General features: G+C 58.5%; 111 protein-coding genes (2 of these 111 only partly in view). 66 read left to right on the top strand and 45 right to left on the bottom strand.

The features are described from left to right. From Z947_RS0119060 to Z947_RS0119050, 3 genes are all read right to left on the bottom strand, one after another. On the bottom strand, positions 1-270 hold the 5' end (the start) of the coding sequence (locus Z947_RS0119060) for an ABC transporter permease (RefSeq protein ID WP_025045878.1). It extends 1713 nt beyond the left edge of the window; the window shows 270 of its 1983 coding nt (coding positions 1-270); the start codon lies at positions 268-270; the stop codon falls past the left edge of the window. After that, entirely contained in the window at positions 271-1284 is a 1014-nt protein-coding gene (locus tag Z947_RS0119055; RefSeq protein WP_025045877.1) for a quaternary amine ABC transporter ATP-binding protein, read from the bottom strand. Between the two features lie 117 nt (positions 1285-1401). Beyond that, entirely contained in the window at positions 1402-2334 is a 933-nt protein-coding gene (locus Z947_RS0119050; RefSeq protein ID WP_025045876.1) for an ABC transporter substrate-binding protein, read from the bottom strand. 197 nt (positions 2335-2531) lie between these two features. Here Z947_RS0119050 and Z947_RS0119045 point away from each other — a divergent pair, with 197 nt between their 5' ends. After that, a complete protein-coding gene (locus Z947_RS0119045) occupies positions 2532-3302 on the top strand; it encodes an inositol monophosphatase family protein (protein WP_025045875.1) in 771 nt (256 codons plus the stop codon). Here Z947_RS0119045 and Z947_RS0119040 read toward each other — a convergent pair. Together Z947_RS0119040 and Z947_RS0119035 are read right to left on the bottom strand one after the other, a co-directional pair. Beyond that, entirely contained in the window at positions 3299-4225 is a 927-nt protein-coding gene (locus Z947_RS0119040; protein ID WP_025045874.1) for a choline/ethanolamine kinase family protein, read from the bottom strand. The genes Z947_RS0119045 and Z947_RS0119040 overlap by 4 nt on opposite strands. A gap of 4 nt (positions 4226-4229) precedes the next feature. Beyond that, complete coding sequence (locus tag Z947_RS0119035; RefSeq protein WP_025045873.1) at positions 4230-6647, bottom strand: GcvT family protein; 2418 nt, start codon at positions 6645-6647, stop codon at positions 4230-4232. Positions 6648-6794: 147 nt separating this feature from the next. On the opposite strand from Z947_RS0119035, the gene Z947_RS0119030 reads away from it, so the two are divergent. The 6 genes from Z947_RS0119030 to Z947_RS0119005 all read left to right on the top strand — a co-directional run bounded on the left by Z947_RS0119030 (position 6795) and on the right by Z947_RS0119005 (position 13853). Then, a complete protein-coding gene (locus tag Z947_RS0119030) occupies positions 6795-7559 on the top strand; it encodes a DeoR/GlpR family DNA-binding transcription regulator (RefSeq protein ID WP_025045872.1) in 765 nt (254 codons plus the stop codon). 95 nt (positions 7560-7654) lie between these two features. Continuing rightward, a complete protein-coding gene (locus Z947_RS0119025; RefSeq protein ID WP_338057845.1) occupies positions 7655-8587 on the top strand; it encodes an NAD(P)-dependent oxidoreductase in 933 nt (310 codons plus the stop codon). Positions 8588-9047: 460 nt separating this feature from the next. Beyond that, positions 9048-10142: an ABC transporter ATP-binding protein gene (locus Z947_RS0119020; protein WP_025045870.1), complete on the top strand. Its 1095-nt coding sequence runs from the start codon at positions 9048-9050 to the stop codon at positions 10140-10142. Between the two features lie 90 nt (positions 10143-10232). Next, entirely contained in the window at positions 10233-11339 is a 1107-nt protein-coding gene (locus Z947_RS0119015; RefSeq protein ID WP_025045869.1) for an extracellular solute-binding protein, read from the top strand. Positions 11340-11437: 98 nt separating this feature from the next. Then, the gene (locus Z947_RS0119010; protein ID WP_025045868.1) at positions 11438-12955 is read left to right on the top strand and encodes an ABC transporter permease; all 1518 of its coding nucleotides are present in this window, start codon (positions 11438-11440) and stop codon (positions 12953-12955) included. A gap of 4 nt (positions 12956-12959) precedes the next feature. Next, complete coding sequence (locus tag Z947_RS0119005; protein WP_025045867.1) at positions 12960-13853, top strand: ABC transporter permease; 894 nt, start codon at positions 12960-12962, stop codon at positions 13851-13853. Here the strand turns inward: Z947_RS0119005 and Z947_RS0119000 are convergent. The 4 genes from Z947_RS0119000 to Z947_RS0118985 form a co-directional block, all read right to left on the bottom strand. After that, positions 13850-14584 (bottom strand): maleate cis-trans isomerase family protein, encoded by a 735-nt coding sequence (locus Z947_RS0119000; protein WP_025045866.1) that lies wholly within the window; start codon positions 14582-14584, stop codon positions 13850-13852. The genes Z947_RS0119005 and Z947_RS0119000 overlap by 4 nt on opposite strands. Continuing rightward, positions 14584-15744 (bottom strand): M24 family metallopeptidase, encoded by a 1161-nt coding sequence (locus tag Z947_RS0118995; protein WP_025045865.1) that lies wholly within the window; start codon positions 15742-15744, stop codon positions 14584-14586. Before Z947_RS0118995 ends, Z947_RS0119000 begins: the two co-directional genes overlap by 1 nt. Then, positions 15741-16787 carry a pyridoxal-phosphate dependent enzyme gene (locus Z947_RS0118990; RefSeq protein ID WP_025045864.1) on the bottom strand — a complete coding sequence of 349 codons (1047 nt, stop codon included), beginning with the start codon at positions 16785-16787 and terminating at the stop codon, positions 15741-15743. Before Z947_RS0118990 ends, Z947_RS0118995 begins: the two co-directional genes overlap by 4 nt. Before the next feature lie 92 nt (positions 16788-16879). Continuing rightward, a complete protein-coding gene (locus tag Z947_RS0118985; RefSeq protein ID WP_025045863.1) occupies positions 16880-17317 on the bottom strand; it encodes a response regulator in 438 nt (145 codons plus the stop codon). 261 nt (positions 17318-17578) lie between these two features. Between Z947_RS0118985 and Z947_RS21600 the strand changes: the two genes are divergently transcribed. The 4 genes from Z947_RS21600 (at position 17579) to Z947_RS0118965 (ending at position 22193) form a co-directional block, all read left to right on the top strand. Further along, positions 17579-18466, top strand: a complete 888-nt coding sequence (locus Z947_RS21600) for an alpha/beta hydrolase (RefSeq protein ID WP_025045862.1) — start codon at positions 17579-17581, stop codon at positions 18464-18466. Positions 18467-18553: 87 nt separating this feature from the next. Further along, positions 18554-19882 carry an aromatic ring-hydroxylating dioxygenase subunit alpha gene (locus tag Z947_RS0118975; RefSeq protein ID WP_025045861.1) on the top strand — a complete coding sequence of 443 codons (1329 nt, stop codon included), beginning with the start codon at positions 18554-18556 and terminating at the stop codon, positions 19880-19882. Next, positions 19879-21333, top strand: coding sequence for a glutamine synthetase family protein (locus Z947_RS0118970; protein WP_025045860.1), 1455 nt, complete (start codon positions 19879-19881; stop codon positions 21331-21333). Before Z947_RS0118975 ends, Z947_RS0118970 begins: the two co-directional genes overlap by 4 nt. 92 nt (positions 21334-21425) lie before the next feature. Continuing rightward, entirely contained in the window at positions 21426-22193 is a 768-nt protein-coding gene (locus Z947_RS0118965) for an SDR family NAD(P)-dependent oxidoreductase (protein ID WP_025045859.1), read from the top strand. Between the two features lie 3 nt (positions 22194-22196). Here the strand turns inward: Z947_RS0118965 and Z947_RS0118960 are convergent, their stop codons facing one another. From Z947_RS0118960 to Z947_RS0118910, 10 genes are all read right to left on the bottom strand, one after another. After that, the gene (locus Z947_RS0118960) at positions 22197-22586 is read right to left on the bottom strand and encodes a Na+/H+ antiporter subunit G (protein WP_025045858.1); all 390 of its coding nucleotides are present in this window, start codon (positions 22584-22586) and stop codon (positions 22197-22199) included. Further along, a complete protein-coding gene (locus Z947_RS0118955; RefSeq protein ID WP_235602447.1) occupies positions 22583-22849 on the bottom strand; it encodes a K+/H+ antiporter subunit F in 267 nt (88 codons plus the stop codon). The genes Z947_RS0118960 and Z947_RS0118955 overlap by 4 nt, the downstream gene beginning before the upstream one ends. A gap of 17 nt (positions 22850-22866) precedes the next feature. Continuing rightward, the gene (locus Z947_RS0118950; RefSeq protein ID WP_025045856.1) at positions 22867-23367 is read right to left on the bottom strand and encodes a Na+/H+ antiporter subunit E; all 501 of its coding nucleotides are present in this window, start codon (positions 23365-23367) and stop codon (positions 22867-22869) included. Between the two features lies 1 nt (position 23368). Next, on the bottom strand, positions 23369-24913 hold the full coding sequence (locus Z947_RS0118945) for a monovalent cation/H+ antiporter subunit D (protein ID WP_025045855.1): 1545 nt from the start codon (positions 24911-24913) through the stop codon (positions 23369-23371). After that, on the bottom strand, positions 24910-25263 hold the full coding sequence (locus Z947_RS0118940; RefSeq protein WP_025045854.1) for a Na+/H+ antiporter subunit C: 354 nt from the start codon (positions 25261-25263) through the stop codon (positions 24910-24912). The genes Z947_RS0118945 and Z947_RS0118940 overlap by 4 nt, the downstream gene beginning before the upstream one ends. Position 25264: 1 nt before the next feature. Continuing rightward, positions 25265-28150: a monovalent cation/H+ antiporter subunit A gene (locus tag Z947_RS0118935; RefSeq protein ID WP_025045853.1), complete on the bottom strand. Its 2886-nt coding sequence runs from the start codon at positions 28148-28150 to the stop codon at positions 25265-25267. A gap of 345 nt (positions 28151-28495) precedes the next feature. After that, a complete protein-coding gene (locus tag Z947_RS0118930; RefSeq protein ID WP_025045852.1) occupies positions 28496-30205 on the bottom strand; it encodes a hydantoinase B/oxoprolinase family protein in 1710 nt (569 codons plus the stop codon). Positions 30206-30209: 4 nt separating this feature from the next. After that, a complete protein-coding gene (locus tag Z947_RS0118925; protein WP_025045851.1) occupies positions 30210-32288 on the bottom strand; it encodes a hydantoinase/oxoprolinase family protein in 2079 nt (692 codons plus the stop codon). 67 nt (positions 32289-32355) lie between these two features. Beyond that, positions 32356-33297 carry a LysR family transcriptional regulator gene (locus Z947_RS0118915; RefSeq protein WP_025045850.1) on the bottom strand — a complete coding sequence of 314 codons (942 nt, stop codon included), beginning with the start codon at positions 33295-33297 and terminating at the stop codon, positions 32356-32358. 168 nt (positions 33298-33465) lie between these two features. Next, the gene (locus Z947_RS0118910; RefSeq protein ID WP_025045849.1) at positions 33466-34569 is read right to left on the bottom strand and encodes a Do family serine endopeptidase; all 1104 of its coding nucleotides are present in this window, start codon (positions 34567-34569) and stop codon (positions 33466-33468) included. A 153-nt stretch (positions 34570-34722) separates the two neighbouring features. Between Z947_RS0118910 and Z947_RS0118905 the strand changes: the two genes are divergently transcribed. The 13 genes from Z947_RS0118905 to Z947_RS0118845 all read left to right on the top strand — a co-directional run bounded on the left by Z947_RS0118905 (position 34723) and on the right by Z947_RS0118845 (position 46476). Next, positions 34723-35394 (top strand): winged helix-turn-helix domain-containing protein, encoded by a 672-nt coding sequence (locus Z947_RS0118905; protein ID WP_025045848.1) that lies wholly within the window; start codon positions 34723-34725, stop codon positions 35392-35394. Continuing rightward, positions 35391-36746: a sensor histidine kinase gene (locus Z947_RS0118900; RefSeq protein WP_025045847.1), complete on the top strand. Its 1356-nt coding sequence runs from the start codon at positions 35391-35393 to the stop codon at positions 36744-36746. The genes Z947_RS0118905 and Z947_RS0118900 overlap by 4 nt, the downstream gene beginning before the upstream one ends. Positions 36747-36825: 79 nt before the next feature. Further along, positions 36826-37788 carry an NADPH:quinone oxidoreductase family protein gene (locus Z947_RS0118895; RefSeq protein WP_025045846.1) on the top strand — a complete coding sequence of 321 codons (963 nt, stop codon included), beginning with the start codon at positions 36826-36828 and terminating at the stop codon, positions 37786-37788. Between the two features lie 27 nt (positions 37789-37815). After that, positions 37816-38328 carry an SRPBCC family protein gene (locus Z947_RS0118890; RefSeq protein ID WP_025045845.1) on the top strand — a complete coding sequence of 171 codons (513 nt, stop codon included), beginning with the start codon at positions 37816-37818 and terminating at the stop codon, positions 38326-38328. A 60-nt stretch (positions 38329-38388) separates the two neighbouring features. Then, positions 38389-39339, top strand: coding sequence for an ABC transporter ATP-binding protein (locus tag Z947_RS0118885; protein WP_025045844.1), 951 nt, complete (start codon positions 38389-38391; stop codon positions 39337-39339). After that, the gene (locus Z947_RS0118880; protein WP_025045843.1) at positions 39336-40097 is read left to right on the top strand and encodes an ABC transporter permease; all 762 of its coding nucleotides are present in this window, start codon (positions 39336-39338) and stop codon (positions 40095-40097) included. The genes Z947_RS0118885 and Z947_RS0118880 overlap by 4 nt, the downstream gene beginning before the upstream one ends. Before the next feature lie 50 nt (positions 40098-40147). Continuing rightward, positions 40148-40945 carry a S49 family peptidase gene (locus Z947_RS0118875; RefSeq protein ID WP_025045842.1) on the top strand — a complete coding sequence of 266 codons (798 nt, stop codon included), beginning with the start codon at positions 40148-40150 and terminating at the stop codon, positions 40943-40945. A 173-nt stretch (positions 40946-41118) separates the two neighbouring features. After that, the gene (locus Z947_RS0118870) at positions 41119-42060 is read left to right on the top strand and encodes a calcium/sodium antiporter (RefSeq protein ID WP_037939760.1); all 942 of its coding nucleotides are present in this window, start codon (positions 41119-41121) and stop codon (positions 42058-42060) included. 11 nt (positions 42061-42071) lie between these two features. Beyond that, positions 42072-42851, top strand: a complete 780-nt coding sequence (locus tag Z947_RS0118865) for an SDR family oxidoreductase (RefSeq protein WP_025045840.1) — start codon at positions 42072-42074, stop codon at positions 42849-42851. Between the two features lie 286 nt (positions 42852-43137). Then, a complete protein-coding gene (gene uvrC / locus Z947_RS0118860; protein WP_025045839.1) occupies positions 43138-45003 on the top strand; it encodes an excinuclease ABC subunit UvrC in 1866 nt (621 codons plus the stop codon). Between the two features lie 115 nt (positions 45004-45118). Then, positions 45119-45784 carry a CDP-diacylglycerol--glycerol-3-phosphate 3-phosphatidyltransferase gene (pgsA, locus tag Z947_RS0118855; protein WP_025045838.1) on the top strand — a complete coding sequence of 222 codons (666 nt, stop codon included), beginning with the start codon at positions 45119-45121 and terminating at the stop codon, positions 45782-45784. Then, positions 45784-46029 carry a molybdopterin converting factor subunit 1 gene (gene moaD / locus Z947_RS0118850; RefSeq protein WP_025045837.1) on the top strand — a complete coding sequence of 82 codons (246 nt, stop codon included), beginning with the start codon at positions 45784-45786 and terminating at the stop codon, positions 46027-46029. The genes pgsA and moaD overlap by 1 nt, the downstream gene beginning before the upstream one ends. Positions 46030-46032: 3 nt before the next feature. Then, entirely contained in the window at positions 46033-46476 is a 444-nt protein-coding gene (locus Z947_RS0118845) for a molybdenum cofactor biosynthesis protein MoaE (protein ID WP_025045836.1), read from the top strand. A 5-nt stretch (positions 46477-46481) separates the two neighbouring features. Here Z947_RS0118845 and Z947_RS0118840 read toward each other — a convergent pair whose 3' ends face one another. The 3 genes from Z947_RS0118840 to ubiA are packed head-to-tail and all read right to left on the bottom strand — an operon-like array spanning position 46482 to position 49752. After that, complete coding sequence (locus tag Z947_RS0118840) at positions 46482-46835, bottom strand: hypothetical protein (RefSeq protein ID WP_025045835.1); 354 nt, start codon at positions 46833-46835, stop codon at positions 46482-46484. Beyond that, positions 46828-48729 (bottom strand): OmpA family protein, encoded by a 1902-nt coding sequence (locus tag Z947_RS0118835; RefSeq protein WP_025045834.1) that lies wholly within the window; start codon positions 48727-48729, stop codon positions 46828-46830. The genes Z947_RS0118840 and Z947_RS0118835 overlap by 8 nt, the downstream gene beginning before the upstream one ends. A 60-nt stretch (positions 48730-48789) precedes the next feature. Then, positions 48790-49752 (bottom strand): 4-hydroxybenzoate octaprenyltransferase, encoded by a 963-nt coding sequence (ubiA, locus tag Z947_RS0118830; RefSeq protein ID WP_025045833.1) that lies wholly within the window; start codon positions 49750-49752, stop codon positions 48790-48792. 11 nt (positions 49753-49763) lie between these two features. On the opposite strand from ubiA, the gene Z947_RS0118825 reads away from it, so the two are divergent. The 3 genes from Z947_RS0118825 (at position 49764) to Z947_RS0118815 (ending at position 52445) form a co-directional block, all read left to right on the top strand. Then, positions 49764-50483, top strand: a complete 720-nt coding sequence (locus Z947_RS0118825; RefSeq protein ID WP_025045832.1) for a 16S rRNA (uracil(1498)-N(3))-methyltransferase — start codon at positions 49764-49766, stop codon at positions 50481-50483. 2 nt (positions 50484-50485) lie between these two features. After that, positions 50486-51013: a hypothetical protein gene (locus tag Z947_RS0118820; protein WP_025045831.1), complete on the top strand. Its 528-nt coding sequence runs from the start codon at positions 50486-50488 to the stop codon at positions 51011-51013. 61 nt (positions 51014-51074) lie between these two features. Then, complete coding sequence (locus tag Z947_RS0118815; RefSeq protein ID WP_025045830.1) at positions 51075-52445, top strand: glutamate--cysteine ligase; 1371 nt, start codon at positions 51075-51077, stop codon at positions 52443-52445. A 148-nt stretch (positions 52446-52593) separates the two neighbouring features. Here Z947_RS0118815 and plsY read toward each other — a convergent pair whose 3' ends face one another. From plsY to Z947_RS0118785, 5 genes are all read right to left on the bottom strand, one after another. Beyond that, complete coding sequence (gene plsY, locus Z947_RS0118810; RefSeq protein WP_025045829.1) at positions 52594-53199, bottom strand: glycerol-3-phosphate 1-O-acyltransferase PlsY; 606 nt, start codon at positions 53197-53199, stop codon at positions 52594-52596. After that, complete coding sequence (gene pyrC / locus Z947_RS0118805) at positions 53199-54479, bottom strand: dihydroorotase (protein ID WP_025045828.1); 1281 nt, start codon at positions 54477-54479, stop codon at positions 53199-53201. Before pyrC ends, plsY begins: the two co-directional genes overlap by 1 nt. Positions 54480-54555: 76 nt before the next feature. Further along, positions 54556-54996, bottom strand: coding sequence for a hypothetical protein (locus tag Z947_RS0118800; protein WP_025045827.1), 441 nt, complete (start codon positions 54994-54996; stop codon positions 54556-54558). Between the two features lie 112 nt (positions 54997-55108). Then, entirely contained in the window at positions 55109-55636 is a 528-nt protein-coding gene (locus Z947_RS0118790; RefSeq protein WP_025045826.1) for a hypothetical protein, read from the bottom strand. A gap of 6 nt (positions 55637-55642) precedes the next feature. Next, positions 55643-56605: an aspartate carbamoyltransferase catalytic subunit gene (locus Z947_RS0118785; protein ID WP_025045825.1), complete on the bottom strand. Its 963-nt coding sequence runs from the start codon at positions 56603-56605 to the stop codon at positions 55643-55645. A 104-nt stretch (positions 56606-56709) separates the two neighbouring features. Here Z947_RS0118785 and Z947_RS0118780 point away from each other — a divergent pair, with 104 nt between their 5' ends. The 5 genes from Z947_RS0118780 (at position 56710) to Z947_RS0118760 (ending at position 63609) form a co-directional block, all read left to right on the top strand. After that, positions 56710-57480, top strand: a complete 771-nt coding sequence (locus Z947_RS0118780; RefSeq protein WP_025045824.1) for a uracil-DNA glycosylase — start codon at positions 56710-56712, stop codon at positions 57478-57480. Further along, positions 57473-58096: a LysE family translocator gene (locus Z947_RS0118775; protein ID WP_025045823.1), complete on the top strand. Its 624-nt coding sequence runs from the start codon at positions 57473-57475 to the stop codon at positions 58094-58096. Before Z947_RS0118780 ends, Z947_RS0118775 begins: the two co-directional genes overlap by 8 nt. After that, entirely contained in the window at positions 58093-58635 is a 543-nt protein-coding gene (gene moaB, locus Z947_RS0118770) for a molybdenum cofactor biosynthesis protein B (protein ID WP_025045822.1), read from the top strand. Before Z947_RS0118775 ends, moaB begins: the two co-directional genes overlap by 4 nt. 117 nt (positions 58636-58752) lie before the next feature. Beyond that, positions 58753-60204, top strand: a complete 1452-nt coding sequence (locus tag Z947_RS0118765; RefSeq protein ID WP_025045821.1) for an efflux RND transporter periplasmic adaptor subunit — start codon at positions 58753-58755, stop codon at positions 60202-60204. A 3-nt stretch (positions 60205-60207) separates the two neighbouring features. Further along, on the top strand, positions 60208-63609 hold the full coding sequence (locus Z947_RS0118760; protein ID WP_025045820.1) for an efflux RND transporter permease subunit: 3402 nt from the start codon (positions 60208-60210) through the stop codon (positions 63607-63609). A gap of 1 nt (position 63610) precedes the next feature. Here Z947_RS0118760 and Z947_RS0118755 read toward each other — a convergent pair whose 3' ends face one another. After that, the gene (locus Z947_RS0118755; RefSeq protein ID WP_025045819.1) at positions 63611-64420 is read right to left on the bottom strand and encodes a protein-disulfide reductase DsbD domain-containing protein; all 810 of its coding nucleotides are present in this window, start codon (positions 64418-64420) and stop codon (positions 63611-63613) included. Positions 64421-64546: 126 nt separating this feature from the next. Between Z947_RS0118755 and Z947_RS0118750 the strand changes: the two genes are divergently transcribed. After that, complete coding sequence (locus Z947_RS0118750; protein WP_240477548.1) at positions 64547-65134, top strand: YqgE/AlgH family protein; 588 nt, start codon at positions 64547-64549, stop codon at positions 65132-65134. A 1-nt stretch (position 65135) separates the two neighbouring features. Here Z947_RS0118750 and Z947_RS0118745 read toward each other — a convergent pair whose 3' ends face one another. Then, complete coding sequence (locus Z947_RS0118745) at positions 65136-66077, bottom strand: L-threonylcarbamoyladenylate synthase (RefSeq protein ID WP_025045817.1); 942 nt, start codon at positions 66075-66077, stop codon at positions 65136-65138. Positions 66078-66206: 129 nt separating this feature from the next. Here Z947_RS0118745 and Z947_RS0118740 point away from each other — a divergent pair, with 129 nt between their 5' ends. The 5 genes from Z947_RS0118740 (at position 66207) to Z947_RS0118720 (ending at position 70445) form a co-directional block, all read left to right on the top strand. Continuing rightward, entirely contained in the window at positions 66207-67919 is a 1713-nt protein-coding gene (locus Z947_RS0118740; protein ID WP_025045816.1) for an acyl-CoA dehydrogenase, read from the top strand. After that, positions 67919-68971, top strand: coding sequence for an MBL fold metallo-hydrolase (locus tag Z947_RS0118735; protein ID WP_025045815.1), 1053 nt, complete (start codon positions 67919-67921; stop codon positions 68969-68971). The genes Z947_RS0118740 and Z947_RS0118735 overlap by 1 nt, the downstream gene beginning before the upstream one ends. Positions 68972-68977: 6 nt before the next feature. Beyond that, positions 68978-69451 carry a DUF6173 family protein gene (locus Z947_RS0118730; RefSeq protein WP_025045814.1) on the top strand — a complete coding sequence of 158 codons (474 nt, stop codon included), beginning with the start codon at positions 68978-68980 and terminating at the stop codon, positions 69449-69451. 90 nt (positions 69452-69541) lie between these two features. Further along, entirely contained in the window at positions 69542-69676 is a 135-nt protein-coding gene (locus Z947_RS0118725; RefSeq protein ID WP_025045813.1) for an aa3-type cytochrome c oxidase subunit IV, read from the top strand. Positions 69677-69839: 163 nt separating this feature from the next. Then, positions 69840-70445, top strand: a complete 606-nt coding sequence (locus tag Z947_RS0118720; protein WP_025045812.1) for a hypothetical protein — start codon at positions 69840-69842, stop codon at positions 70443-70445. Here the strand turns inward: Z947_RS0118720 and Z947_RS0118715 are convergent. Both Z947_RS0118715 and Z947_RS0118710 read right to left on the bottom strand, forming a co-directional pair. Beyond that, positions 70434-70760, bottom strand: coding sequence for an AzlD domain-containing protein (locus tag Z947_RS0118715; protein ID WP_025045811.1), 327 nt, complete (start codon positions 70758-70760; stop codon positions 70434-70436). The two genes, Z947_RS0118720 and Z947_RS0118715, sit on opposite strands and share 12 nt — an antisense overlap. Continuing rightward, a complete protein-coding gene (locus Z947_RS0118710) occupies positions 70757-71473 on the bottom strand; it encodes an AzlC family ABC transporter permease (protein ID WP_025045810.1) in 717 nt (238 codons plus the stop codon). The genes Z947_RS0118715 and Z947_RS0118710 overlap by 4 nt, the downstream gene beginning before the upstream one ends. Before the next feature lie 22 nt (positions 71474-71495). Here Z947_RS0118710 and fdhD point away from each other — a divergent pair, with 22 nt between their 5' ends. Genes fdhD through Z947_RS0118690 form a run of 4 tightly spaced genes read left to right on the top strand, consistent with a single transcriptional unit; the run spans position 71496 to position 75551 of the window. Next, positions 71496-72407: a formate dehydrogenase accessory sulfurtransferase FdhD gene (fdhD, locus tag Z947_RS0118705; RefSeq protein ID WP_179453257.1), complete on the top strand. Its 912-nt coding sequence runs from the start codon at positions 71496-71498 to the stop codon at positions 72405-72407. Further along, the gene (gene mobA / locus Z947_RS0118700; protein WP_025045808.1) at positions 72404-73006 is read left to right on the top strand and encodes a molybdenum cofactor guanylyltransferase MobA; all 603 of its coding nucleotides are present in this window, start codon (positions 72404-72406) and stop codon (positions 73004-73006) included. The genes fdhD and mobA overlap by 4 nt, the downstream gene beginning before the upstream one ends. Beyond that, on the top strand, positions 73003-73497 hold the full coding sequence (mobB, locus tag Z947_RS0118695) for a molybdopterin-guanine dinucleotide biosynthesis protein B (protein ID WP_025045807.1): 495 nt from the start codon (positions 73003-73005) through the stop codon (positions 73495-73497). The genes mobA and mobB overlap by 4 nt, the downstream gene beginning before the upstream one ends. After that, positions 73491-75551 carry a molybdopterin-binding protein gene (locus Z947_RS0118690; RefSeq protein WP_025045806.1) on the top strand — a complete coding sequence of 687 codons (2061 nt, stop codon included), beginning with the start codon at positions 73491-73493 and terminating at the stop codon, positions 75549-75551. Before mobB ends, Z947_RS0118690 begins: the two co-directional genes overlap by 7 nt. A 3-nt stretch (positions 75552-75554) precedes the next feature. On the opposite strand, the gene Z947_RS0118685 is transcribed toward Z947_RS0118690, so the two are convergent. From Z947_RS0118685 to Z947_RS0118675, 3 genes are all read right to left on the bottom strand, one after another. Further along, positions 75555-76631: a hypothetical protein gene (locus Z947_RS0118685; protein ID WP_025045805.1), complete on the bottom strand. Its 1077-nt coding sequence runs from the start codon at positions 76629-76631 to the stop codon at positions 75555-75557. Between the two features lie 14 nt (positions 76632-76645). Beyond that, positions 76646-77116, bottom strand: coding sequence for a transcription elongation factor GreA (gene greA / locus Z947_RS0118680; RefSeq protein WP_025045804.1), 471 nt, complete (start codon positions 77114-77116; stop codon positions 76646-76648). A 138-nt stretch (positions 77117-77254) separates the two neighbouring features. Further along, positions 77255-77635, bottom strand: a complete 381-nt coding sequence (locus Z947_RS0118675; protein WP_025045803.1) for a VOC family protein — start codon at positions 77633-77635, stop codon at positions 77255-77257. A gap of 88 nt (positions 77636-77723) precedes the next feature. Here Z947_RS0118675 and soxR point away from each other — a divergent pair, with 88 nt between their 5' ends. From soxR to Z947_RS0118655, 4 genes are all read left to right on the top strand, one after another. After that, complete coding sequence (soxR, locus tag Z947_RS0118670) at positions 77724-78179, top strand: redox-sensitive transcriptional activator SoxR (protein WP_025045802.1); 456 nt, start codon at positions 77724-77726, stop codon at positions 78177-78179. 129 nt (positions 78180-78308) lie between these two features. Next, positions 78309-79955 carry an electron transfer flavoprotein-ubiquinone oxidoreductase gene (locus Z947_RS0118665; protein WP_025045801.1) on the top strand — a complete coding sequence of 549 codons (1647 nt, stop codon included), beginning with the start codon at positions 78309-78311 and terminating at the stop codon, positions 79953-79955. A 167-nt stretch (positions 79956-80122) separates the two neighbouring features. Further along, entirely contained in the window at positions 80123-81838 is a 1716-nt protein-coding gene (locus tag Z947_RS0118660) for a tetratricopeptide repeat protein (protein WP_025045800.1), read from the top strand. Then, a complete protein-coding gene (locus Z947_RS0118655) occupies positions 81828-82643 on the top strand; it encodes a 4-(cytidine 5'-diphospho)-2-C-methyl-D-erythritol kinase (RefSeq protein ID WP_025045799.1) in 816 nt (271 codons plus the stop codon). The genes Z947_RS0118660 and Z947_RS0118655 overlap by 11 nt, the downstream gene beginning before the upstream one ends. On the opposite strand, the gene Z947_RS0118650 is transcribed toward Z947_RS0118655, so the two are convergent. Further along, entirely contained in the window at positions 82636-83634 is a 999-nt protein-coding gene (locus Z947_RS0118650; RefSeq protein ID WP_025045798.1) for a polyprenyl synthetase family protein, read from the bottom strand. The genes Z947_RS0118655 and Z947_RS0118650 overlap by 8 nt on opposite strands. 69 nt (positions 83635-83703) lie before the next feature. Here Z947_RS0118650 and Z947_RS0118645 point away from each other — a divergent pair, with 69 nt between their 5' ends. The 3 genes from Z947_RS0118645 (at position 83704) to Z947_RS21985 (ending at position 84954) form a co-directional block, all read left to right on the top strand. Beyond that, positions 83704-83919: a putative signal transducing protein gene (locus Z947_RS0118645; protein WP_025045797.1), complete on the top strand. Its 216-nt coding sequence runs from the start codon at positions 83704-83706 to the stop codon at positions 83917-83919. Positions 83920-83927: 8 nt separating this feature from the next. Continuing rightward, positions 83928-84680, top strand: coding sequence for a tRNA1(Val) (adenine(37)-N6)-methyltransferase (locus Z947_RS0118640; RefSeq protein ID WP_025045796.1), 753 nt, complete (start codon positions 83928-83930; stop codon positions 84678-84680). Between the two features lie 109 nt (positions 84681-84789). Beyond that, positions 84790-84954, top strand: a complete 165-nt coding sequence (locus Z947_RS21985; protein ID WP_064502493.1) for a YdcH family protein — start codon at positions 84790-84792, stop codon at positions 84952-84954. Position 84955: 1 nt separating this feature from the next. Here Z947_RS21985 and yddG read toward each other — a convergent pair whose 3' ends face one another. The 5 genes from yddG to Z947_RS0118610 all read right to left on the bottom strand — a co-directional run bounded on the left by yddG (position 84956) and on the right by Z947_RS0118610 (position 90017). Beyond that, positions 84956-85819: an aromatic amino acid exporter YddG gene (gene yddG / locus Z947_RS0118630; RefSeq protein ID WP_025045795.1), complete on the bottom strand. Its 864-nt coding sequence runs from the start codon at positions 85817-85819 to the stop codon at positions 84956-84958. Next, positions 85816-86757, bottom strand: coding sequence for a transcriptional regulator GcvA (locus tag Z947_RS0118625; RefSeq protein ID WP_025045794.1), 942 nt, complete (start codon positions 86755-86757; stop codon positions 85816-85818). The genes yddG and Z947_RS0118625 overlap by 4 nt, the downstream gene beginning before the upstream one ends. A gap of 314 nt (positions 86758-87071) precedes the next feature. Then, positions 87072-87794 (bottom strand): acetoacetyl-CoA reductase, encoded by a 723-nt coding sequence (phbB, locus tag Z947_RS0118620; RefSeq protein ID WP_025045793.1) that lies wholly within the window; start codon positions 87792-87794, stop codon positions 87072-87074. Between the two features lie 75 nt (positions 87795-87869). Further along, positions 87870-89045 carry an acetyl-CoA C-acetyltransferase gene (locus Z947_RS0118615; protein ID WP_025045792.1) on the bottom strand — a complete coding sequence of 392 codons (1176 nt, stop codon included), beginning with the start codon at positions 89043-89045 and terminating at the stop codon, positions 87870-87872. A 165-nt stretch (positions 89046-89210) separates the two neighbouring features. Beyond that, positions 89211-90017: an EAL domain-containing protein gene (locus Z947_RS0118610; protein WP_037939756.1), complete on the bottom strand. Its 807-nt coding sequence runs from the start codon at positions 90015-90017 to the stop codon at positions 89211-89213. Positions 90018-90170: 153 nt separating this feature from the next. Between Z947_RS0118610 and Z947_RS0118605 the strand changes: the two genes are divergently transcribed. The 7 genes from Z947_RS0118605 to Z947_RS0118575 all read left to right on the top strand — a co-directional run bounded on the left by Z947_RS0118605 (position 90171) and on the right by Z947_RS0118575 (position 96490). Continuing rightward, the gene (locus Z947_RS0118605; RefSeq protein ID WP_025045790.1) at positions 90171-90755 is read left to right on the top strand and encodes a DNA-3-methyladenine glycosylase I; all 585 of its coding nucleotides are present in this window, start codon (positions 90171-90173) and stop codon (positions 90753-90755) included. A 149-nt stretch (positions 90756-90904) separates the two neighbouring features. Further along, positions 90905-91282 (top strand): hypothetical protein, encoded by a 378-nt coding sequence (locus Z947_RS0118600; protein WP_240477547.1) that lies wholly within the window; start codon positions 90905-90907, stop codon positions 91280-91282. A 65-nt stretch (positions 91283-91347) separates the two neighbouring features. Beyond that, positions 91348-92733, top strand: coding sequence for a PepSY-associated TM helix domain-containing protein (locus tag Z947_RS0118595; protein WP_025045788.1), 1386 nt, complete (start codon positions 91348-91350; stop codon positions 92731-92733). A gap of 205 nt (positions 92734-92938) precedes the next feature. Beyond that, positions 92939-93559, top strand: a complete 621-nt coding sequence (rpsD, locus tag Z947_RS0118590; RefSeq protein WP_025045787.1) for a 30S ribosomal protein S4 — start codon at positions 92939-92941, stop codon at positions 93557-93559. Positions 93560-93688: 129 nt separating this feature from the next. Beyond that, positions 93689-94789 (top strand): histidinol-phosphate transaminase, encoded by a 1101-nt coding sequence (gene hisC, locus Z947_RS0118585; protein WP_025045786.1) that lies wholly within the window; start codon positions 93689-93691, stop codon positions 94787-94789. Then, the gene (locus Z947_RS0118580; RefSeq protein WP_025045785.1) at positions 94773-95696 is read left to right on the top strand and encodes a prephenate/arogenate dehydrogenase family protein; all 924 of its coding nucleotides are present in this window, start codon (positions 94773-94775) and stop codon (positions 95694-95696) included. The genes hisC and Z947_RS0118580 overlap by 17 nt, the downstream gene beginning before the upstream one ends. Further along, a complete protein-coding gene (locus tag Z947_RS0118575; protein ID WP_025045784.1) occupies positions 95693-96490 on the top strand; it encodes an extensin-like domain-containing protein in 798 nt (265 codons plus the stop codon). The genes Z947_RS0118580 and Z947_RS0118575 overlap by 4 nt, the downstream gene beginning before the upstream one ends. On the opposite strand, the gene Z947_RS0118570 is transcribed toward Z947_RS0118575, so the two are convergent. Then, positions 96491-97492 (bottom strand): DUF2125 domain-containing protein, encoded by a 1002-nt coding sequence (locus Z947_RS0118570; protein ID WP_025045783.1) that lies wholly within the window; start codon positions 97490-97492, stop codon positions 96491-96493. Positions 97493-97559: 67 nt separating this feature from the next. Here Z947_RS0118570 and Z947_RS0118565 point away from each other — a divergent pair, with 67 nt between their 5' ends. The 3 genes from Z947_RS0118565 (at position 97560) to Z947_RS0118555 (ending at position 101411) form a co-directional block, all read left to right on the top strand. Beyond that, a complete protein-coding gene (locus Z947_RS0118565) occupies positions 97560-98090 on the top strand; it encodes a gamma-glutamylcyclotransferase (protein ID WP_025045782.1) in 531 nt (176 codons plus the stop codon). Between the two features lie 75 nt (positions 98091-98165). After that, on the top strand, positions 98166-99380 hold the full coding sequence (locus tag Z947_RS0118560; RefSeq protein ID WP_025045781.1) for a biopolymer transporter ExbB: 1215 nt from the start codon (positions 98166-98168) through the stop codon (positions 99378-99380). Beyond that, a complete protein-coding gene (locus Z947_RS0118555) occupies positions 99381-101411 on the top strand; it encodes a peptidoglycan -binding protein (protein ID WP_025045780.1) in 2031 nt (676 codons plus the stop codon). Positions 101412-101420: 9 nt separating this feature from the next. On the opposite strand, the gene Z947_RS0118550 is transcribed toward Z947_RS0118555, so the two are convergent. The 3 genes from Z947_RS0118550 to gloB all read right to left on the bottom strand — a co-directional run bounded on the left by Z947_RS0118550 (position 101421) and on the right by gloB (position 105655). After that, positions 101421-102395 (bottom strand): M23 family metallopeptidase, encoded by a 975-nt coding sequence (locus Z947_RS0118550; protein ID WP_025045779.1) that lies wholly within the window; start codon positions 102393-102395, stop codon positions 101421-101423. Continuing rightward, complete coding sequence (gene clpA, locus Z947_RS0118545) at positions 102392-104713, bottom strand: ATP-dependent Clp protease ATP-binding subunit ClpA (RefSeq protein WP_025045778.1); 2322 nt, start codon at positions 104711-104713, stop codon at positions 102392-102394. The genes Z947_RS0118550 and clpA overlap by 4 nt, the downstream gene beginning before the upstream one ends. A 174-nt stretch (positions 104714-104887) precedes the next feature. After that, a complete protein-coding gene (gene gloB / locus Z947_RS0118540; protein ID WP_025045777.1) occupies positions 104888-105655 on the bottom strand; it encodes a hydroxyacylglutathione hydrolase in 768 nt (255 codons plus the stop codon). A 61-nt stretch (positions 105656-105716) separates the two neighbouring features. Between gloB and Z947_RS0118535 the strand changes: the two genes are divergently transcribed. Continuing rightward, a complete protein-coding gene (locus Z947_RS0118535; RefSeq protein ID WP_025045776.1) occupies positions 105717-106466 on the top strand; it encodes a methyltransferase domain-containing protein in 750 nt (249 codons plus the stop codon). Positions 106467-106473: 7 nt separating this feature from the next. On the opposite strand, the gene Z947_RS0118530 is transcribed toward Z947_RS0118535, so the two are convergent. Continuing rightward, a complete protein-coding gene (locus Z947_RS0118530; RefSeq protein ID WP_025045775.1) occupies positions 106474-107121 on the bottom strand; it encodes a GntR family transcriptional regulator in 648 nt (215 codons plus the stop codon). A 142-nt stretch (positions 107122-107263) separates the two neighbouring features. Here Z947_RS0118530 and dctP point away from each other — a divergent pair, with 142 nt between their 5' ends. The 6 genes from dctP to Z947_RS0118495 form a co-directional block, all read left to right on the top strand. Continuing rightward, entirely contained in the window at positions 107264-108250 is a 987-nt protein-coding gene (gene dctP / locus Z947_RS0118525; protein WP_025045774.1) for a TRAP transporter substrate-binding protein DctP, read from the top strand. A 68-nt stretch (positions 108251-108318) separates the two neighbouring features. Next, positions 108319-108867 carry a TRAP transporter small permease gene (locus Z947_RS0118520; protein WP_025045773.1) on the top strand — a complete coding sequence of 183 codons (549 nt, stop codon included), beginning with the start codon at positions 108319-108321 and terminating at the stop codon, positions 108865-108867. Next, positions 108867-110183, top strand: coding sequence for a TRAP transporter large permease (locus Z947_RS0118515; RefSeq protein WP_025045772.1), 1317 nt, complete (start codon positions 108867-108869; stop codon positions 110181-110183). The genes Z947_RS0118520 and Z947_RS0118515 overlap by 1 nt, the downstream gene beginning before the upstream one ends. Then, the gene (locus Z947_RS0118510; RefSeq protein ID WP_025045771.1) at positions 110180-111418 is read left to right on the top strand and encodes a malonyl-CoA decarboxylase; all 1239 of its coding nucleotides are present in this window, start codon (positions 110180-110182) and stop codon (positions 111416-111418) included. Before Z947_RS0118515 ends, Z947_RS0118510 begins: the two co-directional genes overlap by 4 nt. Before the next feature lie 12 nt (positions 111419-111430). Next, complete coding sequence (locus Z947_RS0118505) at positions 111431-112945, top strand: malonate--CoA ligase (protein ID WP_025045770.1); 1515 nt, start codon at positions 111431-111433, stop codon at positions 112943-112945. Positions 112946-113343: 398 nt separating this feature from the next. Continuing rightward, a protein-coding gene (locus Z947_RS0118495) for a F0F1 ATP synthase subunit delta (RefSeq protein ID WP_179453258.1) crosses the window boundary here: on the top strand, positions 113344-113880 show its 5' portion. Its footprint extends 24 nt past the window's final position; only the first 537 of its 561 coding nucleotides appear in the window; its start codon is at positions 113344-113346; the stop codon falls past the right edge of the window.

The following is a 113880-nucleotide window of genomic DNA, read 5'->3' as shown; positions in this document are numbered from 1 at the left end:
GCGCAGGAATTGATAGGGCGCTTCTATTAGGGCGGCGATGGCGCGGGTCAGGTCCTTGAAGGAAAAGAAATAGAAACTGGCATCTTCAACCAGCCATGCCAGAAAATCACTGATCGCGCCATCGAGTTCCAGCTGCCATTTCTTTGGAAACCGGATGATCCACCGTGCGTCCAGCGCTTTGTACAATTGGAATGACCAGGTGGATAACGCCCAAGTCACGGCGAACAGCGCCACCCAAAAGGCGCGTCCCGCTGTCAGCCAACGCGGCATTTACGAACGCCCCACGAGCACATCAATCACGCCCTGTCGGGTGATCTGGCCAATGACCTCGCCATCTTTTTCGACTTTGTAGGGGGCGTCGGAATCCTCAACCTGTTTGGCGATGTCGTCAATCAACTGGCTGTGCAGAACGGTGCCCGCAAATGCGGCATCGCTGAGCGGTTGCACGATGGAGCCTGCGGTGATCACCTTGGAGCGGCTGACATGACGGGTGAACTCCGCGACATAGTCGGTGGCAGGATTCAGCACCAGTTCTTCGGGGGTTGCGACCTGTTGGATTTCGCCGTCTTTCATCACGGCAATACGGTCGGCAAGGCGGATTGCCTCGTCAAAATCATGGGTGATAAAGACAATGGTTTTGTGCAGCATGTTTTGCAGGCGCATAAACTCATCCTGCATCTCGCGGCGGATCAGCGGATCTAGGGCAGAAAACGGTTCGTCCAGAAACCACAGATCAGGTTCGACAACCAAGGATCGTGCGATGCCGACACGCTGTTGCTGCCCGCCGGAAAGTTCGCGCGGATAATTGTTTTCGCGCCCCTTTAGCCCAACCAGTTCAACCATTTCCATGGCGCGGGCTTCGCGGGTTTTTTTGTCGACGCCCTGCACGTCCAGCGGAAAGGCGGCGTTTTCCAGAACTGTCAGATGGGGCAGCAGTGCAAACTGTTGAAATACCATACCCATTTTTGTGCGACGGATTTCGATCAGCTCTGCCTCGCTCATGGTCAGCAGGTTCTTGCCCTCGAAAAAGATCTCGCCTGCGGTTGGTTCCACCAAGCGCGAGAGGCAGCGCACCAGCGTGGATTTGCCGGAACCGGACAGGCCCATGATCACAAAAATCTCGCCCTTGCGGATTTGCACATTGGCGCGGCGCACGGCCCCGATCAGGTTTTCCTTGCGCAATTCGCCCTTTTTCGGATCGGGGGTGTGTTCCAGAAAACTGTCGGCCTTTGCGCCGTAGATTTTCCAGACGTCGCGGCATTCAAGGATGGTTGTGTTGTTCATTCGGGCCTCGGTCGAGCGTCAGCATTCAGCCGCAATCAGCTGTTGGACGACCTGTAATTTAGTGGATACGGACAGCTGCGTGCCGGCATGCCGGCACGCAGTGATGTGTGGAACGGATCAGTTGGCAATCCAGCTGGACCAGACGTCCTTGTTGTCGGCCATCCATGCCGCAACAGTTTCGTCCACGGATTTGCCGTTCAGATCAACATCGGCAACCATCGCGCCCATTGCGGCGTTGTCGATGTCGAAATTGCGGATCGCTTTGCCCGCATTTGGCCATTTGTCGTCCAGACCAGCCCAGGATACCTTCCAGATCGGGCCGGTTGGTTTACCGCAATCATAGGCCGCATCAGGGTTAATCCCGACAGAGGCATCCGCATAGCATTCGGATGAGTATTCAGGGAATTTGACAAATTTTCCGTCGTATTTTGCCGGTGCCCAATGCGGTGAATAAATCCACAGCATGATCGGGTCCTGACGCTGATAGGCTGATTCCAGCTCTGCGAATAGTGCGGCGTCTGTGCCCGCGTGGATCACTTCGAAATCAAGGCCAAGTGCTTCGACGCGTTCCTCGTCAAAACCGCCCCATGTGACCGGGCCGCCCAGATACCGGCCAAGCGGTGCCGTTTCGGGGGTGGAAAAAGCGTCGGCGCAGTCTTTCAGGGCTTCCCAATTGGGCAGACCGGGGCAGCGTTCTTCCATATAGGCCGGATACCACCATTCCTCGATTGCGATCATACCGGTTTCGCCTTGGTTGATGACGTTGCCGGATGCGGTCGCTTCGTCCATCGCCTCGCGTCCTGTGGTTTCCCAGATTTCCATAGCGACATGCAGGTCACCGGTTTTCAGACCGGCAAACTGGGCGATGTAATCGGCTTGCACATATTCGACGTTATAGCCGGCTTCTTTCAGAACCTCGCCCATCAGCGTTGTTGTGATCAGCTGGCCGGACCAGTCATGCAGCGTCAGCTTGATCGGGTCGGTCGATTCTTGTGCAAGGACTGGCGTCGCGGCCATAACTGCGGCCGCTGCATAGGATAGAAATTTCATTGTTATCTCCCTGTTATGGGCCCGATTTTTCTATGACCAATAGCACTCAGCCGAACATAGCGCGGGCTCTCACGGTTTATTCAACAGGGTTCAAAAATCTAAATCAACAAAAATCAACATATTTGTATTAATTTTGTAGCTTTTGGATGCTGGGTGCGGAATAGATGGGCGTGATCCGGCATTCACAAGGGGCGCTTATGACAGATCTGGAAAACCGGTTGCGGACGGCTATTGGCATCACCGAAGTGGCAGCGCAGGTGGCGATGGGTCATTTTCGCAAGAGCCCAGACATCGAGACGAAATCGGATCAAAGTCCGGTTACCATTGCCGACAAGCAGACCGAAACGGCCATACGCGACGGCTTGGCCCGCGCCTTTCCCGATGATGCGATCTTTGGCGAAGAGTTCGGCCAGTCAGGCGCGGGCAGCGACATGTGGATTGTCGACCCGATTGACGGGACCCGTTCGTTTATCGCAGGACTGCCGCTGTTCGGGATGTTGCTGGGTTTCTTGCGTGCGGATGTGCCGCAACTGGGGATCATTCGCATGCCCGCGCTGGGCGAAGTCTATGCCGGTGCCATCGGACTTGGCGCGACCTGTAATGGCGACACAATCAGGGTGAGCGATTGCCAAGACCTGAACAATGCGCGGTTGTTCATCAACGAGGGGGACAAGATTGCAGCACAAGAGCCAGAGGTATTCGCGCAGCTGATCCATGCAGGCGACTTGCGGCGCTTGGGGGCGGATTGTTATCCGCATGCATTGGTCGCGCGCGGCCTTGCGGATGCGGTGGTTGATTTCGATTTGCAGCCCTATGACTATCTGCCAGTCAGCGCAGTGGTCGAAGCTGCGGGCGGCATCATGACCGACTGGCAAGGGCAACCGTTGGGCATGGGGTCGGACGGACGCACCTTGACGGCGGCAACACCTCAACTTCACGCGCAACTGCTGGAACTGGTCGCGACCTAACCGGCCCGCACGGCGTCGATATGGGATTGGAACGCGGGGTCCCGCATCAGGGATTTGCAGCGGTTAAAACGGGCGGTGCTATAGGCCCAGAAATCTTCGGCTGTGTTGCCGTCCGCGTGCTGGATCAATCCCCATAGCGTCCAAAGCAGATCACACATCGCCTTATAAATCACCATCCGTCCAGTTTCCGCAGCCGTTGGTGTGCGTCCGAAATAGGCGGTCATCAGCTCCGCGTCTTGCGCTGCGTTCATACCCGCCTCAACCGACAGATCGCCGACATCCCATAAGGGATCGTTCATGCCGGAATATTCCCAATCTACAATCCACATGCGCGTGCCGTCATCCAGAAAGTTTTCGCACAACGGGTCGCAATGACAGGGGGCAAGCGTGATATCGCCAGCTTCCAGAACCTGTTTGATCGGGGCGGCGGCAGCGACCACTTCATCATAGCCGTCGGGCAGTTTTACGTCCTTGGTCGACAGGATTTTCAGGTAGTCCTCAATCATCGCAAAGAGTTCAAACCGGAACTGGAATGCCTCACCCGAGGTGTGCAGTTTTGCCAAGGCCGCACCCGCGCGGGCAGGGGATCCGGCGCGTGATGCAAACAAATCCGGCGTCATGGTTTCGATGTCCGGCACGGTTTCGGATATCATCAATCCGCTTTCCGGTTGGGTAAAGATCACCTGCGGAGACACACCGGCACGCGCGGCGGCTTCGGCGTTATGTGCCTCGATGCCGCGGTCGATGTATGCGTCAGTACCGTCGCCGGCGATGCGGACGATGACGGAAGTATCGCCGATTTCGACGCGGTGCACGAGGTTGGTCAAGCCACCCAAACGGGTAATGCTGTTGACCGTCTCAACAGTCGCAAACTGCGGCGCTTTGCGTAGGGCGTCCAGAACTGTCTGTGTGTGTTCACTCATTCGCTTACCCTTTCAGCGCGCTGTTTTGCGGATCATACACAGGCCCCTCGACCTGCGTGATCGGATGTTGTTCGCCAAAGACCTCAAGCGTGAAACTTTTGGTGTCCCAATGCTTTTTCTCAAGATAGCCGCGTATGATCATCTGCCCGACAGCGTAGCCAAACCCGACCGATGTCGCCAGTGAAACGAGTGTATCGCCCAGCAGGATCGCCTCGCCGCCCGTGAGGGGCAGATTTTGCGGCGCAACAAAGGTGCAGAGTTTGCGCTGAACGCCATTGGTTTTCTGTTCTTCAAGAACGGAGCGGCCAATAAAATCACCCTTGGATTTCAGATGCACGCGGAACCCCAATCCGGCCTCGATCGGGGTATAGTCCGGTGAAATATCGCCTGACCAGTAAACGTACCCCTTTTCCATCCGCAGACTTTCAGTCGCGCGATAACCGACATTGGCAATGCCATGACTTTCGCCTGCCTGCCACAAGCTGTCATAGACATGGGCGGCAAATTCGGTCGGGACGTGCAGTTCATACCCCAGTTCCCCGACATATCCGATGCGCGCCGCCCGCACGGGGGCCGCACCAACGACGATCTCGCGCGCCGTTGAAAAGGGCAGGGCCGCGTCCGATACATCACTTTCAGACGCCGCCGCCAGCACTGCGCGGGATTTGGGACCGACGATGTTGATCACCGCCATGCCGCTTGTGACCTCGACGATATGAACAGAACTGTCATCGGGCAGGTGCCGTTTGATCCAGTCGCTGTCATGCACGCCAAAGCCGGATCCGGTCACCAGATAGAACCGGTCCTTCGCAAGACGGATAAAGGTTACGTCGGCCTCTATCCCGCCTTTCTTGTTACACATCTGGGTATGGATGACGGAACCTATAGGTTTGTCCATGTTCGACACACACAGCCGCTGCAACAGCGCGAGCGCACCGGCACCGATCACCTCGAACTTGGCAAAGCTGCTTTGGTCAATCAGTGCCACTTTCTCGCGTACGGCCATATGTTCTTTGGCGGCAAAAGCCTTCCAGCCGGGGTTCAGGAAATCAAGCTGGTCCACTGGCGCGACCCCTTCGGGCGCAAACCAAAGCGGGCGTTCCCAGCCGTTTTTGGACCCGTAAACTGCGCCCTGATCCTTGAGCCGTTGATAGAGGGGCGACAGGCGCAACTGGCGCACGGTTTCATGTTCCTGACCGGGATAGCGCATTTTGTAGTGATGCGCGTAGTGTTCAACCGCGCGCGGATACATAAATGCGCGTGTGCCGTGGTGCGGCCCAAAGCGGCGCACATCCAAGGGCCACAGATCAAGCGAGGGCTGCCCGTCAACAACCCATTCGGCAATCATTTCGCCAGCACCACCGCCCGCTGCAATACCATAGAGAAAACCGGTTGCCAGCATCAGGTTCTGATAGCCCGGTTGCCATCCCATGACGAAATCGCCGTCCGCGGAATAGGGGATCGGCCCGTTGATCACCTGCCTGATACCCACCTCGTTGATCACGGGTGTCACCTTGCCGGCCAGTTCGGCCAAGGGCAAAAACCGGTCGAGATTTTCGGGCAGCAATTGACGCACGAATTTGCCCGGGATCGCGGTATCCCCAAAAGGCAGGGTGCCTTCCTCATAGCCGCCCACCACAAGCCGCCCGCCGACATCGGGTTTGTAATAGACCAGCCGTTCGGGGTCTCGCAGGGTGGGGTAGTGACCGATGTCACTGCCGGTGGATTCCGTGATGATATATTGGTGTTCAACCGCGCAGGCCGGGATCTTGAGGCCCAGCTTGCCCGCGATCTCGCGGCTCCACATGCCGGTTGCCAGAATGATTGTGTCGGCCTCCCAGCGCCCCTCGGTGGTTTCAACGGATGTGATGCGCCCGTTGGTAACATTGAAATCCAACACCTCGACCTTCTGGCGGATATCAGCACCCTGCTTGCGCGCGGCCCCCGCCACAGCCTGACACAAAGATGCCGGATCGACATAGCCATCGGACGGGATAAACGCCGCGCCTTCCAATCCTTTCTCCTCGATCAGGGGAAACAACTCTTTCGCTTCGGCGGGGCTGATGATCTGCATTTCCAGATCGAAACTGCGCGCCATTGTCGCCAGCCGCTTGGCCTCAAGCATGCGTTCCTTGGTGGCGGCCAAGCGCAACGATCCGGTCTTTTTCCAGTCGAATTGCAGGCCTTCTTCGTTCTGAAGGCGGTCGTACATCTCGACTGACTTTTTCAACATCCGTGTTGTATTGCGTGAGGAACGTAACTGCCCGACCAGACCCGCCGCGTGCCATGTTGCCCCTTCGGTCAGATTGGCGCGTTCCAGCAGGACCACGTCTTTCTCACCCATGCGGGTCAGATGATAGGCAATCGAGCAGCCAATGATGCCGCCGCCGATGATGAGGTGTTTCGCGCTGTGCTGTGCCATGGTGCCGCCTGCAAGGATATGTACGATCCTATGCTTACCCAATATCGACATTCAGACAAACGAAATGTTGATTTATGTTGATATTTTGCCGGAATATCTTGCAAAAATTGCGTTTCCCTGTTGGAATTATGGGTATATGTGTTGGGTATGTCTAAGTACAAAGCCCAGATTTTACATGCCGTGAACATGCGCGGGACGGTTTCCGTGACCGAGCTTTCACAGATTCTCGGGGTGTCGGACCAGACAATCCGTCGGGTGTCACAGCCGCTTGTAGAAAGTGGCGAGTTGGACAAGGTGCATGGCGCATTGGTGTCGAACCGGACGGCCTCCGACCCGCCGTTTCTGGCGCGGATGAACCAGAACCGCAGTGCCAAGGTTGCCATCGCGCGGCTGGCGGCGGAAATCGTGCCGGACGGCGCGAGCGTTGCCATCGACACGGGCTCGACCTCCGGCTTTATCGCGCAGGCGCTGCGCACACGTCAAAAACTAACGGTGGTGACGAATTCGGCCTTTGTCGCCAGTACTTTGGCGATCATTCCCGGTAATCGGGTGTCGATGGCCGGAACCCAGTTGCGGGACCATGACGGGGCCGCATTTGACCGTTCCGCTTTTGATGTGATCGAACGGATGCAGGTTGATTTCGTGATCCTGTCCGCCTCCATGGTGGATGCGGAAAAGGGATTTCTGGTGCACGAGCAATGCGAGGTTGATATGGCCAATGCGATGCTCAAAAACGCGGCGCAGGCCATTATGTCGGTCGATCAATCCAAGTTCCTGCCGCAAAGTCATCGCCCTGCGTTGCGCCAACCTGTGCTGCGCAGCAGTGACATTCTGATCACCGATGCGCCGCCGCCCGCCGAGTTTGATGCGTTGCTGCGCGATTTGGACCTGCGGATTGCGGGAGGCGGATAGCGCGCAGCGCGGTACGAAGCCTGAGTCAACGGACGGGTGACAAGGCTTTGATCTTGGCACATATTAACGCAACGACAGTCAAAACCGGCAGTGTGATGCCGCACATAATCAAGACGCCTTGCGTGCAAGGGCGTCTGCACAAAATTCCAAAAGGGACCCTTACGATGACAAAAATTGCATTCCTTGGCCTTGGCGTGATGGGCTATCCGATGGCGGGGCATTTGCAGGCGGCAGGCCATGAGGTGACCGTCTATAACCGGACCGCCTCCAAGGCTGATGCATGGGCAAAACAGCATGGTGGCACAAGTGCGCGAACACCGGCAGAGGCCGCCAAGGGGGCCGATTTGGTTATGGCCTGCGTGGGCAACGACGATGATTTGCGCGCTGTGTCTCTGGGCGAGGATGGTGCATTCGCGGGCATGTCCGCAGGAGCATTGTTTGTTGATCACACCACGGTGTCGTCCAAGGTAACGCAAGAACTTTACGGCGCGGCAAAAGATGCCGGCCTGGGTTTTGTCGATGCGCCTGTGTCGGGGGGGCAGGCGGGGGCCGAAAATGGCCAGCTGTCAATCATGTGCGGCGGTGATCAGGATCAATATGACCGCGCGGAACCGGCGATGAAAACCTACGCCAAGCTGGTGCGACGGATTGGTGAAAGCGGCGCGGGACAGTTGACCAAAATGGCCAACCAGATTGCAATCGCGGGCTTGGTTCAAGGACTGTCCGAGGCGCTCCATTTCGCGACAAAGGCGGGGCTTGACGGTCGTGATGTAGTCGAAGTGATCAGTCAGGGCGCGGCGGGCAGCTGGCAAATGGCGAACCGCTATGAAACGATGCTGGATGACCATTTCGAGCACGGTTTCGCGGTGGACTGGATGCGCAAGGATCTGGGGATCTGCCTTGAAACAGCGGATGAAAACGGGGCCAGCCTGCCGGTGACGGCGCTGGTCGACCAGTTTTACAAGGACGTCCAGAAGATGGGCGGCGGCCGGTGGGATACCTCATCACTGTACAAGCGGCTGAAATAGACTGCGGGCGAAACGCGCACAGCTTTCGAACAAACCGGCCCCCCCCCCGTCATGCCGCCAGGCGGTGGGGGGGGAATCACCTTTCCTGACAGGAAGAAAGTGCATGACTTATGTGCTATTTTACACGCGAATAGCGCTAAAACGATTGGTGCGTTTGCAATCGCGAAATTGGCGGTGGATGGTTTTTTAGGTCGGCGACACCGGCGGTTCGGGCCTGTGATCCGCGGTGGTCCCCAGTCGAAAAGTCGCGAAGCGGGGCCGTTTTCTGATCATATTTGCCGTGATTTCAGGCGCGGCTGCCCGTTTTTCCCGCTATTTAGCGGAACTGTACCATTGCCGCGTTTCGCGTTCCAAATAATGCGTTGTAAAATGATGGATCACGCGTCAGTCTAAGACCAGACAAATAAAAAACCTGCCCGACGTTCAAATGCTATGGCAGGAAAAACGGGGATAAATCAGAATGACTTCAACCGACGGGGCCTTTGTCGCCTTTGATCGTGTGCAAAAGAGCTATGACGGCGTAAACCTTGTCGTCAAAGATCTGAATCTCTCAATGCCCAAGGGCGAATTTCTGACAATGCTTGGGCCATCCGGGTCCGGCAAGACCACTTGCCTGATGATGCTTGCCGGGTTTGAAACAGCAACTCACGGCGATATCACGCTGGACGGTGTGTCGATCAACAACATCCCGCCGCACAACCGCGGCATTGGCATGGTGTTCCAGAACTATGCCTTGTTCCCGCATATGTCGGTCGCCGAAAACTTGTCCTTTCCGTTGGAAGTGCGCAAGATTGGCAAGTCCGAGCGGGAAGAAAAGGTGAAGCGCGCACTGGATATGGTGCAGATGGGCGATTTCGCCGGTCGCCGTCCCGCGCAATTGTCCGGCGGTCAGCAACAGCGGATCGCGCTGTCACGGGCGCTGGTGTTTGAACCCGAGCTGGTGTTGATGGATGAACCTTTGGGGGCGCTGGACAAACAGCTGCGCGAAACCTTGCAGTTCGAGATTACCAATCTGGCGCATGAGTTGGGTATTACAACGGTTTACGTGACCCACGACCAGACCGAAGCCTTGACAATGTCCGACCGCGTCGCGGTTTTTGACGATGGCCGTATTCAGCAGCTGGCCCCGCCAGACGAGCTTTATGAAAAGCCTGAAAACAGCTTTGTCGCGCAATTCATCGGCGAGAATAACACGTTGGAAGGCGTCGTCGAAGAGATCAAGGGCGATACATGTATCGTCAAGTTGGACAGCGGTGACATCATTGATGCGGTGCCGGTTAATGTGTCGAAAGTGGGCGAACGGACCAAAGTTTCCATCCGCCCCGAACGCGTCGAATTCAATCCCGAGCGCCTGCAAGAGGGCACCCATACGCTCAAGGCCGAAGTACTTGAATTCGTTTATATGGGCGACATTTTCCGCACCCGTCTTCGGGTTGCCGGCACGGATGAGTTTGTTATCAAAACGCGCAACGCCCCCGATCAACAACGCCTGAAACCGGGCGAGGTGATCGAAATCGGCTGGTTGCCACAGGATTGTCGGGCGCTGGATGCCTAACGGCCAAGCGACTGTACAGAACAGAGAATGTGGCGGCCCGGGCTGCATTCTTGGACGACCAAACCGGGCTGAAATAAACGGGAGATACCAATGAAAGTAACGATGAAACTGATGGCGACTTCGTGCCTGACGCTGACGGCCGCAATGGCCAATGCTGACGGTCACATGGCCAACGAAATGACGATCGTCAGCTGGGGCGGTGCATACTCCGCATCACAGCAGGCGGCCTATCACGACCCCTATGCAGAAAAGACCGGCGTTAACATCATTAACGACGAATCCTCTGCCGAAGCCGTGGCCAAGCTGCGCGCGATGAACGAAGCAGGCAATGTCACATGGGACGTTGTTGACGTTGTTGCATCCGACGCGATCCGCCTGTGCGACGAAGGTCTGGCGCTGGAAATCGACGCGGACACACAGCTGGCTGATGGCGATGACGGCTCCAAGGCGTCCGACGACTTCGGTGATCTGCTGGTCTCTGACTGCTTTATCCCACAGATCGTGTACTCCACGACAGTTGGCTACCGTTCGGACATGGTTGGCGACAACGCACCGACCGAAATCTGCGCATTGTTCGACACCGAAACATATCCGGGCAAGCGTAGCCTCGAAAAGCGTCCGATCAACAACATGGAGTGGGCGCTGCTCTGTGACGGCGTTGCCAAAGACGACGTTTACGACGTGCTGGAGACTGAAGAAGGTCAGGCGCAGGCATTTGCCAAGCTCGACACCATCAAGGACGACACCATCTGGTGGTCTGCCGGTGCCGACACGCCACAGCTTCTGGCCGACGGCGAAGTTGTCATGGGTTCCACGTACAACGGTCGCCTTTTTGCTCTGATCGAAGAGCAGAAGCAGCCGGTTGCGATGCTTTGGGACGCGCAGGTATTTGACCTTGATGGTTGGATTATTCCAACAGGTCTGAGCCCTGAGCGTGAAGCCCGCGCACTGGACTACATCATGTTTGCGACAGACACACAGCGTCTGGCGGATCAGGCCAAGTACATCTCTTACGGTCCTGCACGTAAGTCTTCCGCACCTCTGGTCGGCAAGCACGCAGAACTGGGCATCGAGATGGCACCACACATGCCTACCGATCCAGAGAACGCCAAGAACACCTTCTTGTATAACTACGAGTGGTGGGCAGACTACCGCGACGATCTGGATGCGAAATTCCAGGCGTGGCTGTCACAGTAAGCCATTGATATCAGGGGCGCGGCATATGTTGCGCCCCTTTTTACGATACGACCATGCCGGACCAACCGGCAGGCATAAAGACCGACAAGGGACATCTCATGGCTGAACAAATGATGGCTGCCGATGGACGACCGCTCAAAGCGTCGTTGAACCGCGCATTACGGCGTCAAAAAATTCGCGCGCTGGCGCTGATCGCCCCGTTGCTTTTGTTCATTCTGATCTCTTTTGTCATGCCAATTGCGGATATGTTGTTCCGCTCCGTCGAAAACGAGATTGTTGAAAACACGCTTCCGCGCACAGTCGTGGCATTGCAGGACTGGGATGCCACCAGTGGCGAAGCGCCGGACGAGCCTGTTTTCAATGCACTTTACACTGACATGGCACTCGCCGTTGAGTATAAATCCCACACACGTCTGGGCAGCCGCCTGAACTATGAGACAACAGGCATCTCATCCCTGTTTCGCAAATCAGGCCGCCGCATCAGTCGTTTTGATACAGATGCCTATACGGATGCCTTTGCCGCTGCTGATCCTGCCTATGCCGATCCGGTACAATGGGCCGCGTGGATGGACGATGACGCGCTGCGCGCGAAACTGCCGTTGACCACCAGCGCTTATGACGGTTGGGAAAAGATGATCGTCGAGGCCGAAGGCGATGTTCCAACCGAAGAACAGCCGTGGGATTTTGTCTATACCGCGCTTTATAATGACGGCGTAAACGGCGCTGAACTGCCCATCGCGGTTGATGTTTCCCAGATTGAACCTGTGTCAATCCGTGCACAGTTTTCCGATGTCGATGACGACTGGCTCGATCCCGATGTCTGGCAAACGATCAAAACCTATTCGCCGACCTATACCAACGGCTATTTTCTGAACTCGGTGGACCTGATGAAAGGTGCCGAAGGTATTGAACAGCGGCCCGAGAACGAGCGTATCTATATTGTCCTTTTCATCCGGACGATGATCATGTCGCTGTCTATCATGGGCATGTGTGTTCTGCTGGGATATCCAATCGCGTGGTTGCTGGCCAATCTCAAGGACCGCACCGCCAACCTGTTGATGATCCTCGTGCTACTGCCCTTTTGGACATCACTGCTGGTGCGGACCTCGGCGTGGAAAGTGTTGCTGCAACAGCAAGGGGTGATCAATGATACCCTTGTCTGGATCGGCATTGTCGCAGACGACAACCGGCTGGAACTGATCAACAACCAGACCGGCACCATCATCGCGATGACGCATATCCTGCTGCCATTCATGATCCTGCCGCTGTATTCGGTGATGAAAACCATTCCTCCCAGCTATCTGCGGGCGGCGAAATCTTTGGGGGCCACGGATTGGACAGCCTTCTGGCGGGTCTATTTCCCACAATCGGTGCCGGGGATCGGGGCGGGCTGTATCCTCGTCTTCATCCTTTCCATCGGGTATTACATCACGCCGGAACTGGTCGGCGGTACCAAAGGTGTCTTTATCTCGAACCGGATCGCCTATCACATCTCCAGCTCTCTGAACTGGGGTCTGGCGGCTGCACTTGGTACCATTCTGCTGACAATCGTGATGGTGCTGTACTGGGTCTACGACAAGATTGTCGGGATCGATAACGTGAAATTGGGGGGCTAAACACATGTCCGGATTGCCACCTTATGCAACGACAGGCCAACGCGCCTGGTACTATTCCTTCCGAGTGATCTGCGCGCTGATCTTCTTCTTTCTGATCGCGCCGATCATGGTGATCATCCCCTTGTCGTTCAACGCGCAGGATTTCTTTACCTTCACGCCTGAAATGCTGGCGTTCGACCCTGCGGGCTATTCGACCAAACACTACGAGGACTTCTTTACCAACTCCGACTGGCAGCTTGCCTTGCGCAACTCGCTTAAGATCGCGCCGGTCGCCACATTGCTTTCGGTGTCCTTGGGCACTTTGGCCGCGATTGGTCTGAGCCAGAGCCACGTGCCATTTCGCCGTGCCATCATGGCAATCCTGATTTCACCAATGATCGTACCGCTGATCATTTCGGCTACGGGGATGTATTTCTTTTACTCCAACCCCTACATACCGACACCCTTTGGCAAGATCGAGTTGCCCTTCACGCTGACTGGCACCTATATCGGCGTTGTTCTGGCACATGCGGCACTTGGCATTCCGTTTGTGATTATCACGGTGACAGCCACGCTTGTGGGCTTTGACAACTCCCTGACCCGCGCGGCGGCGAACATGGGGGCCGGGCCGGTCAAAACGTTCTTTAGCGTGCAAATGCCACTGATTTTGCCAGGTGTGGTTTCGGGCGGATTGTTCGCCTTTATCACGTCTTTCGATGAAGTGGTTGTGGTGCTGTTTGTCGGTTCCGCCGGACAGAAAACCCTGCCTTGGCAGATGTTTACCGGTCTGCGTGAACAGATCAGCCCGACCATTCTAGCGGTCGCAACGATCCTGATTGCGGTTTCGATTGCGCTGCTGTTCGTGGTTGAATTGCTACGACGCCGGTCAGAACGGTTGCGGGGCATCACCCCGAGCTAAAGCTGCCATAACCGCCCGGGCAGATCCTCGGGCGGCGTGACCCCCGCCAGCCGCATCATATCCCAAGCCAGCACCTGATTGCTGGAGAGCACCGGCTTACCGATATCGTGCTCAATTGCGTCGATGATACCCAGCGTGCGCAGATTGGTGCAGGACAGAAAAACAGCATCGCAGGTCTGCGCTTGTCCCATCCCGACCGCCGCCGCATAAACCGCATTTTCTGCAATGCGCACGACATTCGCTTCGGTTTGTTCTTCGAAACTGGCAAAGCCGGTCACGCGAATGCCGGCGTTTTCAACTACCACCCGTAATTGATCCGAAATTTCAGGCACATAGGGCGTGATGATCCCAAGTCGCGTGATGCGCAATGTGGCGCAGGCGGCGATCAACGCGGTCACAGGATCGGTGACATGGGGGGTAGGCACGCCCCCCTTGATCAACGCGGCCACCCGTGCGGCCCCGATTTGCGCCGTGGCAGAGGTGCACCCGTATCCCACCGCCGCAATCTGCGCACCGCGTGGCAAAAGCGCTGCCGCGCCGGTCAGCCTGCTTTCCATGCCCGCAATCATCTGCGTATCGAGTTCGGTGCCGGAGGCTACGCGGCTGACCAACGTCTCTGCCTCAACCGGTAAAAGCCTGCGCATATCGCGTTCCAACGTTTCGTCCGATTGCAAGACGACAAGGCCGAGTTGTAACGGACGTTTGGCTGTCAGTGTATAAGGCAATGCCATCAGATCACCCTGATGTCAGCCGGTTGCGGTGTGGAAAGCCATTCTGCGGCCCCTTCTGTGGCGACGATGTTTTCTTCATGCACCATGATCTGGCCATCAGGCAGGGTGATCCCCGGTTCCAGCGTCAGCACCATCCCGGGCACAAGCGGCGTGTGATCTGCGGCTATGATTGACGGCCATTCCGTCAATTGCATGCCCAACCCGTGACCCAGCCGGCCGGCATTGGAACTGGCGGCGGTGGGATTGACCCGTGTATTCATCGCGTGAAACAGATCCGAAATGACGCTCCCGCTTTGCGCAATATCAAATGCAGCCTGTGTGGCACCGATCAATTTCTCATGGGCCGAAACAACCGCAGATGTCGGTGGGCCAATGCTAAAGTTGCGATCAAAGTCACAAAAATATCCGTCCCAAACCAAACCGGTATCCAGCATCAGGACATCCCCCCGCGCGAGCGGCCTATCGGTCGCGGGCGAGATAACATCGCCGTAACCCCCATGCCCCGCACCGCCCGCGAGATAGGGCACGTAATCTGCACCTTCCTCCAGACAAAGCCTTTGAAAGTCACGAAACACCTGCGCCAATGGTGCTCCAGCCTGCGCTACTTCGGGCAGGCGATCAAAAGCGCGATCCGCAATTGCTGTGGCGGTTCTGATCTTCGCAAGTTCAGCGCCCGATTTCACCAGACGCAGTTGGCGGGTGATGCCGCAATCGCCGGTGATCGCGCGGGGGGCAAGTATCTGTTCCAACCGCCTGAAACCGGCGAGAGGCATGCGCAAACTGCTTTCCATTTGATCCGCGATGCCGATCTGCGCACCTGCGGCGGTAACCTCGATCAAGGTGCTAGCCAGCAAGGAAATCCCGTCGTCAATATAATCGGGTGCTTGCCACGTGCGGATGTCGGTGATCCAGGTTTGCCGCATCAAATGCGCCCCGATCGACGGGATCACCGCGATCGGAGCGCCGGAGGCGGGTAGAACAACAAACCAAGGGCGCGTCGGGCTTTTCCAAAAGCGCGTAAGAAAACCGGTGTAGTATCGCACTTCGGCTTCTGTGGTTAACAACAGTGCAGAGATGTCGTTCTCGGCCATCAACCTTTGTGCGCGGCTGGTGCGGTTTTCGAACTCCGCCTTGGGAAAGCCACGCGCAGGCCGGATCATCCGCTTGGCTCTTCGCTCAGGATCAACAGAATGCGGGCGTCGCGGGTCAGCTCAAATGCATCTGGGTTTTGCGCGGCCACCATTAGACCCGCGAGCCCCGCAGCACCTGATGGGGTCGAGGGCAGGCCGGCTTGGACGCAAGCATCATGTCCGGCTTTGCCTTCGGCTTCGGTCAGGGTCATGAAAATATCGGCATCGCGGGCCAGCCCCTTTAGCGCGATCAGCGAGGGTTCTTTGCAATCAAGCCGCCCCATTTCAGAGGCGGGGCCATGGGTGATTTGCGGCGCACCGGCTTGCATCGAGGCGATGAGGGCAGGGGCGACTTCGGGTTCGACCACCACGATTTTCGGCGTCTTGCCCCAGATTTTGCGGGCGTAGGCGGCGGAAGCGGCGGCAAGTCCACCAACACCGGCCTGCAAAAACAGATGTGTCGGCGGGGCGGGCATCTGGGCGGCGGCTTCTTGCATCAGAACAAGATAGCCTTCCATCAAACGGTGCGGGCGGGTCATGTATTGCGGCCATGAACTGTCGGACAGCAATATGGCATCTGTCGTTTCGGCCAGATCTGCCGCGGCCTGCATCGCCTCTTCATAAATGGCACCCTGACGGCGGACGTCCGCTCCAAGGCCGCGCAGCCGGTCTGCGAAACTTTCCGGAACGGTTTCAGCGAGGAAAACAATCGCATGCGCTGCGAAAGCAGCAGCGCCCGCCGCAACGGACAAACCGTGATTCCCCGCACTTGCGGTCACATAGGTCTGGCCTTCGGCGCGTCCGGTTTGTGCATCATGGGCGATGACGTAGGCTGCGCCGAGTGCTTTGAAACTGCCCAAGCCCATGCGTGCACGTTCGTCTTTGACATGGACGTCTGCCACACCAGTTAAGGTTGCCAACGCAGGCGATGAGACCAGCGGCGTTTGACCGGCAGCAGGGCATCGGGCCAATAAATCCTGTGGTTGGGTCGCATCATCACTGGGCCACGGCACGTCGACAAGATGGGACAGGGCCGCGCGGCGCTGGTCGGGGGTGGGGCGAAAACAGGTCATCCCAAATGGCTAGCACGGGTCAGGGGGGCCGCGAAATGTTTTTGCAGGGTTAGTGGCAGGTTGGCGCGGCTCTTGGGTGTTGCGGATCGACGTTAACGGAGGTCGCGCAGCAGGTCGGCGAAGCTTTGCAGGTCTTCGGGGGTCAGTGGTTTGGCTAGAAAACCCTGAACCATCGGGAACACTCTGGCGCGCGCCTCGCCTTTCGGGTCCAAAGCCGGATCGAGCATGACGATGATCGGACATAGCCCATTGCGAAACCTGTCATGCACAGCCGCAAGAAATTCAAATCCGTCCATTTTGGGCATGTTGATGTCGAGCAGGATCAGGTCCGGTGTCGCGGCGTCGGGATCTACCAGATGGTCAAGCGCCTGCTGCGCGTCGAGATATTGCAGCAGGTTTCCCACCAAACCGGTTTTTGCCGTGACCCGTTTGCAGATCAACTGATCAAACGTGTTGTCGTCGATCAGCATCAAGGTATCGATGGTATGCCGATCAGGGATGCGGTCGGTCAGCTGGTCAGTAATTGTCATGCGGCCGGCAGGTCTTTCATGCCGATCGGGTGGTCGACCCTGTCGCGATGCTTATACGCCCCATACCGCCCGTAATACGCCATAGGTATTATAGTGATTGAAATTATTCTGGAAATTGCTTTGCCCCCCGCATCTTGTGATTGCAGAGTTTTATGTTGAAATGGTTAACAGAATCTAAACAGATTTGGCCGCCAAAATGCAGTGCCGGTAACTGCCGGATGTTGCTTTGGTGTGAAATATCCAACCGGCAAGGGAGATACCGTGGACAGCAGATTTGATACGCAGATGGCTTTGTCCGTTGAACAACTTGATTTTCAACTGTCGCCCAGTCTGTCTGCAAAAGATGCGGGCGCAGCATTGAATGCAATGGTCGCCCGGACCCTTGCGGCACAGCGTGATCCGGCGTTGGACGTGCAAATCGATATTCCATACGGTCCGCGCCCCCGCCAGAAACTTGACATCTATAAACCCAAAGACGCGGATGATGCCCCGAAACCAGCGATCGTTTTTATCCATGGCGGTTTCTGGCAGGAAGGTGACAAAAGCGTTTCCGGTTTCGCCGCGTCACGTTTTGCCGCGCTGGGGTGGGCCAGTGTTTCGCTTGGATACAGTTTGACGCCTGACGTCAGTTTGACAGAGCTTACCGCTGAAATTCATGATGGTTTACAGTATATTGCCACGCATGCTGCCGCCTTGGGCATTGATGCAGATAAGATCATTCTGGCAGGTCACTCGGCCGGCGGCCATTTGGCGGCCTCTGTGATATGCGATGTATTGGGGCGGGGCGTTCACAGATTGATACGGGGCGCGGTGTTGATCAGCGGCGTGTTCGAACTTGCACCGATTGCGCGGTCTTACGTCAACGATCTGACGCGCATGACGGATGCCGAAATCAATGCGCTTTCCCCGTTGCGCCATAAAGTTAAGGCGCAAGTTCCCGTGCACATCCTGATTGGCAGCGACGAACCCGAAGCGTTTCAGGTGCAATCTGCCGTGTTGCGTGACAGTTGGGCATCGGAATTGCCGCGGCTGACCTTTCACATGGCGGCGGGGCGGGATCATTTCGATGTGCTTGAGGAATTGTGCATGCCAACCTCGGTAACTGTGCGTTCGATCCTGCAGATGATTGGTCAAACCGCCGAAGATTGATTGATTTCAATCCTCTCCCTGCGCAGGATGGGCGCAAAGGGTTCGGGTAAACAACCGATACCCCAACAAGGGACAAAAGAGGGCGCTATGATCAGTCAGGAATTGAACGATACCATCACCTTGACCGGACCGGGCAGTGATGCGGGGGCGGTACTGCGCCGCTATTGGCAACCGGCTGCATTGTCGGATGAACTGGTGGGGGATCGCCCGGTGGTGCCGGTGACCTTGCTGGGCGAACGGCTGGTGTTGTTTCGAGATGGCGAGGGCAAGCTGGGCCTGATCGACCGTCACTGCCCGCATCGGGGCGCGGATCTGTGTCACGGACGGCTTGAGGACAATGGTTTGCGCTGCCCGTTCCATGGCTGGCACTTCAATCGCAGCGGTCAATGTGTGGAACAGCCGGGTGAACCCGACGGCAGCCGCATGCACGAAAGCATCCGCGCGACCTCCTATCCGGTGGAGGAACGCAACGGTATTATCTTTGCCTATATGGGGCCGGGTGAACCGCCGGCTTTTCCGAATTTCGACTGTTTCCGCGCGCCTGACACCCATGTTTTTGCCTTCAAGGGGTTATGGGAATGCAACTGGTTGCAAGCGATGGAGGTCGGGATTGATCCGGCGCATGCGTCCTTTCTGCACCGGTTCCTGAAGGATGAAGACCCCGCCGACAGCTATGGCAAACAATTCCGCGACAAGGCGGCGGATACCAATATTCCGATGACGAAACTGCTGCGCGACTATACCAACCCCGAGATCACGGTCGAAGAGACCGAATACGGGTTACGCCTGATTGCGCTACGCCATCTGGACGAAGGGCAAAGCCATATCCGTATCACCAACCAGATTTTCCCACAGGCGATTTCCATCCCGATGAGCCGCGAAATGATCATCACCCAATGGCATGTGCCGATCGATGACACGCACTGCTATTGGTATTCGATGTTCACCAGTTTCACCGATCCCGTGGACAAGGAACTGATGCGCGCACAAAGGCTCAAGGAGCATCGCCTGCCGGATTATGCGCCGTTGAAAAACAAGCGCAACAATTACGGGTTTGACCCTGAAGAGCAGCGCACCGAAACCTATACCGGCATGGGAATGGACATTAACGTGCACGACCAATGGGCGGTAGAAAGTCCTGGCCCAATCTTTGATCGCACCAAGGAACATCTGGGCAAAACCGATGTGGCGATCATCAAATACCGGCGCATGCTGCGCGCGGCGATTGCGGCGGTGAAGGACGGGCAGGAAGACACTTTGCCGATGCGCAATGGCGTTGATCCTTCTACGATCTACGGTCCGATTTCAAACGATACCATCGGGGACAAGGCCGCCTGGCGCGAGGTTTCCGCCACCAGCGACGCGGAGCGGCGGGCGGGATGTGCGGATTGGGATGCAACGGTAGCCAAGACATGAGCGCAACCAAGGATCGGATCGCCAGTGGAAATCTGGCGCGACTTGGCCTGCTGGATCAGGCGCGGATTGATCTATGCGCCAAAGTGGTGGCCGAGGCAGAGGCGGCAAAACTGGAAACCGTCCGTGTTCTGTTCACCGATCAGCATGGCATCCTGCGCGGCAAGACCATTGTCGCCAGCGCCTTGCCGTCCTTGTTCGCCAATGGCATGGCTGCGCCATCGACGCTGTTGCTGAAAGATACGTCCCATCGCACCGTTTTCCCGGTCTGGCAGCCCGACGGAGATGTGGCGGGGGATTTGCGCGGTGCGGGGGACATCCTGATGGTGCCAGATCCTAACAGCTTTCGCGTTCTGCCGTGGTCACCGCATTCTGCGTGGCTGTTGTGTGACTTGGCCCATGGCACGGGCGAAATGTCACCGTTTTGCACGCGCAGTATTCTGCGCAAGTCGGTTGGTCAATTGGCCGCACAGGATATGGAACTTGTGGTCGGGCTTGAGGTCGAATTCCACGTCTTTCGCAAGGTCGATCCCAAGCTGGATCATGCCAGCGCAACGATGCCCGCCCAACCAGTTCACACCGAAAACCTATCGTCGGGGTATCAATTTCTGACCGAAACCCATTATGACGCGCTAGAACCGGTGATGGACGATTTGCGCCGCAGTTGCGCAGCGTTGGGCCTGCCGATCCGGTCTATTGAGGTCGAGATGGGGCCGAGCCAGTTCGAATTTACCTTTGATCCCGCTGACCCCATGACCCATGCCGACAATATGGTGATGCTGCGCACCGCAGTGAAAGAGGTCTGCGCGCGCCAAGGGCTGCATGCTACGTTTATGTGTAAACCGAACCTGCCGAATGTGGCGGCGAGTGGTTGGCATTTGCATCAGTCGTTGGTTGATCTCAAAACCGGTGCGAACCTGTTCCAGTCGGACAGTGACGCGCTGACGCCGGAATGCAGCGGTTGGATTGCGGGGGTGTTGGCGCACGCGGCCGAAACCTGTTTGCTCACGACGCCGACAGTGAACGGATACAAACGGTATCAGCCGCATCAGCTTGCGCCGAACCGTATCGTCTGGGGGCGCGACAACCGGGGCGCAATGATCCGCGTTTTGGCAAAACTTGATGACCCTGCCAGCCGGATCGAGAACCGCGTGGCCGAACCAACCGCGAACCCCTACCTGTTTTTCGCCAGCCAGATCATCGCGGGCATGGCCGGTCTTGCGCAGTCGATGCAGGCCCCCGAAGCCGTTGAAAACCCTTACGACGCCGGTGCTGAGGCCTTGCCCGACAGCCTGCTTGCCGCAATCAGTTGCTTTGATGCGTCATCGCTTTACCGCAGTGCCTTGGGGGATGATTTTGTGGACTACCTCTGCAAAATCCGCCGCTCGGAGTGGGACCGCTATCACCTGAGCGTTTCGGCGTGGGAACAGCAGGAGTATTTCGGTCTCTACTAAAACGTCGCTTTATGCCCGTTCCCACAGGAAAACTTGCATGTGCCAAACAGAAGCTGTCTATATATCCCGATAAATGAACAGGAGTTCTATTAATGGAAATGTGGTCTGGTAACGTGGCAATTGTCACAGGTGGGGCGTCTGGTCTGGGGGCTGCGACTGCGACAGCTTTGGCTGGTGCAGGTCTGAAAGTTGCGATTTTCGACATGAACGCAGAGGCGGGTGCGGCACATGCCGCCACTTTGGGCGGCACCTTTCATAATGTGGATGTGTCCAATGCCGAACAGGTGAAAACGGCGATGGACGCCGTGACCCAACAGCAGGGCGCGCCACGGGTTCTGGTCAATTGCGCCGGCATCGGCCCTGCGGCTAAAACAGTCTCGCGCGGTGAAGCCCATGATGCGGGAATGTTTGCGAAAGTGATCGGCATCAACCTGATCGGATCTTTCATCTGCGCATCCGAAGCGGCAGCGCGCATGGTGGCGCAAGATCCGATGGCGCCTGACGGTGCACGTGGGGTGATCATCAACACCGCGTCGGTTGCGGCCTATGAGGGGCAAGTCGGGCAGGTCGCCTATGCCGCCTCCAAAGGCGGGATCGTGGGCATGACCCTGCCAATGGCGCGTGATCTGGCCGATAAGGGCGTGCGGGTTTGCACCGTGGCACCGGGCCTGTTCCTGACGCCGCTATTGGAAGGGTTGCCGCAAGAAGTACAGGATTCATTGGGCGCTCAGGTGCCGTTCCCGTCACGGCTGGGCCAGCCTGCGGAGTATGGCAAGCTGGTGTGCCATATCCTTGATAACCCGATGTTGAACGGCGAGGTCATTCGCCTTGACGGCGCCATTCGCATGGCACCGCGCTAAGTCTTAGGCTTCCGGCTCTGTCGCCAGTTCGCGATCTGCTTCGGGAACGTTCAGGGTTGACCACGTGTCATCCCGGGGCGGTGGCGGCGGGGTCACGCAAGATTGCTTGTGGATATTCACCTTGGCGATGAAATTCGCCGAAATCGGGGCGGTCACAAACAGAAACGCCATGATCAGCAATTCATGCAGCGACCCTTCGCCCACTATATAAGAATGGATCATCGAGGCCAGCAACAAGGCCCCGATGCCGATGGTGCCCACCTTGGTCGGGGCATGCAGACGTGTCATGGAATCGTTGAATTTCAACAAACCAATGGTACCGACAAGGGCAAAGCCCGTACCGATCAACAGGCAGATTCCAACCAGATATGTGCCGACTATTTCCATGCTCATTCGATGATATCCCCCCGCAATACAAACCGCGCATAGGCCACGGTCGAGACAAAGCCGAGCATGGCAATGATCAGCGTGACTTCAAAATAAATCCGCGTGCCCTGCGCGATGCCGAGTAGGACAATCAGGCCAATCGCGTTCACCACCATTGTATCCAGTGCCAGGATGCGGTCCCCGACAGAGGGGCCGATGACCAGCCGGATCATCGACATAATCTGCGCCGCGACAATCCCGACAAAGGTGATTTTGAATGCGATATCCATGAATTCGGTCGCAGCGTTCATAGGAAAATCTCCTTTAACCGGCGTTCATAACGGTCCTTGATTTCATCGCGGTCGCTGTCCGGGTCTTCGGTGTGCAGGACATGCACCAGCAGGCTGTGACCTTCGTCCGACAAATCCGCCGACACGGTGCCGGGGGTCAGGGTGATGGTGCCGGCCAGAACAGTAATCGCTTCGGGGGTGGTCAGCTCGAGCGGGATGACGATCCATGCCGGTCGAAGAGCCGCGTTTGGTTTGGTCAGTACGATCCATGCCACCTGAATATTGGCGACGATGATATCCCACAGCACGATCATGGCATAGCTGAACAGCCTTCCCAGATGCACACCACCGGGCCGTTCGGGCCACCAGATCGCCGTGGCTTTCGTGATGACGATTCCAAGGATCACACCGAACAGGGCCATACCGGCAGAGAATTCGTTTTGCAGCAGAATCCAGACCACGGCCAACAGAAGGGTCAGTAACGGATGCGGAAAGAGCCAGCGGAAGGCGCGGGTCATATCAATGCTCCTCCTTTGACGGTTTGCTTAGTTTTCCGGGGGTTTCCAGAACGGTCGCAACATAGGGTTCAGGTGCGAACAGCTGCGCCGCGGTGCGTTCGACGTAGGAATAGGCGGGGCCGGCAAAAACCGTATGGGCAACAAGCAGCACCAGCAGTCCACCAACCGCGACATAAGACAGGGCGGCGGGTGCGGGTTCCGGTATTGTGCCCTCAGGGTGGGGGATGCTTTTGGCTTTCCAGAACAGGGTCGACCCCGCCCGCGAGAACCCGACAATACTGATCAGGCTCGACCCGAGGACGACGACCCAGATCCACACGGCCATGTTGCCTTCGAAACCGGCATCAAGGATCAGCAGTTTGCCGATGAACCCTGAAAGCGGTGGCAGACCGGCCATTGCAATGGCGGCCAGAAAGAACATCGCAGATGTCAGGGGCGCGCCGGACACCGAAGGCATCGCGGTCAGGGCAAGGGACGGACGTCCCGCGCGGACCAAATCGGCAATCAGGAACAGCGCCGCAGCGGCCAGTGTGGAATGCACGATATAGTACAACGCCGCAGCAATCCCCGCAGGGGTGAACATGGCAATGGCAACCATCACCATGCCCATTGACCCGATGACGGAAAAGGCCACCAGACGGTCCAGTTTTTGCGCAGCCAAGACGCCAATCATGCCAATCGCCAGTGATAGCAGGGCCGCAGGCATCAGCCATACGGAATGCAAACCCGCAGTGGCCGCAAGCTCTGGTGGGAAGATCAGCGTATAAACGCGGATGATCGCATAGGCCCCGACCTTGGTCATGATCGCAAACAGCGCGGCGACGGGGGCAGGTGCCTCGGCATAGCTGGAGGGCAGCCAGAAGTGCAGCGGGACCACGGCCGCCTTGATTGCAAAGACCATCAGCAGCAGCACGGCCGCAACGCGGATGCCAACGGTGTCGCCCGCATCAATCAGCGCCACACGCTGCGCCAGATCGGCCATGTTCAGCGTGCCGGTCTGGGCATAGATAGCCCCCAGCGCAAACAGGAACAGCGTCGATCCGATAAGATTGAACAGCACATATTGGACACCGGCGCGCAGGCGCATGTTGCCGCCGCCGTGGATCATCAACCCATAGGAGGCGATCAGCAGGACTTCGAAAAAGACAAACAGGTTGAACAAGTCGCCGGTTAGAAAGGCACCCATAATGCCCATCAGCTGAAACTGGAACAGCGCGTGGAAATGCCAGCCGCGTTTGTCCCAGTTCGACCCGATGGCATACAGCAGCACAAACAACGCCAATACCGAGGTCAGCAGGATCATCAGTGTCGACAGGCGGTCCCCGACCAGCACAATGCCAAAGGGCGCGGCCCAATCACTAAGTTGATAAAGCGTCACCGTTCCATCAGAAGCCTGCCACGCAAGCCCCGCACTGATGGCGATCAGCGACATTACGCCTGCGATGGAAAACACCCGCTGGATCACGAAGTGATAGCGCGCGGCCAGCACGATAAACGGGGCCAGCAGGGCGGGCAGGATAACGGGGGCGATGATCCAGTGCATCATGATGTTTCCTCCGCCGAAGTGTCCGTTGCGGGATCGTTTACCTTGTCATCGTCACCGCCAAGATAAGCCCCCAGACCGATCATCACCACCACGGCTGTCATACCGAAGGAGATCACGATTGCGGTCAGAACCAAGGCCTGTGGCAGCGGATCCGTGTACTGCGTGGCCTCTGTCAGGATGGGCGGCGCACCAACGGTCAACCGGCCCGACGCAAACAGGAACACATTCACCGCATAGGTCAGCAGGGACATGCCCATTATCACCGGAAAAGTGCGCAGGCGCAGCACCAGATACATGCCCGCGGCCGTAAGAATGCCAATGGCCGAGGCGACAAGAAGTTCGAGACCCATGTTACACGCCCTCCCGTTTCGGGTTTCCAGGATCCGCGGGGTCGTATTCTTCCGCGCGTGAGGGATCAATATCCATAGGGTGTTCGCTATCCGACATGTTGGCGCGGCGCGCCAGCCGCGAGAAGCTTTCGAGAGACAGCATCACGGCACCCACGACGGCAAGGAACACGCCCAGATCGAACAGTGCAGCCGTTGCGAGTTCAAATTTTTCGAACGGCGGGATGCGCACATAGGTGAAATCCGAGGTCAGGAATGGCTTGCCAAAGAACCACGACCCGATGCCGGTCAATCCAGCGATCAGCACACCGGCACCGATCACCCCGTGATAGGGATAGCGCAACCGCGCCGAGGTCCAGTTAAAGCCGCTGGCCATATATTGCATGACAACACCGATCGACACGATCAACCCTGCGATAAATCCGCCACCCGGTTCGTTATGTCCGCGCCAGAAGATGTAAAAGCCGATCAGCATCACCAGCGGCATCAACACACGGGTCAGCACGACCATCATCATCGGATGCATGTCACCGGCGCGCGGTTGGTCCGGCTTGCGGTTCAGCAGGCGCGCGCGCACAGGCCCGTCCAGCAGTGTTTCGGTCAATGCGTAGATCAACAGCGCCGCAATGCCGAGCACGATGATTTCGCCAAAGGTGTCAAAGCCACGGAAATCAACAAGGATTACGTTCACGACGTTTGTACCACCGCCCCCCTTATAGGAATTCGCAAGGTGGAATTCGGAAATCGACGGGGCCACCGTATCGCGCAGCAAAAAGTGATAGGACATGGCAAAGGTCGCAAGACCCGCCGCGAGGGCCACGAGAGCATCGCGCATGCGGCGCAACACGCTGCTTTCGACAGGGGTGCGGTTGGGCAGAAAGTTCAGGGCCAGAAGCAGCAGGATGATCGTCACCACCTCGACGGTGATTTGTGTCATTGCCAGATCAGGCGCGCTGAGGAAAACAAATCCGACAGAGACCATCAGCCCGACGATCCCGATCAGGATCAGCGACAACAGACGGTTGCGGTGCAGGAACACCAGCCCCAGCGTAGCAGTGACAAGCATGACCCATCCTGCAATCTCGACCGGTCCTGCGCTTTGTGGCGCACGGGTTGCGGGACCTACAGTGCCGGTGGCCCAAGCGTGATAGCCGATGGCGGTAATCGTGACCGCGGCAATCGCTGCGTACCGCGAAAATGCGCCATTGTGCAGGCCGTGGATCAGCCCGCGCGACAGAGCCGCAACCGCTTCGACAAGGGCTTCGAAAATCACTTTGGCTTCGGGGCGGGGGGCCGCATCCCACAACTTGAGAAGAGGTTTGAACAGAGCGAGGACGATCAACCCGCCCACAACTGCAGCGATGGACATATAGAGCGCCGGCACCAGCCCGTGCCAGATTTTGAAATATGCGTCTGGTACAGCGGCCACATCCCCCAGCAGGGACGCAGTGACGATTTTGACAAAGGGTTCTGCCAGAAACGGCGCGCAGCCGATCATCACAACCAGCACCACCAGCAACGCGGGCGGCCCCCACATGCCAAAGCCGGGGTCGTGGGGATGGGCGGGGTAATCGTCGCGCTTGGGACCAAGGAAGGTGTGGCTGATCAAACGGAAACAATAGGCGGCCGAGAACAGCGAACCGATGACAGCAAGTGTCGGCGCAAGCCAGTGCGAGCCGAAGAGCACCGTGTGGTGTGCCTCTTCCAGCATCATTTCCTTGGACAGGAACCCGTTCAGCAGCGGGATGCCCGCCATCGACAAGGCCGCAAGTGTCACAATGGCAAAGGTCACAGGCATGAGATGACGCAAGCCGCCCAGACGGCGGATGTCGCGCGTATGGGTTTCGTGATCGACGATACCCGCAGACATAAACAGAGCCGCCTTAAAGGTCGCGTGGTTCAGGATATGAAATACGGCCGCCATCGCGCCAAAGGCGGTACCGGTGCCCAGCAACATCGTAATCAGGCCCAGATGGCTGACGGTCGAAAAGGCCAGAAGCGCCTTGAGGTCATGTTTGAACAAGGCAATCACCGCGCCCAGCACCATTGTGATCAGCCCTGCGGTTGTCACAATAACAAACCATTCCGGCGTGCCGGACAGTACCGGCCACAGCCGCGCCATCAGGAAAATACCCGCTTTCACCATCGTGGCGGAGTGCAGATAGGCAGAAACCGGTGTGGGGGCGGCCATGGCGTGCGGCAGCCAGAAGTGGAACGGGAACTGTGCCGATTTGGTGAAGCAGCCCAGCAGAATCAGGATCAGCGCGGGCAGGTACAGCGGGCTGGCCTGAATAATCTCGCGGCTTTGCAGGATAACGCTCAGGTCATAGCTGCCCGCGATATTGCCGAGAATCAGCATCCCACCGATCAGGGCAAGACCGCCCATCCCCGTGACGGTCAGCGCCATCCGCGCACCTTGCCGCCCCTCTGGCAGATGTTTCCAATAGCCGATCAAAAGGAAGGACGACAGCGACGTCAGCTCCCAGAAGACCAGCAAAACCAATATGTTGTCGGATAGGACAATCCCCACCATTGCGCCCTGAAACAGCAGCAAATAGGTGAAAAATTCGCCCATGTTGTCGTCACGCGACAGGTAAAACCGCGCATAGGTGATGATCAGCAATCCGATGCCAAGGATCAGCAGGGCAAAGAAAAAGCCCAGCCCGTCGAGCATCAGGTTCACGTTCATCCCCAGCGCTGGCAGCCAGTTCACACCGGTGGTGACCACCTCGCCGGCCAGAACTGCCGGCAGATTGGTCAGCAGTCCGACAAAGGCGGCAAGCGTAACGGTAAAGGTGACACCGGCACAGGCCTGACGTCCCGCATTGTTCATGAGACCGGGCAACAAAGCGCCCAGAAAGGGCAGGGCGACGACAAGAAAGAGGGACACGCGAACTCCTGACCAGAACCTTAGGACATCGTCCATATTTGTGGCAAAAAGCGCGGTTTCTCAAGGGCAACCGGCCTTGAGAAGGTCGAATTTTAGGATCGAAACGTGAATTTATCCGCTAGGCGGTTGCAGTGACCTCGCGAAAGCGGTGTTTCAGGCTTTGCCCATATGCGCGAATGGGGTCCGTAAGGGGGTATGCGTGCGCAGTGATGGGGCAGCGTGATCTTTAAAAAGCGACAGCAAAGGAGGCCGCAATTATGGCGATCGTCCTACGTGTTTCTAAAAGCCGACCGGTCGGCCGGAAGTCGCAAAAATGGAAGCAGACCGGTCAGGCGGGGTGGGACGTCAGATGGCCTCCCCCTTGGCAACGGCGTCTTTTACCGCAGCAATATCGGTGTCGCTCAACCCATAATCCTGCGCCGCCGTCTGGGCCGATATGTATCCGCGCGCAAGGTCGCGCATGACGTTTTCTTTGGGGCGCTCGGCAGGATCGCCGTACCCGCCCCCGCCCGGAAAGGCCATCATCACCTTGCGGCCATGGGTGACCAGTTGTTTGCCTTTCCCGTACATCTTGCCGCCGTCATCCTGGGCAATGGTTGTGGGCGCACCCGCCCCGCCGCCCCGCCGCCCTTGGGCCGGGTGATCCACACGGTCGAACATTGCCTGAATGTCGAATTCATGCCCTTCGCGCGCGCCGACAACCATGTATTGCCCCAGACCGCCGCGCTGTTTGCCACTGCCGCCCGAATCGGGTCGCAGTTCTTTGCGCCAGATGATCACGGGGCCTGCGTGTTCTGTGGCCTCGACCGGCATGGTCATCACGCCGGACGGGAAAGCGGTGGCGTTTAGCCCGTCAAATTCGGGGCGCGCCCCCGATCCGCCGGAGTTGAAGGTCAACACCTCGCGGCGCACGGCATCTGCGGGCGCGGGTGCATCCATGCGCGGGCGCAAAGAGACCTGGAAGTTGCACAGACATCCCGCACCCTCGGCCGGCACGAGGTCCGGCACGATCTTGTCAAAGGCATTGAACACCACGTCGGGGATGAAATGACCGACGATATGGCGCAACGCCACGGGCGCAGGGTGCAGGGCGTTGACGATGGTATTATCGGGTGCGGCAATTTCGAACGGCGCGAGCGAGGCGGCGTTATTGGGAATTTCCGGCGCAATCGCGACCTTAAGAGCGTAACAGGCATAAGCTTTGGCATAAACCAGCGGGCAATTGATGCCCTTGCGATCCAGCCCCGAAGTCCCTGCGAAGTCCGACAGAATGCGGTCTTCTTCGATGGTAAGTGTAACCTTGAGCGTGATCGGGGCGGAAAACCCGTCGATGGTCATTTCGCCAGACGCTTGTGTCCGCGGCAGCGCGGCGATCCGTTCCAGTGTGGCCCGACGGGAGTTTTCAAGGATGAAGGACGCGATGCCGTCCAATGTGTCCAGTTCGAATTCCTGCATCATGTCGATCAGGCGGCGATGGCCGATTTCGTTACAGGTGGTCAGCGCGTAGATGTCACCGATCAATTGGTCGGGCTCACGCACATTGCCGCGGATGATCCGCACAAGGGTCTGATCCACCTCGCCTGCATCGGCGAATTTCATAATGGGCAGATACAGGCCCTCTTCGTAAACGCTTGCCGCATCGGCACCAAAGCCGCGCCCGCCGATGTCGACGATATGGGCGGTACAGGCGAAGAAGCCGACCAAGACGTCGTTGTGAAAGGACGGCGTGACCATAGTGATGTCATGCAGGTGGCCGGTGCCTTCCCAGGGGTCGTTGGTGATGTAAACATCGCCCTGAAGGATGTTCTGTCGCCCGATCCGGCGGATGAAATGCGCTACTGCATCGGCCATGGCGTTCACGTGGCCCGGCGTGCCGGTCACCGCTTGGGCCAGCATCTGGCCATGGGTGTCATAAACCCCTGCGGACAGATCACCGGCCTCGCGTACGGAGGTGGAAAATGCCGTCCGCACAAGGGCTTGTGCCTGCTCTTCAACTACGGAAATCAGGCGGTTCCACATGACCTGATAGGCGACGTTTGAATGTTGTTTTCCCATGGGTTCAGCCTTTCACAGTCACATCAATGCAGCCGTCGGGCTGGCGGATTGCCTTGCGGCTGGTGGGCAGGATGATGGTGGTTTCATCCTCGGTAATGATGGCGGGGCCGGATACTTCGGCACCTTGGCCCATCCCCTCGCGCAGGATGACGGCGCTGTCCTGAAATTCGGCCAGTGCCGGATCGAACATGGGCCGGCGCGACGCGATGGCAGCAGCCCCTTGCGGCGTTGCCAGCGCGACCTTGGCAACCTGTTCGGGCGGGGTGGTGGCGTTGGCGGACCAGACGGTGATTTCGATGTCCAACCCATCGACCGTGCGGCCAAACAGTTTGGCATAATCTTCGGCAAACAGCCGTTCAAAGGTCGCCGCGTCAGGATTGGCTGCTTGTTCTGCTGTTAGGACAATCGGGATTTCCCAGCCCTGACCGGCATAGCGCATATAGGCTTTGAACTCTGACAGGATCGTCGCATCAGGCGCGCAATTGCGCACGAAACCGGTGGCTTCGTTTTGCAATTCGCCCAGCAACGCCTTGATCTTCGCGGCGTCGAAATCCGATAGCCGCATATACACTGACCGGTTCGCTTCGAAACTGAACGGGGCGCGCAGAAAACCGATGGCAGAGCCGACCCCAGCCCCCGGCGGCACCAGCAAACGGTCGACGCCCAGCTTTTCACACAAACGTCCGGCATGCAGTGGTGCCGCACCACCAAAGGCGATCATGGTGTATTCGCTCAGGTCTTCGCCATTTTCGACCGCATGTACCCGCGCAGCATTGGCCATGTTTTCGTCCACAACTTCGGCCAGACCAAAGGCCGAGGTGGCAGCGTCCATGTCCAGCACGTCCCCCAGAACAGTGGTCAACGCCCCCTCGGAGCCTGCGGTGTCGAGCTTGATCGACCCACCGGCGAAATTGTCAGGGTCGAGTTTGCCGAGCACCAGATCCGCGTCGGTCACGGCAGGTTTCAAACCGCCCCGCCCGTAACAGGCCGGCCCAGGTTCAGATCCGGCACTTTCAGGTCCGACACGGATCTGGCGCATCGCATCAACATGCGCCAGTGATCCGCCGCCTGCGCCAATTTCGACCATATCAATCACAGGGATCGAAATCGGCATGCCGGAGCCTTTTTTGAAACGATAGGTGCGGGCAACCTCGAACACGCGGCTGGTTTTCGGGGTCTGGTTCTTGATCAGGCAAATCTTGGCCGTGGTGCCGCCCATGTCAAAGGACAGCACCTTGTCCAGTCCATATCGCGCCGCGATGTGTGCGGCGAAAACGGCACCGCCCGCAGGGCCGGATTCAACCAACCGCACCGGAAACTCCGCAGCACTTTCAATCGAGATAATCCCGCCACCGGAATGCATCAGGAAAATATTGCAGTCGACACCTTCGTCTTTCAGGCGGCCCTCAAGGCGGCCCAGATAGGACTTCATCAACGGCTTGATATAGGCATTTGCTACAACCGTGTTGAAACGTTCATATTCGCGCATCTGCGGCGACACTTCGCAGGACAGGGACACCATCGCGTCCGGCATCATATCTGCCAACACCTCGCGCACCATCTGTTCATGGGCGGGGTTCAGGTAGGAATGCATCAGCCCGACGGCGACACTTTCATACCCTGCCGTTCTGATTTGCGCGACGACTTCTTCAACATCAGCACGGTTCAGCGGGATTAACACATCGCCACGCGCATCCACGCGTTCTGTCACGGTATAACGCATTTGACGGGCCAACAGCGGTTCGGGCAGGCTGAGGTTCAGGTCATATTGTTCAAACCGCGACTCCGTGCGCATTTCGATGACATCGCGAAACCCTTCGGTGGTGATCAGCGCCGTTTTGGCCCCGCGCCGTTCGATCAACGCATTGGTGGCCAATGTCGTGCCGTGGATAATCTGGGTGATGGCAGGGGGCGTGATACCTGCCTTGGTACAGACCTGATGCATCCCGTCGATAATAGCGTTTTCGGGCGCGGCATAGGTCGTCAGCACTTTGGTCGAAAAGGACGCGCCATCGACCTCAAGCACCACATCGGTAAAGGTCCCACCGATGTCCACGCCAAGACGGACAGAAGATGTTTGCATGTTCAAGCTCCCGATTTTTCGCAAACATAAGAAGGCGGGCGGTATCGATGCAAATTATTATATTCTATCACAGGGATCGAAGATTGTGATCCTGTGATGGGGCCGCCCGAAACGCCTCGGCACATGCGGCGGCTGTATTCGCGGCGCTGTGCACAAACTGTGCTGCCCGTTCCGCGTGATAGCGGGCCGCGACGCGCAGGGGGCTTGGGTGCCAAGGATGCGAAACTTCGCTGAGCGTTCCGTCGATCAGATGTTGGGCCAGCAACGCACGCGGCAGGACGGCGATGCCTAAACCGTCGACCGCCATATGCATTGCTGCAGAAAGACTGTTGCAGGGGACAATTCGCATCTGTTGGGTGGGTTTGGTGTCAAAGTGGTCTACCACCTCAAGGTAAGCCTGAGTGTAGCGGGTGTGGGTCAGGATGGGATGTTTCAACATGCTATCAATCGGGACGTCACCCGCACCGAATTGACGTGCCAGCGCTGGTGCTGCGACCCAGACATAACCATATTCGCCCAGTTCGATTTCGCCGCTCACCTGCGTACCAAAGGGTGCCGTCTGGATCGCCAGATCAAGGGCGTTGGACGCAAGTTCACGATCAAGGTTGCGCGACAGGTCTACCGTCAACTCTACGGATACATTCGGATAAGTTTCGTTTAATCGGACCATCAAAGGGCGCAACCAGGTGGCAGCCACCAGTTCGGTCACACCAAGGCGTAGACGGTCATCAACCAGATCGGCCCTGTCGGCGATTTCCACCAATCGGGCCGCTTCGCGCAATGTGACGCGGGCCTGCGCCAGAACTTCGGTGCCGCGCGGGGTCATGCGCACCGATCCGGCATCGCGCAGCATCAAGGGCAGGCCAAGCGTCTTTTCAAGCCCTGCAATCCGTGCGGAGATGTTCGGCTGTGTGGTGTTCAGGTGGTGGGCCGCTTTGCGAAAACTGCCCAGATCCGCCACCCAGACCAGTGCTTCAAGCTGCTTTAGGTTGAGATGGTGACCGATCATCGGGGGCCTTCGGTGTTGCGCTTGGTCGTGAGTGCGCTGCGCAGTCGATCATGTCAAACGTTCTTTTGGGCCCGTGGGGATCATCATTTGTGATCCTGTTGTTATTTTCATGAGAGGGGCTGTGCCCGCCCCACCTCGCACGAAAGGCGGGATGGGGCGGGCGTTTTATCAGGTTTCTTCAGGGGCCAAGGTGCCGACAGTGACGTCCAGCGTGACCTCCTTGCCCCGTCGCAGAACGGTGATTTCCGTCGTTTCATCAGGGCTTGTGGTGGCGACGGCGCGCGTCAAATCGCGCAATTCGTCAACGGGGGTGCCCGCAAAACCGGTGATGATATCGCCCTTTTTCAGGCCGGCGGTTTCGGCGGGGCTGTCCTTGCTGACCGCTTCGATTACCGCACCTTTAGGTGCGTCATACCCCAGAACGGCGGCGACCTCTTCGGTCATGGGGCGGATGTTCACCCCCAACCAGCCGCGTGCAATCAGCCCGTCATCGGCCAGATCGGCGACAACTGTTTGCACCAGATCCGAAGGCACGGCAAAGCCGATGCCGACCGAACCGCCCCCGGGGGAAAGGATCGCGGTATTCACGCCAATGACATTGCCATCGTTGTCAAACAGCGGCCCGCCAGAATTGCCCCGATTGATGGCGGCATCGGTCTGGATAAAATCGTCAAACGGGCCGGACCGGATGTCGCGCGACAGAGCGGAAATGATGCCGGAAGTCACGGTTCCACCCAAGCCGAACGGATTGCCGACGGCGACAACTTCATCCCCGACACGCAGGTCTTTGGAGGAGCCAAAGGCGACGGTTGGCAGATCGACATCGGCGGTGATTTTCAGCACGGCAATATCGGTCAACGGATCGCTGCCGACCACTTCGGCATCAAAGCTGCGCCCGTCGGCCAGTTTGACCTTGACGGTATCGGCCCCGTCCACAACGTGATGGTTGGTCACGATTTGCCCGTCCCCCGAGATGATAAAGCCGGACCCGAGCCCCTGCTGAGGCTGTGACTGGCCGGGGGTCATGCCCTCGAAGTGGCGGCGCAATTGTGGGGGCAGGTTGCGGGGCAGCGCGTTGCGGACCGGCGTTGCCTTGGTGGTGACTTCGATGAAGACGACGGCAGGTGACACCGCTTCGACCAGATCGGCGTAACCACCGGCGGGTACCGCAAATGCGGGTGCCGGTGCCAATGTCAGCGCCGAGGCCGACATCAAAGCAGCGGTCAGCGCGGCGGTGGTTGTGCGGGCAGTGTGTTTCATTAAGGATCGCATGGGGAATGCCTCGTTGTTATCGTTCATGCAGCCCATATGAGGCGTCAGGTTTACAGAGAACTTGGGCAGCATATACAAATTTGTAACCCGCTCTGCTGTTGGCGCGTTTGCATCTATATAAGCGGGGCGAAACAAAAGGGTGGGCCGTTTGAAATGAAGTTACTGGTCGTCGAAGACGATGCCACCACCGGCAGTTATATTGCGCGGGGGTTGCGCGAGGAGGGGCATGTGATTGACTTTGTCACGAACGGCAAGGACGGGCTGATCGCGGCGACTGCGGGGGGGTATGACGTGATTGTCCTGGACCGGATGTTGCCTGAAGTTGACGGTTTGACACTGCTCAAAACGCTGCGCGGGGCGGGAACGTTAACGCCTGTTCTATTGCTTACTGCGCTGGGCGAGGTCGAGGACCGGATCGAGGGGTTGCAGGCAGGGGCGGACGATTATCTGGCGAAACCCTTTGCCTTTGGCGAATTATCGGCGCGCGTTGCTGCCTTGGCCCGCAGGCCACAGGCGCTTGAGGCCGAAACGGTGCTGAAGGCGGCGGATCTGGAGATGAACCTGATCACCCGCAAAGTGACCCGCGACGATGTGGAAATTGATCTGCTGCCGCGTGAATTTGCGCTGCTGGAACATTTGATGCGCCGCAAGGGGCGAGTGCAGACCCGCACGATGTTGTTGGAAAGCGTTTGGGACATCGGGTTCGATCCCGGCACCAATGTGGTTGAAACCCATGTCAGCCGGTTGCGGGCCAAGGTTGATAAACCGTTCCGCCGCGAGTTGATCGAAACCGTGCGCGGTGCCGGTTACAGGATCGTGGCGTGACGCGCCTGCGCCAAATCTGGCGGTCAATGCCCTTGCGGCTGGCAATCATGCTGGTCGCCCTGTTTGCGACGGTCAGCCTGCTTAGCCTTGCGGCGAGCTATGCCGTGACGCAATCGTCATTCGAGGAAACAATTCGCGCCGACCTGCAACAGGATTTGGCAGGGTTTCGTGCAGCCCCCTCGGCCCGCGCGGTGGCGCAACTGGTCGAGGCGGAATCACGTGCGGCTGATCCGGGCCGGTTGATCCTGAGTTACATCGCACCGGACGGACGCATCTATGGCAATGGCGCAATTGCGCAGGACGAGGGCGGGTTTCACATTTTCTCGCTGAACCCTGAGCGTGCTGAATTTGCGGGGGAATACCTGTCGCTGACCAATGCGCTTTATGGTGGGGTCATCACCATCGCGCGCAGCCGCGCGGAGATTGTCGCATTGCGTGGGGTGTTCGTGAACATTCTTCTGATCAGCCTGTTGCCGACGGTCTTGATTGCGCTGTCTGGCGGTTTGATCCTTGCACGCCGGTCCAAACGTCACGTCGAAGTTGTCGGGGCCGCGCTGGATAAAATGACCAGCGGTGATCTGGGCGCGCGCGTAACAATCGGGCCGCGCTGGTCGGATGATCTGGTGCAGATCGGTGGCAAGTTGAACCAGATGGCAGGTGCCCAGGAAACGCAGATGGGGGCGTTGCGCAGTGTGACGTCTGACATTGCACATGATCTGCGCACGCCGCTGCAACGGGTGGCGCTTTACGTTCAGGACTTGGCTGACAGGGTTGCCGATGATCCCGATGCCGCAATGCTGACGCAGAAGGTTCAGGGCGAGGTCGAGGGCATGACCCATGTGTTCCACGCCCTTTTGCAGCTGGCGCAGGTGGAGGCAGGTTCCCCCAAGGCGCGGTTTGAAACGGTGGACCTGTCGCAGGTCTGTCGCAAGGTTGTCGAGGTTTTTGAGGACAGTGCCGCGAGCAGCGGGCATGTTTTGACGCTGGATCTGTCGGCACAGGCCCATTGTTTGCAAGGGGACCGTGCCTTGCTGGGACAGATGCTGTCGAATCTTATTGAAAACGCTTTGCGCCATACCCCTGCGGGCAGCGAAATTACCGTCTCACTGGCGAAGCGGGAGCAGGCGTTGGTCCTGGAGGTTTCTGACACAGGCGCTGGCATACCGGTGGATGAACGCGACAAGGTCATGCGACGTCTTTATCGTCTGGACCGCAGCCGCCATACGCCGGGCCATGGCCTGGGACTAAGCCTTGTTCAGGCGGTCGCGGCGCTGCACGGGGCGCAGGTGACATTACAGGATAATGCGCCGGGGTTGCGGGTCGTTACGCGATTCAAAGCGGAAACCGAATAAATTTTGTCACGGGTATGGCTTGTCATTCGCGGCCCGCTCTGACCATTTGCACGGGCTAGATCAGACAAGGACCTTTCCCATGCGCGCCATGCAAGTCACCGCTTACGACCAACCGCTTTCGATGCAGGAGGTCGATATTCCGACACCTAAGGCTGGCGAAGTACTGGTCAGGATCGACACCTGCGGGATGAACTTTGGCGATACGTTGATGATCAAGGGCACCTATCAGGAAAAACCGCCCTTGCCTTTTACCATCGGGATGGAACTGGCCGGGACTGTCACCGAAGTGGGGGCGGATGTGACGAGCGTCACCAAGGGCCAGCGTATCGCGGCCTATACCGGATTTGGTGGATTGGCCGAATATGCGGCTGTGCCGGCCGAGATTTGCGTACCGATCCCAGACGAAATGTCGTCGGTCGATGCTGCTGCTTTTCTGATTGCCTATGGCACCAGCCATGTCGCGCTTGATTTCAAAGCGGGGCTGAAAGCCGGCGAACGCCTGTTGGTGCTGGGGGCTTCTGGCGGTGTGGGGTTAACGGCGGTGGAGTTGGGCAAGCTGATGGGTGCCGAAGTCATCGCCTGCGCGCGCGGTGCGGACAAGCTGGCGGTCTGCAAGGCGGCAGGAGCGGATCATGTGATCGATTCGGAAACCGATGATATTCGCAGCATTGTCAAAGGGCTGGGGGGCGCTGATGTGGTATATGATCCCGTGGGCGGCGACCAGTTCAAGGCGGCGCTGCGGGCCTGCAACCCGGAGGCGCGGCTGCTGCCCTTGGGTTTTGCAAGTGGTGAGGTACCGCAGATCCCCGCGAACATCCTGCTGGTCAAGAACCTGACCGTGATGGGCGTCTATTGGGGGGGATATGCCAAACTGCGCCCGTCTGTGTTGACCGACAGTTTCAAAACCCTGTTCGACTGGTATGTTGACGGCAAGTTGAAACCGCATGTCAGCAACGTCCTACCGCTGGATCGCGCGAATGACGCGCTTGATCTCTTGCGCACCCGCAAAGCCACGGGCAAAGTCGTGGTCCAAACCGCGTGAACGTCTGAAATTCTAGGAGCCAAACCGATGCAAATGTCCGACACCCGCCAGATCGCAGTCCCGCCCGCGCAGGTCTATGCCGCGTTGCTGGACCCCGAGGTGCTGAAAAGCTGCGTGCCGGGTGCCCAAGAAGTCACCGGTTCAGTGGAGGACGGTTTCACCGCTACAGTAGTGCAAAAAGTCGGGCCGGTTAAGGCGACGTTCAAAGGCGAAGTCACGATTTCCGATCTTGTCCCCGATACCTCGTTGAAGATTGACGGGTCGGGTAAGGGCGGTGCCGCAGGGTTCGCCAAAGGCGGTGCCGAGGTGCGCCTGTTGGCCAAGGACGGCGGCACCGAGTTGAGTTATGACGTGGAAGCCAAGGTCGGCGGCAAGCTGGCACAGCTGGGCAGCCGGATCATCGACGGCTTTGCCAAAAAGATGGCCGACCAGTTTTTCCAGAACCTGCAATCGACGCTGGAAGGTCCGGCAGAGGGCGAGGCCGAAACCACGCAAGAGGCTCCTGCGAAAAAGGGATGGTTCGGGCGGTCAAAAGACTAAACGCGCCTGTCCACTCCTGCGCATCCGGTCTAGGGTGCGCCCTGAAACAAGGACCAGAGCATGCGCAACATCGTAGAAATCAAAGACCTGAAAAAATCCTATAAGGGTGGTTTTCAGGCGCTCAAGGGCGTTACGCTAGATATTCGCGAAGGCGAGATACTGGCACTGCTCGGGCCGAATGGTGCCGGGAAAACCACACTCATTTCAACAATTTGCGGTATCACCACGGCAAGCTCGGGCAGTGTGGCTGTGGGCGGTCACGACATCACAAGCGACTACCGCGCGGCGCGTTCGATGATCGGGCTGGTCCCGCAAGAGATCAATCTGGAACCCTTCGAACGGGTGATCAACACGGTCCGTTTTTCGCGGGGTCTGTTTGGCAAGGCCGGTGATGACGGGACCATCGAAAAAGTACTGCGCCAGCTGTCGCTGTGGGACAAGAAGGACAACCAGATCAGGGAGCTGTCGGGCGGCATGAAACGGCGTGTTCTGATTGCCAAAGCGCTGTCACATGATCCGCGCGTGCTGTTTTTGGATGAACCTACCGCAGGCGTCGATGTCGAGTTGCGCAAAGATATGTGGGAGATCGTCGCGGGGCTGAAAGCCGCCGGTGTGACGATTATTCTGACGACGCATTATATCGAGGAAGCCGAGGCGATTGCCGACCGTGTTGGTGTAATCGCCAAGGGTGAATTGATGCTGGTCGAAGACAAGGACACGCTGATGGCGCGAATGGGTCAGAAAGAGCTGGAGGTGCAATTGAGCACGCCACTGACAGAGGTGCCCGCCGCGTTGCAATCGGACGCCCTGCGCCTGTCGGATGAGGGCGCGTTGATCTATACCTACGACACGCGCGCTGAACGGACGGGGATCACATCGCTGTTGGCTGCAATTGCCCAAGAGGGGCTGACCCTTCGCGATCTGGTGACGCGACAATCCAGCCTTGAGGAGATATTTGTGAACCTTGTCCATGAGGGTGATACGCCAACCCAAGCGGAGGGTGCAGCATGAACTGGACGGCCGTTATATCCATATACCTATTTGAAATGCATAGGTTTTTCCGCACGATTGCACAAAGCTTTCTCGCGCCTGTCATTTCGACTTCGCTTTACTTTGTGGTCTTTGGTGCTGCCATCGGCAGTCGCATCCAAGAGGTCGACGGAGTGAGTTACGGCGCATTCATTGTGCCGGGTCTGATCATGCTTACGGTCATTACCCAGTCGATTTCAAACGCGTCTTTCGGCATTTATTTTCCGAAATTCATCGGGACGTTTTCGGAACTGCTTGCCGCGCCGATCAGCTTTCTTGAAATTGTGCTGGGTTATGTCGGGGCTGCGGCAACCAAGGCGTTGATCATTGGCGTGATCATCCTGATCACTGCATTCTTCTTTGTCGATTTCAGTATTGAGCATCCCGTTGCGATGCTGACCTTCCTTGTTCTGACCGCGATCAGCTTTTCACTGTTCGGTTTCATCCTTGGCATTTGGGCGGGCAACTTTGAACAGTTGCAAATCGTCCCCTTGCTGATCGTCACCCCATTGGTTTTCCTTGGCGGATCGTTCTATTCCATCTCGATGCTGCCTTCTGTCTGGCAATCCATTTCGATGTTCAATCCCGTGGTCTATCTGATTTCGGGTTTTCGCTGGGCGTTTTACGGGGCGGCGGATGTTCCGATTGTGACCAGCCTGCTGGCGATTGGCGTCTTTACCTGCATTTGCCTCTACGTCATCTGGTGGATTTTCCGCACAGGCTGGCGCATCCGCGATTAATCCTGCCCGCGTCCTTGTTTGCACAGGCTGTGCGCTCTACATGAGGTTACATGAAAAACTGGCTGCCTTTCCTGAAATCTGACCCGACTGTTGCTGTGATCCGCCTCGCTGGTACGATCGGAGGGCAGGGACGCGGGGTGTTGAATGACGCCACGCTGGGGCCGGTGATCGAAAGGGCGTTTTCCAAAGGCAAACCCGTTGCGGTGGCGTTGGAGATAAACTCACCCGGTGGCAGCCCTGTGCAATCATCGTTGATCGGTGCACGCATCCGGCGTCTGGCTGAGGAAAAGCAAATTCCCGTCATCGCCTTTGTCGAAGATGTGGCGGCGTCCGGCGGGTATTGGCTTGCTGCGGCAGCAGACGAAATCTACGCGGATCCATCATCCGTTGTCGGGTCTATCGGAGTGATTTCGGCGTCGTTCGGGCTTGATGAATTTATCAAGAGTTACGGCATTGAGCGGCGCGTTTATACGGCCGGTGACTCCAAAAGCATGCTGGATCCGTTCCGCCCCGCAAACCCCGATGATGTGGCACGGTTAAAGACGTTGCTTGAAGACATCCACGTGAATTTCAAAGACCATATTGCTGCACGGCGTGCGGGCAAATTGCCTGACGATCAGGATTTGTTCACCGGAGAAATCTGGCTGGCCAAGCGTGCAAGCGAACTGGGTTTGATCGACGGCATTGGCCATCTGAAACCGATGATGAAAGAACGTTTCGGCAAAAAAGTGCGGTTTCGCGACTATTCGCCGAAGCGCGGGTTGCTGTCACGTTTTTCGGCGCAGGTGGTGCAGGACGCGGTGCATGGTATTGAGGAACGCGCAGCTTATGCGCGGTTTGGTCTGTAACGAATGGTCGCTAAAATAGTTCTATTGTTTCTGGTGTTTATGGGTGTTTTGGCGTGGTTTGGCAAAATGCACTGGCTGGGATCTACCCGTTTGAAACAGACCAAATGCGGTGCCTGCGGACGTTTTCGAATTGGTAAAGGGCCCTGCGCCTGTGGGGGTAAAGGCTGATGTTGATGCCATGGGTTCTGTCCGGGTTGGGGTTGGTTATCCTGCTTTTGGCAGGGGATGCACTGGTCAAAGGTGCGGTTAATCTTGCGCTGCGACTGGGAATTCCGGCGCTGATCGTCAGCTTGACGATTGTGGCTTTCGGGACCTCGGCGCCTGAATTGCTGATTTCGATCAAAGCGATCCTTGATAATGCACCCGGCCTTGCGCTCGGGAACGTGGTCGGATCGAATACGGCGAACATCCTGCTGGTTCTGGGTATTCCCGCGCTGCTGGCCACCATGCACACATCGGAATGCGCAACGCGCAAAACCTATAACTTCATGATCGCGGCTACCTTGTTGTTCATTGGGCTGGCCTTTCGCGGCGTGTTTGACTGGCTTGCCGGCCTCGTTCTGTTGGGCGCTTTGGGCTATGTGCTTCTGGATCAGTTGCGTGACGCCCGCAATCACCGTCGCTGCGGCGCGGATGACATGGACGAACCCGAAGGTGCCGACCCAAGCATGCCCACGTGGCAGATTATTGTGTTCCTGATCCTTGGTCTGGTCGGCTTGCCGGTCGGGGCGGGGCTTTTGGTGGACAACGCGACGATCATCGCACAGGCCTATGGCGTGAGTGACACAGTGATCGGATTGACGCTGGTGGCCATCGGTACCTCGCTGCCCGAACTCGCGACAACCGTGATGGCCGCGTTGCGCCGGCAGGCCGATGTTGTTTTGGGCAGTGTTATCGGGTCGAATATGTTCAACCTTCTGGCGATCATCGGCATTGCCAGTCTGGTGGGCCCGATCAATGTCGATCCTGAATTCCTGCAGTTTGACCTTTGGGTCATGCTGGGCGCTTCCCTGTTGCTGATCCCGTTTGTTTTTCTCAAGCGTGACATCACACGGGTCTGGGGGGTTATCCTAACTGCCCTATATGCACTCTATCTGGTTGTTGTTCTGATCTAAGGAGAATGCGGATGGGACGCGCAGTTGTTACAGGCGCAGGCCACCGTCTTGGGGCTGCGATGGCGCTTTACCTCGCGCAGCGCGGGTATGATGTGGCAGTGCATTATGCGAGCAGCGCAGATGGTGCCGAAGCGGTTGTGCAGGACATCAAGGCCTTGGGGCGTAACGCAGTTGCCTTGCAGGCCGACCTGCTGGACGATGATGCGGCATCGGCACTGTTTGAACGCGCGGTTGAGGCCTTGGGCGGACCAATCACCTGTTTGGTCAACAACGCCTCGATCTTTGAATATGATACGGTCACAAGTGCGACGCGCGACAGTTGGGACCGGCACATGGGCAGCAATCTGCGTGCGCCTTTCGTGTTGACCCAAGCCATGGCCGCGCAAGGGTTACAGCCTGTTGCCGACGCCTCCGGAGAGCCGCAGGCCGCAGGCTTGATCCTGAATATGGTGGATCAACGAGTGCGCAAGCTGACGCCGGAGTTCATGACCTATACCCTAGCGAAAATGGGCCTTTGGGCGATGACCCAGACCACAGCCCGCGCGCTGGCCCCTGCGATCCGTGTCAACGCGATCGGACCGGGGCCGACACTGCAGGGGGCCCGCCAGTCGGACGAACATTTTGCCAACCAGCGGGCAAACACGACATTGGAACGGGGGGCGAATCCGGCAGACATCACCGCAGCGCTCGGCTATTTTCTGGATGCGCCGGCGGTGACCGGACAATTGCTTTGTGTGGATGGCGGGCAGCATCTTGGGTGGCAAACACCGGATATTGTCGGCGTGGAGTAGGGTGCCGGAGACAGAGTTCTGCACGGGCCAGCGAGGGAGACACAATTCTGTTACAATAAGCCCCATGTTTTCAGGGGGTTGGAAAGGTGTTAATAAATTATTACTAAAATTCAGACACTTGGGTGTGTGCCTAAAATTTAGGCATTCCAGAGAAGTCTGTTAAATACAACAATAATTTCCGGCCCACCCAAACTTACCCGCAGAGTTATCCACAGGATCAGTGGAAAGCTTACCACTTGTTACCGCAACCATCTTAGTGCAGCACGAACAGAGAATCAGGCGGCCCATGACGGATCAACCCCAGACACAGCCCCAGGGTCACACGGTGATCCAGAGCTACCTCAAAACGCTGGACAGCTCCCCCGGTGTGTACCGGATGCTCGATAGCGAAAGCCGTGTGCTTTACGTTGGCAAGGCGCGCAACCTGCGGGCGCGGGTCAGTAATTATGCGCGCCCAGCGGGGCATTCAGCCCGAATTTCGCGGATGATTGCGAACACCGTCTCGATGATGTTTCTGACCACAAAAACAGAGACCGAAGCGCTGTTGCTTGAGCAAAACCTGATCAAGCAGCTCAAGCCCAAGTACAATGTGTTGTTGCGCGATGACAAAAGTTTTCCGAACATTCTGGTGACGACGGATCACGGATTTCCACAGATCAAAAAACATCGCGGCGCGAAAAAGGAAAAGGGCGCATATTATGGCCCCTTCGCCAGCGCGGGTGCGGTGAACAGGACGCTCAACCAGTTACAGCGGGTTTTTCTGCTGCGCGATTGTTCCAACGCCATGTTCGAAAGCCGCACGCGGCCCTGTTTACAGCATCAGATCAAACGCTGTTCCGCCCCTTGCGTAGGCAAGATCAGTCCCGAAGAATACCGCCAGACAGTCACCGATGCGCAGCGTTTTCTTGGCGGCAAGACCACGGATATTCAGGCCCGTCTGGCAAGCGAGATGAACGCGGCTTCGGAGGAGATGGAGTTTGAACGCGCGGCCGCCTTGCGTGACCGGATCAAGGCCTTGACGCAAGTGCAGACTGCGCAGGGCATCAACCCCAAGGGTGTGTCGGAAGCGGACGTCATTGCGCTGCACATGCAGGACGGGCAGGCCTGTGTTCAGGTGTTTTTCATTCGCGCCAACCAGAACTGGGGCAACAAGGATTACTATCCCCGCGTGGGGGCGGATGTGGACGCGGCCGAGGTGTTGGAGGCCTTTATCGGTCAGTTCTACGACCAGCGCGATCCGCCGCCACAGTTGATCCTGAGCAACCAGATTGAAAACCCCGACCTGATGGCGGATGCCTTGTCGGGCAAGCTGGGACGCAAGGTTGAATTGCTTGTGCCGCAACGCGGTGAAAAGGCAGAATTGGTCGACGGAGCGCTGCGCAACGCCCGCGAATCGCTGGCCCGCAAGATGGCTGAAACCGCAACACAGACCAAGCTTCTGAAAGGTCTTGCCGATGCCTTTGACCTGTCCGGGCCACCCGCCCGGATAGAAGTCTACGACAACTCGCATATTCAGGGCACCAATGCTGTCGGGGCGATGGTGGTGGCGGGGCCGGACGGTATGATGAAGAACCAGTACCGCAAATTTAATATTCGCGGTGACGACCTAACCCCCGGTGATGACTTTGGCATGATGAAAGAGGTGCTGCAGCGCCGGTTCAAACGGTTGTTGAAGGAAGACCCCGACCGCACGGAGGGGCATTGGCCGGACTTGCTGTTGATCGACGGCGGGGCAGGGCAGGTTTCTGCTGTTGCGTCGATCATGCGCGAATACGGGGTGGAGGACATTCCGATGGTCGGTGTAGCAAAAGGTGTCGACCGCGATGCGGGCAAGGAGGAATTCCACCGTGTCGGCAAACGACCCATGGCCCTGCGGCACAATGATCCGGTGCTGTATTTTGTGCAACGGATGCGCGACGAGGCGCACCGGTTTGCGATTGGCACCCACCGTGCAAAACGCGCCAAGGCGGTGGGCGCGACGCCGCTTGATGATGTGCCCGGTGTCGGGGCGGCCCGGAAACGGGCGTTGTTGGCGCATTTCGGGTCGGCCAAGGCGGTCGGGCGGGCGAACCTTTCGGATCTCAAGGCGGTAGACGGGGTATCGGATGCTTTGGCGGAAACGATTTATGCGTATTTTCATGAACGCGGCTAAGCGGGGGGCTATAACTGGCCTGTGCGGAGCACGAGAGTGCGGACAGTATATAGGGCCAAAAAGAGGAGGGGCGTTGGTGCTTTTACATGGGCGGCTGGCGCTGTAGGGTGCGGGTATGAAGTGGAACCTGCCAAATATCCTGACGCTGATGCGTTTGATCGCCGCCCCAATGGTCGCGGTGATGTTTCTATATTTCACAAGACCTTATGCGGACTGGTTTGCGTTGTTGCTGTTTGTATCAGCAGCCATCACCGATTGGTTTGACGGTTATCTTGCGCGGGCATGGAAGCAGGAAACCAAACTGGGCGCGATGTTGGATCCGATTGCGGACAAAGCGATGGTGGTGATTGCCTTGATGGTGATCGTCGCATTCTCCAGTTGGTCACCGTGGTTGGTGTTGCCGGCGACCGTGATCTTGTTCCGCGAGGTATTTGTGTCTGGGCTACGCGAGTTTTTAGGGGATGTCGCTGGTACGCTGAAGGTAACCCAGCTGGCCAAATGGAAAACAACATTCCAGATGACGGCGATAGCCGTTCTGTTCAGTCAGGGCGTGTTCGAGCATTATCTGGGCATGTCGGTTTTTGGCATGGATGATGATATGATCGCTGCCGTGCTGGATGGATCGCAAGAAGATGTGTTGGGACTGGGATGGAAGTTGTTGGGCATGGAATGGTCCGGGCGGATCGGGTTGTGGTTGTTGTGGGTGGCCGCTGCGCTGACGGCGATCACCGGTGTTGATTATCTGGCCAAGGCCATGCCGCATTTGAAAGAAGGGCGCTGATGGATATCTTGTATTTCGCCTGGGTGCGTGAACGCATCGGTTTGCCGCGCGAGACCATCGAGACAGAGGCATCGACTGTGGCCGGATTGGTCGCGGAATTGAAGGCGCGTGAAGAACGCTATGCGATGGCGTTTTCGGATATTTCAGCGCTGAGGGTGGCGGTTGATCAAAAGTTGACGGATTTCGATGCCCCGCTTGCAGGCGCACGCGAGGTTGCGTTTTTTCCCCCGATGACGGGCGGCTGACACATGCGGATTTCAGTGCAGGAACAGCCCTTTGATCTGGGGGCCGAAAGCGCCGCATTTGCCAGCGGGCGCAAGGACATGGGTGCGATTGTGACGTTCACCGGTGTGGTGCGCGATTTGCCCGATGATCCTTTGGAAGCCATGGAGATCGAGCATTACCCCGGTATGACCGAAGCGGCGTTAAGCGAAATTGCGACGCAAGCGGTCACGCGTTTTGAATTGGGTGATGCGCTTGTTATTCACCGCTATGGGCGTTTGTTGCCCGGTGAAATGATCATGATGGTGGCCACCGCAGCGCGCCACCGTAAAAGCGCCTTTGAAGGGGCGGAGTTCCTGATGGACTACCTGAAGTCACGCGCACCGTTCTGGAAGCGCGAGATTACAGCAGCGGGCGCGGATTGGGTTGCGTCGAAAGCTGTTGACGAGGATGCCTTGAAGCGTTGGTAGCTGGCCTAGCGTTTGCTTGAAAAGACTTCGCCGGCGGGGGCGGACTGTTTTTCGATATAACCGCGCAGCTCTTCGGCCTCACGACGGGCATCGCGCAGACCTTCCATGGCGGCACCAAGCTCTGCTTCGGTCTGGGCCAGCTGGTTGGTCAGCTCTGCCTCGCGTTGTTGCAGATAGGTGATCGCCTGATCGCGGGTTTCTTCCGCTTCGTGGAGTTCCTGACTCATCCGGTCAAGCTGGGCCACATCGCCCGCGGCGACGCGGGTAAAGCGGTGCAGCAACCAGTTGGCGAACCACCCCAGACAGAAGGCAACAAATAGGATAATTGCCGTCGCGAGGACGAATTCGGTTCTACTCATCTGCGCTGCCCTGCTCTGTCGTTTCGCCGTCTGTATCGCCTGATTGCGCGATAGATTCCAGCGTTGTTTGCTCTGGTGTTGCAACAGTATTCGGACGGATCAGGCGGAATTCGATGCGGCGGTTCGCTTCGCGGCCGGCTTCGGTGCTGTTGTCGGCGATCGCGTTCTCTTCGCCAAAGCCTTTGGCGGTAAATGTGCCGGTCAGAACCTGACGGGCGCGCAGTTCGTTTAGAACCGATTGGGCACGGCTTTCGCTGAGGGCGAGGTTCATTTCCTCGCGGCCCTGACTGTCGGTATAGCCTTGGATTTCCAATGGAATATCACCGCATCGTTTCAGAATTTCCGCGATTTCGTCCATGATGCCAAGTGCCGAGGCGTCGATGGTGGCCGACCCCGGTTCAAAGTTGATCTTGCCGGTTTTCAGGACTTCGCCAATCTCTGCTTCGCATTGATCGGGGCTGGGCAGACCCAGAACTGGATCCAGTTTTTCCTGATAGGTGACGTCGATGTCGTATTCGGATCCTTCGCCCAGTTTTCCCGCCAGCATCGCCGCGATTTCAGAGCTGGCGTCGGGGTTGCCGGTATTGCCTGTGACGGACAGACCGGTCGGCGTTACGGTAACCGACCCATTGCTCAGACCCGCAAGCGCCTCAAGACCGGTCAGAACGCGCGGGGCCCAATCGGCGGGCAGGTTTTCGGCAACGCGAGCGGCGGTATAGACCTTGTCAGATCCAAACCGCGCCTTGGCATAGCTTTCGGCAAGTTCGCGCATCGACACGTCGACGACACGGCCGCGCAGTTGCACCTGACCTTCGGGGCTGAGGGTGGCGGTGAATTCGGGCGGGCCTTCGTTGGGGTCCAGCACTTTGGGCAGTTTTGAATGCAGGGCGAACACATCGGGCAGGCTGTTCTCCAGCTCGCCAACCACCCGGTCAAAATTGGCCTGATCGCTGCCGGCCAATGCGACCAGTGTAATGTCTGCGTCGGCAAAAGTGACCGACCCGCCCTCAAGTTGTTTTACCGCGTTGATGGCTTGTTCTACGGCGTCAGCCCAGCGTGGTGTTGGGACGCCAAGGCCCACCGTGCAGCGGGCGGTGCCGATGACACCCGCTTTGGTCGCGGCGGCCAGAATACGGGTACGCGCCGCGTCTGTATCAGCGGAGCAGGCGTCGAAACGCGCACCTTCTTCGTCGATTTGGAAACGCAGGGTGAAAGGCGTCAACACTGGGCGCGGAGCGGCAATGTCCAGCATCAGTTCGACACTGGGAGGCACGCTGCGGTTTAGTTTGTTTTCCATCGCGGCCTTGGCTTCCGCGCTGTCGGCGATCGCGGTGATCGACACGCGTCCGGCCTCTATTGACGCTTTTGCACGGGGCAGTTGCGTCATGGCTGTCAGGGCAAAGGCCAGTGCGTCTTCCCAGCCTTCAGGCGCGGGGTAATCGCCCTGTTCCAGAAAATCGGCGACATTGTCCTTGCCGACAATGTCCGAAAACCGTTCGATGGCGCTTTCGCGGTCGGACGTGGTGGGGATCAGGCCGATGATGGAAATGCCGCTGTCATTGCGCAGCACCTCGGCGGAAAAGCGCGGCGGTGCGATGGCGGCCTGCGCTTCGACTTCCATTTGGTCGATCACGCGGGCGGCATCGACGATTGAACCTGCGGTGGTCAGAGCCTTGAACCGTACGGCTTCGGTGGGGGCGATCCCTGCTAGGGTGACCTGCAGGCCGTCGGCCTGTACTTCGGCCCATGTCATGCCTTCGTCGTCAAGCGCGTCGCGGACCCCGATTTCAGATGATTCTTCAATGAGTTTCACGCTGAAGTTGGCCGCCACAAGCGACACGACAGCAGCGGCAAAGAAAGTCATGGCAATGATAAGCAGTGAAGACAGACGCATGTATCGGTTGTACCCCGTTGGAACTAGGTCGTTGATACGCCCCGCGCGGCGGGGGTGCAATCACACGAAAAGCGCTGCGGCAAAAAACAACAGCGGGATTATGCCTGTGTCGCGGTTGGCGCGAAACAATTGCAGCATCTTTGCGGCATTGTTGATGTCGAGCCCGCGCAGCTGCCACGCCATATGCCAGCCCATCGCCCAAGGCCCCGCCAGTGCAATCACCAGCGCCAGGATCGAAGCATTGGGCATGGCGCTAAAGATCACTGCCAGTCCCAAAAGGCCGACGGTAAGCATCAAAAAGCGGCGTAACCACTGCGGCGACGCCTCGCCAAACAGGCGGGCGGTCGATTTCACGCCGATCAGCGCGTCATCTTCGGTATCCTGATGGGCATAGATGGTATCGTAAAACAGCGTCCATGCGATGCCCCCTGCATAAAGCAGGATCGCCGGCGAATGCAGCATGCCGGTATGCGCGGTCCAGACCAGCAGGGCACCCCAGTTGAACGCCAAGCCCAAAAACACCTGCGGCCACCACGTGAACCGCTTGGCAAAGGGATAAATGGTTACCAGCAACAGCGACAGAAACCCCAACCCGATGGCGGCGGTGTTGAAGGTGAACAGAATCACAGCGGCCAGCAGGGTCTGGATAACCATCCACGCGACAGCCGCTTCAACGCTGACCTGACCCGACGGAATGGGGCGCGAGCGCGTGCGTTCGACCTGACCGTCGATATGGCGGTCGGTGATGTCATTCCAGGTGCATCCCGCTCCGCGCATCAGAAACGCACCGATGCCACAACCGATGAAAATCCACAGATCCTCCCAGCGCGGGCTTTGATCATAAAGGATCGCCAGCGCCAGTCCCCACCAGCAGGGCAACAACAACAGCCATGTGCCAATGGGCCTGTCAGCTCTGCTGAGGCGCAGATAGGGGCGCGTAAACGGGGGGGCATAGCGGTCCACCCAATTGTCGGTTTGCGCATCTGCGACAGGTGCATCTGGTGATGTGGGTGTCTCTTGCATATATCAGTCTCATGAGCGCTAAGATCAGACTTTATGTAGAGCACCCCTTGGGGGTTGGGCAATCGGTTCCTTTGGACAAAGGGCAGGCACACTACCTTTTCGGGGTGATGCGGCAAAGCGTTGGCGGGCAGCTGTTGCTGTTCAACGGTGTCGACGGGGAATGGCGGGCTGAAATTGTGCAGGCGGGCAAGCGCGCGGGCACGCTGCACTGCGTCGAACAGACGCGGCCCCTGCGGATGCCGCCGGATGTGTGGCTGCTGTTCGCCCCGATCAAAAAGGCGCGCACGGATTTTATCGTCGAAAAAGCCGCCGAAATGGGGGCCGCGCGCATTCTGCCTGTGATGACCGAGTTTACCAATTCGGGCCGCGTTCAGCGGGACCGCTTGCAGGCCCACGCAGTCGAAGCAGCAGAGCAATGCGGCGGCACATATGTGCCCGAAGTTGCCGAAGCGGTGAAATTCGACCGGTTGCTGGACAGCTGGGACACCTCGCGCCGGATCATGTTCTGTGACGAGGCGCTGGCGGGGGCGCAATCCGGGTTGCCAGTGGTGCCGGGCCCTTGGGCGATCCTGATTGGCCCCGAGGGCGGATTTTCAGACCGCGAACGGGCCAAGCTGCATAAAGCGGATTTTACCGATGCTGTGACATTGGGGCCGCGCATCTTGCGGGCCGATACAGCAGCAGTTGCGGCGATGACGATCTGGCAGCAGGCCTTGGGGGATTGGGCATGAGCATGACCTTTTTTCGCCCTGAAGCAAAAGCGGCTGTCTGGCGCTGGCGCGAAGCATTTGCCGGTGTTTTGCTAACCTTGTTCGGGGTTTGGCTGGTTTCGGGGCCGGGATTCCTGTTGGCCGTGCCAGGATATGGCGCGATTGGTGGTGGTGTGGTGCTGACGTGGCTTGGCATCCAACGCGGACGGTTTCGCGGTCCTGATGGCGGCACGGGGGCTGTGCAGGTGGATGAAGGGCAGATCAGCTATTTCGGCCCCTTGACCGGCGGCACCGTGGCGCTGCGCGAAATGGACCGGCTGACGCTTGAGGGCAACATGTTTCCGGCCCATTGGCGTCTGAGCCAGCAAGGCCAGCCGCCGCTGCTTATTCCCGTCAATGCCGCTGGTGCCGACGCGCTGTTTGATGCTTTCGCCGCACTTCCCGGTCTGCGCACCGAGAAAATGCTTAATACATTGCGCGCAGAACCACATGGCGCAGTTGTGATCTGGCAACGCGCGACAACGCCGTCTGCGGGTACACTGCTCCATTGACACCCCTGCTAAATCCGACCATCCCTTTCCCTAATTCTAACCAATTTCGGAGCCTTTCCCCATGTCTATTCCACAATCAGGCGGAGGCCCGATCGAGCGTCACGAACAGCTTGCCGAATATCTGGCGGAGGGCTGTAAGCCCAAGGCCGACTGGCGCATCGGCACCGAGCACGAGAAGTTCGGCTATTGCAAAGACACGTTGAAACCGCTGCCCTATGAGGGCGACCGTTCGATCCGCGTGATGTTGGAAGGTCTGCGCGACCGCCACAACTGGGCACCAGTCGAAGAGGGCGGCAAGTTGATCGGCCTTGAAAAAGACGGGGCGAATGTATCGCTTGAACCGGGCGGGCAGCTTGAGCTTTCAGGCGCACCGGTCGAAACGATTCACGAAACCTGTGATGAGGTGAACACCCACCTGCGCGAAGTGCAGGATGTGGCGGACGAGATCGGTGTAGGCTGGATCGGCCTTGGTGCTGCGCCCGACTGGACGCACGAGCAGATGGATTTGATGCCCAAGGGGCGTTACAAACTGATGAACGATTACATGGGCCGCGTCGGGTCCATGGGCCGCGTGATGATGCGCCGGACTTGCACGGTTCAAGTGAACCTCGACTTCGGGTCAGAGGCCGACATGGTTCAGAAGATGCGCGTTGCAATTGCGCTGCAATCTGTGGCGACCGCGCTGTTTGCGAACTCGCCGTTTTTTGAGGGCAAGCCCAACGGCTATAAATCACTGCGCTCGATGGTGTGGCGCAATCTGGATGCGGCACGCACGGGCACACTGCCGTTTGTGTTCGAAGACGGCTTCGGGTTTGAACGCTGGGTGCAATATGCGCTCGATGTGCCGATGTATTTCGTCTACCGCGATGGCAAATATATTGATGCACTTGGCATGTCGTTCCGCGACTTTATGCAGGGCAAATTGCCGGCCCTTCCCGGAGAGATGCCGACCCTTAGCGATTGGGCCGACCACCTGACCACAGCCTTCCCCGAAGCACGGGCGAAAAAATTCATCGAAATGCGCGGTGCGGATGGCGGTCCTTGGCGACGTCTGTGCGCCTTGCCCGCGTTCTGGGTCGGCCTGATGTATGATCAGGACGCGCTGGATGGCGCGTGGGATCTGGTCAAGAACTGGACCCCTGCACAGCTTGATGCCCTGCGCACCGCCGCGTCGGTTGACGGGTTGCAGGCCAAGGTCACGGGCATTAACATGCACGACATCGCCCGCGAAACCCTCGCCCTGTCCGAAGCGGGCCTGAAAGCCCGCGCCAAGGCAGGTGCCGGTGGGATGGTGCCCGATGAAACCCATTTCCTGAATGCGCTGAAAGAAAGCGTTGAGACGGGCAAAGTGCCTGCCGACGAAATGCTGGACGATTACCACGGCAAGTGGAACGGCGACATCAGCCAGATTTACGCTGATTACAGCTATTAAGGGATCGTTCCGGCAGAGCAGCGGTGTTTTCACGGCTGCGCCTGCCGGTCAGTCGATTTTGGCAGTCAGAACCTTGAGCGCGGTTGCCCAAACAAAATTGCGAAGAAACCCTCGAAACAGCGTTTCGCGCCTGCATAGGGCGCGGTCACTACTTTTGCCCGATTTTGGGTTCGGTGCCCGCTTTGATCCGGTGGATATTAGCGCGATGGCGCACGAACAGTAACAGGGTCAACGCGATCCCCAGCATCAGCATGTAGCCAAAGTTCAGGATCACCAGCAGCATCGTTGACACTGATGCTGCGGCGAGTGCGCCCATCGACGACACCCGTGTGGTGGCAACCGCGACCAGCCATGCCAGACAGCAGCCGATCCCGACGGGCCATGCCAGCGCCAGCATGATGCCAAGAAATGTCGCGACACCTTTGCCGCCGTTGAATTTCAACCAAACCGGAAAACAATGTCCCAACATCGCAGCAAGGGCGGCAAGCTGCGCTGCCGCTTCGCCCGCAAGCGCGCGCGCCAGCAACACCACAACGGCACCTTTTGCTGCATCAAACAACAACGTCAGCGCGGCGGCCTTTTTGTTACCGGTGCGCAGGACATTGGTGGCCCCGATATTGCCCGACCCGATATCGCGCAGGTTGCCCAAGCCCATCAGACGGGCAAGCACCATGCCAAAAGGGATCGAACCGGCGATATAGCCCAAAACGGCCCACAGGATCAGGATGACGGGGGAAGAATCAATTGGCGGCATCAGTGCCCCTCAAATACGCAGGTTCCGGAAACAAAGGTTCTAAGCACCTTACCTTGCATCCGCATCCCGTCAAACGGCGTGTTGCGCGATTTTGACCGCAGTGTTGCGCGGTCCATCACAAAAGGCGCGTTTGCGTCAAATAGCACCAGATCGGCGGGGGCCCCTTCGGCCATACGACCGCCGGGCAGGCCAAGCCGTTTGGCGGGGTTGAAGGACATCGCGCGCCAAAGTGTCGGCAAGTCCATCAGATCGGCATGCACCAGACGCAAGGCCGCGGGCAGCAGGGTCTCAAGGCCAACCGCGCCCGATGCAGCTTCCTCGAACGGCAGGCGTTTGGATTCTTCGTCCTGCGGGGTGTGCATGGAACAGATGATATCGATCAACCCGCTTGCCACCGCTTCGGCCACCGCGATCCTGTCATCCTCGTCACGCAAGGGTGGTTTCAGTTTGAAAAACGTCCGGTAGTCCGCGACATCCAGCGCATTCAACGTCAGGTGGTGGATGCCGACACCAGCGGTAATATCCAACCCGTTGGCTTTCGCCCGCGCAAGCGCCGGTAGAGCGCGCGCTGTTGTGATCTGGTCGGCGTGATATCTGGCACCGGTCATTTCGATCAGGGCAATATCGCGATCCAGCCCCATGCGTTCGGCCATAGGTGACACGGCGGGCAAACCGCGCAGGGAGGCGAATTTGCCAGACGTCGTGGCCGCACCGGCGCTTAGGACCGGTTCCTGCGGATGGGCAATGACAAGCGCGCCAAGACTGCGGGCATAGGTGAGGGCGCGGGCAAATACCTTGGTGTCGGTGATCACATGGTCGCAATCGGTAAAAGCGGCAGCACCGGCGTCCATCAGGAACCCGATCTCGGTCATTTCACGCCCGTCCCGTCCTTTGGTAAGGGCGGCCATGGGCACGACATGCACCGGCGATGCTTCGTTGGCGCGGCGGGTCACGAACTCCAACACTTCGGGGCTGTCGATCGCGGGGGAGGTGTCGGGGCGCGTGATCATGGTGGTGACCCCGCCAGCGGCAGCGGCCAAACCCGCCGAACGATAGCTTTCTTTGTGCCGCTCACCGGGCTCGCAGACTTTCACACCCAGGTCGACAATACCGGGGGCAAGGTATTTTCCTTTGCAGTCAATCACTTCTGCCCCTGCTGGCAGGGGGGCATCCGCGGCGCAGATCTGCGCAATCTTGCCATCCGCAATGTGAACTGTGCCTGTGATGATGTCCCCTGCTTCGGGATCGATCAGCTGGGCGTTGATAAGATACAGCGTCATGGCGGGCCTTTGGTCTGGATCAGGTTAAGGTCTCTTGCCTGAAAAACGCCCCTAAACCAAGGGGGGCAAGGCGATGTTAAGGGCGGCGTGGGCCGCGGGCGGTTTCGATCTGTTCGGCAGTGGCGGCAGCATAAGGCAGATGACGCATCAACATGCGTTGGCCGGAGGTCAGGGTGATCACAACGCGGGTGCCCCATTGCACCCTTGCGCTGTCGATGTCGGACAGCGAAATTTGCGAACGCCCGTCCGGCCCGTCATAGATCAGCTGTCCTTGGCTGATCTGCCACAGATCACTGCGCAGTATACGCCAGCGCAACAGATCTTCGATCATGAACCCCAAGGCAAGCACGCCAGCGCCCCAAAACCCCCACGCGCGAGGCAATCCGAAATAGACAGAGCAGACCAGTGCCACCGTGGCCAGCCCGAGAAAGGTCAACGCCGCAGTAATCGCCACACGGCGCAGGAAAATGCGGCGTGACGGGGCCCAACTGATCCCGTCAGGGGTCAGGCGATCCACAACATCATGCCCACAATGCCAAAGGCCACCAGCAAGGCGATCATTGCGATCCGGCCGGACATCTTGGGGTCTTTAGGGTCTTCCATCGGGATTTCCTTTTTCGGGTGACGGGTCAGCCAACGGCCCACCACAGAATGAGAACGGCAAGCAGGATCAACGCCCCTATTGCCCGTGATTTATGGCGTTGCATGTCGGGGGCGGCCGCTTTTGGGGCGGGGGCACCCGTATAGGGTTGCGCGGCTTTCGCCGATATGCCGGCGTGCTGGCTTGGCGCGGCGGGCTGTGCGTAGGTGCCGATCAATGTCAGCGCGGAATCAGGCGTCAGGCGCATTGCGTTGCCGCCGAAGGCCAATGAATGCACCAGCATGACCCAACCATCGAGCGCGCGCAGCTTGGCCGCGTCCCGCTTGATCTGCGTTTCATCAGCGTCGGTACCTTGCCGCAGATAACCGGCAAGACCGATTTCATCCAGATCGGACACGGGGAACACTTCGATACCATCGGGGTTCAGCGCCGCGACACCAAGAATTGCGAACTGGGCCTCATTGCTGGCTTGTAGGGCTTTGGCATGGGCCGCAGGCATTGAAAGCGAAAACACCCGCGTTGTGCCTGTTTCGCCGGTTGGAATGTCGATTGCCATCCGCCTTTATACCGTTTCAGGCGTGCGCGCGCGCAGGTTTCGGGCCAACAGGTCCATTGCGGCCATGCGCACGGCTACGCCCATTTCGACTTGATCCTGAATGACGCTGCGGTTGATGTCATCGGCCAATGTGCCGTCAATCTCGACCCCGCGGTTCATCGGGCCGGGGTGCATCACGATGGCGTCGGGTTTGGCATGGGCCAGCTTGTCCGCGTCCAGCCCGTAGCGATGGTAATATTCGCGCTCGGACGGGATGAAACCGCCGTCCATGCGTTCCTTTTGCAGGCGCAGCATCATCACGACATCGACGTCTTTTAGCCCCTCTGCCATGTCGTCAAACACCTCGACACCGAATTCCGCGATGCCTGCGGGCATCAACGTGGGCGGGCCAATCAGCCGGATGCGGTTTTCCATCTTGCCCAACAGCATGATGTTGGAACGTGCCACACGTGAATGGGCGATATCACCGCAAATCGCGATCGACAGACGGTGCAACCGCCCCTTGGCGCGGCGGATCGTCAGCGCGTCCAGCAAGGCTTGCGTCGGGTGTTCATGGCGCCCGTCACCGGCGTTCAGCACCGCACAGTTCACTTTTTGCGCCAACAGATCGACGGCCCCCGATTGCGGATGGCGCACGACCAGCAGATCAGGGTGCATGGCATTCAATGTCATGGCGGTATCAATCAGGGTCTCGCCCTTTTTGATCGACGAGGCCTGCATCGCCATGTTCATCACATCCGCCCCGAGCCGTTTGCCCGCGATTTCAAAGCTGGCCTGCGTACGGGTCGAGTTTTCGAAGAACATGTTGATCTGGGTCAGCCCCGCCAAGGCATCGGTGTGTTTCAACGGCTGACGGTTCAGGTCGGCATAGCTGTCGGCCAGATCAAGGATCGCGGTAATATCGCTTTGCGACAGATGTTCGATACCGAGCAGATGTTTATGTGTGAAAGCGGCGGGTGCGAAGGACATGGGGACACCTTTGAATGGGGTTGCCCCCTTATAGGGCGCGGGCAGGTGTCGCGGCAAGGCGATCAGGGATTTAGATTGCCGCTGCGGGGGCGTAAGCTGGGTCCATGGAATCAGCGAGCTTTCATCACGACCACGCGCTGCTGGAGTGGCAGATCGAACTTGGCGCGACCGAGGCGATTTCGGATGTGCCGGTCAATCGCTATGACGTCCCTGCCGTGGTGGAAAAACCCAAAGTGGCAGAAGCGGCTGCTGGTGGTTTTGTGCCGATGGCCAAGGAAGATCCGGTCGCCCTTGCCCAACAGGCAGCTTCGGGGGCTGGAACGCTTGAGGAATTGCGTGCAGCAATGGCGGCTTTTGAGCACTGTGATTTGAAAAAGGGCGCGCGCAATCTGGTGTTTTCAGACGGGATCGCAGGGGCTCCTGTCATGATCATCGGAAATGCCCCGACACGGGCAGAAGATCAGGCAGGCCTGCCCTTTGTCGATAAGGAAGGGCAGCTGTTGGACAAGATGCTGGGTGCCATCGGGATGGGGCGCGCGCATGAAGCGGCACCAGTCTACATCACCAGCATCCTGCCGTGGCGCCCGCCGCAAAACCGGGATCCCAAACCGCATGAAATCGCGATGATGAAGCCGTTCTTGCTGCGTCACATCGAACTTGCCGCGCCCAAGCTGTTGGTGCTGGCTGGCAATTGGGCCTGTCAGGCCTTGCTGGAAAAACGCGGGGTCGCACGGTTGCGCGGGCAGTGGACGCAGGCCGCAGGTCTGCCCGCATTGCCGATGTTTCACCCGTCCCAATTGATGCGTTCGCCCGAGTATAAGCGCGAAACTTGGACGGATTTGCTCAGTCTTAAGAAGAGGTTGCAGAATGGTTGATCCGATTACCCTGCTGGCATTTGTGCCTGCCGCACTGGCGCTGAACCTCACGCCGGGGCCGGATATGATGTTCTGTCTGGGGCAGGGTCTGCGGGCGGGGCCGCGTGCCGCGATCGCAGGGAGCGGCGGTGTCGCGGTGGGAGGTATGGTGCATGTGGCGCTTGCCGGTCTGGGGTTGGGCGCGTTGATCGCTGCGCATCCTTGGGCATTCGACGTGATCCGCTGGATCGGCGTGGCCTATCTGGTCTACCTCGCGATTGGTGCGTTTCGCCCGCCACCGCCAGCCGGGCCCACGGGGCCGGGTCTGTCCGTGGCGCGCGCCTTTGGTACGGGTCTGTTGATAAACCTGACAAACCCCAAAGTAATACTGTTCGTGCTGGCCTTTGTGCCGCAGTTCATCCGGCCCGAGGCGGGTAATGTGTTTGCGCAATTCCTGATCTGCGGCGCGGTGATCGGTGTCGGCGGGTTTATCATCAACGGGGCGGTGGGGGCCTTTGCCGGCCGCTTTGGCCGCGCTTTGGCAACCGGCGGGCGCGCGGCCCGTGTCACTGGCTGGATCAGCGGTGGCATCTTTCTGGGCCTCGCCGCCCGACTGGCAGTATTGGAGCGATCATGAGCCGTATCGACGAAACCGCTGAATTTATCGCTGTGCGCATCGCCTTGCTCACAGTGTCGGACACCCGCGATCTGTCTCAGGACCGCTCTGGTGATGTCTTGCGCGACCGCATCGAAGCGGCGGGTCATTCGGTTGCCGAACGTCACGTTCTACCTGATGAGCGCGGTCTGATTGCGGATCAATTGCGGGCGTGGTGCGCGGATAAGGCGATCGACGTGATTATTTCCACCGGTGGCACGGGGTTGACGGGCCGTGATGTCACGGTCGAAGCGCACCGCGATGTCTATGAAAAAGAGATCGACGCCTTTGGCACCGTGTTCACCATGGTCTCGATGCAAAAGATCGGGACGTCAGCTGTGCAAAGCCGTGCAACGGGCGGCGTGGCCAATGGCACCTATCTGTTCGCCCTGCCGGGATCTCCCGGCGCCTGCAAGGACGCGTGGGACGAGATTTTGGGCAAGCAACTGGATTACCGTCACAAGCCCTGCAATTTTGTCGAGATCATGCCGCGGCTCGACGAACACAAGCGACGCAAATAATTCTGGCATTCCTGCGACGGAAATACCTGCGACATCCGTTCAACAAGATGTAGCTTGGTATTTTCTCTGCGCCTTCTAGACTGGGGCGCAGCGAAGTTTTCTTTGGATCGGACGGGTATGCGTTTTTTACGACAAAGCATGATTGGTCTCTTTCTGGCCGCCTGTACCTTGGGGTTGCTGGTGTTTGCGGCAGCATTGGTGGGCGGCGCGGTCAGTGAGCGCATGGCTGACGATCCCAAAGGCCCGCCCGCGCGTGAACGTGTGTTTGCGGTGAATGTGGTGACGGCGCAGGCCGAAGATGTGGTGCCGGTACTGGAAACTTTTGGCGAAGTGCAAAGCCGTCGTTTGCTGGAATTGCGCGCCGCTGTGGGCGGTCGGGTGATCGAACTGGCGGAAGGTTTCGAAGACGGCGGCGAGGTCAAAGCAGGTCAGGTGTTGGTACGTCTGGATCCTGCGGATGCGCAATCTGCGGTGGATCGTGCGCAAAGTGACGTGGCCGATGCGTTGGCCGAGGGGCGCGATGCGGCGCGGTCTTTGGAACTGGCCGGTGCCGAACTGGACGCGACGCAATTGCAAGCGGATCTGCGGACCCGTGCGTTTGAGCGCCAGCAAGGGTTGGCCGAACGCGGTGTCGGGACGGCGGCAACCACCGAAGTGGCAGAACTTGCCGCTGCCGCCGCGCAGCAGGCTGTGGTGTCGCGCCGTCAGGCGGTGGCACAGGGAGAGGCCCGTCTGGATCAGGCGAAAACCAGTTTGGCGCGGGCTGAAATCGCCTTGGCGGAAGCCAAACGCCGGCTGGCAGACACGACATTGACCGCGCCGTTTGATGGTACGCTGTCGGCCACGGATGTGGTCGTGGGCCGGCGCGTGACGGCAAATGAACGTTTGGCCGAACTGATTGATCCGCAAGACCTCGAGGTGTCGTTCCGCCTGTCCACGGCCCAATATGCGCGGCTGCTTGATGCAGACGCGCAACTGATACGGGCCGAACTGGTGGCTTTGCTGGACGTCACCGGTGTGGATCTTGAGGCGAAGGGGCGCATCAGTCGCGCCAGCGCCGCCGCTGGAGAAGGGTCTACGGGCCGGTTGATCTTTGCGGCGCTCAGCGATGCGGGCGGGTTCAAGCCCGGTGACTTTGTGACCGTACGCGTGCAAGAACCCGTGTTGAAAAACGTGACCCGCCTGCCTGCATCCGCGGTCGATGCGCGCGGTGAATTGTTGGTGCTGGATAGCGAAAACCGGCTTGAGGCCGTTCAGGTCGACCTGTTGCGCCGTCAGGGGGATGACGTGTTGGTGCGCGGTCCGATTTTGGGTCGCCAGATCGTGGAGGCACGTTCCCCGCTGTTGGGCGCGGGCATCGCGGTAAAACCGGTCACGCGCGAGGGCACTCCGCAAGCTGCGCCTGAAATGCTGGAGCTGACCGAAGAACGCCGCGCCGCACTGGTCGCTTTTGTGCAGGCCAACACACGTATGCCCAAAGAAGCCAAAGAGCGCGTTCTGGCGCGGTTGACCGAAGCAAAAGTCCCCGCCGAGATGGTCGCGCGGATCGAAAGCCGGATGGGGGGCTAGGGCATGGCGCGCAAGATGCCTGAGGCGGCGGGCGGTATTCTGTCCTACTTTGTGCGTCACCGCACGGCTGCGAACCTGTTGTTGCTTGTGCTGCTGGTCGCGGGTTTCGCATCGGCCCCCAACATGCGGGCGCAGTTTTTCCCCGATGTGATTGTCGACAGCGTAAGTGTCTCAACCGTCTGGCAAGGGGCCGGTGCGGAGGACGTTGACGCCGCGATTGTGCAAATTCTTGAACCTGCCCTACTGGCCATTGAGGGGGTTGAGGGATCCAATAGCACCTCGCGCGAAGGGTCAGGCACGATCGTTCTGGATTTTGAACCAAGCTGGGACATGGCCCGCGCTGCGGCGGATGTGCAAACGGCGGTTGATCTGGTCACGACCTTGCCGGACGAGGCCGAAGAGCCGAACGTGCGGCGCGGCGCGTGGCGCGACAGGGTGACGGATGTCGTGATCACGGGACCGGTGGCACCGGAACAGTTGGGCCGCTTTGCCGATGAATTCGTGACCCGTCTGTTTGCCGCGGGCGTCACCCGCACCACGATCGAAGGGGTCGCGGCCCCGCAAACCATGATCGAAGTGCCGTCAGCGCAGTTGATTGCCTATGATGTGAGCATGGCCGAAATCGCGGCAGCCATTGCCGCAGAGGTTGACGCCGACCCTGCGGGCGATGTGAGCGGCGCGAATGCGCGGGTGCGTACCGGCACCGCGAAAAGAACGGCGCGCGAGATTGCAGGTATCGTGCTGCGCTCCAATCCTGATGGCTCAAAGCTGACAGTGGGCGATGTGGCCGTGGTGCGCGAAGAAGGCGTTGACCGCAACCGCCAGTACTTTGTCGGTGAAAATCCGGCAATGTCGGTGCGGGTGGACCGGTCTGATCGAGGTGATGCGATTGGTATTCAAGAGGACGTAGAACAGGTTGCGGCGGCCTTGCGCTCAAGCCTGCCGGCATCGGTCAACGTTGAATTGATCCGCACAAGGTCAGAGGCGATCAAGGGGCGTCTGGACCTGCTGATCGACAACGGATTGATGGGATTGGGGCTGGTTGTCGGTTTGTTGTTCCTGTTCCTGAATGCGCGCACGGCCTTTTGGGTGGCAGCAGGCATTCCCGTGGCGATGGGAGCGGCGATTGCACTGATGTATCTGGGCGGGCTGACGATCAATATGATTTCGCTGTTCGGGCTGATCATTACGCTGGGCATCGTGGTGGATGACGCGATTGTGGTCGGGGAGCACACAGACCACCGGTTTCGTACGCTTGGGGAGCCGCCGATGGTCGCGGCAGAAAAGGCGGCGCAGCGCATGTCGATGCCGGTTTTCGCCGCCACTTTGACCACGATTATCGCGTTTTTCGGGCTGGTTGCCGTGGGCGGGCGGTTCGGTGATTTGATCCAGGATATTCCGTTCACCGTGATCGCCGTTTTGGCGGCGTCCTTGGTTGAGTGCTTTTTGATCCTGCCCAATCACATGGCTCATGCGGTGGCGGCAGCGGACAAGGAACATTGGTACGACATGCCCAGCCGAGTGGTGAATCGCGGCTTTGTCTGGGTGCGCGAAACCTTGTTCCGCCCGTTTATGGCAGGGGTGATCCGTGCGCGCTATGTCGTGTTGGCGGGCGTGCTTGCCGTGCTGGCGTCACAGGTGGCCTTGTTTATCAAAGGCGATGTGCAATGGCGGTTCTTTAATGCGCCCGAACGCGGCTCTGTCTCGGGCAACTTTATGATGACCGAAGGGGCGACCCGCGAAGACACTTTGGCCATGATGCGCGAAATGCAACGCGCCACCGAAGCGCTGGGCGCGGAGTATGCCGAACGCTATGGCACCAACCCGCTGGATTACGTGATTGCGCAGATTGGCGGCAATGGCGGGCGCGGGCTGGCCGGTGCCGATACTAAAGATGCCGATCTGCTGGGGGGCATATCGATTGAGCTGATCGACGCTGATCTGCGGCCCTATTCCAGTTTTGCTTTTGTGGCGGAATTGCAGGAAACCGTGGTCAATCACCCGATGGCCGAAACTGTCAGCTTTCGCGGCTGGCGTTCCGGTCCGGGGGGCGATGCGCTGGATGTGCAGTTTTACGGGGCGGATACCGATACGCTGAAGGAAGCGTCACAAGCGTTGCAGGATGCGTTGCGCCAATATCCCGAGGTCAGCGCGGTCGAGGATAATCTGGCCTATGATAAAGAGGAATTGATCCTTGATCTGACACCGCAAGGGCAAGCGCTGGGCTTTACCATCGACACATTGGGAACGGCGTTGCGCCACCGTCTGGGCGGGATCGAGGCGGCGACCTATCCCGACGGGCCGCGCTCTGCCACGATTCGTGTAGAGCTGCCTGAAGGCGAGTTGACGGCGGATTTTCTGGACCGCACACAGATGCGCACCCCTGCCGGTCTTTATGTCCCCTTGGCCGATATCGTCAGTGTCGAACGGCGTACGGGGTTTTCCACAGTCCGGCGCGAGAACGGTATCCGTCTGATCTCGGTTACCGGAGATATCTCCGAAGATGACGCCGCGCGGGCGTCTGCAATTCAGGAGGATCTGGAGACAGAAATTCTGCCTCGTATCGCCTCCGAGCAGCAGGTCGAATACCGTCTGGCGGGGCTCAGCGAGCAGGAAGGTGATTTTCTGAATGATGCGATGACCGGTTTGATCCTGTGCCTGACGGGCATCTATCTGGTACTGGCGTGGGTGTTCGGCAGCTGGACACGGCCCATGGTGGTGATGGCTGTTATCCCCTTTGGCTTGGTTGGGACGATTTACGGCCATGCGTTGTGGGAGGTGCCGCTGAGCATGTTCACGGTTGTGGGTTTGCTGGGGATGACAGGGATTATCATCAACGATTCCATCGTCTTGGTCACGACCATCGATGAATACGCCGAAAGTCGCGGATTGATCCCGTCGATTATTGACGGGGCAACGGACCGGTTGCGGCCCGTGATGTTGACGACGCTGACAACGGTACTGGGCATGGCACCGCTGCTGTATGAGCAAAGCCAGCAGGCGCAGTTTTTGAAACCCACGGTGATCACTCTTGTCTACGGGCTGGGCTTCGGGATGTTTCTGGTGCTGCTAGTGGTGCCCGCGTTGGTCGCGGCGCAGCATGACGTTGCCCGCCAGGTTGCAGCATTGCGGCGTGGCATGCGCGCACCTGTGTCGGCCCTGCGGTTTGGGTTGGCGGCGCTTTGGGCGCTGATACTGGCGTGGGGGGCGGTGACAATTGGCTGGGCTGCGTGGTTTGGCGTGTTGCATCCTGTGGTCGCGAAGGGGGTGCCCGTGGTGCAGAACATGTCGCCTATGTCCGCCGGTTTTCTGCTGTTTGTCGCCGGTGCGGGTGCGGTGGCGCTGATCGGGTATCTGGTTGCGGGCATCGCGTTTGTTGCGCGGCGCAAGCCGACGGCGGGCTAGATCAGCGCGCGGTACAGCCGCGAATGTCGACAGCGTGCTTGTCACCCAAAACCGTGATGCGAATTTTCGACCGGTCCAGCGCCAGTGGTGCGCCATCAGCGGCCAAAATCTCGCCTTGCGCGATCAAGGTGGCACCATTGCGGCTGACTTCGGTTTCGCTTGACCACAGGCCGGGCTGGCCGGCTTCGATGATCACGACCTCGCGTCCACCGGTTGAGGGCAGGGTGACCTGTGCTTCGATGCGCATCCCGTCTTCGGTGGGGCTCAGGGCGCAAGTGGCAGTTTTCACACCTGCCTCTTTTGCGGAGTAGGGCCGCGCGGCGAGGGCGGCGGCGATCATCGGGGTTGGTTTTGCGCTGCTGTCGGACAATACGGCGTCCAGTGACATGCTGTGCGGCACGCAGATGTCCTTGCACACGCCAATCTCCAGCTCCGCTTTAAGGGTCATGGGATCACCCGCGCGATGGGGCGCAAGGGTAAGCGGCAGGATCACATCACCGGAATACCCGATGGTGCGCATGCCGGCGGTCAGGAAAACCTCAGGCGCAGGCCATGTGATGCCGACACCGCGCAGGTTATCGGAACCGGACCAGTTGAAATGCGGAGGAATGCCCGCGTCACCGGGGCTGCGCCAATATGTCTTCCAGCCCGGCGACAGTTTTAACCGCACGGCGGCAATACGGGTGCCATCGCTTTGCTGCCAGCCGGTCAGGATTTCACCGGTCACAGGAATTTCGAAACTGTCATCCGCCATCAGGGGCAAGGCAGTCGCGCAGGTCAGGGCAAGGGCGGAAAGGCATCTTTTGAACATTCATCCTAGATGGGCCAATTGCCGATTGCTGCCAAGTCACGATTGCATCAGCGATGTTTCGTCAATTTGTGACGAAAACCGGCTAACCCCTTGTCGCAGGCAAGCGGGGCGGGCATGCTTTGTGACATGGCTGACAAACCTTCAATGACCGCCCCGCTCTTGTCCCTTACCGGTAAGCTGTTGATTTCGATGCCGGGCATGGGGGATCCGCGTTTTGCGCATTCGGTGATCTTTCTGTCCTCACATGGCGAGGACGGTGCGATGGGGCTGATGGTGAATAAACCCGCCCAAGGGATTGGCCTGTCGGATGTCCTTGACCAGCTTTCGCGCGATTTCGGACCGGCAAAACACCAGCTGGGTGTGCATTTCGGTGGCCCGGTCGAAACGGGGCGCGGATTTGTGCTGCATTCAGATGAGTATCGGTCGGCCTTGCATACCCTGCGGGTCGAGGGCGGGTTCGGCATGACCGCCACCTTGGACGTGCTTGAGGATATCGCGAAGGGCGAAGGCCCCGATAAGGCGTTGTTGATGTTGGGCTATGCGGGATGGGGTCCGGGGCAACTGGAAAGCGAAATCGCCCAGAACGGATGGTTGACCGCCGATGCCACGCCCGAAATCGTGTTTGATTTACCGGATGCCGACAAATGGGAAGCCGCGCTTGGATCGCTCGGGATTGATCCGCTTGTGCTGTCCGCAACGGCGGGGCGCGCCTAGCTTAACGCGGTGCGGCGGCCCGTTGCAGACGGTCATTGATCGCGTGGCCCAGCCCGTGTTCGGGGATCGGGGCAACGGCGATGGGGCGGGCTTTGGCGTCGAGTTGGTGCAGGCAGTCAAACAGATTTGCTGCCGCTTCGGTCAAATCGCCACTGGCGGACAGGTTCAGATCACAGGGCATGTTTCCAAAACCCAAGAACAATTCGTTGCCTTTTGGTTTGGTCGCGTTCAGGCGCACGGCCCCTGCGGGGGCGTAATGCGATGTGAGTTGACCGGGCGCGGTGATGTCAGGGCCGCTGTTTTGTGCCAATGGATGACCAAGTGCCGCTTCTATCGCTTCTTGGGGCAGGCCGCCGGCGCGCAACAGCATGGGGGTGTCGCCCGTCAGCCCGACGATGGTGCTTTCCAGTCCGACCATACAGGGGCCGTCATCCAGCACGGCTGCGATCTTGCCCGACAATCCGGCAAGGACATGCGCGGCCGTTGTTGGCGAAATGCGCCCCGATGGGTTGGCAGAGGGGGCCGCAACCGGACCGCCGAACGCGGCCAGCAGGCGACGCGCTGTCGCGTGGGCGGGCACGCGCAGCGCCACGGTATCCAGTCCGGCCGTCACCAACGACGATAATCCGTGACCTTCTTTCAGGGGCAACACCAAGGTCAGTGGACCGGGCCAGAACGCGGCGGCGAGTATCTCTGCGGCATCGGACCACTCAACAAAACCCTGCGCCTGGGTGGTCTGCGCCAGATGCACGATCAACGGATTGAAGCTGGGCCGTCCCTTGGCGGCAAACACGCCTGCCACGGCTGTGCCGTTGCGCGCATCGGCACCCAATCCGTAAACGGTTTCCGTGGGAAAGGACACCAGCGCGCCAGCGGACAAAAGGTCAGCGGCCTGTGCAATGCCTGCCTCGTCCGGTCTAAGCCTGAGTGTTTCGATGTCCATCAGAGCCCCTTTGACGCGGCGTTTAGGTTGCGGTAGGGCGTCGCTGCATTCCATGCTGATGCCGAGATTGCCTTTAGCAGGGCTGTGACTGACGTGCCAGCCACACCGATATTTTCAGGAGACTTTCCTATGCCATACCGCGCCGCTGTGACAGATTACCTTTTCATGATCGACACTTTGCTGGATGCCGATGCCCTGCGCCAGACCACCCGTTTCGAGGAGGCAACAGCAGATGTGACTGCCGCCATTCTGGAAGAGGCGGGCAAACTGTGTGACGAGGTGCTGGCCCCGCTGCAACGCAACGGTGATCTGCATCCCGCGCGGCTCGAGAACGGGGTTGTGCGCACCTCGCCCGGCTTTGCGGACGGGTTTAAGGCGATTGCCGAAGGCGGCTGGATCGGCATGGGCGCAGATCCCGAATATGGCGGCATGGGGTTGCCGATGATCCTGACCTCTGCGGTGAATGAAATGATGAGCGGCGCGTGTATTTCGCTGCAGCTGGCCCCATTGATGTCGCAGGGCCAGATCGAAGCGCTGGAACACCACGGGTCCGATGCGATCAAAGAATTGTATCTGCCCAAGCTGATTTCCGGTGAATGGACCGGCACGATGAACCTGACAGAGCCGCAGGCGGGATCGGACGTCGGCGCGTTGAAGTCCAAGGCCGTCGACAACGGCGATGGCACTTACGCGATTTCGGGACAAAAGATCTATATCAGTTGGGGCGATCATGATGTGGCGGAAAACATCTGCCATCTGGTCCTTGCCCGTTTGCCGGGTGCGCCCGAAGGCACCAAAGGCATCAGCCTGTTTCTGGTGCCCAAATTTATCCCGAACGCAGACGGCACAGTGGGCGCGCGTAACGGCGTCAGCACCGTCAGTCTGGAACACAAGCTGGGGCTGCACGGGTCACCCACCGCAGTCATGCAATACGACAACGCCACCGGTTGGTTGGTCGGCCCCGAACAGGGCGGCATGGCCGCGATGTTCACCATGATGAACAACGCCCGTCTGGGTGTTGGCGGGCAGGGTGTCGGCGTGGCCGAAGCTGCTTATCAACATGCGCTGAGCTATGCGCTGGATCGCAAACAAGGGCGGGCAGGGGGCGATGGCACCGGCAGCATCGCGGATCACGCGGATGTGCGCCGTATGCTGGTCGAGATGAAGGCGGATGTATTTGCCGCGCGCGCGATCGGGCTAAGCTGCGCCTATGCGCTGGACATGGCCAATGCCACGGGCGATGCGTCATGGCGTGCGCGCGCGGCGTTGCTGACGCCGATCGCCAAGGCGTTCGGCACCGATACAGGCTGTAGCGTGGCGCATACCGGTGTGCAGGTGCACGGCGGCATGGGCGTGATCGAAGAAACCGCAGCGGCGCAATTCGGCCGCGACGTGCGTGTGACCACGATCTATGAAGGCACCAACGGCATTCAGGCGATGGACCTTGTTGCCCGCAAGATGATGGACGGCGGCGAGGCGGCGGGCCTACTGCTGGATGAGATGGAAGAAGACATCGAACGTGCCCGTCCCGATTTCCCCAATATGGCCGATGCCTGCTGGCAGGCCTGCGAAAGCATGCGCGAGGCGACGGAGTGGCTGGTGGCGCAGGATGACATGAACAACCGTTTCGCCGGTGCCGTGCCCTTTCTACGGGCTTTCGCACGGGTTCTGGGGGCGCAACTGCACCTCAAGGCTGCGATGGCGGACAAGGGCGGGCCACGCGAAAAGCTGGCGCGGTTCTACATCCTGCGGATGCTGCCTGAGCATGCCGGCCTGTTGACCCATGCGCAGGCGGGTGAAGCGGATCTGTTCGCCGTCACAACCGATGCGTTGGCGTCCTGATGGCTGATATCGCACCTGCCGGTTTACGCTACCCCCACGACACGCCGCCGGCCCACGGCATCGAAGCAATCGAAGTCGCCCCGGGCGTTTTGTGGCTGCGCATGCCGCTGCCGATGAAGCTGGATCACGTCAACATCTACGCCTTTGATGAAGGGGACAGCTGGACGATCATCGACACGGGCTTTGCGTCCAAGAAATCCAAGGCGATCTGGGCGGAGGCATTAGCTGGACCGTTGGGCGGCAAACCGGTCAGTCGCGTTGTGGTGACCCATCATCACCCCGATCACATCGGGCTGGCGGGGTGGTTCCAATCCGAACACGGGGCCGAATTGGTCACCACGCGTACCGCATGGCTGACAGCACGGATGCTGATCCTGGACGAACAAAAAACACCCGCAGCAGAATCGCTGGCGTTTTATAAACTGTCAGGGATGGATCCTGCCCTTTTGGACAAACGCGCCTCTGAGCGGCCTTTCAACTTTTGCGACATCGTCGAACCTTTGCCGCTGGGCTACACGCGGATCAAACAGGACGACACGATCCAGATTGGCGGTCGGACGTGGGACGTGCATATGGGCAACGGTCACGCACCTGAACACGCTACCTTCTGGAGCAGGGACGACAATCTGGTGATCGCGGGGGATCAGATTCTGTCGTCTATCAGCCCCAATGTCGGTGTGCACCCCACAGAACCAATGGCTGACCCGATTGGCGAATGGCTGGAGGCCTGTGAACGGCTGGCCCCGCTGGCGCGGGCCGATCATCTGGTGCTGGGCGGGCATAAATTGCCGTTCACAGGATTGCCCAAGCGGATGGAACAGCTGATCGAGAACCACCATAGCGCCCTGAAGCGGCTGCTGGCCTATATCGACACGCCAAAGTCGGCGTCGGAGTGTTTCTCACCTTTGTTCAAAAGAAAGATAGGTGAAGCGGAATACGGTCTGGCACTGGTTGAAGCGGTCGCCCATTTGAGCCACCTTTACCAAAGCGGCCTTGCCACGCGCGCATTGCGTGCGGAAGATGGGGCGTGGGTGTATCAAAGCAAGGGGTAACGCGGCATGGGCAATCAGATCAAAACCGCAGCGGAGGCCGCGGAAAGCGATGCCTTGCCACGCTGTCACGAGGTACATTCCGATCCTGAACAGCCCAAGGCCAGCGCAGAGAACCTGCCCAAATCCGTAAAGGCAGAACCGGTCGCGAAAAAGAGCGCCGCGCAATGGGCCTATGAGCGGACCGTGCTGTATCTCAAGAACTTTGAGGAGCAGCTGGATAACGAACACGAGGTCGCAATGGGGTTTACCGGTGGCGATGCAGGTGTGTTGCGTATCGAGGGGATGGGATATTTCGACCCCGATATCGTGACGTTTTACGGCACCGATCCGACCGGCGGGCGTACCCAGTTGGTGCAGCATGTCAGTCAGTTAAGTGTGATGCTGCGGGCGCTGCCCAAGGCCAAAGAAGGATCAAAGCCCAACCGTATCGGTTTCCGGCTGGTCGAGGACCTGGAAAAGTCGCAGGAAGCGGTCAGCTAAAACACGATTGATTGAGGCATTTTGACCGCGTGACAGGCGCGTTGAAATGAGATAATCAGCGCCAAACCAAGTATCTGAAGGAATGAACAGATGTCCGAACATGAACATGGCTCTATGGATTACAGCGAACAGCAAAAGATGTTCGACGGGTTCATGTCTTTTGTCAGTAAAACAACCATCACAATCATCGTTTTGTTGGTGCTGATGGCAATCTTCGCAACCTGATTGGTCTGCGCCAAAAATACAGGCGGCACGCTGCTCGCCCTGCCGGTTTCGTAAGAACGACATGGGCAAGACGTGATTCTTTGCAGTGCTGCGTGACGATTTGCACATTCGGGGTCGCCCTTACGAAAGCTCTGTTCGGGGCTAAAACAGGGGAGGTTTGATTGTGAAACGCCTATTTACCAGTCTGGCGCTTGTTGCTTTGGTGTCGGGATGTGCGGCCAACACCGGCGGGGACAGCTCGTTTCAGGAAGTTGCCGCTGCCGCCTATCGCGCGCCCGGTCAGCCCACGTTGACGGTGTTTACCATGGTCAATAACCGCACGGGCGGTGGCGGGCATACATCCCTGATGGTCAGCGGTTCCCAGCGGGTCATCTTTGACCCTGCCGGATCGTTTCGCGATGATCGAGTGGTCGAACGCGGTGACGTGCTTTACGGGATGACGCCCGGTTGGGTACAGGCGTATAAATCCGCCCATGCCCGGTCTACCTTTCACGTCGTGTCGCAGGAAATTCCGGTCACTGCCGCGCAGGCTGAACAGGCGTTACGTCTGGTTCAGGCCAATGGCAGTGTGCCGGGCGCATTTTGTGCCAATGCGACCTCCGGCATTCTGGCGCAGATTGACGGGCTGCCAAAGGTGTCCAGCACCTATTATCCGACTAAGCTGATGGCGCAGATCGAAAGCTTTCCAAACGTCACCACAACCAAATTGTTCGAGGACGATGCTGACGATTTGAAAGGTGCCGTGCGCGAAGTGGCTTTAGCCCAATAAATATAGCATCCCGTAAAGGGTAAGTCCCCCCGCAAACATCGCGGCGAGGACGTTCTTGGTCAGCAACCCGACAGCAAGCGCAGCGGCCGCTGCCGCAAGGCGCGCAGGATCGGGTTCGCCACCCGTCGCAGCGGGCCAAAGCACTTGCGGCGCGACCAGCGCAGGCAAAACCGCAACTGCCGTATATCGCAAATGGCGCAGCAACCCTGCAGGCATCTGGCGGTCCCCGACGAAACCGGTGAAGGCGAAGCGCAGCAGAAAACTGCCCACGCCCAAGCCGATGATCACGATCCAGAGGGTGGATTTATCAATCATGACCCGCCCCTTTTCTGTTCAAGGTATTTTTCCAACGCGGCACCGGCAAGCATGCCGGCAAGGCCGCCAATGATCACACCCATTGAATAGGGCACCCCTGCCGCCAGCAGGCTGACCACGACCGCAACAAAGGCGGCCAGAACATGGGCCAGAGTGCGAAACATCGGTGCGATCATCGCCAAAAAGGTAATGGGAATCGCGAAATCAAGCGCCCAACTGTCAGGCACCTGCGTACCAAGTACCGCGCCCACAACCGTGAAGATGTACCAAAGCGGCGCCACCGTCGCGACGGCGCCAAAGAAATAAGCAACCCGCTGGGGCACTGTCATTTCGGGCCGTTTTTCGAATTCGGCGATGGAAACCACATAGGATTGATCGACGGTCAGATAGGCGGCGAAGGCCCGCTGCCACAGCGGCGCGGAGCCGATATAGGGGGTAAGCGAGGCTGAATACATCGCCATGCGCAGGTTCACGGCCAGCGCAGAGATCAGCACAATCACGGTAGGCGCTTCTTCTTGCAGAAGTTGCAGCGCGGTGAACTGGGCCGCACCGGCAATGACCACCAGCGAAAACACCAGCGATTCCAATACGCTTAGCCCCGCTTCGGTTGCGAGCAGTCCGAAGAGTGATGCAAATGGGATGATCACCAGAATAAATGGCGATCCATCGGCAAAGCCTTTCAGAAAGGCGGATTTCACGGTGGTGGTGGTCATGCGAAGCCCCTAGGTTAACGCCATGCCTAACGCCAACCAGTGGGGGATACAATTGGCCCAGGACCCAGATGTTACCGATTATCTGATAGCGCCCGATCCGGCGGCGGCGCGTCTGACGCGTGCGGTGCGCGGTGTGGATCATGAGGGGCGCGAAACAACCCTGCGTGTGGTCGAGGAACGGCCCCTGACGATCTTTTTGAACGGGCAGGAAATCGTGACAGCGATGACGATTGGGGACTATCCCGAATATCTTGCGCTGGGGTTTCTGCGCAATCAGGGGATGCTGCGCGCAGACGAGGACATCACCCGCGTTGACTATGACGAAGAATTGGAAACCGTGGTAGTGCGCACCGTCCGCGCGACGGATTACGAAGACAAGATGCGCCGTAAAACCCGCACGTCGGGCTGCGCTGTCGGCACGGTCTTTGGCGATATGATGGAGGGGCTGGAGGGCGTCACACTGGCGCAAACGCCTGTTCGCAGTTCATGGCTTTACGCCCTGTCGGCCAAGATCAACCGGACCCCCTCGCTTTACCTTGAGGCGGGTGCGATCCATGGCACTGTGCTATGTGAGGGTGACAAGCCTTTGGTCTATATGGAGGATGTCGGTCGCCATAACGCAGTGGACAAGATTGCAGGCTGGATGTTGTCCGAGGACGCAGCGGCACAGGACAAGATTTTATACACCACCGGCAGGCTGACATCCGAGATGGTGATCAAGACCGCCATGATGGGGATTCCCGTGCTCGCCTCGCGGTCGGGTTTCACCGCTTGGGGGGTGGAGATTGCCCAGCAGGTCGGCCTGACGCTGATTGGCCGGATGAAAGGCAAACGCTTTGTCTGTCTCAGCGGTGAAGACCGGTTGATCCGCGATGCCGATCCCGCGTTGATTGATGACGAACCCAAACGGGCCGGTCGCAAGGGGGGCGTATGAAACAGCCCCTCGGTGTGATTCTGGCGGGCGGACAGGCGATGCGTATGGGCGGCGGCGACAAGGGGTTGCTGCGCCTTGGGGGGCAAACCTTGCTGGATCACGTAATTGAGCGGCTTGAGCCACAAGTGGCGGAAGTGGCGTTGAATGCCAACGGGGACCCTGCGCGGTTTTCATCCCTTCGCCTGCCGGTTCTGGCTGATTCCATTGCGGGGTTTGTCGGACCTTTGGCGGGGGTGCTGGCCGGTCTGGATTGGGCGGCAGCGCAGGGCGGCGACACGATTGTGACAGCCGCCGCTGATACGCCGTTTTTCCCCTGCGATCTGGTGCCCCAGCTCTTGCTGCGCAGCGAAGGCATGGCGCATCCCTTGGTTCTGGCGGCCACCCCCGATGCCAAACGCGGCACGGCGCGGCATCCGACGTTTGGGCTTTGGCCGGTGGCGCTGCGCGACGATCTGCGCACAGCGTTGAACGGCGGATTGCGTAAGGTGGTTTTGTGGACCGAACAACATGGCGGACGCGAAGCGCTGTTTCCGCAAGAACAGGCGTTTTTTAACGTCAATACACCTGAAGATCTGGCGCAGGCAGAGGCAATGTTATGAAGCTTTATGGGGTCGTCGGCTGGAAAAACGCAGGCAAAACCGGATTGATGGAGCGTCTGGTCACCGACATCACGGGGCGCGGCCTGACGGTTTCGACAGTCAAACACGCGCACCATTCCTTTGACGTCGATCACGCGGGCAAGGACAGTTTTCGCCACCGCGTTGCAGGGGCCACTGAGGTGCTGCTGGCATCGCGCAACCGGTTTGCCCTGATGCACGAGCTGCGCGACGCGCAAGAGCCGACATTGGCCGATTTGTTGACGCGGCTGGGGCCTGTCGATCTGGTGTTGGTGGAGGGGTACAAACGCGACGGCCACCCCAAAATCGAAGCGCACCGTAGCGTCACGGGGAATCCCCTGATTGCGCCGGATGACCCGACCATCCGCGCGATCGCCACCGACACTCCGCTTGATCTGGAGATCCCCAGTTTTGACTTGAACGACACGGTTAAAATCGCTGACTTCATCCTGACGGAGGTGGGCCTGTGTTAGGGTTTGACACCATCGTTGCGGTTGATTGGTCGAGCGGCAATGACACCGGCGCGCGCCCGCGCAAGGACGCGATCTGGGCGGCCGTAAACCGGGGAGGTACGGCTGACGCCCCTGTTTATTTGCGCAACCGGCAGGTGGCCGAAGAATGGCTGTGCGCATTGTTTGCGGCAGAGCAGGCCGCGGGCCGGCGGGTGTTAGCAGGGTTTGATTTTCCATTTGGGTATCCGGCCGGTTTTGCCGAGGCTCTGACCGGTTCCCATGATCCGCTCGCGCTGTGGGATTGGTTGGCAGAACGGGTCGAGGATAACCCCAAACAGAACAACCGTTTTGATCTGGCTGGCGCGATCAATCTTCAACTGGGCGATGGCAAGGGCCCGTTCTGGTTTAACGGTTTGGCACGCGACATTAAGGGGCTAAGCCGCCGAAAAGATGGATACGCCAACCCCTTTGCAGAAAAACGGCAATGCGAAGCTTTGGCCAAGGGGGCATTTACCTGTTGGCAGATGGGCGGAGCAGGTGCTGTCGGCGGGCAAATAATGACGGGGCTTGCGGTCCTGACCCGGCTTAGACGGCAATTCGATGTGGCGGTCTGGCCGTTTCAGGCCCCTAAAGCGCAGTTTAGCTTTATAGAAATATGGCCATCGCTTACCGTCGGTCCGGCCCCCGATGGGCAGGTAAAGGACGCGTGGCAAGTGGCAGAAGTTGCACGGCAAATCGCGTCTCTTGAAGTGGACCGGCTTGCCACCATGCTAGACGTAGACGCCCCCGAAGAGGGCTGGATTTTCGGTCTTGGTTTCGAAGCGGAGTTAAGCACCCCGCCACTGCGCAACGATTGTTTTGCGCTGCCTGCGGGGGTGCATTGGACGCCGGTGGATGAGGCGCTTGATCTGCTGAAGGATCGCCTAACGGCCGTTACCGGCATCGAAACGCTGCCCGCAACGCAGGCGTTGGGGCGCATTCTGGCGGAACCGGTAAGGGCGCGACGTTCAAATCCTCCGCTGCCGAATACGGCTGTTGACGGCTACGGCTTTGCCGGCGGGCGCGATGCGGGGCCCCATGTTTTGCCGCTGGCAACCGGACGGGCCGCCGCCGGCGATGCGCCGGGGCAGGTGATGAGCGGGCAGGCGGTGCGGGTCCTTACAGGGGCCGCATTGCCGACTGGCGTGGACACGGTCGTGTTGCAGGAAGACGTGCGTGTTGCTGAGGGGGCGATCCGGTTTTCGGGTCCAGTCAAGGCCGGCGCAAACACCCGCCAAGCGGGCGAGGACGTGATCGAGGGGCAGGATATTCTTGCCGCCGGACGACGCATTACGCCTGCAGATCTGGCGCTGATGGCCGCGACGGGCACGCGTGACATTCAATTGCGCAAACCCTTGCGGGTCGGCATTTTGTCCACTGGCGATGAATTGGTCGAGGCAGGTGAAACAGCCGTCGCCGGGCAGATCCATGATGCGAACCGGCCCATGCTTTCAGGGGTCGTCAGCGCGTTTGGACATACCTGCATTGATTTGGGGCGCGCACCGGATGATCGCGCGGCATTGCGCGCGCGGTTGGACGCGGCGAGTGGCAAGGTGGATGTGATTCTGACCAGTGGCGGGGCGTCGGCAGGTGACGAGGATCACATGTCCGCCCTGCTGGAAGAGGCGGGCGCAATGGCGCTTTGGCGGATCGCGATCAAACCGGGCAGGCCGCTGGCATTAGGGATGTGGCAGGGTGTGCCGGTCTTTGGGTTGCCCGGAAACCCCGTTGCAGCGCTGGTTTGCGCATTGGTCTTTGCGCGTCCGGCGATGGACGTGTTGGCGGGGGCATCGTGGTCTGAGCCGCAAGGATTCGACGTGCCTGCGGCCTTTACGAAAACGAAAAAAGCGGGACGGCGCGAGTACTTGCGCGCACGCCTGCGTGACGGACGCGCCGAAGTCTTTGCCTCGGAAGGGTCGGGGCGGATCAGCGGGTCGTCATGGGCTGAAGGTCTGGTGGAATTGCCGGAGCCCGCGGCGACAGTCAAGGAAGGCGCGCTTGTGCGCTATATTCCCTACAGCAGTTTCGGGCTGTAACGGTTAGTCGAATGTGCCGGCACAGCGCCCCAACAACATGAATGCGCGGGCTGTGCGGGTGTCGGAAAGTGCGGAAATCTCACTGTCAGATGCGCCTTTTTCGAATTCCGCAAAAGTCTGGTCAAAACGGCGCAAAAAATGGTGAGCGGCGTCGCGAAAAATCGGATCCTGTTTCATCCGCGCGTTGGTTAACGCAAGGGATGACCGGTCGCGAATCCCGCCAAGCGGGGCGATGGCGCGGCCACGACTTCCTTGTGCAAAATGCCGCCAGACTTCGGGGCGGGCACGATCAGGGCGTAGATCATCCATGTAAATCCCGTCCTGACTCATCAGCGTCAGCACGTCCTGCGAGGCCTGCACCAGCTGCGACGTTGACCGGTCTTTCAACGCACGGCGTAGTGATGCAAACCCGACTTCATCTTCGGCGGTTTCGGGGAAATTCAGCGCGCGTACAAAATCGTCGTTGGACAACAAGGGGGCCATGTCGATGGCCTGCGTGCCCAGTTCCAATACGGGCTGGTCGTCACCTTGCACTGCTGCTGGCTGCGCCTTGGGGCGACCTGATTCATCGCGGCGGGATTGGAATGTGGCAAGGGCCGTTTCCGTCTTGCGCGCAGCGGCGGCGATTTCATCCAGCTTGCGGGTCACGGACGGTTCCGTGCGCATGTGGTGGCCCTGCTGTTGCGCGATGTAAGCTTGGCGGATCGCGTCGATAGAGGCCTGCAAACGCTGGCTTTCCTCGCGCATGACGCGGCTTGCCTTGGCTGCAGTCGCGGCGACCCAGATCATTGCCACGGGCATAAAGATCGCCAGCATGGTCATCAGGAAACGCAGGCTTTGCGCCCCGTCTTCAGAGGTGCCTTCCTCGCGTACGATCAGAAAAAAGAACGCAGCCCCGAGCAACCAGACACCGCTGAGCGCAAGGGCAATCACCTCGATCGAAGTGATCGTGTCCGGGCGTGGTTTGTCATAGATGCCCAACGCGGTAGGCCGCGCGGAAATGCCCGTCACCTTAACGGTGGCGGCTTGCGCAGGTTCGGCCGCATCCGGTGCCGGATCAGTCTGGGCTGTGTCAGTCATCTGTGCGGTCCAGTTTAGGCATAGACGATCTTGAGTACCTCATATGATCTGACGCCCCCGGGGGTGCGCACTTCGACGCTGTCGCCTTCTTCTTTGCCGATCAGGGCGCGGGCGATGGGGGATTTGATGTTCAACAACCCGTCTTCGATCTTTGCTTCGTATTCGCCAACGATCTGATAGGTTTTTTCTTCGTCCGTGTCTTCATCCACCAATGTCACAAGCGCACCGAATTTGATCGCACCAGAAAGCTTGGCAGGGTCAATCACATCGGCCAGTGAAATCGCGCCTTCCAGTTCCTTGACGCGGCCCTCGATAAACGACTGTTTTTCCTTGGCAGAATGATATTCAGCGTTTTCGGACAGGTCGCCATGTTCGCGCGCTTCGGCGATTGCCTTGATGATGGCAGGCCGTTCTACGGTTTTCAGGTGCTTCAGTTCCGTCTCGAGGGCGGTATGCCCTGCGCGGGTCATAGGGATCTTTTCCATGGCGGTTGTCCACGTACAGAGGGCCGCGCACCGCTGGTTTGCGGGTGAGCAGCCGTTAAAGGGTCAGGTCGTTGATTACCTGACCCAAAGTGGTGTGGAAATGCAAGGCCCATCGCAGGGATGCGCGGGCTTGGGCCGTCAATCGTATTGTACAACTTCGAATTCGACACCGTTCGTATCGTGAAAATAGAAACGGCGCCCGGGTTCGTAGTCAGCGTGGTTGCTGGTCTTGAACCCCTGCGCGATGACGGCCTTTTCCATGGCGTCAAGGTCGTCAACAATCACAGCGATATGGTTGAGACAGCCGACCTGGCTGTAACTCATGGTTTTGGCAACGACGTCTTTTCCGGGGGTATAAAGGGCGACGTATTGACTGTCGCTGCCAACGTGCACGGTATGACCGCCCGCCATGGCATCCCCCTGCCAGCGGATGTGCCAGCCAAAAAGCTGCTCCATCCAGCGGGCGGTGGCCTGCGGGTCGGTGACGGTGAAATTTGCGTGTTCCAGAATGGCTTTCATTGGGGTTCTCCTTGGGTATTGTGGTTTCGATATATCTGTTGTAATTTCTAAACCTAACTTTAAGTCAAGATAAATTTTGTGAGGAATTATGGCGGTTAAGGACGGGTTGTCGATTGGCGCACTAGCGACGCGCACGGGCCTCGCGGTGTCCGCAATACGGTATTACGAAGCTCAGGGTTTGATCAGGCCCTGGCGCAATGCAGGCGGGCAAAGGCGGTTTGAACGCGCGGATTTGCGCCGGTTGAGTTTCGTGATGATCGCCCAGCAATTCGGTTTCACTTTGCCGCAAATCAAGGCGCAGCTGGATCAGCTGCCGCACGGGTGCGCGCCGACCAAGGCTGATTGGGTCAGGATCAGCGAAGGGTTTCGCGAGGCACTTAATGCGCGTATCACGACTTTGACCAATCTGCGTGACAACCTTGACGGTTGCATCGGCTGCGGGTGTCTGAGCTTGGATGTCTGCGCGCTTTACAATCCCAAGGATCGCGCGGCGCAAAATGGCAATGGGCCGCGGTATCTGATGGGCGACTCACCACAGCGATAGGGCGCAAAAAGCAGCAAAACGCCTGCCTTATGCCGGCAACAGCATCGATTTTACGCGTCGTCCCGATTGCATTGACCCCCTGTGTGGTTTAGCGAATTCCAAACTGTTTAGCCGAAAGGAACCCGAGCCATGGCCGAGATCGAGCGTGAAGCAATGGAATATGATGTGGTCATCGTTGGTGCGGGGCCTGCCGGTCTGTCCGCGGCGATCCGGCTGAAACAGCTTGATGCGGAGTGCAACGTGGTGGTCCTTGAAAAAGGGTCAGAGGTCGGCGCGCATATCCTGTCGGGCGCTGTGTTGGACCCCTGCGGTCTGGACAAGCTTATTCCGGATTGGAAAGCCAAAGGCGCGCCGCTGAATGTGCCCGTAAAAGAAGATAACTTCTATGCGCTTGGCGAGGCTGGCAAAATCCGCCTGCCTAACTTTATCATGCCGCCTTTGATGAACAACCATGGCAATTACATCGTGTCGATGGGTAATGTTTGTCGCTGGATGGCTGAACAAGCCGAAGAACTGGGCGTAGAGATTTTCCCGGGCATGGCCTGTTCCGAAATCGTTTATGGCGAAAACGGCGAAGTCAAAGGCGTGGTTGCTGGCGAGTTCGGCAAAAACGCAGACGGTAGCCATGGCGACGGCTATGAACCCGGCATGGAGCTGCACGGCAAATACGTATTCTTTTCCGAAGGTGTACGGGGCAGCCTGAGCAAACAGGTGATCGCGAAATACAGTCTTGATGCCGATTGTGACGTGCCAAAATTCGGTCTTGGCATGAAAGAGATCTGGGAAATTGACCCGGAAAAGCACAACGAAGGCGAAGTTACCCACACCATGGGCTGGCCTTTGGGCACCAAGAACACCGGCGGTACCTTTATCTACCACCTAGAGAATAATCAGGTTTACGTCGGTATGATCGTCGACTTGAACTATAAGAACCCGCATCTTTATCCCTACATGGAATTCCAGCGCTTCAAACACCACCCGATGGTTTCCAAGCTGCTGGAAGGCGGCAAACGCGTGGCCTATGGCGCCCGCGCCGTGACCAAAGGTGGGATCCAGTCGATCCCGAAATCTGCCTTTCCGGGGGGGGCTTTGCTGGGCTGTTCCGCAGGGCTGGTGAACCTGCCGCGGATCAAGGGTAACCACAATGCAATGCTATCCGGCATCGCCGCTGCCGAAGCCGCGATCGAGGCAATCAAAGCAGATCGCAGCGGAGACGTGCTGGAAGGGTATGACGACGAATTGCGCACCGGCGCGGTTGGTAAAGACCTTAAGAAGGTCCGTAATGTTGCGCCACTGAACGGTCGCTATGGCCTGTTGGGTGGTCTGGCGATTGGTGGCTTTGACATGTGGTGCAACACATTCGGGTTCTCTTTGCTGGGCACTCTCAAGCATGGTAAATCCGACGCTGAATCGACGGAGCCTGCGTCCCAGCACAAGGTCATCGACTATCCGAAACCCGATGGCAAACTCAGTTTCGACCGTCTGACCAACGTCGCATTCTCGTTTACCAATCACGAAGAAACCCAGCCTGCGCATCTGACGCTGAAAGATGCCTCTATACCGGTGGACGTGAACCTGCCCAAGTTCGGTGGACCTTCCGCGCGCTATTGCCCGGCAGGGGTTTACGAATTCGTCGGTGAAGGGGCAGAGCAGAAGTTCCAGATCAATTTCCAGAACTGCGTACATTGCAAAACCTGCGATATCAAAGACCCCAGCCAGAACATCGTCTGGACCACGCCGCAGGGCGGCGACGGGCCGAACTATCCCAATATGTGATGCGGCCCTGACACGGGTACACAGGACCAAGATCGAAAGGCGGGGCATGTCCCCGCCTTTTTTGCGCGTAAATCCGCTTCACAGGACTGTCATGTCCTGCGCCCCGCCATTGCGCTTGCAGACAGACCTGATAGCTTTGTTTTCAAATGAAAAGAGGCAGTCGAGTTATGTTCAGGAATGTCCTTACCGGTGCAGCCGCCCTGCTGCTTAGCGCCGCTTTCGTCCCGCAGGCGCAGGCGCAATCTGTTGCCGGTGCCTATCTGGCGGGTCGCCACGCCGCTGTTCAGTCGGATTATAGCGAGGCCGCGCGATATTACGCAGAAGCGCTTGCGCGTGACAGCAATAACGTCGAACTGATCGAAAGCACGGTGTTGTCCTACCTGTCGCTCGGGCGGGTTGAACAGGCGGTGCCGCTGGCCCGTGTGCTTGAGCAAAAGAACGAGACATCGCAGGTCGCGCGGATGGTGATCACTGCCGATCTGGCGGCGCGCGAAGAATACACAACACTTCTGGAACGCGAATCTGACAGCGAGGGCATCGGTCCCTGGGTGGATGGATTGGTCAAAGCCTGGGCGCATGTGGGCAAGGGGGATGTGTCCGCGGCCGTAGTGGCGTTTGACGCTTTGAGCAAAGAGGCCGGTATGCAGGGTTTTGTGATGTATCACAAAGCCTTGGCGCTTGCGTCTGTCGGGGACTTTGAGGGCGCAGAGGCGATTTTCGGCGAGGCGGCAGCCGGTGCCGCGGGCCAGACTCGCCGCGGTGTCATGGCACATGCTGTGGTGCTGGCCCAGCTTGAGCGCCACGACGAGGCTCTTACGGTTTTGCGCAGCAGCTTTGGCGAAGCGACCGATCCTGAGCTGGACCAGATGATTGCCGCGCTGGAGGCGAAGGAGCCGCTGCCCTTCACGCTTGTACGGGACGCCAAATCCGGCATCGCCGAAGTGTTCTTTACTTTTGCTGCGGTGCTGCAAAGCGAAACAGCAGCGGATTATTACGTCCTGCTCTATTCCCGTGTGGCCCGTTTCCTGCGCCCTGACCACGTCGATGCTTTGTTGCTGACTGCGGGATTGTTGGAAAATCTGGGGCAGAATGAGCTGGCAATCGAGGAATACAAAGCCGTACCTGCGGATGATCCGGCGTTTCACGTTGCCGAACTTGGTCGTGCGGATACGCTGCGCCGTGCGGGCAAAGAAGATCAAGCCGTCGAGGTTCTGGAGCAACTTGCCCGCAGCCACGGCGACCTTGCGGTGGTGCATTCCACCTTGGGTGACGTATTGCGCGCGCAGGACGATTTTACCGGTGCCATCGCCGCCTATGATCGCGCGATCGAGCGTACGTCCGAAACGGCGCGGGTGCGTTGGATCCTGTATTATTCGCGCGGTATTGCCCATGAACGCCGTGGCGATGAGGCCGGGTCAGAAGCTGATTTTCGTGCCGCTTTGGCGATCAACCCCGAGCAGCCGCAGGTGTTGAACTATCTGGGCTATTCGATGGTCGAACAGAATCGCAATCTGGAAGAGGCGTTGGAAATGATCGAACGCGCCGTCGCCGCCTCACCACAGTCCGGTTACATCGTCGATTCCCTTGGGTGGGTGCTGTACCGGATGGGGCGCTATGCCGAAGCGGTTGGCCATATGGAGCGCGCCGTGGAACTGTTGGCCGTTGATCCGGTGGTGAACGACCACCTTGGCGATGTCTATTGGGCCGTGGGCCGCCAGCGCGAAGCAGAATTCCAGTGGAGCCGCGCGCTTTCCTTCATCGACGAAGAAGATACGGATGGCGAGGCTGATCCCGACCGCATAAGGCGCAAGTTGGATGTGGGGCTGGATAAGGTGCTGTCGGAAGAAGGTGCGCCCCCGTTGAAGGTCGCCAATGACCTCTGAGGTCTTTGCGCCCGCCAAGATTAACCTGACCCTGCATGTGACAGGCCAACGGGCGGATGGCTATCATCTACTTGATTCTCTGGTGGTTTTTGCAAATGTCGGGGACCGGCTGTGGTTTGAACCCGGGCCGGAAATGTTGCTGAAGGTGTCCGGCCCGTTTGCGCAGGGCGTCCCGACGGACCAGCGCAATCTGGTTTGGCAGGCAGCAGAGCTTGCCAGCTGGACGGGACGGATCACCCTTGAAAAGAACTTGCCGCATGGGGCGGGAATTGGCGGCGGGTCAGCGGATGCTGCGGCGACTTTGACCGCCTTGGGTGGCAGTGCCAAGGCTGCAACATTGGGTGCGGATGTGCCGGTTTGCATGCGGCTTGCCCCCACACGGATGCGCGGCATCGGGGATCAGTTGGATGCGGCAGATGGCATTCCGCCATGCTGGGCGGTTCTGGTTTGGCCCGGTGTTGGCGTGGCAACGCCGGATATATTCAAGCGTCTGAAAAACAAAACAAATTCTGAGATGCCGGAAGTTCTGCCGACGTTTCAGGATCATACCGGAATGACGGAATGGTTGGGCGGGATGCGCAACGATCTCCAAGCAAGCTGCGAAGCGCTTGTGCCGGAAGTTTCACAGGCATTGAAGGCGCTTGCAGGCTGCGAGGGGGCGGGGTTGGCGCGAATGTCCGGTTCCGGCTCTACCTGTTTCGGGCTGTTTGAAACCTTGTCGCAAGCCGACGCGGCCGCACAGAAAATTGCGCGGGCGCATCCCGAATGGTGGGTGAAATCCTGCGTGCTTGGGCTGGTTAATTGATCCGGCTGACCACGTAATCGGCAATATCGCCGAGCATGTCTTTAACATCGTGATCCGGCAGAACGGCCAGTGCATTTTTGGCCTTTTCCGCCCATTCCATCGCGTCCCGTTTGGTCGCGCTGAGCGTGTCATGTTTGGTCAGAAGGGACAGTGCATGTTCCAGATCACCGCCTTCCTGACGGCCCTTTTCAATCGTGCGTACCCAAAACGCGCGCTCCTCATCATCGGCTTTCGCCACGGCTTTGATCACCGGAAGCGTCAGCTTGCGTTCGCGGAAATCATCCCCGATGTTCTTGCCTGTCGCGCCGGTATCTCCCTGATAATCCAACAGGTCATCAACGATTTGAAACGCGATCCCTAACGCATCACCATAGTCATATAAGGCCTGCACATGCGTGTCGGGCGCATCGGCAATGACGCCCCCCACCTGTGTCGCAGCCGAAAACAACGCCGCCGTCTTGCCGCGTACCACTTGCAGGTAAACGCTTTCGTCCGTGGCCAGATTCCGCGCAGCCGTCAGTTGCAAAACCTCGCCTTCGGCAATCGTTGCCGCAGCATTTGACAGGATTTGCATCACCTGCATGGAACCGGGTTCGGTCATCAACTGAAAGGACCGCGCAAACAGATAGTCGCCCACCAGAACGGAAGATTGGTTGTCCCACAACAGATTCGCCGTGGGCCGCCCGCGCCGCTGTTCGCTTTCATCGACTACATCGTCATGCAGCAGCGTCGCGGTGTGGATAAACTCGACCGTGGCGGCAAGATGCACGTGATAGGGGCCAGCGTATCCACACATCCGCGCGGCTGCCAAGGTCAACATGGGACGCAGGCGTTTGCCGCCTGCTTCGACAAGATGTGCCGTGACTTCGGGTATGCGGGGGGCGTGTTTGGAGGCCATCCGTTCGCGAATAAGCGTACTGACAGCAGCCATGTCTTCGGTCAAATAGGCGGCCAGCCGTTCGTGTGGTTTTGCAATTGCATCAGCGTTCATCAAGACGATCCCATTTACAGCCCCGCAAAGAGGCTCGACAAATTGGCCGAACTGGCCCACACCTTTGATATGAAGGAACTTTTACGCACAACAGACATGACGGTGATCGCCTTTGCCCAAGCCCTTCTTGAGGGGGAGGATATAGCCTGCTTCGCCATGGACGTAAACATGAGCGTCCTTGAAGGTGGCATCGGTATTTTCCCGCGCCGGTTGATGGTTCATCCTGATAATCACGGCGCGGCTGAACGGGTACTGTTGGACAACGACATTCCCCTTGGGGTGTGACCGACCAGATGGGTGGCGCTGAAGATACCGACGTGACGCGGGATGCGTTTCTGGGGGGGCGGTTACACCTGTTCCAACCTCGCCGCGGGTATCGCGCCGGCCTTGATGCAGTGCTGTTAAGTGCTTGTGTTAAAGCGGAAAAAGGCGATCGTGTTCTGGAGCTGGGGTGCGGTGTGGGGGCGGCGATCCTGTGTCTGGGCGCGCGCGTTGACGGATTGGAACTGACGGGGGTTGAGCGTAATCCGGGTTTTGCGTCGTTGGCGCGCCGGAACGGGGGCAGTGCCCTTGAGGTGGTCGAGGCGGATCTTGCGGAATTGCCGTTGCCGTTACGTCAGCGACAATTTGACCATGTTCTTGCGAACCCGCCTTACTATGACCGGGGCGCGTCGGTTGCTTCTGACGATCCGGCGCGCGAAGCGGCGCATGGGGCGCAAACCCCGCTGGCGAAATGGGTTAAGACAGCCGCGAAACGATTGGCCCCGAAAGGCACCGCGCATTTTATCCATTTGACGGAGCGGTTGCCGGAAATCCTTGGCGCGTTGCCTCATGAAATGGGCACGATTGAGGTGCTGCCACTGGCCGGGCGGGCAGGGCGGGCACCCGACCGGTTTATCCTTAGGGCCCGCAAAAACGGGCGCGGCGCGTTCAAGCTGCACGCGCCGTTGGTTTTGCACACCGGCGATCATCACGCGAAGGACGGCGAAAGCTATGTCCCGTTGGTCAAATCGGTCCTGCGCGACGGTGCACCGCTGGTTTTCTAAGCGCCGTTAAGCGGTTGTTTACCCAACTTGCGGTTATGCTGCAGGGCGGCGTGACAGAACCGCGAATCTATGATTCACTCAAGGCTCAACATTCATCAAGGAGGACTATATGGCTTTTGACGCACGTCTGGAGACCCTCAAGCGGAAACACCACGAGATGAGCGAAGCGGTAGAAACCGCGCAACGCGCACCCGGTAGTGATGATCTGCAAGTTGCAACGATGAAGAAAGAAAAACTGCGTTTGAAAGAGGAAATCACGCGGTTATCGAGCTAACCTAGGTTTTAAAACTCGCGCGAGCGGCAATCATTGCCCCGCCAGTTATCAACAAGGCCGCCCAGAGCAGCGTAAAACTCGGGGCGGCCACCCCGACGAGGACCAGAACGAGCGTAGACAGAAGCGGTGCCGCATAAGAACTGGTGCCGAGTAACTGGATGTCCCCTTGTTTGACGCCGATATCCCATACAAAAAATGCCAGTCCAACGGGACCAAGCCCCAACCCGACGACGGATGACCAGCCAAGCGTCGTCGTGGGCCATACAGTTTCTTCGAAAACGAGATGAAGAGGCAGGGACAGGGCAGCCGTTGCTAGACAAAAAACGGCGACGGTCGCGGTCGGCGCACTGCCTACCACGCGGGAAAGCACCGAATACCCGGACCACGTCAAAGCGCAAAGCAGCGCCAAGCCATATCCGGTCAAATATTCCGTCGAGAAGCCGCCAAGCCCCCCCAGAATGATCAATGCGGCACCTGAAAAGCCGATGAGCGCGCCGACGACATGACCTGCCTTCAATCGCTCCCCGGGCAGCAGCCCGGAGAAAATCACAATCAGCAGGGGCCAGAGGTATGCGATCAACCCCGCCCCGGCCGCCGGGGCAAGGCGCAGGGCCGAAAAGTACAGAGCGTGATAGCCAAAAAGACCAAAGGTACCAAAGACATATATCTTTAGCGGAACCTGACGCAATGCCGGTAACGCGCCGGTTGCCGCGGCCCAGATGATCCCCAGTGTGCCGCCCATTGCAAAACAGATTGTATTGAGCAAAAGCGGCGGAACGGGTGCGGAGCCCACTGTAAAGAGCGCCAGCAGCGCCCATAGCAGGACGGCGACAAATCCGATCGACGTGGCGCGTGTTCTTGTCATTTGGCAGCAGGCCTTTCCAGCACATGCATCGCATCAGCGATATGGGCAGTTTTGTCAATTTCGCGTAAAATCCAGCGCTTAAAGGCATCAATCTGCGGACGGGATTCTGCCCCCTTCTGGCAAAGAAATCTGAAACGTGCACCGGTGTTCAGTGCTGTGCCGTAGGGCGCGACCAGCCGCCCCTCCGCCAGATCCTTGATTACCAGTGCTCGCCGTCCCAATGCTACGCCCAATCCGGCAAGGGTGGCATCCATCGCATGGTCACCTTGGGAAAACCGCGGGCCCGTTGGCACCAGCGGCGCGATTCCCATCGCGGTTGACCACGCGGCCCAGTCGATTGGGGGATCCAGAAAGCTGACCGAATCGTCAACGATCAACACCGCCTTCGCAAGATCTGCAGGGGTCGGGTATTTTTGCGCCAGTTCAGGCACCATCACGGGGGTCACCCATTCGTCGGCTAAAGAAAGCGAATAGAGCCCGGGGTCGGAATCCAAACCAAACCGGATGGCGACGTCGATGTCATCGCGCACAAAATCCATCAACCTAAGGGCAGCTGAAAAGCGCAATTCGATTTCAGGATGTTCTTGCGCAAATTCGTATAGGCGCGGTGCCAGCCACTTGGCCGTGAACGCAGGCCCCGCTGTGACCGTAAGCGTCTGGTGATCTTGCGTGCGCTGCGCCGCGCGCCAGCCTTGCGCCAATGTCTCAAAGGCGGCCTTGGCATCGGGGGCCATGGCGCGTCCGGAGTCGGTCAATTCCACGGCGCGGTTCAGGCGTTTGAACAATGCAGCACCCAAGTGTTCCTCAAGTGACTTGATCTGAAACGACAGTGCGGCTGGCGTCACATTCAATTCATCCGCCGCTTTGGCAAAGGACATATGGCGCGCGGCGGCATCAAAAGCGCGCAGAGCTGTGAGTGGGGGCAGGGTGCTTGGCATGCTCAGTTAAGTACAGCTTAAGTGAAGCGTTGGAAAGTCTCGTTTGTCAGCTGGGATGTCGGGAGACATATTAGACCCAACACAAGAACACTGATGCAGTTAAAGAGAAAGCCAAGCCAATGATCGAAGCCACAACAAACCCCGCCGCACGTAACGCCATGCGCAAGGCCCACGCCGCCCGTGGGGAGGCGCTCTCGTCCGTATGGGCCTGGCTGTTTCGGACTTCCCGCTGACGCACTGCAGAGCGACTTACGGGATATAGAAAGGGCGGCTCGCGATGAGCCGCCCTTTTGTCGTTCTAAGCGGTCGCTCGATCAGACAAAGAACTGTGCCCCGTTCGCCGAAATCGTCGAGCCGTTGATAAAGCCCGCGTCATCGGCAACAAGGAACTTCACCGCCCGCGCGATTTCTTCCGGTTCGCCAAGGCGGCCCGCAGGGATCTGCGCGATGATGCTTTCGCGTACTTTTTCAGGCACTGCCATCACCATATCTGTGCCGATATAGCCGGGGCAGATTGCATTGGCCGTAATATTGGCGCGCGCGCCTTCCTGCGCCAGAGATTTCACAATGCCCAGATCGCCCGCTTTGGTTGCGGCATAGTTAACCTGCGCGAACTGGCCCTTTTGACCGTTAATCGACGAAATCACGACAATCCGGCCAAACTTGCGTTCCCGCATGCCGGTCCAGACGGGGTGCACGGTGTTGAACACGCCGGTCAGGTTGGTGTCGATGACCTCGTGCCACTGTTGCGGCGTCATTTTGTGAAACGGGGCGTCGCGGGTGATGCCGGCGTTGGCAACTACGATTTCAACGGGGCCAAGATCCGCTTCGACCTGTTCGATGCCCGCTTTGGAGCTGTCGTAATCCGCGACATTCCATTTATAGGTCTTGATGCCGGTTTCTGCCGTGAACGCAGCAGCGGCTTCATCATTGCCAGCATAGGTCGCGGCAACGGAATAACCCGCTTCTTTCAGTTCTTTGGAAATGGCGGCGCCGATGCCTCGGCTGCCTCCGGTAACAAGTGCGACGCGGGACATAGCTTTCCTCCGTTGGGTAATCTTATTATATTTTGCGTTACGGGCGCGCAATTTTATTGCGCGCCCGTTTCATGGTTAAGGCCGTTCGAGACACATGGCAACACCCATGCCGCCCCCAATGCACAAAGTTGCCAGACCTTTTTTCGCATCGCGTCGTTTCATCTCGAACAACAGGGTGTTCAGGATGCGCGCACCGGAGGCACCGATGGGGTGACCGATGGCGATGGCTCCGCCGTTGACGTTGACGATGGCAGGATCCCAGCCCATGTCCTTGTTGACGGCGCAGGCTTGCGCGGCAAAGGCTTCGTTTGCCTCGACCAGATCAAGATCTTCGGCCTTCCAGCCGGCTTTTTCCAGGGCTTTGCGCGAGGCATAGATCGGGCCGACCCCCATGATCGACGGGTCCAGACCGGCCGTGGCATAAGACGCGATGCGCGCCAGCGGTTCGATGCCGCGTTTTTCGGCCTCTTCCACAGACATCAGCAAAGCACCCGCAGCACCATCGTTCAGGCCAGAGGCGTTCGCGGCTGTAACAGAGCCGTCTTTTGCAAACGCCGGACGCAGTTTCTGCATCGCATCCATCGTTGCGCCGTGACGGATGTATTCGTCGGCGTCGACAATCGTATCGCCGCGACGGCCCGGCACGGTAAAGGCCATGATCTCGTCCGCGAATTTGCCCGCTTTCTGCGCGGCTTCGGCTTTGTTCTGCGATGAGACCGCGAATTCGTCCTGCTGCTCGCGGCTGATCTGCCATTTTTCCGCAACGTTTTCAGCGGTCTGGCCCATGTGGTAGCCGTTGAATGCATCCCACAGCCCGTCTTTGATCATGGTGTCGATCAGCTTCATGTCGCCCATTTTCTGACCGGCACGCATGGCTTGGGCATGGGGGGACATGGTCATGTTTTCCTGACCACCGGCAGCAACGATGGAGGCATCCCCCAACTGGATGTGCTGTGCACCAAGGGCGACAGCACGCAGGCCGGATCCACAGACCTGATTGATCGACCAAGCCGATGATTCCTGCGGGAAACCGGCGTTGATATGGGCCTGACGGGCAGGGTTCTGGCCTTGGGCGGCGGTCAGCACCTGACCCAAAATCGTCTCGGAGACGTCCGAAGCATCCACACCGGCACGGGCCACGAGTTCTTTCAAAACGGCAGCACCCAAATCATGGGCGGGGGTGTTGGCGAAAGCCCCCCCAAAACTGCCCACAGCGGTACGTGCGGCAGATGCGATGACGACATTGGTCATAAATTGCGTTCCTCTTCCAATGGTAGAGGAAAAAGTGACATTCTGGGCAATTCCCGCTCAGAACGACTCCCCCACCTTCTAGGAAAAACAATACAGCATGGTAAACGTCGCGGCAACTAAGCCTATGGTGGAACCGCATGACTTTGGCGCTGAGGTCCCGAAGATTTATCCGGCCCGTCTGTCGTGTGACCGCAGCCACGCAGGACGCGTTGTCGGGGTGCCAAAATGATACCCTTGCAGGCAGTCAAAACCCAGCTGGGTCAAGAGTGCCGCGTCGTCGGCATTTTCGACAAACTCTGCGACCGTCAGCATGTCAAAATGTTCAGCAATCGACAAAAGGGCCGTGGTAATGACCCTGTTGTCAGGGTTGTCGGAAATGCCGTTGATAAATTGACCGTCGATTTTGACGATATCGAAGTGGAAGTCGCTGAAATACCGTATCGCGGTATAACCTGCACCAAAATCGTCCAGAGCAAAGCAAACCCCTTTAGGTTGCAGTTCATCCATGAAATCAATGACCAACTCGGGGACCAGCATTGCCGAGCTTTCGGTGATTTCAAGGATCAAGCGTTCACCTAACGTCCTGTCCTGACGCAAATGTCTGTGCAACATCTTGATCCATCCGGCATATCCGATAGATCGCGCAGACATATTGATAGACAGGCGCAGGCCCGGATTGGCACCCAGTGCTTGCAATCCCATCCTCAGGGCCAACACGTCAATTTCACGGCCCAGTTCTGTGCCTTCGATTGCCGGCATGAATTCCGCCGCAGGAATCACGCGGCCCGTGGCATCAAGAACCCGGATCAGCCCCTCGAAAAACGCGACTTTGCTATGATTGCTGGCCCGCATGATCGGTTGGTAGGCCAGCAAGGTTTGCTTGTCTGCAATGGCGTCGCTCACCATCTCGATGGTGTTTTTGTCGCGCTGGGATACCGCATAATTCAGCGGATTGTCCGCCCCTGGAGGCATATCCGCAAAACGGCGTTTGAAACGGCTGACCACGGTAATTTACTTTCATCAGTGATTGGCAGACCATGGCGGCCAAGTTCTAAGGCCGTGTTAAAAGGTCGATTTGGAACGAATTTTATCAAGCTCGTGAGGTCGGGCTGCAAGGGGGATGGCATGGAGCGGTGCGGCTGGGCGGGAACAGAACAGATTTACATGGATTATCATGATACTGAGTGGGGCGTGCCGGAATACGACAGCCGCGCTTTGTGGGAAAAGCTGGTGTTGGACGGATTTCAGGCAGGGTTGAGCTGGATCACCATCCTGAAAAAGCGCGACAATTTTCGCGCTGCATTTGAAGGATTTGATCCGAACGTCATTGCCGGTTGGGGCGAGCCCGAGGTGCTGCGGCTGTTGGCCAATGAGGGCATTATCCGCCATCGCGGCAAAATCGAAGCGACAATAACCAATGCGCGGGCTTGGCAGAAGATCGAGCAGCGGGTCGGCTTTGACCAATTTATGTGGGCCTATGTGGGTGGGAAGCCCTTGTTGAACGCTTGGCCCACGCTCGCAGATGTGCCGCCCAAAACAGCGCTGTCAGAGCGCATATCGAAAGACCTCAAAAAGGAGGGTTTCAAGTTCTGCGGCCCCACGATCGTCTATGCGTGGATGGAAGCCTGCGGTTTGATCAATGACCACCTGACGACTTGCCCCCAGCGGCAGGAATGCGTGGCATTGGCGCGGGGGATTGACGGTGACTAGCAGGGTGTTTGCAAAGTGACATTGTGCTGTTTGCAAAGTTGCGTTGCCTTGTTTGCAAAGCGTCATCGGCGCGCTTTCAGCAGAGTTGCCGCAGCAGCAATACATCAAGGTGGCGATTTGACCCCTCGCAGTGGCGTAGATCTTCGGTTATGCACTTATCCATGCCGAACCTGTCCTCGACCTTCTACAGCTCTCTCGTCGCCGCCGCATTGATCCTTGCCGTGGCTCTTTCGGGTTTCGCGCATCGGGGCGGACAGGCCGCTTTGTCGCCTGACCTTGCCGCATATGTCGCTGCGGGCGGTACGTTGGCCGACCTTTGCGGGGGGCCGGGCGAACAAGAGGGCGGGCCAATCCAAAAGTGTGAGGCCTGTCGTCAGATCGGGGCAGCAGTGATCCCGCACAGCGTCCGTTGTGTTCCGGTCATTCTGAACGGTGAAACACGTACGCTCACCTTTGTTGCAAAACGCCTGCATCACGCGCGTCCGCTTGATCCGGCGCAGCTGACACGCGCACCACCCCAAGCCTGAATTCACCCCATTCAGAATTCAAATTGCCCGCCATGGAAGCGGGCCAACAGGCTTGGAGCCGACATATGACATCCACAGACATCAACGCGCAGCCCGAAGGCGGCGCAAACAAACTATATTTCGCGGCATGGCGCTGGCATTTCTATGCGGGTCTTTTCGTCATTCCATTTCTTGCCATTCTGGCGGTGACAGGCATGTCCATGCTTTGGATTGCATGGGTCGACGGGCGCGACGGAGAGCGCACGGTCGTCGTGGCCCAAGACACCGTCCAGCCGGTTTCTGTTCAGGCGGAAGCCGCCGTTGCGGCCATCCCCGACGGGACGTTGAAGCAATACGTCGCGCCCCGCACAAACGATGTTGCGGCATTGTTTCGGGTGGATGCCGACGGTGACGCAGTCATGGTTGCTGTCGACCCCTATACTGCAACCGTGGTCGAGACCTTTCCGCGCCGGTCCGGCTGGTATGATTTTTTCGACAATATCCACAGCGATCTTATGCTGGGTGTGACTGGCGACCGTATTCTTGAAACAGCGGCGTCCCTTGCGTTGGTTCTGGTTGCGACGGGCCTGTATATGTGGTGGCCGCGCGGTGGCGGGGTGCGCGCGGCATTTGTCCCGCGCATTGGTCGCGGGCGTGCGCTTTGGAAATCGCTGCATGGCGTTGTCGGCATCTGGATTTCACTGTTTCTTGTGTTCTTTCTGATCTCGGGCCTGTCGTGGGCTGGTATCTGGGGCGGTAAAATGGTGCAGGCGTGGAGCCAGTTTCCTGTCGAGAAATGGGACAGCGTCCCGCTATCGGACGATATCCATGCCAGCATGAACCATGATCGCCGCGAAGTGCCTTGGGCGTTGGAGCAGACGCCAATGCCGGCCTCTGGCAGTGCTGCAGGTATCGCAGGCACCGATGGTCCTGTGACGCTGGATAGCGTGGATGCCTTGGCGCGCGACATCGGATTTGATGCCCGTTATCAACTCAATGTGCCGCAGTCGGATACAGGCGTTTGGACCCTCAGCCGCGATTCCATGAACACCGACAGTACGGACCCGATGTCCGACCGGACGGTTCATATCGACCAGTTCACAGGCAAAATTCTGGCGGACGTCCGGTTCGCGGACTATTCGCTTGCCGGAAAAGCAATGGCGGTCGGGATCGCCTTGCATATGGGCACGCTGGGCCTGTGGAGTGTTCTGGCCAATTCGCTCGTGTGTTTGTCGGTACTATTTCTGTGCGTGAGTTCTGTTGTGCTGTGGTGGAAACGTCGTCCTGCCAAATCGGGCCGCTTGTCGGCGCCGCCGATGCCGAAAGAGCTGCCGCTGTGTCAAGGCGCAGTGCTGGTGGGGCTCGGTATTTCGATGGCTTTTCCTTTGGCCGGATTGGCATTGCTGACGGTGTTGGCTGTAGACCTGTTGATCCTGTCCCGCCTGCCAAAGCTGCGCAGCAGCTTGACCTGATATATCTTTGCGCCGTCCTGTTCGGGGCGGCGCTTTCGGGTATTCTTAACTCCTCCATTGACTCCCCCCTGAACCCCCGTATAAGCGCGCATTCATTGGTGTTGGTGGCCCTCGCAAGGGGATGCCTGTCGGGGTTCGCCCAAAGGACAACGCCCTTTACCGCCCCTTACGCAATTCTGCCGGGGCCCATTGAAGGAGAACAGCCGTGACCAAACGCACCGCTGCCAAACATAAACTTGACCGCCGCATGGGCGAAAACATCTGGGGCCGTCCAAAGTCACCAGTAAACCGTCGCGAATATGGCCCCGGCCAGCACGGTCAGCGCCGCAAGGGCAAACTTTCCGATTTCGGTATCCAGCTGCGCGCCAAGCAGAAGCTCAAGGGCTACTACGGCGACCTGACCGAAAAGCAGTTCCGCCGCATCTACGGTGAAGCCGAGCGTGTAAAAGGCGATACAGGTGAAAACCTGATCGGTCTGCTGGAGCGTCGTCTGGACGCGGTTGTGTACCGCGCCAAGTTCGTGGCCACAGTATTTGCTGCACGTCAGTTCGTGAACCACGGCCACGTCCGTGTGAACGGCAAAAAAGTGAACATCCCTTCCTACCGTGTAAAAGAAGGTGACGTGATCGAAGTACGTGACCGTTCCAAGCAGATGGTTGCACTGCTCGAAGCCACCCAGTTGGCAGAGCGTGACGTGCCTGATTACATCGATGCAGATCACTCCAAAATGACCGCGACCTTTACGCGCACCCCGACTTTGGGTGATGTGCCGTATCCGGTTGTTATGGAACCAAACCTCGTCGTGGAATTCTACGCGAAGAACTAATCTTCCTCAGAACTTCCAAGCCAATCACAGGGGCTGCGACGGGAAACCGCCGCGGCCCTTTGCTTTTGGTACTGGTCGTGCCCCTCCCGCAAGGCTAGAACGGCTTGAACTTAAAGACAGGACGCGCAGATGACGCAGATCGCACCGCAGCCCGGCATTATGGACATCACACTTTACCAAGGTGGCGCTGCAACAGTGGCCGGCCTTGAAAACGTGGTCAAATTGTCGTCGAACGAAAACCCGTTGGGTCCGTCACAGGCCGCAATCGAGGCGTTTCGCCGTGCGTCCTTTACGCTGCATCGCTATCCGTCGACCGACCACGCCGCACTGCGCACGGCGATTGCCGAAACCCATGACATTGATGCAGACCGCATCATTTGCGGGGCCGGGTCGGATGAAATCATTGCCTTTTTGTGTCAGGCATATGCGGGGCCGGACACCGAGGTGCTGCACACCGAACACGGGTTCGGCATGTACCGGATCAACGCATTGGCTGCGGGTGCCACACCGGTGGAAGTGGCCGAGCGCGAGCGGGTCACCGATGTGGACGCGCTGCTTGAGGGATGTAGCGACAAGACCCGACTGGTGTTCATGGCGAACCCCAACAACCCGACGGGCACGATGATTGGCGCATCAGAAATTGCGCGGCTGGCCGATGGATTGCCGCCCAAGGCGCTTTTGGTGCTCGATGGTGCTTATGCCGAATATGTCGAAGGCTATGACGGGGGCGCGTCCCTTGTCGACAGCCGCGACAATGTGGTGATGACGCGGACGTTTTCCAAGATTTACGGTTTGGGTGGATTGCGCATCGGCTGGGGCTACGGACCGCAGCATGTGTTGGACGTGCTGAACCGTGTGCGCGGTCCCTTCAACGTCAGTCAAGCGGCGCTGAGCGCGGCCGAAGCCGCCGTGCGTGATACGGCTTACCTTGAACATTGCCGTGCCGAAAACGCGCGGTGGCGGACATGGATGGCGGATGCTTTGGCTGAAATCGGGGTGCCGTCCGATGTGTCTTGTGCCAACTTTGTTCTGGCCCGTATGGCCAGTGCGCAAGATGCGGAGGACTGCAACGCCTATCTGTCCAGTCAGGGGCTTCTGGTGCGTCCGGTGGGCAGTTACAAATTGCCCAATTGCCTGCGGATCACCGTAGGGGACGAGGCCAGCTGCCGCCGTGTGGTACATGCGATCCGACAGTTTAAAGAAGGTGCCGCTGATGCCGCAAGTGTATGAACGTGTGGCCTTAATCGGCCTTGGGCTGATTGCATCCTCAATGTTTTGGGCGATGAAACGCGGCGGACTGGCGGGCGAGGTCACGGGATACGCCCGTTCGGCAGAAACGCGCGAGACAGCGCGCGAGATTGGATTGTGCGACAGGGTCTGCGATACGCTGGGGGATGCTATTGCGGATGCTGATCTGGTCGTTCTTTGCGTACCGGTGGGCGTGATGGGCGCGGTAGCCGCGGAAATTGAACCCTTCCTGAAAACGGGGGCGACGGTGACCGATGTGGGATCGGTGAAGGCGGACGTGATTGCACAGGTCGGCCCGCATATCCCCGAAGGCGTCCACTTTATCCCAGGCCACCCCTTGGCGGGAACGGAACACTCCGGCCCGCGCTCTGGCTTTGCCGAATTGTTTGAAAACCGCTGGACCTTGCTGGTGCCGGTCGCAGGCACAGAACCGGCCGCCACCGCAAAGCTGCGCAGCCTGTGGGAGGGTATGGGCGCGCTCGTCGATGAGATGGATGCGGAACACCACGATCTGGTGCTGGCAGTGACCAGCCATGCGCCGCATCTTATCGCTTATACGATGGTCGGCGTGGCCGATGATCTTCAGCGCGTGACAGACGAGGAAGTGATCCAGTATTCGGCCACCGGCTTTCGCGATTTTACCCGTATCGCCGCGTCTGACCCGACCATGTGGCGCGATGTTTTCTTGTCCAACAAGGACGCAACATTGGAAATTCTAGGCCGTTTCACGGAAGAACTGTTCGCGCTGCAACGGGCGATCCGGCAGGGCGACGGCGACCATCTGCATGCCTATTTCACACGCACACGGGCGATCCGGCGCGGCATTATCGAAGCGGGGCAGGACATTGACGCGCCAGATTTCGGGCGCGGCGGCGAGCGCAACAAATGACGCGGTTCTGGGTCTTAGGGCTGGTTCTGGCCTCTGCGCAAATGGCATGGGCGGCGGACCCTGCGGCGTCTTTGCGTCCAACGCCGCGCGGCGGGAATGCAGTGGAGCAACCTATAACGCTTGAGCAATCCGGCGCGCTGGCCCAACCGCAACAAAGCGCCGAACAAGATGCCGCCAAGCAGCGCGGTGGTTTGTTTTCCTCGCTGCGCCCGTTGTTTCGCAGTCCGAAAGCCGCCAAAGAGGGGCGCGCGAAGAAAAAGCTGTTGGCCAAGGGGGCAGTCTGCGGCGATCTTGCCATTCAGGGTGAGCGCGTCGGACGCGTAACGGGCAAGCTGCGCGGCTGCGTGATTGAAGACGCTGTGCGGGTGCGGTCAGTTTCTGGGGTCGCCCTGAGCCAGCGGTCGGTCATGGATTGCAAGACAGCAGATGCGTTGAAAGTCTGGCTGGACGGTTCGGCAAAACCGGCCCTGTCCAAACAAGGCGGCGGTTTAAGCAGTATTCGGGTCGCGGCCCATTATGCCTGCCGTACTCGCAACAACCAGAAAGGTGCGAAACTGTCCGAGCATGGCAAAGGCCGCGCGATTGACATTTCGGGGTTCAGGCTGGTCAACGGTACCGAAGTCAGCGTCCTGAAAGGCTGGAACGCGAAACGCTATGCCAAGGCGATGCGCCGGATGCACAAAGGGGCCTGCGGGCCGTTCGGTACGGTTTTGGGTCCCAAGGCGAACCGGTTCCATCTGGATCACTTCCATTTCGACACGGCGCGGTATCGGTCCGGCAGTTATTGTCGATAATCAGGGGTGGAACAGGCGCGGGGCTGGTCCGATAGGGATCGGGCCCAGAAACGCGCGCCCTTGGGTGAACTGCAACTTGAGATCCAGTTGCGATGGATCGTTGCCCAGATTTGACAATGCGTTCAACATGATCTCTGCCTGCGCAATCATGTTGGGGGCAATCATGCCGGATTTTTGAGCAAGATCAAAGGCATCGCGCCAGTTCTCAACCAGCAGATCAAGCTGGCCATCAGGTATGCCTGATGCGTCGATGCGCAACGCGCCTCGCAGGTTCAGCTTTAACGGGCCCCAATTCAACGTGGCGCGTCGAACGGCGATCTCACGTGGCTGAGGACGGCGGTTTTCCAGCGTGAAGCGGTCAAGCGGGGCGTCAAACGCAACGGTGCCGTGCGCTGACAGATCATCCAGCGCCAAGGGCCAGTCAACTGGCAGCGACAAGGCGGAGCGTACGATGCCGGCCGGAACCAACTGATAAGCGTCCAACGCGAATTGGTAGCTTTCCGGCGTTTCCCCTTGGGTCACCGCGGCGCTGAAACCCTGCGCGGTCAACAGCTTGCCTTGCGGCAGGTCGATCTGTAATGCACCGCCGGTCGTGATGATCCGGTCCAATTCTAACGCAAGGCCCGGGCGCAGCCTGACGGCGGCTTGGGCATCGGGTGCGGTGATGGTCAGCGAGACCGGCGGCGTGGCGATATGCACAGGCGTTTGCGGCAAACGCACTGTGACGTCAGCGGGCCAATATGCCGGCGCGACCACGTCCAGCCCGTCTGCGGCAAGGCGCAGGCCGGTTTTCGGGTCCGACAGGGCAAGTGAATCTAGTGCGACATTGAATTTGATCGGAAACCCGCTCAACTCGATCGCGCGTACATCGGTCTGCCAACCGGTCGCGCGGCGCTCCGCCAACCAAGTGTTCAGGCCGCTTTGCAGGGCGGTCGTGGCGAGCATCCACCAGCCCCCCCAAAGCACGCCAAGCACCGCAATTGTCCAAACCAGCTTGCGCACCTGCAATACCCCTTTAACTCAACCTTCAGATGCGGTTTACCGATGCAGACAAAGAAGGACCAGTGCGATGGCAATGTGGGTATTTGGATACGGGTCACTTTTGTGGAACCCGGGGTTTGAAGTCGCGGAAAGCGCGATTGCCAGTTTACCCGGCTATGCACGGTCGTTCTGCATGCGCTCGATCCACCACCGAGGCACTGTTAACGATCCGGGGCTGGTGCTGGCGCTGGATGAGCAGCCGCAGACCGCATGTTCGGGGATGGCGCTGCGCGTGATGGACGGAGTGGAAGACGCGACCCTGGCCTATCTGCGGGAACGTGAACTGATTTCATCCGCCTATCTTGAGAAAATGCTGGATGTGACCCTTTCAGATGGCCGTGTGGTGACCGCGGTGGTTTACGTCATCGACGAAAGTCACGAACAATACTGTGGTGGCTTGCCGTTGGAAGAACAGGCGCAGATCATTGCAAAAGCCGTTGGCGGGCGGGGGCCGAACACCGAGTATCTTTATAATACAGCCGATCATTTACGTACTGTCGGACTGGAAGATGCGGAGCTGAACTGGCTTCATGCGCGTGTGAAAACGCTGGAAGGATAAAACCTTGGCAAAGTTACACGATTTCAGTGTATTCTGTGCAAAGAGCAGTAAGAACGGGTCAGGAGAAACGACCTAATGGCGCAATCAGAACGCGCAGAGCGACCGCAGTTTTCCCAGCCGTTCCGTCAGATTTCCTTGATGTTGATCGTGCTGGCCCTCACCGGCTTTGGTGCCTTTCTGGCGCTGCCGTCGGTCTATCCTATTTTCGCGGCCAACCCCTATTTGAACGGGGTCATCATTCTGGTGTTTTTCATCGGCGTTTTGGCATGTTTTTATCAGGTTTATCAACTGATTGGCTCGGTCCGCTGGATCGAGAATTTTGCCTCTGACGCGCCTGATCCGGAAACGGTAGCCCCCCAGCTTCTGGCCCCTTTGGCGTCCTTGTTGCGCACGCGCGGTGCACGGATGCAGGTTTCGGCCACCTCGACACGCTCGATCCTTGATTCCGTTTCGACGCGCATTGACGAAGCCCGCGAAATCACGCGCTACATCGTCAACATGCTGATTTTCTTGGGCCTTTTAGGAACTTTTTACGGGCTTGCCACAACCGTACCGGCGGTGGTCGACACCATCCGCAGCCTTGCCCCGTCCGAAGGGGAAGACGGCGTTGATGTGTTTGGCAAGCTGATGACGGGTCTTGAGGCACAATTGGGCGGCATGGGCGTTGCTTTCGGCTCGTCCTTGCTGGGGCTGGCAGGATCGCTGGTCGTTGGGCTGTTGGAATTATTTGCCGGCCACGGTCAGAACCGGTTTTATCAGGAACTCGAGGATTGGCTCAGCTCCATCACCCGCGTCGGGTTTAGCGCGGGGGAGGATGCCAGCGGCGAACAGGCCGCAATGGCGGGTGTGCTGGATCACATGTCCGAACAAATGGTCACCCAAATGGAAAGCTTGCAGGGGCTGTTTGCGAAATCCGAAGCGGGCCGTGCCGTGGTTGATGAAAAACTGGGCAAACTCGCGGATGCCGTGGACCGAATGACCGAACGGATGCAGCAGGAAGACGCCGCTGCCGCCGCGCTGGACCGGATCGCGGGAGGGCAGGAAAAGCTGATCAGCACGCTTGAGGGGCACAGCAGTGACGGAATGGATGCGGAAAGCCGGATGCGGCTGCGTTCGATTGACGTCCAGATGTTGCGTATTCTCGAAGAGATCTCGGCGGGGCGTCAGGAAACCATGGCCGAGCTGCGCCAAGACATTTCCCTGCTGGCCAAAGCGATGTCCGGCCCACGCCTTGCAACGCCGCCCCGTCGTGTGCGCACGCCCGAAAATCCGGGCGGAGGAGAGCGCTAGATGGCACTCTCGCGTCGCACCGGTGCGCGATTCCAAAGCTCGATCTGGCCCGGCTTTGTCGATGCGATGACCGGTTTGCTGCTGGTGCTGATGTTTGTTCTGACCATCTTTATGGTGGTTCAGTTTGTACTGACCGAACGCATCACCGGACAGGAAACCGAACTCGACACGCTGGCGGGTGAGGTTGCAGCATTGGCACAGGCGCTAGGGCTTGAAGAACGCGATAATGCACAACTTGAAGCGCGCTTGGGCGCGTTGAACGCGTCGCTGCAAACGGCACAGGATCAGGCGACAGAGCAGGCTGCAGTGATCGCGTCGCTGACAGCGCAGCGCGACAGTCAGGCAGAAGAATTGGACGCGGCCGCAGGAAAAATCACGGCGTTCGAGGCACAGGTTGCCGGGCTTTTGGCAGAGCAAGAACGTGATCAGGTCGCGTTGTCTGATTTGCAGGCCCGCGAGGCGCAGCTGATCAGCGATCAAGAGGCGCTGAATTTGGCATTGGCTACCGCGCGGACAGAAATTGACGCACAGGCGGAAGCCGCGCGTTTGTCAGCGGCGCGCCGTGAAGCGCTGGATGCGCTGGTCGCCGATCTGCAAGCGCGCAATGCGCAAAGCGAGGCACAGGTGGTTGCGTTGCAAGGACAGGTCGACGCGGGTGCCGAAGCGCTGAGCGCGGAAGAAGCCGCGCGATTGGCCGAGGCTGCGGCAGCAGAGGCATTGCGGGCACGTCTGGCGGATGCTGATACAGAGCTTACAGCGATGACTTTGGCGCTTGAGGCACAGCGCCAAGAGGCCGAGGACACGCTGACCTTACTGGCGGCAGCACGGGCCGCAGAAAGTGATCTGGATCAGAAACTTGCGGAAACGCTGATCCGCCTCCAGTCTGCGGAGCAAGGGGCGCAAGCGGCGGCTAGTGCGCAAACGGATCTTGCCGCAGCGAATGCCGAGATTGCGCGGCTTGAGGGTGAGGTTACGCAGCTTGGCAATACCGTGGCAGACCTGCGCGGGACGGTCGCGGCAGAGCAGGCTGCGACGGAGCAGGCGGCGCAATCAGGTGCTGCGCTGCAAGGGGAACTGACAGCGGCAGAACAGGAACTGAACCGCTTGCGCGCAGATGTGGCCGCGCAGGAAGCGCAAGCAGCGGAGTTGAACACAGACCGGGAGGCATTGCGGGCGCGATTGGCGGCAGCAGTGGCGGCACGACTTGCTGCGGAAACAGCCGCGCAGGATCAAGAAACGCAGGCAGACACGCGCGCCGCGCTTCTGGCTGCTGCCCGCTCCGCCTTGTCAGAAGAAAAAACAATAAGCGCCGAAGCGCAGCGCCAAACCGAGCTGCTAAACCAGCAGGTTGCGGCATTGCGCACGCAATTGGGCAACCTGCAATCCTTGCTTGATGATGCCAAAGCCCGCGATATTGCCAAAGAGGTCGAGCTGCAATCTTTGGGGGCTGAATTGAACACAGCCCTTGCCCGTGTCGCCGCCGAAGAACGCCGTCGTGCGGAGTTTGAAGCGGCGGAACGTGCACGGCTTGAGGCTGAGGCGCTTGCCCTGAAGGAAGAAACCAAGGACCTCGAGCAATATCGATCCGAGTTCTTTGGCCGTCTTCGCGACGTGCTGGGCGCACAGGCAGGCGTGCGCATCGAAGGGGACCGGTTTGTGTTTTCTTCCGAGGTGTTGTTCCCCCCCGGTGGCGCGGTCCTGTCAGATGAGGGGCGCGGCGAGATTGCGAAGGTTGCCAATATTTTGCGCTCTGTGGCGGGGGATATTCCGGCAGAGATTGATTGGGTCATTCGGGTGGACGGGCATACCGACAATGAACCCCTGTCCGGTTTTGGTGAGTTCGCTGACAACTGGGAATTAAGTCAGGCGCGCGCATTGTCAGTTGTGAAATACATGATCAATTTCCTTGGCATCCCGCCTGATCGACTGGCGGCAAACGGGTTTGGTCAGTATCAACCGGTCGCGGCGGGTGACAGTGAGGCCGCGCGCGCGCAGAACCGGCGGATTGAGCTGAAGTTCACCGAGAAGTAATCGGGCAACTCAACCGTCTATCTGGATCTCGGTTGTTTGGGTGCTGATCTCTTTACCGTCCCGCAGCAAAGTCGCGCGGGCGACATAGGTGCCTATTGGCCATGCGTCACCGCTGCGCAGGCGCTTGCCCACCGCACGAAAAGCCTGCGCATGGCGCCGTGTGAGTTTTCGGTTTTCGCTGATGACCGTGCCTTGGGGACCAGTTATTTCCAACCGCACGATATCATTTTTTTGCGTGCCAAAGCTAAAGCCGTAAACAATCAGGGCAGGGGATGAGACGTTCAAAGAACCGACCGCCGCGATGCCCTCTTTTACGTCCGCATACTCGGGCATTTTGTCGCTGATCCCAACGTCGACGATGCCCCCCGGTTGGTAGATGGGCGTTTGTGCCCAAAGCGTGCTGTCACCGGGGGTGGCACAGCTGACAGTGCCGTCGGGGTCAAACGGATCGACAGGTTTGCCACCTTGACGCACAGACAGATGCAAATGTGGAAACTCGGCGCGACCGGATTGCCCGATCTGCCCCAGTAGGTCGCCCGCTTTTACGGTCTGCCCGTTTCGGATCGCGATAGAGCCTTGTTTCATATGACAGTATTGCGTTTCCCAGCCGCCGGGATGCAGCAGTACAACGCCATTACCGCATTCCTTACCTTCGATGGCGGCGGCGGTTTCTTCGGAATATCCGGTGTCGGGCATCCCGTCGCGAAAACCGCGCACACGACCGTCAGCAGCAGCGAATACGTTAACGCCCGCTTGCATGTCGGCGCGTGTGGGTAAGGCAAAATCGGTGCCCTTGTGCCCATCGTAGCTGAGGCCGGAACACCGGAAATCACGAAAACCGGTACCCGGATCGCGGTCCATATATTGCTGGATGTAACAGGTATCGCCCAAAGTGCAGTCTACCGGCAACTGCAGTGTCAGCCCCTCTGCCGAAGCGATGCCGGCAAAGGGGAGAAACAGGGCCCACAGGCCCCGTTTTATCATTCTGCAGTCAAAAGCGGTGGCTTGTCGCCTGACAACTGGCGTTTCTCGTGATCAAGAATTGTCAGGTCAAGTTCACCTTTCTTGACCCCGACTTTCACCACACCACCTTTGGCGAGTTTGCCGAACAGCAATTCCTCGGCCAACGGTTTTTTGATGTGTTCCTGAATCACGCGGCCCAAAGGTCGCGCGCCCATTTTGTCATCATACCCTTTGTCGGCCAGCCATTCGGCGGCTTTAGTGGTCAGTTCGAATGTCACATTGCGGTCCATCAACTGGGCTTCAAGCTGCAACACGAATTTCTCGACCACGCGCAGGATAACCTCTTTGGGCAGAGCGCCAAAGCTGATCACCGCATCCAGACGGTTGCGGAATTCAGGCGTGAACGTGCGCTCGATGGCGGCGGTATCTTCGCCGGTGCGACGCGCACGGCCAAAGCCGACAGCTTCTTTCGCCTGCTCGGAGGCACCTGCGTTCGAGGTCATGATGATTACCACGTTGCGGAAATCTACGGTGCGTCCGTTGTGGTCTGTCAGCTTGCCGTGGTCCATCACCTGCAGCAGGATATTGTAGACGTCAGGGTGCGCCTTTTCCATTTCGTCAAGCAGCAACACGCAGTGCGGGTGCTGGTCAACCCCATCGGTCAACATGCCGCCCTGATCAAACCCGACATAGCCGGGAGGGGCGCCAATCAGACGGGAAACCGCATGTTTCTCCATGTACTCGGACATGTCAAAGCGCAGCAGTTCAACGCCCAAAGTATCGGCCAATTGCTTGGCGACTTCGGTTTTACCCACACCGGTTGGACCCGCAAAGAGGTAATTACCGATCGGTTTTTCAGGTTCACGCAGCCCCGCACGCGACAGTTTGATCGCGGATGCCAGTGCTTCGATCGCCGTGTCCTGCCCAAAGACCACGCGCTTGAGCGAGGATTCGAGGTCTTTCAACACCACCACGTCGTCCTTGCTGACGGTTTTCGGCGGGATACGGGCAATCTTCGCGACGACGGCTTCGACCTCTTTCGTGCCGATTGTTTTGCGGCGCTTGGAGGCGATGACCAGATGCTGGGCAGCACCGGCTTCGTCAATCACGTCAATTGCGGAGTCTGGCAATTTGCGGTCGTTGATATAACGCGCGGCCAGTTCCACCGAGGTTTTGATCGCGTCGGAAGTGTACTTGACCGAATGGTGATCCTCGAAATAGGGCTTCAGACCTTTCAGGATTTTCACCGCATCTTCGACAGAGGGCTCGTTTACGTCGATCTTCTGAAAACGACGCGCCAACGCGCGGTCTTTTTCAAAGTGCTGGCGGAATTCCTTATAAGTCGTCGACCCCATGGTGCGCAGTTTGCCGCCCGCAAGCGCGGGTTTCAGCAGGTTGGACGCGTCCATTGCGCCGCCGGATGTGGCACCGGCCCCGATGACGGTGTGAATCTCGTCGATGAACAGGACTGCATCGTCATGTTCTTCCAGCTCTGTCACAACCGCTTTCAGACGTTCCTCAAAATCACCGCGGTAACGGGTACCCGCCAGCAATGCACCCATATCGAGCGAGAAGATGGTGGTGTCAGCCAACACTTCTGGCGTTTCACCAGCGACAATTTTGCGCGCCAGACCTTCGGCGATGGCGGTTTTGCCGACACCTGGATCGCCCACCAACAGCGGGTTGTTCTTGCGCCGGCGACAGAGAACCTGAATGCAGCGTTCCACTTCGCTATCGCGTCCGATCAGCGGATCAATGTCGCCTTCGCGGGACTTGGCGTTCAGATCGACGCAGTATTTCTCCAGCGCGGTCTCTTTCTTTTCGCCCTCGGTCACGCCTTGGGTTTCTTCCTCGTGCTCGGGGGCGCCGGCAACCGGACGGGCTTCACCATATGCGGGGTCTTTCGCGACACCATGCGCAATATAATTCACCGCGTCATAGCGGGTCATTTCCTGTTCTTGCAGGAAGTAGGCCGCATTGCTTTCGCGTTCGGCAAAAATGGCAACCAAAACGTTTGCACCGGTCACTTCCGTCCGGCCGGACGATTGCACGTGGATTGCCGCGCGCTGGATGACGCGTTGGAAGGCGGCCGTGGGCACAGCTTCCGAACCGTCAACATCAGTGACCAGGTTGCTAAGATCCTCGTCGACAAACTCGACCAACGTATCGCGCAACTCGTCAACATCGACCGAACAGGCCTTCATGACCTGTACGGCGTCCGGCTCGTCGATCAACGACAGGAGCAGATGCTCCAGCGTGGCGAATTCATGTCGCCTTGCATTGGCCAGCGCCAATGCCGAATGAATTGCCTGCTCAAGTGTATTTGAGAATGAAGGCACCTGCGTGCTCCTTATCCTGTGGGCCGGTGGGGATGCTGTGGTATAACAGGTCCCCGCGCCGACCATGGCCTCTTAGTATTAGAGTTTGGTTGATCGTGGCGCGTCTTCAAGCATTTTCTTGTAAAATTCGCTCACAATTCACGTGATCTTGCTGTTTTGCCTTGTTTAAAGCGCTCAAAAGTTATCTTTCCGTTTGCGGATTTCCGTAAACACCTCTGTGTCGGAGGCGGTTTGCATCCCCAAGGTCGCGCGAACGCCCGGATCGGCAGGGCGCAAAAAGGGATTTGTTTCCAGCTCGGTTGCAAGCGACGTGGGCACTGTGGCTTGCCCCTTTGCTCGTGCCGCCGCGACTTCGTTCGATCTTGATATAAGGGCCGAATTGTCGGGATCAACCGTGAGCGCGAATTTGGCGTTGGATGCCGTGTATTCGTGGCCGGAACAGATCGTGGTTTCAGGTGGCAGAGCCATCAGTTTTTGCATCGATCCCCACATTTGCGCCGGCGTGCCCTCAAACAGGCGGCCACATCCCAGCGCCATCAGGCTGTCAGCGGTAAAACAGGCCTGCGCTGCGGCAACATAGAATGCGATGTGGTTCATTGTATGCCCTGACACATCGAATACCTCGGCTTCCAACGCGCCAAGTTTGATTTTGTCCCCTTCAGCGACGGCATTATCCAGCGGTGGCAAGCGATCTGCGTCCGCCTTTGCCCCCACGACCTGTGCGGGATAGGCGGCCAGCAGATCCGACAAGCCGTCGACGTGGTCCCAGTGGTGGTGCGTTAGCCAAACCTGACTTAACGTCCACCCGCGCGTATCCAGTTCCGCCTTGATCGGTGCGGCCTCCGGTACGTCGATCACGGCCACTTCGCCTGTTTCACCATCGCGCAGCAGATAGGCATAGTTGTCGGACAGGCAGGGAATGGTGATCAGGTCAAAGGGCATGGTGGATTTTTCTGTTGTTGCTATGATTTGACCAGAGTGACACCGCAAAGGCAGGTTCGCAATGCACCTCGACGTCCAAGATCTGCGCAACTTTTACTATCGCCACGCTTTGGGCCGGGCGGCGCAGAAAAGCCTGCGCGGGCGGATGTTGGAACTTTGGCCCGAGGCCAAGGGGCAGACCGTTGTGGGCTTCGGCTTTGCCGCACCCTTGCTGCGCCCCTATCTGAAAGACGCCAAGCGGGTGATTACCCTGATGCCGGGTCCGCAGGGTGTAATGCCTTGGCCTGCGGGCATGCCGAATACATCGGTGCTGACCGAAGAAACCTTGTGGCCAATTGAAACGGGGCATGTGGACAAACTGGTCCTGCTGCACGGGCTTGAGACTTGCGAGCGCCCCTCGGACCTTTTGGAAGAATGCTGGCGGGTTCTGGGGCCGGGCGGGCGTGCTCTTTTCATCGTGCCAAATCGCGCGGGGCTTTGGGCGCGGCGTGACAAAACGCCGTTCGGGTTCGGGCAGCCCTATTCGCCGGGGCAGTTGGACACGCAGTTGAAGAAGCACCAGTTTTTGCCGGAACGCCAGTTGGGTGCCTTGTACCAGTTCCCGTCGCACCAGCGGGTTTGGATGAAGTCGGCCGGACTATTCGAACGCGTGGGGCGCCATATGCCAGCGATCCTCGGCGGGGGGGCCTTTATGGTCGAGGCGACCAAATTAGTGTATCCGCCCAAAGGCACATCAGCGCGCGAACGCAAGCGGGTCAGTGTGTTAAAGGGGCTGTCCGAACCAGCCGTAAGCGGTGCGCGCAGGGTTTAGGGCGCTGTCAGTTTTTCAAACTCGCCATTAGCCGGTGAAATTTTTCGCCCTGAACGGCCACATGACTGCGCAGGGCGTTGGCCGCGCGGTCCGCATCTTCGTTTTGCAAGGCACCGACAATTTCAAGGTGCTCGGCCATGGATTGATCCAGCCGCCCGCGAAACCGCAGCTGCATTCTGCGGTAGGCTCTTAGCCGGTTTTGCAACTGCAACGCCTGCTTTTCAAGATACCCGTTGGCAGAACCGCGATAGATAATTTGATGAAACCGTTCGTTTTCGTCGTAATACAGATCGTGATCCAGTTTTTCGACAGCCTGTTGGCAGTTCACATTCGCTTCGACCAGTTGTGCCAGCATATCCTCGGTGATCCGCGTGGCGGCCAGACGACCACAGGCGGCTTCGAGTTCGGCCATGGTTTCAAACATCTCCATCAGCTCGACAGGGCCGGGCTGGCGCACAAAAACACCGCGGCGCGGGATTTGTTCGGCCATGCCGGAGGCAACGAGCACGTGCAGCGCTTCACGGATGGGGGTGCGCGACACCTTGAACTGTTCGGCCAGTTTCAGTTCGTCCAGCCGCTCCCCATCGCGATAGGTGCCGGAAAATACCAGCTGTTCAAGCGTTTGAGCGATCTTGTCGGCGCGTCTGATGTCCATGGTGAATATCTATAGGGCGGCGCGGCTAAATGCGAGAGCGTAATTATTGTATACAATAAATTTGACTTGGAATGCAAGATATGGAAAACCTCTCGCAGTCGCATTGGAGCATTGAACTCCGGTCACATCCTGGGAGGGAACTATGAAGTCTAAGTTTTTCACAACCGCCGCCGCATTGGCCTGCCTGACGCTTGGCACAGCCGCACAATCAGAAACGCTGCGCCTGTCGCATCAATGGTCCAACAAGGACGTGCGCCATCAGGTGGCACAGATTGTGGCAGACGAAGTCGCCGCGGCAGATGTCGATCTGGACATTCAGATTTTCGGTTCCAAATCCCTGTTCAAGCCGCGCGAACAATATCGCCCGCTAAGCCGTGGTCAGCTGGATATGACCGTTCTGCCGCTCAGCTATGCCGGCGGTCAACAGCCTGCTTATAACCTCACGCTCATGCCGGGCATGGTCAAAAACCACGACCACGCCGCCCGCCTAAGTGCCTCGCCCTTTATGGAAGCGCTTGAGGAAAAAATGGCGGACGATGACGTCATGGTATTGGTACACGGCTATCTGGCCGGTGGATTTGTTGGCAAAGACAAATGCATCACGGCACCCGATGACGTGAAGGGCCTGCAAACCCGCGCCGCGGGCAAGGCGTTTGAACAGATGTTGGCAGGGGCAGGGGCCTCCATCGCGTCGATGGCATCGTCGGAGATTTACAATGCCATGCAAACCGGTGTTCTTACGGCGGCAAATACATCTTCGTCGTCTTTCGTGTCCTACCGGATTTACGAACAGGTCAAATGCTACACCCCAGCCGGCGATGTGGCCTTGTGGTTCATGTACCAGCCCCTGTTGATGAACAAAGCCAAGTTTGACGGGTTGAACGCCGATCAGCAAAAGGCCCTGCTGGATGCCTCGGCCAAAGCCGAAGCGTTCTATCTGGAAGAAGCCAAAAAACAGGATGCCGCATCTGAAAAAGTGTTCCGCGATGCAGGTGTCGAGATCGCGCAGATGACCGCCGAAGACTTTGACGCGTGGCGCGCGTTGGCGCAGGAAACGTCCTACAAAGCCTTTGTTGCTGATGTGCCTGACGGTCAAGAGCTGCTCGATATGGCATTGGCTGTCGAGTAAATCTGACGTCGGAAGGCTGCTTGCGCGGCCTTCCATCTTCTTCCCTTTCGAACATCCAAGGAAATGATATGGCGGGCTCAAGCTCAGCTGTCGTGGCGCGGACAGGCGACAATTTGTTCCTGCGCGTTGTGGCTGCTCTTTCAACTGTGGCGGGGTGGTGTTCTGCCGCGATGATCGTGGCGGCGGTCGCGATCACCTGTCAGATGATTTTCATCCGCTTTGTGCTGAATGGATCAACCGTTTGGCAGACCGAAGCGGTGATTTACCTTGCCATCGGCGCGACGCTGATCGGCTTGCCATATGTGCAGCGCCTGCGGGGGCACGTGAACGTCGATTTGATCCCGCTGATGCTGGGCCGGCGCGCGCGGTTTGTGATGGCGCTGTGCACCCTGTCGCTGTCAATTGCCATGGTCGCGATCATGCTATGGTACGGCTATGAATTCTGGCACCTGACGTTCGAAAAGAACTGGAAATCCGACACCGTCTGGGGCGTACGCCTGTGGATTCCATATGCCGCCATGCCCATCGGCTTTGGCCTATTCCTTTTGCAGCTGATCGCGGATCTTGTCGCGGTCATCTTGAAAATCGACACCCCGTTCGGCCTGGAGGACGTATAATGGATCCGCTTACCCTTGGCGGCATTGTTGCGCTCGCCACAATCCTCGTGTTGTTTTCCGGTGTCTCCGTGGCGCTGGGCCTGCTGATCGTTTCAACCGGCTTTCTGATGGTGTTTGACGGCATGCGTTCGCTTGAACTGCTGCCGGAAATCCTGTTCGGAAAACTGGATAACTTTGCCCTGCTGTCGATCCCGATGTTCATTATTATGGGGTCTTCAATTGCCTCCACCCGCGCTGGTGCCGACCTTTATGAAGCATTGGAGCGCTGGCTCACCCGTGTGCCGGGCGGGCTGGTCATTTCCAACCTCGGGGCTTGTGCGCTGTTCGCCGCCATGTCCGGTTCCAGTCCAGCGACCTGTGCCGCCATCGGCAAGATGGGCATCCCCGAAATGCGCAAACGCGGCTATCCTGACGGGGTCGCGGCAGGATCGATCGCGGCGGGCGGCACGCTTGGTATTCTGATCCCGCCCTCGGTGACGATGATCGTCTACGGGATCGCGACCGAAACCTCGATCGGCCGGTTGTTTCTTGCCGGTGTTATTCCCGGTCTGATGCTGGTGGCGCTGTTCATGGCATGGTCGCTTTATGCCACGTGGCGTTCTGGTGATCAGGAATTGTTGAACGCGACAAGCTATTCGTGGAAAGAAAAATTCGAAATCCTGCCACGGGTGCTCCCATTTTTGTTCATCATCGTCGGCGTTCTTTACGCGATGTATGGCGGTGTCGCGACGCCCTCGGAAACTGCTGCGGTCGGGGCGTTGCTGTGTCTGATCATCGCAATGGTGATCTACAAGCTGTGGAACCCGCGTGATCTGTGGATCGTTCTGCGCGACAGCACCAAGGAAAGCGTGATGATCCTGTTCATCATCGCGGCGGCAGGCGTGTTTTCCTATATGTTGTCGAGCCTTTACATAACGCAATCCATCGCCAACTGGATCGGCACGCTAGATGTGAACCCTTGGGTTCTGATGGGCGCGGTCAACGTCTTCCTGCTGATCGCAGGGTTCTTTCTGCCACCGGTTGCCGTGATCCTGATGGCGGCACCGATCCTGCTGCCCATCATCACCACCGCCGGTTTCGATCCGATCTGGTTTGCTGTTGTGCTGACCATCAACATGGAAATCGGTCTGATCTCTCCGCCGGTGGGGCTGAACCTTTATGTGATCAACGGCATCGCGCCTGATATATCGCTGAAAACCATCCTGACCGGTTCAATGCCCTTTGTCGGCTGCATGGTCCTGGCGATCGTCCTGCTGTGCCTGTTCCCCGGTCTGGCCACTTGGTTGCCGGATGCGGTGATGGGGGCCGCGCTATGAGTTTCTTTGGCGGGCTGATCTCGACCGTATTCGAGCGCCGGTATCGCGGGGCGTCATCTGTTGATGCTGCGGGGCGAACCATACCGGAGCTGGCCCAAGATCTGTTGGGCAGTCACGGCGAGGTGTCGGGTGGCACCTTGGCGCGATTAATCCTTGACCGTTACGCGGCGATGACGGCAGAGGAAAAGCGCGGATTCTTCGAATTTATGACCCATGGGCTCGAGATTGACGCAAAGGCCGTGACCGACACATTGCAAACCTACCGCGATGAACCGTCCAAGCGCAGTTACCGTGCCTTTGCGGCGGCCTGCGAACCCAAACGGCAAGAATTGATCCGGCGGTTGAACCAAGTGCCCGGGGCCACGGCGCGTCTGGTGGCGATGCGTGAGGATTTGCTGAAGTTGCTGCGCGCACATCCCGCGCTTGAACCGCTGGACGTGGATTTCCAGCACTTGTTTTCATCATGGTTCAACCGCGGTTTTCTGGTCCTGCGTCCGATCAACTGGGGCAGTCCGGCGGATATCCTTGAAAAGATCATCGCATATGAGGCGGTGCATACCATCGACAGTTGGGACGATCTGCGCCGCCGGCTTCAACCCGGTGACCGGCGGTGTTTCGGATTCTTCCACCTTGCCATGGCGGGGGAGCCGTTGATCTTTGTCGAGGTGGCCCTGACCAAGGGCATTCCGAATTCGGTTCAGGATCTGCTGGCCGGCGGACGTGACGCAATTGAGGCTGAAGAGGCGGACACCGCCGTATTTTATTCCATTTCGAACTGTCAGGCGGGGCTCGCAGGAATTTCCTTTGGCAATTCGTTGATCAAACAGGTCGCGGCCGATTTGTCGCGCGATCTGCCTTCGGTAAAAAACTTTGTCACCCTGTCGCCGATACCGGGGTTGAACAAGTGGTTGGCGACCGCTGACGTGCCGACGGTCACCGCGGAAAACCAACGCGCATTGGCGGCGCATTACCTGTTGGAAGCAAAACGTGGTGATGGGATGCCGGTTGACCCTGTTGCGCGGTTCCACCTTGGCAATGGCGCGGCACTGCACGCGGTGCACGCGGGGGCAGATGTGTCGGAAAACGGCATGGCGCAGTCGGGCGGTGCCATGGTAAATTACCTCTACGACCTGTCGCAAATCACATCGAACCACGAACATTTTGTCACGGACAAAACGGTTGTCGCTTCGTCAGAAGTCCGGGCGCTGAGCGCGACGATCGAAACGAAACCTTGAAGGAATAGAGCAATGGCGAACCCGCTTTTTGACACACTCTTTGGCAAGCATGCTGGCAACCCCGCTGTGTTCCTGCATCTGGCTGACGGGCAGACCATTACATATGACGGGTTTCTCGCGATGGCGGCGCAATATGCCGGATTGATCTGTGATCTGGGGCTGACGGCGGGCGACCGCTTGGCAGTGCAGATTGCCAAGTCGCCGCAGGCCTTGGCGGTTTATGCCGCTTGTGCGCAGGCAGGCGTGGTGTTTCTGCCGCTCAACACCGCCTATACGGCAGACGAGGTTTCCTATTTCGTTGAAAACAGCGGTGCAGGTCTGTTGCTCTGCGATCAAGGCAAGGCCGAAGGGCTGGCACCCGTGGCGCAGGCTTGTGGTGCGCAGCTGGAAACGCTGAACGCAGATGGCACCGGATCGTTCAGCGACAAGGCCGCCGCGATGCCGGTGCAGTTTGAAACGGTTGCGCGCAGCGAGGATGATCTGGCGGCCTTCCTTTACACCTCCGGCACGACGGGGCGTTCGAAAGGGGCAATGCTGACGCAGGAAAACCTGTTGTCGAACGCGCGGGTCTTGGTGGATGAATGGCGCTTTACATCAGATGATGTGTTGCTGCACGCCTTGCCGATCTTTCACACGCACGGGCTGTTTGTTGCGTCCAACATCACATTGCTGGCAGGGGGGCAGATGATATTTTTGCCGGCGTTCAAACTGGATGACATCATTGCGCAGCTGCCCAAGGCGACGACGATGATGGGCGTGCCGACCTTTTATACCCGTCTGTTGGGCGATGCGCGCTTTACCAAAGCGCTGGTGGCACACATGCGCCTGTTTGTATCGGGTAGCGCGCCGCTCCTCGCAGAAACGCACGTTCAGTTCGAAAAACGCACTGGTCTGCGGATTCTTGAACGTTACGGGATGACAGAGACCAACATGAACACCTCAAACCCTTACGATGGTGAGCGGCGGGCGGGAACCGTTGGATTTGCCTTGCCCGGCACTGAAATCAAGATCACCGACAGCAAAACCGGCGCGACCCTTCCGCAAGGAGAGATCGGAGAGATCGAGGTGCGCGGCCCCAATGTGTTCAAAGGCTATTGGCAAATGCCCGAAAAGACTGCGGAGGAGCTGCGCGAGGATGGATTTTTCATCACCGGTGATCTGGGTCAGATGGATGCGGATGGCTACATCAGCATTGTCGGACGTAACAAGGATCTGATCATTTCGGGGGGGTACAACATCTATCCCAAAGAAATCGAATTGCTTCTCGATGCGGCTGAAAACGTGCTGGAAAGCGCGGTGATTGGCGTGCCGCATCCCGATTTTGGCGAAACGGTGGTTGGAATACTGGTGGCCGAAGGGAACGTCGCGCCCGATCTGGAGGCGATTAACGCAAGCGTCAGCGCGTCGCTGGCACGGTTCAAACACCCGCAGCGCCTGATCGTGCTGCCGGAATTGCCGCGCAATACGATGGGCAAAGTTCAAAAGAAAGCGCTCCGCGAGCAATTTAAGGATCTGTTTACGGCTTAGGCAATATCCGGGCTGTGTCGATCCTGATCGCATGACAGGGGCCTGCCGGCTTTGTTGCGGTCGGCCCGTTGCACGGGCTTGGCTGGCAAGGATCGCCCGTTGGATGAACAATAATTTGCTCTCAGGATTGCAAAACGCGGCGACAAGCGGATGAGAATCATATTAACCTGCACGGAACCGGTCAGATCGCCTTCGTTGACCGGTGTGAAAATTATTGGACAAACAAGGGCAAATAAATTTTCAGGGGGACACATTGGCGCACGTTACTGTGTTGCGGCCTTTCGAGCGCTCTGTTACATCGCCCCTGATTTAGACGTCTTGAACCGATTCAAGCCGCGCCAACTAACCGGTGACGCGACCTGTTCGCATATCCGACCTGACAGAATGAGAGGATGGACGTGTCCGAAACAGCTTCGATTTCCACCGGCATCGCACAGCGTTACGCATCTGCTGTCTTTGACATTGCCAAAGAGGGCAAGCAGATCAAAGCGATTGAAGCCGATCTTGACGCCCTGCAAGGCGCAATGTCGGACAGCGATGATTTCCGCAACTTGATCCAGTCACCGATCTATACCCGTGCAGAACAGGGTGTTGCGGTCGCAGCATTGGCCAAGAAGATGAAAATTTCGTCAACAATGACGAATACACTGGCATTGATGGCGTCCAAGCGCCGTCTTTTCGTGCTGCCGCAACTGGTCAAGGCCCTGCGCGAGGCGATTGCATCTGACAAAGGCGAGGTTACCGCCGAAGTCACGTCGGCCAAGGCATTGACCAAGGCACAATCAGACAAGCTTGCCAAATCGCTTAAGGCGAGCACCGGCAAAACCGTAACACTTCAAACGTCCGTCGATGAAACTCTCATCGGCGGTCTTATTGTCAAAGTGGGCTCCAAGATGATCGACACGTCGATCCGCGCGAAGCTCAATTCCCTCCAG

Source organism: Sulfitobacter geojensis (assembly GCF_000622325.1).
In the GTDB taxonomy this organism is placed as follows: domain Bacteria; phylum Pseudomonadota; class Alphaproteobacteria; order Rhodobacterales; family Rhodobacteraceae; genus Sulfitobacter; species Sulfitobacter geojensis.
The sequence above is the reverse complement of the archived record's forward strand: the minus strand, read 5'-3'. Positions and strand labels throughout refer to the sequence as shown.

Excerpts from the sequence above, each read along its gene's own strand:
- Z947_RS0119055 (WP_025045877.1), bottom strand. The coding sequence starts at position 1,284 with ATGAACAACACAACCATCCTTGAATGCCGCGACGTCTGGAAAATCTAC.
- Z947_RS0119050 (WP_025045876.1), bottom strand. The coding sequence starts at position 2,334 with ATGAAATTTCTATCCTATGCAGCGGCCGCAGTTATGGCCGCGACGCCA.
- Z947_RS0119045 (WP_025045875.1), top strand. The coding sequence starts at position 2,532 with ATGACAGATCTGGAAAACCGGTTGCGGACGGCTATTGGCATCACCGAA.
- Z947_RS0119040 (WP_025045874.1), bottom strand. The coding sequence starts at position 4,225 with ATGAGTGAACACACACAGACAGTTCTGGACGCCCTACGCAAAGCGCCG.
- Z947_RS0119035 (WP_025045873.1), bottom strand. The coding sequence starts at position 6,647 with ATGGCACAGCACAGCGCGAAACACCTCATCATCGGCGGCGGCATCATT.
- Z947_RS0119030 (WP_025045872.1), top strand. The coding sequence starts at position 6,795 with ATGTCTAAGTACAAAGCCCAGATTTTACATGCCGTGAACATGCGCGGG.
- Z947_RS0119025 (WP_338057845.1), top strand. The coding sequence starts at position 7,655 with ATGCCGCACATAATCAAGACGCCTTGCGTGCAAGGGCGTCTGCACAAA.
- Z947_RS0119020 (WP_025045870.1), top strand. The coding sequence starts at position 9,048 with ATGACTTCAACCGACGGGGCCTTTGTCGCCTTTGATCGTGTGCAAAAG.
- Z947_RS0119015 (WP_025045869.1), top strand. The coding sequence starts at position 10,233 with ATGAAAGTAACGATGAAACTGATGGCGACTTCGTGCCTGACGCTGACG.
- Z947_RS0119010 (WP_025045868.1), top strand. The coding sequence starts at position 11,438 with ATGGCTGAACAAATGATGGCTGCCGATGGACGACCGCTCAAAGCGTCG.
- Z947_RS0119005 (WP_025045867.1), top strand. The coding sequence starts at position 12,960 with ATGTCCGGATTGCCACCTTATGCAACGACAGGCCAACGCGCCTGGTAC.
- Z947_RS0119000 (WP_025045866.1), bottom strand. The coding sequence starts at position 14,584 with ATGGCATTGCCTTATACACTGACAGCCAAACGTCCGTTACAACTCGGC.
- Z947_RS0118995 (WP_025045865.1), bottom strand. The coding sequence starts at position 15,744 with ATGATCCGGCCTGCGCGTGGCTTTCCCAAGGCGGAGTTCGAAAACCGC.
- Z947_RS0118990 (WP_025045864.1), bottom strand. The coding sequence starts at position 16,787 with ATGACCTGTTTTCGCCCCACCCCCGACCAGCGCCGCGCGGCCCTGTCC.
- Z947_RS0118985 (WP_025045863.1), bottom strand. The coding sequence starts at position 17,317 with ATGACAATTACTGACCAGCTGACCGACCGCATCCCTGATCGGCATACC.
- Z947_RS0118975 (WP_025045861.1), top strand. The coding sequence starts at position 18,554 with ATGATCAGTCAGGAATTGAACGATACCATCACCTTGACCGGACCGGGC.
- Z947_RS0118970 (WP_025045860.1), top strand. The coding sequence starts at position 19,879 with ATGAGCGCAACCAAGGATCGGATCGCCAGTGGAAATCTGGCGCGACTT.
- Z947_RS0118965 (WP_025045859.1), top strand. The coding sequence starts at position 21,426 with ATGGAAATGTGGTCTGGTAACGTGGCAATTGTCACAGGTGGGGCGTCT.
- Z947_RS0118960 (WP_025045858.1), bottom strand. The coding sequence starts at position 22,586 with ATGAGCATGGAAATAGTCGGCACATATCTGGTTGGAATCTGCCTGTTG.
- Z947_RS0118955 (WP_235602447.1), bottom strand. The coding sequence starts at position 22,849 with ATGGATATCGCATTCAAAATCACCTTTGTCGGGATTGTCGCGGCGCAG.
- Z947_RS0118950 (WP_025045856.1), bottom strand. The coding sequence starts at position 23,367 with ATGACCCGCGCCTTCCGCTGGCTCTTTCCGCATCCGTTACTGACCCTT.
- Z947_RS0118945 (WP_025045855.1), bottom strand. The coding sequence starts at position 24,913 with ATGATGCACTGGATCATCGCCCCCGTTATCCTGCCCGCCCTGCTGGCC.
- Z947_RS0118940 (WP_025045854.1), bottom strand. The coding sequence starts at position 25,263 with ATGGGTCTCGAACTTCTTGTCGCCTCGGCCATTGGCATTCTTACGGCC.
- Z947_RS0118930 (WP_025045852.1), bottom strand. The coding sequence starts at position 30,205 with ATGGGAAAACAACATTCAAACGTCGCCTATCAGGTCATGTGGAACCGC.
- Z947_RS0118925 (WP_025045851.1), bottom strand. The coding sequence starts at position 32,288 with ATGCAAACATCTTCTGTCCGTCTTGGCGTGGACATCGGTGGGACCTTT.
- Z947_RS0118915 (WP_025045850.1), bottom strand. The coding sequence starts at position 33,297 with ATGATCGGTCACCATCTCAACCTAAAGCAGCTTGAAGCACTGGTCTGG.
- Z947_RS0118910 (WP_025045849.1), bottom strand. The coding sequence starts at position 34,569 with ATGCGATCCTTAATGAAACACACTGCCCGCACAACCACCGCCGCGCTG.
- Z947_RS0118905 (WP_025045848.1), top strand. The coding sequence starts at position 34,723 with ATGAAGTTACTGGTCGTCGAAGACGATGCCACCACCGGCAGTTATATT.
- Z947_RS0118895 (WP_025045846.1), top strand. The coding sequence starts at position 36,826 with ATGCGCGCCATGCAAGTCACCGCTTACGACCAACCGCTTTCGATGCAG.
- Z947_RS0118890 (WP_025045845.1), top strand. The coding sequence starts at position 37,816 with ATGCAAATGTCCGACACCCGCCAGATCGCAGTCCCGCCCGCGCAGGTC.
- Z947_RS0118885 (WP_025045844.1), top strand. The coding sequence starts at position 38,389 with ATGCGCAACATCGTAGAAATCAAAGACCTGAAAAAATCCTATAAGGGT.
- Z947_RS0118880 (WP_025045843.1), top strand. The coding sequence starts at position 39,336 with ATGAACTGGACGGCCGTTATATCCATATACCTATTTGAAATGCATAGG.
- Z947_RS0118875 (WP_025045842.1), top strand. The coding sequence starts at position 40,148 with ATGAAAAACTGGCTGCCTTTCCTGAAATCTGACCCGACTGTTGCTGTG.
- Z947_RS0118870 (WP_037939760.1), top strand. The coding sequence starts at position 41,119 with ATGCCATGGGTTCTGTCCGGGTTGGGGTTGGTTATCCTGCTTTTGGCA.
- Z947_RS0118865 (WP_025045840.1), top strand. The coding sequence starts at position 42,072 with ATGGGACGCGCAGTTGTTACAGGCGCAGGCCACCGTCTTGGGGCTGCG.
- uvrC (WP_025045839.1), top strand. The coding sequence starts at position 43,138 with ATGACGGATCAACCCCAGACACAGCCCCAGGGTCACACGGTGATCCAG.
- pgsA (WP_025045838.1), top strand. The coding sequence starts at position 45,119 with ATGAAGTGGAACCTGCCAAATATCCTGACGCTGATGCGTTTGATCGCC.
- moaD (WP_025045837.1), top strand. The coding sequence starts at position 45,784 with ATGGATATCTTGTATTTCGCCTGGGTGCGTGAACGCATCGGTTTGCCG.
- Z947_RS0118845 (WP_025045836.1), top strand. The coding sequence starts at position 46,033 with ATGCGGATTTCAGTGCAGGAACAGCCCTTTGATCTGGGGGCCGAAAGC.
- Z947_RS0118840 (WP_025045835.1), bottom strand. The coding sequence starts at position 46,835 with ATGAGTAGAACCGAATTCGTCCTCGCGACGGCAATTATCCTATTTGTT.
- Z947_RS0118835 (WP_025045834.1), bottom strand. The coding sequence starts at position 48,729 with ATGCGTCTGTCTTCACTGCTTATCATTGCCATGACTTTCTTTGCCGCT.
- ubiA (WP_025045833.1), bottom strand. The coding sequence starts at position 49,752 with ATGCAAGAGACACCCACATCACCAGATGCACCTGTCGCAGATGCGCAA.
- Z947_RS0118825 (WP_025045832.1), top strand. The coding sequence starts at position 49,764 with ATGAGCGCTAAGATCAGACTTTATGTAGAGCACCCCTTGGGGGTTGGG.
- Z947_RS0118820 (WP_025045831.1), top strand. The coding sequence starts at position 50,486 with ATGACCTTTTTTCGCCCTGAAGCAAAAGCGGCTGTCTGGCGCTGGCGC.
- Z947_RS0118815 (WP_025045830.1), top strand. The coding sequence starts at position 51,075 with ATGTCTATTCCACAATCAGGCGGAGGCCCGATCGAGCGTCACGAACAG.
- plsY (WP_025045829.1), bottom strand. The coding sequence starts at position 53,199 with ATGCCGCCAATTGATTCTTCCCCCGTCATCCTGATCCTGTGGGCCGTT.
- pyrC (WP_025045828.1), bottom strand. The coding sequence starts at position 54,479 with ATGACGCTGTATCTTATCAACGCCCAGCTGATCGATCCCGAAGCAGGG.
- Z947_RS0118790 (WP_025045826.1), bottom strand. The coding sequence starts at position 55,636 with ATGGCAATCGACATTCCAACCGGCGAAACAGGCACAACGCGGGTGTTT.
- Z947_RS0118785 (WP_025045825.1), bottom strand. The coding sequence starts at position 56,605 with ATGTCCTTCGCACCCGCCGCTTTCACACATAAACATCTGCTCGGTATC.
- Z947_RS0118780 (WP_025045824.1), top strand. The coding sequence starts at position 56,710 with ATGGAATCAGCGAGCTTTCATCACGACCACGCGCTGCTGGAGTGGCAG.
- Z947_RS0118775 (WP_025045823.1), top strand. The coding sequence starts at position 57,473 with ATGGTTGATCCGATTACCCTGCTGGCATTTGTGCCTGCCGCACTGGCG.
- moaB (WP_025045822.1), top strand. The coding sequence starts at position 58,093 with ATGAGCCGTATCGACGAAACCGCTGAATTTATCGCTGTGCGCATCGCC.
- Z947_RS0118765 (WP_025045821.1), top strand. The coding sequence starts at position 58,753 with ATGCGTTTTTTACGACAAAGCATGATTGGTCTCTTTCTGGCCGCCTGT.
- Z947_RS0118760 (WP_025045820.1), top strand. The coding sequence starts at position 60,208 with ATGGCGCGCAAGATGCCTGAGGCGGCGGGCGGTATTCTGTCCTACTTT.
- Z947_RS0118755 (WP_025045819.1), bottom strand. The coding sequence starts at position 64,420 with ATGTTCAAAAGATGCCTTTCCGCCCTTGCCCTGACCTGCGCGACTGCC.
- Z947_RS0118750 (WP_240477548.1), top strand. The coding sequence starts at position 64,547 with ATGGCTGACAAACCTTCAATGACCGCCCCGCTCTTGTCCCTTACCGGT.
- Z947_RS0118745 (WP_025045817.1), bottom strand. The coding sequence starts at position 66,077 with ATGGACATCGAAACACTCAGGCTTAGACCGGACGAGGCAGGCATTGCA.
- Z947_RS0118740 (WP_025045816.1), top strand. The coding sequence starts at position 66,207 with ATGCCATACCGCGCCGCTGTGACAGATTACCTTTTCATGATCGACACT.
- Z947_RS0118735 (WP_025045815.1), top strand. The coding sequence starts at position 67,919 with ATGGCTGATATCGCACCTGCCGGTTTACGCTACCCCCACGACACGCCG.
- Z947_RS0118730 (WP_025045814.1), top strand. The coding sequence starts at position 68,978 with ATGGGCAATCAGATCAAAACCGCAGCGGAGGCCGCGGAAAGCGATGCC.
- Z947_RS0118725 (WP_025045813.1), top strand. The coding sequence starts at position 69,542 with ATGTCCGAACATGAACATGGCTCTATGGATTACAGCGAACAGCAAAAG.
- Z947_RS0118715 (WP_025045811.1), bottom strand. The coding sequence starts at position 70,760 with ATGATTGATAAATCCACCCTCTGGATCGTGATCATCGGCTTGGGCGTG.
- Z947_RS0118710 (WP_025045810.1), bottom strand. The coding sequence starts at position 71,473 with ATGACCACCACCACCGTGAAATCCGCCTTTCTGAAAGGCTTTGCCGAT.
- fdhD (WP_179453257.1), top strand. The coding sequence starts at position 71,496 with ATGCCTAACGCCAACCAGTGGGGGATACAATTGGCCCAGGACCCAGAT.
- mobA (WP_025045808.1), top strand. The coding sequence starts at position 72,404 with ATGAAACAGCCCCTCGGTGTGATTCTGGCGGGCGGACAGGCGATGCGT.
- mobB (WP_025045807.1), top strand. The coding sequence starts at position 73,003 with ATGAAGCTTTATGGGGTCGTCGGCTGGAAAAACGCAGGCAAAACCGGA.
- Z947_RS0118685 (WP_025045805.1), bottom strand. The coding sequence starts at position 76,631 with ATGACTGACACAGCCCAGACTGATCCGGCACCGGATGCGGCCGAACCT.
- greA (WP_025045804.1), bottom strand. The coding sequence starts at position 77,116 with ATGGAAAAGATCCCTATGACCCGCGCAGGGCATACCGCCCTCGAGACG.
- Z947_RS0118675 (WP_025045803.1), bottom strand. The coding sequence starts at position 77,635 with ATGAAAGCCATTCTGGAACACGCAAATTTCACCGTCACCGACCCGCAG.
- soxR (WP_025045802.1), top strand. The coding sequence starts at position 77,724 with ATGGCGGTTAAGGACGGGTTGTCGATTGGCGCACTAGCGACGCGCACG.
- Z947_RS0118665 (WP_025045801.1), top strand. The coding sequence starts at position 78,309 with ATGGCCGAGATCGAGCGTGAAGCAATGGAATATGATGTGGTCATCGTT.
- Z947_RS0118660 (WP_025045800.1), top strand. The coding sequence starts at position 80,123 with ATGTTCAGGAATGTCCTTACCGGTGCAGCCGCCCTGCTGCTTAGCGCC.
- Z947_RS0118655 (WP_025045799.1), top strand. The coding sequence starts at position 81,828 with ATGACCTCTGAGGTCTTTGCGCCCGCCAAGATTAACCTGACCCTGCAT.
- Z947_RS0118650 (WP_025045798.1), bottom strand. The coding sequence starts at position 83,634 with ATGAACGCTGATGCAATTGCAAAACCACACGAACGGCTGGCCGCCTAT.
- Z947_RS0118645 (WP_025045797.1), top strand. The coding sequence starts at position 83,704 with ATGAAGGAACTTTTACGCACAACAGACATGACGGTGATCGCCTTTGCC.
- Z947_RS0118640 (WP_025045796.1), top strand. The coding sequence starts at position 83,928 with ATGGGTGGCGCTGAAGATACCGACGTGACGCGGGATGCGTTTCTGGGG.
- Z947_RS21985 (WP_064502493.1), top strand. The coding sequence starts at position 84,790 with ATGGCTTTTGACGCACGTCTGGAGACCCTCAAGCGGAAACACCACGAG.
- yddG (WP_025045795.1), bottom strand. The coding sequence starts at position 85,819 with ATGACAAGAACACGCGCCACGTCGATCGGATTTGTCGCCGTCCTGCTA.
- Z947_RS0118625 (WP_025045794.1), bottom strand. The coding sequence starts at position 86,757 with ATGCCAAGCACCCTGCCCCCACTCACAGCTCTGCGCGCTTTTGATGCC.
- phbB (WP_025045793.1), bottom strand. The coding sequence starts at position 87,794 with ATGTCCCGCGTCGCACTTGTTACCGGAGGCAGCCGAGGCATCGGCGCC.
- Z947_RS0118615 (WP_025045792.1), bottom strand. The coding sequence starts at position 89,045 with ATGACCAATGTCGTCATCGCATCTGCCGCACGTACCGCTGTGGGCAGT.
- Z947_RS0118610 (WP_037939756.1), bottom strand. The coding sequence starts at position 90,017 with ATGCCTCCAGGGGCGGACAATCCGCTGAATTATGCGGTATCCCAGCGC.
- Z947_RS0118605 (WP_025045790.1), top strand. The coding sequence starts at position 90,171 with ATGGAGCGGTGCGGCTGGGCGGGAACAGAACAGATTTACATGGATTAT.
- Z947_RS0118600 (WP_240477547.1), top strand. The coding sequence starts at position 90,905 with ATGCACTTATCCATGCCGAACCTGTCCTCGACCTTCTACAGCTCTCTC.
- Z947_RS0118595 (WP_025045788.1), top strand. The coding sequence starts at position 91,348 with ATGACATCCACAGACATCAACGCGCAGCCCGAAGGCGGCGCAAACAAA.
- hisC (WP_025045786.1), top strand. The coding sequence starts at position 93,689 with ATGACGCAGATCGCACCGCAGCCCGGCATTATGGACATCACACTTTAC.
- Z947_RS0118580 (WP_025045785.1), top strand. The coding sequence starts at position 94,773 with ATGCCGCAAGTGTATGAACGTGTGGCCTTAATCGGCCTTGGGCTGATT.
- Z947_RS0118575 (WP_025045784.1), top strand. The coding sequence starts at position 95,693 with ATGACGCGGTTCTGGGTCTTAGGGCTGGTTCTGGCCTCTGCGCAAATG.
- Z947_RS0118565 (WP_025045782.1), top strand. The coding sequence starts at position 97,560 with ATGGCAATGTGGGTATTTGGATACGGGTCACTTTTGTGGAACCCGGGG.
- Z947_RS0118560 (WP_025045781.1), top strand. The coding sequence starts at position 98,166 with ATGGCGCAATCAGAACGCGCAGAGCGACCGCAGTTTTCCCAGCCGTTC.
- Z947_RS0118555 (WP_025045780.1), top strand. The coding sequence starts at position 99,381 with ATGGCACTCTCGCGTCGCACCGGTGCGCGATTCCAAAGCTCGATCTGG.
- Z947_RS0118550 (WP_025045779.1), bottom strand. The coding sequence starts at position 102,395 with ATGATAAAACGGGGCCTGTGGGCCCTGTTTCTCCCCTTTGCCGGCATC.
- gloB (WP_025045777.1), bottom strand. The coding sequence starts at position 105,655 with ATGCCCTTTGACCTGATCACCATTCCCTGCCTGTCCGACAACTATGCC.
- Z947_RS0118535 (WP_025045776.1), top strand. The coding sequence starts at position 105,717 with ATGCACCTCGACGTCCAAGATCTGCGCAACTTTTACTATCGCCACGCT.
- Z947_RS0118530 (WP_025045775.1), bottom strand. The coding sequence starts at position 107,121 with ATGGACATCAGACGCGCCGACAAGATCGCTCAAACGCTTGAACAGCTG.
- dctP (WP_025045774.1), top strand. The coding sequence starts at position 107,264 with ATGAAGTCTAAGTTTTTCACAACCGCCGCCGCATTGGCCTGCCTGACG.
- Z947_RS0118520 (WP_025045773.1), top strand. The coding sequence starts at position 108,319 with ATGGCGGGCTCAAGCTCAGCTGTCGTGGCGCGGACAGGCGACAATTTG.
- Z947_RS0118515 (WP_025045772.1), top strand. The coding sequence starts at position 108,867 with ATGGATCCGCTTACCCTTGGCGGCATTGTTGCGCTCGCCACAATCCTC.
- Z947_RS0118510 (WP_025045771.1), top strand. The coding sequence starts at position 110,180 with ATGAGTTTCTTTGGCGGGCTGATCTCGACCGTATTCGAGCGCCGGTAT.
- Z947_RS0118505 (WP_025045770.1), top strand. The coding sequence starts at position 111,431 with ATGGCGAACCCGCTTTTTGACACACTCTTTGGCAAGCATGCTGGCAAC.